The following is a 95,070-nucleotide window of genomic DNA, read 5'->3' as shown; positions in this document are numbered from 1 at the left end:
GAGGCCTTCACCTGTCTACGGACAACCCACCGGGACAACCTCCCCGGACATCACATTTAGCCCAAACTGAGCCGACATTTCGGACATGATCATGGCTCGGTTTGGACTAAAACTGGGAACTGCCTCGCCGAGCGCGAAGCCGCCCCCCGGGGAAAGATCGGGTTCGCCGGGTCCGGGGAAGTTCTCGTGAGAACCTCTCCCACCGTCCGGGCTGGTCAGCATGTGAGACAACCGACAGTGGCGGGCACGTGGTTACCGGTGGGTAATAAGCGCTAGAGTGCGGTTACCGGCCGGTAAGGCCCCGCGCCTCGCGGATCCCGGCCGAGCACCATCCACCAAGCCAGTGAGGAGCACGCCGTGGCCGCACCTGCGTCGGCACCCGCCGACAGCCGCAGCCGCCCAGCGGTTCGGGACGTGGTCTTCGTCGACGGCGTACGCACGCCGTTCGGCAAGGCCGGTTCGAAGGGCCAGTACGCCCAGACGCGCGCGGACGACATGGTCGTCAAGGTCATCCGAGAGCTGCTGCGCCGCCACCCGGAACTTCCCGCGGAGCGCATCGACGAGGTCGCCATCGCCGCGACCACCCAGATCGGTGACCAGGGCCTGACCATCGGCCGCACGGCCGCGCTGCTGGCCGGGCTGCCCAAGTCCGTGCCGGGCTTCGCCATCGACCGCATGTGCGCAGGCGCCATGACCGCCGTGACCACCGTGTCCAGCGGTATCGCCTTCGGCGCCTACGACGTCGTCATCGCCGGCGGTGTCGAGCACATGGGCAACCACCCGATGGGCGAGGGCGCCGACCCCAACCCGCGCTTCGTGTCGGACAAGATCGTCGACCCGTCGGCGCTGGTCATGGGCTCCACCGCGGAGAACCTGCACGACCGCTACCCGTCGCTGACCAAGGAGCGCACCGACGCGTACGCGGCGCTGAGCCAGAAGCGCTACGACGAGGCGCAGCAGGCAGGCAAGATCAGCCCGGACCTGGTCGCCGTCTCCACCCGCTCCGACGAGGGCTGGGGCCTGGCCACCACGGACGAGCCGCCGCGCCCGGGCACCACGGTCGAGAACCTCTCCGGTCTCAAGACGCCGTTCCGCCCGCACGGCCGGGTCACCCCGGGCAACGCCGCGGGCCTCAACGACGGCGCGACCGGTGCCCTGCTCGCCGACGCCGAGACCGCGAAGGAACTGGGCCTGCCGATCGGCATGCGCATGGTCGGCTACTCCTTCGCCGGTGTCGAGCCCGAGGTCATGGGCGTCGGCCCGGTTCCGGCCACCGAGAAGGCGCTCCAGCGCGCCGGGCTGACCATCGACGACATCGGCCTGTTCGAGATCAACGAGGCCTTCGCCGTGCAGGTGCTGGCCTTCCTGGAGCACTTCGGCATCGCCGACGACGACCCGCGGGTCAACCCGTGGGGCGGCGCGATCGCCTGCGGCCACCCGCTGGCCTCCTCCGGCGTGCGGCTCATGACGCAGCTGTCCCGCCACTTCGAAGAGCACCCCGAGGTCCGGTACGGCATCACCACCATGTGCATCGGCATCGGCATGGGCGGAACGGTCATCTGGGAGAACCCGAACTACAACGCAGGAGGCGAGCAGTGACTGACTTCGCGTCCCTGTTCCCCGACGAGGTCGTGACCAAGGCGTACACCCGCCTCGTCGACGTTCCCGGTCTGACCGGCAAGCTCGCGCTCGTCACCATCGACAACGGCCACGACCACACCAAGCCGTCGACCTTCGGCCCGGGTGGCCTGAGCAGCCTGAACGCCGCGCTGGACGAGGCGTTCGCCGCTGAGCCGGCCGCGATCGCGGTCACCGGCAAGCCGTTCGTGTTCGCCGTCGGCGCGGACCTCACGGGCGTCGGCCAGGTGTCGCAGCGCGAGCACGCGCAGGCCATCGCGCAGACCGGCCACGACGTGTTCCGCCGGCTCACCGAGTCGACGATCCCGACGTTCGCCTTCGTCAACGGCGCCGCCCTCGGCGGTGGCCTGGAGCTGGCGCTGTCCTGCCACTACCGGACCGTGGCCTCCAACGCGGGCGCGATCGCGTTCCCGGAGTGCTACCTGGGCCTGTTCCCGGGCTGGGGCGGCACGCAGCTGCTGCCGAACCTGATCGGCCCGGACGCGGCCGTGACGGTGATCATCGAGAACGCGCTGAGCCAGAACAAGATGCTCAACCCGAAGAAGGGCCTGCAGCTGGGCATCTTCGACGAGCTGCTGGAAGGCGCTGACTTCCTCGAGGAGTCGGTGCGCTGGCTGACCCGCGTGGTCAACGGCGAGAAGACCGTCGAGCGCCCGGAGATCGACCGAGGCAAGGGCTGGGACGACGCCGTGGCTCGCGCCAAGGAGATCGTCTCCTCCCGCACCAAGGGCGCCTCGCCCGCGGTGACCAAGACGGTGGAGCTCATCGAGCTGGCCCGCAACAACGACCTCGACGCCGGCTACGCAGCCGAGACCGAGGCGCTCACCGACGCGCTGATGTCGGACGAGCTGCGCGCCGGCCTGTACTCCTTCGACCTGGCCCAGAAGCGCGCCAAGAAGCCTGCCGGTGCGCCGGACAAGCAGCTGGCCCGCAAGGTCTCCAAGGTCGGCGTCGTCGGCGCCGGTCTGATGGCCGGTCAGCTGGCGCTGCTGTTCGTGCGCCGCCTGCAGGTGCCGGTGGTCATCACCGACATCGACCAGGAGCGCATCGACAAGGGCGTCGCCTACATCCACGGCGAGATCGACAAGCTCGCGGGCAAGGGCCGTCTGTCGCCGGATGCCACCAACCGGCTCAAGGGCCTGGTGACCGGCGAGCTGGACAAGAAGGCCTTCGCCGACGCCGACTTCGTCATCGAGGCCGTCTTCGAGGAGATGACGGTCAAGCAGAAGGTGTTCGCCGAGCTGGAGCAGCACGTCTCCCCCGAGGCGATCCTGGCGACCAACACCTCCTCGCTGTCGATCACGGAGATGGCCTCGAAGCTCAACAACCCGGAGCGGGTCGTCGGCTTCCACTTCTTCAACCCGGTCGCGGTGCTGCCGCTGCTGGAGATCGTGCGCGGGGAGAAGACCGACGACGCGTCGCTGGCCACCGCGTTCGGCGTCGGCAAGCAGCTGAAGAAGTCCAGCGTGCTGGTCAAGGACGCTCCGGCGTTCGTGGTCAACCGCCTGCTGACCCGTTTCATGGGCGAGATCATCGCGGCCGTCGACGAGGGCACGCCCTTCGAGGTCGCCGACAACGCCGTGGAAGAGCTGGGTCTGCCGATGAGCCCGATGGTGCTGCTGCAGCTCGTCGGCCCGGCCGTCGCTCAGCACGTCAACGGCACGATGCACGCCGCCTTCCCGGAGCGCTTCGGCATCAGCGACAACCTGCAGCGGTTCGTCGACGAGGGCAAGTCCGCGGTGTGGACCTTCGACGAGTCCGGCAACACGGTCGTCGACCCCGAGGTCGCCGCGCTGTGGAAGTCCGGTGACAAGGTCTCGACCAGCGAGGAGGTCCGCGACCGCGCGCTCAACGCGCTGGCCGAGGAGATCCGGATCATGCTGGACGAGGACGTCGTGGCCGAGGCGCAGGACATCGACCTGTGCATGATCCTCGGCGCCGGCTGGCCGTTCTGGCTGGGTGGCATCACGCCGTACCTGGACCGGGCCGGCGTGTCCGAGCGGGTCAACGGCAAGCGGTTCCTCGCCCCGGGTGTGGCCTCGCTGCCCGCCTGACGCGCGAAGACCGGAAACGGGGGTCGGAGCACCTGCTCCGGCCCCCGTTCTCGTTCCTCAGCCGATCACCCCGCACCAGGTCGTCGCACGGGGAGACCGGCAGCATGCGGCCCGAAGGTGGCGCGCGGTGACGAGAGGGATCAGCACGAGCGCAACATCGGCGCTGACGGCCTCGTCGAGGTCGTGCACCCGCCCCGGGCGCTTCAGGGGGCTACGGGGAGTTGGACCGTGACCGCCAGGCCGCCCGCGGGCAGCGCGGTGGCGTGGATCTCGCCGTGGTGCGCGGTGGTGGCGGCCTGGACGATGGACAGGCCGAGCCCGGTGCCGTTGCGGGCGGTGCGCGCGACCCCGGCCCGCCGGAACGGTTCGAAGAGGGCGTCCACCGATTCCGGGGGGATCGTCGGCCCCGAGGAGGCGACGCGCAGCGTCGTCCACCGCGGGTCGGCGCCGGTGCTGACCTCCAGCCATCCCCCGTCGACGTTGTGCCGGACCGCGTTCTCCAGCAGGTTGCCCGCCACCCGTTCCAGCAGCGCCGGATCTCCGACCGCGAAAGCGGGCTCGGTGCACCGCTTCACGCGCAGCGCGCGCCTGCGGGACTCGGGTTCGACGGCGCGCAGCGCGCGGCCGACGACGTCGGTGAGATCGACCGGCTCCCGCACCGCGAGTTCGACGCCCTCGGTGCGCGCCAGCAGCAGCAGGGCTTCCACCAGGCGTTCGGCGCGGCTGGTGGCCTCGCGCACGACGTCGGCCATCCGGCGCAGCTCGGCCTCGTCGGCGTTCGGGTCCGACAGCGTCACGTCGAGCTCGGTGCGCACCACCGACAGCGGGGTGCGCAGCTCGTGGCTGGCATTGGCGACGAACCGGCGCTGGGAGTCGAAGGCCGCCTGCAACCGGTCCAGCATCGCGTCGAAGGTGTCGGCGAGCCGGGCGACCTCGTCGCGCGGGCCGCTCAGCGCGATTCGCTCGTCCAGCGATTCGGCCGACAGCCGCTGCGCCGTGTCGGTGACGTCCTGCAGCGGCCGCAACATCCGTCCGGTGACCAGCCACGCGAGCAGCGCGGCCGCGGCCACCACGGCGACGAACGCCGGTCCGCCGATCAGCAGGACCTGCTGCCGGGCCGAATCCCGCAGCGCCGCACCGAGGAGTTCCGCCGGAACGTCCACACCCCTGACCCGCACGGGAGTGCCCGCGGGCAGCCGGGGAACCGCGGCGACGACGTTGCCGACCAGCACCCAGCCCAGCCACAGCAGCACCGCGCTGACCAGGGCGACCAGCGAGGTCGCCAGCAGCGTCAGCCGGACCCGCAGTCCCGGTCCGCGCCGGGTGAGCGCACCCACGATCAGCCCCTGGCGTGCTCGGTGCGTGCCGCGGAAGGCACCCGGTACCCGGAGCCGACGACGGTCTCGATGACGCCGGGCTCCCCGAGCTTCTTGCGCAGCGTCATCATCGTGACCCGGACGGTGGTGGTGAACGGGTCGGCGTTCTCGTCCCAGACCCGCTCCAGCAGTTCCTCCGAACTGACCACCGCGCCGCCCGCGGACAGCAGCACCTCCAGCACGCCGAGCTCCTTGCGGGTCAGCTCCACCTCGCCTTCGGAGCGGGTGACCGTCCGGCGCGCCGGGTCCAGTTCGAGGTCCTCGGCGGTCAGCAGCGGCGGTTGCGCGGGTGTTGCGCGGCGTCCCAGCGCGCGCACGCGCGCGATCAGCTCCGGGAACGCGAACGGCTTGGCCAGGTAGTCGTCGGCGCCCAGCGACAGCCCGGCGACGCGATCGGCGACCGTGCCCGAGGCGGTCAGCATGATGACCCTGGTGAGCCCGCCCGAACCGACCAGGTCGCGGCACAGGTCATCACCGGACATCCCGGGCAGGTCGCGATCGAGCACCACGACGTCGTACCGGGTGATCGCGGCCTTCTCCTGACCGCTCTCACCGTCGTAGGCGACGTCGACGGCCATGCCATCGCGCCGGAGCCCTCGGGCCACCGCGTCGGCCAGCGGCTTCTCGTCCTCCACGACCAGGATTCGCACGAATCCACCCTGCCACAACAGGCGCTCGCACCAGTCGAGGTCAGGGCCGGACGAAGCGGATTTCAGCCTGGTTCCGGTGGAGATCCGTGGTGGGGGTGGGGAAGTTTTCATGAAAACTTCCCCACCCCCACCACCTTGGAGCTCCGTCCGAACGGGGGTCGAGATCAGCCGTGGGCGGCTTCGGTGGCGACGCGGAGCTGCGCGCCGCGGCGGCTCGTCACCCAGTCGTTGATGCGGGTGGCGATGTCGGTCTCGGTGAGACCGAGGTCGGCCAGGACCTCCTCGCGCGAGGAGTGGTGGAGGAAGTTGTTCGGCACCGCCAGATCGCGCAGCGGCACGTCGACCTCCGCGTCGCGCAGGGCGGCGGCCAGCGACGAGCCGAAGCCGCCGTGCCGGCCGCAGTCCTCGAGGGAGACCACCAGCCGGTGCTCGGCGGCCATCTCGACGACCTTGGAGGGCACCGGGACGACCCAGCGCGGGTCGACCACGGTCACGCCCACGCCCATCGCGGCCAGGCGCTCGGCCGCGGCCACGGCGAGCTGGCCGAACGCCCCGACCGCCACCAGCAGGACGTCCTTGCGCTCGTCGGCGCGCAGCACGTCCACACCACCGGTCCGCTCCACGGACGGGACCTCTTCGATCACCGAGCCCTTGGAGAAGCGCAGCACGGTCGGCCCGTCGTCGACGGCCACGGCCTCGCGCAGTTCCTCGCGCAGCGTCACGGCGTCGCGCGGCGCCGCCACCCGGATGCCCGGGATCAGGCCGAGGATCGACAGGTCCCACATGCCGTTGTGGCTGGCCCCGTCATCGCCGGTGATGCCGGAGCGGTCCAGCGTCACGGTGACCGGCTGCTTGTGCAGGGCCACGTCCATCAGCAGCTGGTCGAACGCCCGGTTTAGGAACGTCGAGTAGACCGCGAAGACCGGGTGGAGACCGCCCATGGCCATGCCCGCGGCGGAGGTCATGCCGTGCTGCTCGGCGATGCCCACGTCGAAGCAGCGGTCCGGGTACGCCTCGGCGAACTTCTTCAGGCCGGTCGGCCCCAGCATCGCGGCGGTGATCGCCACGACGTCGGATCGATCGGCACCGACCTCGACCAGCTCGTCGGCGTAGACGTCGGTCCAGCTCTTCGGAGCGGGCTTCTTGGGCAGACCGGTCTCCGGGTCGATGACCTTGACCTGGTGCATCTGCTCGGCCTCGTCGTTCTCGGCCGGGGCGAAGCCGTTGCCCTTGCGGGTCACGGCGTGCACGATCACCGGTCCGCCGAAGGACTTGGCCATCTGCAGCGCGTACTCCATCGCGCGCATGTCGTGGCCGTCCACCGGGCCCAGGTACTTCAGGCCGAGGTCGGAGAACATGACCTGCGGGCTGATCGCGTCCTTTATGCCGCTCTTGGCAGCGTGCAGGCCGGTGTAGAGCGAGCGGCCCACGACGGGCATCTTGCGCAGCGTGCGCTTGCCCGACTCCAGGGCCTTCTCGTAGCTGGGGTTGAGCCGCAGCGCCGCCAGGTGCTCGGCGAGTCCGCCGATGGTGGGCGCGTAGGAGCGACCGTTGTCGTTGACGACGATGACCACCGGGCGCTCCGGGTCGGCCGCGATGTTGTTGAGGGCCTCCCAGCACATGCCGCCGGTGAGCGCGCCGTCGCCGACGACCGCGACCGCGTGCCGGTCGGCACCGGTGACCTGGAACGAGCGGGCCAGCCCGTCGGCGTAGGACAGCGCGGTCGAGGCGTGGCTGTTCTCGACGAAGTCGTGCTCGCTCTCGGCCCGCGACGGGTAGCCGGACAGGCCGTCCCGCTTGCGCAGCTGGTCGAAGCCCTCCTGCCTGCCCGTGACGATCTTGTGCACGTAGGCCTGGTGGCCGGTGTCGAACACCATCGCGTCGTTCGGCGAGTCGAAGACCCGGTGCAGCGAGAGGGTCAGTTCCAGCGCACCCAGGTTGGGCCCCAGATGTCCACCGGTCCGCGACACCTTCTGGATCAGGAACTCCCTGATCTCCTCCGCCAGCTCCGCCAATTCGGCGTGCGTCATGCGCTTGACGTCGGCCGGACTGCGCACGGACCCCAGCAGCGTCACCGTGTTCCACCTCGCTTGTCGTGCCGGTCGGTCACAATCACGATCCCGGGGCCTGGCCGGCAACCTGGCTCCGTCTGCATAGTGCGCCCCAGTCTACGGAGGGGCCACGCGGCTACCGGGCGCGGTCGCACACCGGCGACGATGCCCTCCTCCCCCTGCTCAACCGCTGGTGTGACCTTCCCGCGGCCGGTACCACCCAGTGCCCGGTGTTGCTACCTTTCACCTGATCCACGTGGAGGCGACATGACTGGTCCGGACGGACGCAAGGCGGAGCTCGAAGCGCGCAACGCCGCGATGCGCGAGCAGGTGAGCTCGATGCTCGAAGGGTTGCAGCGGCAAACTGCCCAGTTGCACGAAGCCCAGGCCAGCGCCCTCGCCGCGACCGGCGAGGCCACCTCCGCCGACGGTCTGGTCACCGTCCGGGTCAACGCCGCTGGCGTGGTCACCGACACAACGCTGTCGCCGTCCGCGCTGCGGACCAGCACGCCGGAAAAACTCGCCGCGAGCTTCACCGAAACAGCCCAAGCGGCGGCCCGGGCCGCCCGCGCGAAGGCCGACGAAGCCGTCGCGCCGCTCCAGGAGAACGTCCCCGATCTGCCGGACCTGTTCCCGGGTGCGCCGTCGCTGTCCCAGCTGATCCCGGCCGCTCCCGAAATGCCGGAACCGAACCGCCCCTCAGGGGCGTCCAAGCCGCCGGTGCAGGAGGACTGGGACGACTTCGAACCCCGGTCCCGTTTCCGGAAGGACGATTGGTGATGGGATTCGAGGTCGACCCCGAGGCGCTGCGCGGCGCCTCACCGAAGTTCGACGGCTCGGCGGACAAGCTGGAGTCGGCGCTGACCAAGCTCAACGGCGTCCTGCAGGCGGAGGGCCAGTGCTGGGGCGGTGACGAGGCCGGTCAGGAGTTCGCCAAGAACTACGAGCCCGGTTCTCAGCAGGGCACCGACGGCATGAAGGGCGTCGCCGAGGCGCTGCACCAGGTCAAGGGCGAGCTCGACGCCACCGCCCGCACCTGGGACGACGTCGATCAGGCGAATGCCGACGGCATCAAGAGCCAGGGCTGAGGGGGACGACGTGGGCATCGAGATTCCCGGCGAGGTCAGCTGGCTGTTCCCGATCGTCGTCGGCGCGAGCTGGCCCGAGGGCGACGAGACGGCGATGCGCAGGGTCGCCGAGGCGTGGACGCAGTGCGGCGCCGACATCGAGGGCGTCATCAGCGAGACCGAAGGTGCGGTCCAGGCGGCGCTCGGCACGATGAAGGGCGACACGCACGACGCCTTCGAGAAGTTCATGAAGGACTTCTGCAACGGCGACGCCGGTCACCTGCCGGAGCTGAAGAAGCTCTGCGAAGCGCTCGGCGAAGGAGCCGACAACGCGGCGCTGGAGGTCGAGTACACGAAGTACAGCATCATCGCCGCGCTGGTCATCCTGGCCGCGCAGATCGCGGCGATGATCGCCTCGGCGGTGGCGACCTTCGGTGCGAGCACGGCGGGCATCCCGATCGCCCAGGCCGCGACGCAGCTGACGGTCCGGACCTTCTTCCAGCAGCTGCTGCAGAAGATCGCCCAGCAGGTCCTGCTCAACGTCGCGATCAACGTCGGCGTCGACGGCGCGATCCAGGGCCTCCAGTTCGCCAAGGGCGACCGCACGAGCTGGGACTGGTCCAACACCGGCAACGCGGCGGTCTCGGGCGTCGCGGCCGGTCTTGCGGGTGGCCTCGTGGACGGGCTCGCGCCGGGCATCGGCCAGCAGGTCGGCAAGGACCTGGCGGGCAACGCCACGAAGAACTTCACCGAGGCCGCCGCCTACGGTGCCGCTCGCGGCTCGATGTCGGGCATGCTCGGCAACACCATCAACCAGGGCCTGCACGGTCAGGCGCCGGGGATCAACGACCTCACCTCGGGAGCCATCTCCGGGGGCGTCGCCGGAGCGACCGGCGGAATGCAGAGCAGGCACGAAGGCCTCAACGCGACTTGGGAGGGCAACGGACGCGGTCCGACCTCCGACGGCGGCGGTGAGTGGACCTCGGGGTCCAACACCCAGGGCTGGCGCTTCGAGACCGACGAGGGCGCGGTCTCCGGGGCCAATGTGGACAGTCCCTACAGCAACAACGTCAACTCCGGCACGGTCGGCCAGCACGCCAACATCGACGGCGGGCCGAACAACGTCAACAACAACTCCTACGGCGAGGTTGACGCGCAGGAGCAGCAGAGTCCGGAGAAGCTGGACCTGCCGGAGGGCCCGCGCTGAGCCGCGCGCGGGTGCGGGGACCGCTCCCCCACCCGCGTCAGCTCCAGGGCCGCCATCCGGGGATCGGCGCCACGTCCGGCCGCTGATCTCCCCACGGCGGGCTGTTCGGCGGGAGCGACTGGAGTTCGGCGTAGTCCAGTCGCCGCCGCAGCCGCAACCAGCTGACCACGAAGAACGCTCCGATCAGCAGCAGCGCGCAGGCGGCGAGCCACGTGCTCGGCGCCAGGTCGCCGCCCGCGATCAGCATGGTGATCAGCATCAGTCCCAGGACGCCGGAGAAGAAGCCGACCAGCGGTCGGAAGATGAGGTAGGACTGGGACTTCCGGCCGTTCCGGAAGGTCGTGGTCCGGGCCGCCGCCCACTTCCGCTTCGCGTGCCAGGAGCCGAGGTCCTGCGGGCCGGTCCGCTGCGACCAGGCCGCTGACTGGCGCCTGCGCAGGATCGCGGCCACCAGCCTCGGGTCCTCGACGTTGACGATCCACTGCTGCCTGCCCGCGACGATCCGCACGGCGGGCCCCTCCACGAGCCGGAGCGGCGTCTCGCCGGGCAGCGGCCACGAATCACCGGTGACGATCTCGCCGGGCTGGGCCATCGACACCTCGGCCAGCGGGATCGCCTGGTCGACGTGCCCGCCACCTGCCATGCGCTTGAGCGCGAGAACGGCCCGGTCGCGGCCGATCTGCAGTCGCGCGGACTGGTGGCGGTAGAGCGGGAAACCGACCTCGACGTCGCGCTCCGCGAGGTCGAAACCCGGTGCGGTGGAACGACGATGCGCTTCACGAGCGATCAGCGGGCACACGACCGCGGCGAGCAGTGCGAGCAGCCCGGCCGGGGCCAGGGCGAGGTTCACGTAGACCGCCGAGAACGCGGCCAGCAACGCCCACCCGGCCCACCGCCGTGGCGTGCGCACGTCGGCGAGCCACCCGGCGGTCGCGACGGCGATGCCGACCAGACCCGCGATCCCCGCGCCGGTGTCGAGCTCCCGCATGCCCCAGAGCACGAAACCCAGCGGGATCATCACCACCGCCGCAGCACCGAGTCCGAAGGCCTGGACCTGGCGTCCGGCAACGGTTTCCGGAGCCGCGCTCGACCGCCCGGGAACGGGGGTGACGTCGGTGCCCGTCTCGGGCGGCGCCGGGAGGACTTCCGGGATGTGTTCGGCGGTCATGCTCCGTCCTCGATGGGTGCTGGCGCCCGTCCGTGCAGGGCGGCCCGGGCGCGCAGGAGCCCGGCGAGCGCCGGATCCGCTGGGAGCAGCTGGGTTTCGGTACCGGTGCGGATCACGACGATGTCGCCCTCCGGCAGCGAGGCACCGCGGCCGTCGGAGAGCCGCGCCCACGGCCCGTCCTCGGTACGGCTCGGCCGCACCCCGATCTCGGTGATGTCGGTGATCTTGATGTCCTTCGTGGACGCCCCGGCGGCGGGTCGACCGGCGGCCGTGCGCGCGGACAGCCGCAGCACGTCACCGGTGATCTTGACGGAGTCCTCGTCCCCTCCCTGCGGCGACCGCAGCGCCTTGGTCAGGACGAACTCGCTGCCCCCGATCTCCCGCAACGGCTCGGCGAGGATCGTCCGCCGGGCCATGAGAGTGGCCACCAGCGGAACCGCGAACCCGATGACTCCCACCGGGATCCGGACCCACCAGGGGGCGACGTAGGTGATCGCCAGCACCAGACCGAGTGCTTGAGCGAGTCCCACGACGAACCCGTACATCAGCCAGCCGTCCGGCTTGAGCCTCCAGTCGATGCGGTCCACGTCGCGCCCGGAGATCCAGCGGGCGAGCGGCATCGGGAGCAGCAGGGCGATCGCGAGGACGGCGAGGCCGATCAGATCGCCCCGCTTCGGGCTCCCGACCATCGGCAGGTCCGGCCCTTCCGCCAGGACCCAGCCCAACGCGAGCAGGGATGCGACGACCTCCGCCGCGCACCAGAGCCACGTCACCGACAGCAACAGCTTCGCCCGCGCCCAACGCCGTCCGACGACGTCGGCCGACCGAGGGTCGACCCGTCCTGGCACCTCACCGAACACCCGGCCACCTCCTCCAACCGCGGCAACCCTAGCCGCAGCGGCCCGCCGAGCTCAGCCCCACTGGACGATGCGCTCAGCCCGGGTGGACCTGATCCAGGTCCAGCGCTGCGACCGGCGGAAGCGGAACGCCGTCGCCGGCGCGGAAGCACTGGAGCAGGTACCCGACGAGCAGCCCGGACGCGTTGCCCTCAGGCGCCCTCCGCGACGGGTTCGAACACCGCGACGCATTCCACGTGGTGCGTCATCGGGAAGGCGTCGAACGCCTCCAGCTCGACCATGCGGTAACCCCTGTCCGCGAACAGCGAGACATCGCGGGCCAGCGCGGCGGGATCGCAGGCGACGTGCACGATCCGGGCCGGTTCGCGTGCCGCGATGCCGTCCACGACCTGACGTCCCGCGCCCTTCCTGGGAGGGTCGAGGACGACCACGTCCGGGGACTCCAGCTCCTCGTCGTCGAGGACGCGCTCGACGGTGCCCGCCCGGAAGGCCACCTGAGGCTGGTCGCGCAGGTTGGCGACCGCGTCCTCCACCGCGCGGTTCGAGGACTCCACCAGCAGCACCGAACCGGTCGGCCCGACCTGCTCGGCGAGGTCCGCGGCGAACAGGCCCACGCCTCCGTAGAGGTCCCAGGCGACGCCGCCGGCGGGGGCCGCCGCGAAGCGGGCGACGACCTCGGCGAAGGTCTCCGGCGCTTCCCTGTGCACCTGCCAGAAGCCCTGCGCGGCGACGTCGAAACCGCGTCCCCGCACCTTCTCGTGCGCCACGCCGCTGCCGGAGACCTGCCGGGCCACGGCCTGCTGGCGCCCGCGCCGCTGCGGCTTGCGGTCCAGGGCTGTGACGTGCAGCTCGCCCTCGCCGTCGGCGGCGACGGTCAGCTCCGCGCCGGGCCGCCAGCGGCGGTCGGCGAGCGCCTCCACGGCACCTTCGACGGTGATCGGGCAGTCGGCGACCGGGATGACCCGGTGGCTGCGGTTCGGGCGGAAACCCGCGTTGCCCTTGCGGTCGACCGCCAGCCGGGCGCGAGTGCGCCAGCGCAGCAGGCCGCCGGGCAGCTCGCGCACCTGGACCGGCCAGTCCAGGCCAGCGAGGCGCTGCAGCTGTTCGGTGATCACCGCGGCCTTGAGCTCGCGCTGCGTCTCGCCGTCGGCGTGCTGGAAGTCGCAGCCGCCGCAGCGGTCCTTGCCCAGCGCGATGTCGGCCAGCGGGCACGGCGGCGCGACCCGGCCCGGCGCCGCCTCGCGCACCTCGACGGCATCAGCGCGGCAGAAACCGCCGCCGTTGTCCTCGGTGACCTCGGCGATCACGCTCTCCCCCGGCAGGGCGTGGCGGACGAACACCACTCGACCCTCGTAGCGGGCCACGCAGTGGCCTCCGTGGGCCACCGGGCCGACTTCGACCTCCAGGCGCCTACCGGTCCAGTCCGGCTTTTCGGTCACCGTTTCCCTTTCCATTGCCCCCGAGGCCTCGGCGCGTCGCACCGGGCATCGAGGTGATTCGCTGTGCTCGCACCCTCGTGGACGACGCCAGCTGCCACGGCACGCTGGTGACCATCACTCCCGGCTGGAACAGCAGCCTGCTCTTGAGGCGCAGCGCGCTCTGGTTGTGCAGCAGCTGCTCCCACCAGTGCCCGACGACGTACTCGGGGATGAACACCGTGACGACGTCGCGCGGGCTGTCCCGGCGGATGCGCTTGACGTACTCCAGCACCGGGCGGGTGATCTCCCGGTACGGCGATTCGAGGACCTTCAGCGGCAGCGGCAGGTTCTCCCGCTCCCACTCGGCGGTCAGAGCCCGGGTGTCCTCCTCGTCGACGTTGACGGTGACACCTTCCAGCTCGTCCGGCCGCGTGGCCCGGGCGTAGGCGATGGCCCGCATCGTCGGCAGATGCAGCTTGGAGACCAGCACCAGCGCGTGGTTCCGGGAGGGCAGGACCCTGTCGGTCTCGGCTTCCTCCAGCTCGTCGGCCACCCGGTCGTAGTGCTTGCGGATCGCGGTCATCAGCACGTAGATGGCGGCCATGACGGCGATCGCGATCCAGGCGCCGTGGGTGAACTTGGTGATCAGCACGATCACCAGCACGCTCGCGGTCATGAACAGGCCGAAGGCGTTGGTCGCCTGAGCCCTGCGCATCCTGCGCCGCGCCATCGGGTCGTCCTCGTTGCGCAGCAACCGGTTCCAGTGCCGGATCATGCCGCTCTGGCTGAGCACGAACGAGACGAACACGCCCACGATGTAGAGCTGGATCAGCCGCGTGACCTCGGCCTCGAAGGCGAACACCAGGATGATGGCGCCGAAGGCCAGGAACAGGATGCCGTTGGAGTAGGCGAGCCGGTCGCCGCGGGTGTGCAGCTGCCTCGGCAGGAACCGGTCCTGGGCGAGGATCGATCCCAGCACCGGGAAGCCGTTGAAGGCCGTGTTGGCGGCCAGGACCAGGATGAGCCCGGTGAAGAACACCAGGTACCACACGCCCGGCGAGAAACCGGCGAACACGGCACCGGCCAGCTGCGCGATCAACGTCTTCTGCTGGTAGCCGTCCGGGGCGCCGACCAGCTGGTGAGCCGGGTCCTCGGCGACGACCGCGCCGGTCGTCTTGGCCAGCATGATCAGGCCCAGGAACATCAGGACCGCGAGGCCGCCCATGAGCGCCAGCGTGGTCGCCGCATTGCGGGACTTGGGCTTGCGGAACGCGGGCACGCCGTTGCTGATGGCCTCCACACCGGTCAGCGCCGCGCTGCCCGAGGAGAACGCCCGCAGGATCAGGAAGGCGAAGGCCACTCCGGCCAGCTGCCCCTCCTCCTCGACGAGGTGGAATCCCGCGCTCTCGGCGCGCAGGTCGGTGCCCAGGAACGTGGACTGGAAGAAGCCCCACGCGATCATGCCCAGCACGCCGATGACGAACGCGTAGGTGGGGATCGCGAACAGCGTCCCGGACTCGCGGATCCCGCGCAGGTTCAGCGCGGTCAGCAGGGCGATCGCTCCGACCGCGAACAGCACCTTGTGCTGGGCGACGAACGGGATCACCGAGCCGATGTTGGCGGCGGCCGAGGAGATCGAGACGGCCACCGTGAGGATGTAGTCGACCAGCAGCGCGCTGGCCACCACCAGACCCCAGCGCCGGCCGTGGTTGGCGGTGGCGACCTCGTAGTCACCGCCACCGGAGGGGTAGGCGTGCACGTTCTGCCGGTACGAGGCAACCACGGCGATCATCACCAGCGCGACCAGGATCCCGATCCACGGGCTGACCGCGTACGCGGAAATCCCTGCCGCCGACAGGACGAGCAGGATCTCCTCGGGCGCGTAGGCCACGCTCGACATCGCGTCGGAGGAGAACACCGGGAGCGCGATCCGCTTGGGCAACAAGGTGTGCGAAAGGCGGTCACTGCGGAACGGCCGACCGACGATCAGCCGCTTCGCCGCGGTTGCGAGCTTGGACACGGTGCAGAGCGTAAGCGCTCGGGGAACGCGACCGGTGCACGCGGGCTCGGGAATTGCTCCGGCGGTCACATCCGGGGTGCCACGATCCCTTTCAGAGGCCTTCACCCGGTACGGTGCACCAGCCCGCATCCGACGGGCCGCTGGAGCAACCAGACGGCACCCGTCCGGGTACGGTCGAACGGCGACTGAACTGCGTCGTCGTCAGCGCACACGAGCTCAACCCGCAGCGAGGAGACAAGAGTCGTGCACGTGGTGATCATGGGCTGCGGACGGGTCGGGGCCTCCCTGGCCGCCGCCCTGCAACGGCTCGATCACACGGTGGCGGTCGTGGACAAGGATCCGCAGTCGTTCCACCGCCTCGGACGGGACTTCCGCGGCCAGCAGGTCACCGGCAACGGTTTCGACCGCGACATCCTCGAAGAGGCCGGGATCGAGCAGGCCAGCGCCTTCGCCGCTGTGTCCAACGGCGACAACTCCAACATCGTCTCGGCGAGGGTGGCCCGGGAGACCTTCGGAGTGGCGCACGTCGTCGCCCGCATCTACGACCCCAAGCGCGCCGAGGTCTACCAGCGCCTCGGGATCCCCACCGTGGCCACCGTGCCGTGGACGACCGACCGGTTCCTGCGGATGCTGCTGCCGGAAGGCGTGGCCACCGCGTGGCGGGAGCCGTCCGGAGCCGTCGCCGTCCTGCAGCTGCCGCTGCACGAGAGCTGGGTCGGCCGCAAGGTCTCCGAGGTGGAGTCGGCGACCGGCGCTCGGGTGGCGTTCATCATGCGGTTCGGCAGCGGCGTGCTGCCCGACCGCAAGACCGTGATCCAAGCCGACGACACCGTGTACGTCGCGGCGCTGTCCGGAACCGTCACCGACGTGACCGCGGCGGCTCGCCGCACACCCGAGGAGAGCGAGTAATGCGAATCGCGATCGCGGGAGCGGGGGCGGTCGGCCAGTCCATCGCTCGGGAGCTGCTCGAAGGCGAGCACGAAGTGCTGCTGGTCGAGCGCAGCACGGCCAGCTACCACCCGAGGCGCATCCCGGACGCCGAGTGGATGCTCGCCGACGCCTGCGAGCTGGCCTCGCTGGAAGAAGCCGGACTGCAGACCTGCGACGTGGTCATCGCGGCCACCGGCGACGACAAGGTCAACCTCGTGGTCTCGCTGCTGTCGAAGACGGAGTTCGCGGTGCGCCGGGTCGTGGCCAGGGTCAACGATCCGCGCAACGAGTGGCTGTTCACCGACGCCTGGGGCGTCGACGTCGCCGTCTCCACGCCGCGGATGCTGGCCGCGATGGTCGAGGAAGCCGTCAACGTCGGCGATCTGGTGCGCCTGATGACGCTGCGCCAGGGCCAGGCCAACCTCGTAGAGGTGACGCTGCCGGAGGCCACTCCGCTGGCCGGGCGGCGGGTCCGCGACCTCAAGCTGCCCGCAGACGCGGCGCTGGTGAGCATCCTGCGCGGTGGCCGGGTCATCGTGCCGCAGGCCGACGACCCGCTGGAAGCGGGCGACGAGATGCTGTTCGTGGCCACCAGCAACGTCGAGAGCGAGATCCGCGCGGTCATCCACGACCACGCGGAATGACGCGAAAGGGTGCGACTCCGTGCGGAGCCGCACCCCGGGACTCACCAGGTGTTGTTCGGGGGGTGGGGGAAGTTTTCATGAAAACTTCCCCCACCCCCTAAACGACCGCGGCGGCTTCTTCGGCGACCTTCTTCGCCCGGCGGATCGCCCACACCGTCACGATCAGCGCGATGCCGGTCAGCGGGTAGCCCATGGCGATGCGCGCGAAAGCCAGCCACCCGGTCTGGTCGTTGTCGTAGAGCCACTGCTGCACGACGTACTTGGCGGCGAACACCGCCGCCCAGGACAGCGTGGCGATGTCGTAGGCGCGCATCGCGCGGCGCTGCTTGCGCCACTCCATGCCCAGCCCGTTGAGCGCCGACCAGACGACTCCGACCAGCGGCCAGCGGGCCACCACCGACACCAGGAACACGCCGCCGTAGATCAGGCTGGTCCAGATGCCGAGCAGGAAGAAGCCCTTGGTCTCCCCGGAGCGGTAGGCGATGAACGAGCACACCGCCACGCCCAGCACGCCGGAGATCGCCGGTTGCAGGGGTTCCTTGCGCACCAGGCGGAAGATCGCGATGCCCACGGCGACCCCGATCGAGGCCCAGATCGCCGGCATCATCGAGGTGAACGAGCTGACCACCACGAACACGACGATCGGCACAGCGGAATAGGCGAGCCCGCTGACGCCTCCCATCTGCTCCAGCAGGGTCTGCTCGGAAACACCGGCCTTGCCCTCGGGCTGCCGGTCATCGTCGGTCTGGCGGGCGTTGAGCCCGGCAGCCGAGGCGTCATGTTCGCTCATGCGGTGTTCTGCAACTCGTAGTAGGGGTTGTACAGCACCTTGCGACCGTCCCGGACTGCGATCCGGCCACGGGCCTTGACGATACGGCCAGGCTCGATCCCCGCGATGCGCCTGCGCCCGAGCCACACCAGGGTCACCCCTTCGGTGCCGTCGTAGAGCTCGGCCTCCAGGGTGGGCGCCGAGGTCTTGGGGCAGAGCTCGACGCTGCGGACCCGGCCCAGCACCACGGCTTCCTGACCGCACTGGCAGTCACTGGCGCGCTGCGCGCCGCCCGCCTGCGACCGATCGGACAGGTCGTCGGCGTCCAGTTCGGCGACATCGCTGGTCAGGCTCCGCACGAGGCGTTTCCAGTAGCCGCCTCCGGTCTTGCTCATGAGCGCTCCTGTGCGCCTCGGGGCTCGACTCCGCAGCCCGTGCACCTCCCAGCGTAACCGGCCGCGCGGGGCGAAACCCATGCCCGGCGGGATTAAGAAATCCACCGCGCACCGGCCCGTTCCCGCCCGCCGTTCGGGCTGGTCGCGGGGGACGTTCCAGGCGGAACCTCCCCCGCTGCCAGGGCTCGGTCCTCAGACCTGCCCGTTGGGGGTTTCCGACTGCTGCGCCTGCTGGATGTGGCGCAGGATCGCCTCCGGGAGCTCGATGGGCAGCGGTGTGCGGACCGGCATCGGCTCCGAGCCGCGGACCACGACGGTGTCGTCCAGGACGCCGTAGAGCAGCCGCGCGCACTCCTTCGAGGACTCGGCCGGACCGGCCGCCACCCCGCGCAGCAACCAGCGCGGGCCGTCGACGCCGACGAACCTCAAAGCCGCCTTCGGCGAGTCCGCCACGAGCTCCATGCCCCAGTCGCCCTGCTCGGTGTGCACCCGTGCGCCGTCCTTGCGCAGCTGGTCGGCCAGCTCGTTGCTGACGTCCTGCCACAGCCCGCCGCTGCGCGGTGCCGCGAAGGCGCTCACCGTCAGCCTGCCGACGGGCGTCACCAGGTGCACCGCGCGGACCGGCCCGGACGGGTCGACCTCGACCTGCAGCTGGCCGCCCTCGGGCACCGGCACCCGGACCGAGCCGAGGTCGAGGCGCTCGACCTCGGACGAGGGCGCCTCGTCTTCGTCGTACGGTCCCTGCGAGGGAATCTGCTCGGGCGTCTCCCGCTGCTCCTCCGCGGCGGCCGCGTCGCGCTTGGACTTCCCCCGGCCCCTTCTGAACATCCCCTCAGACCTCCGTCCTGTGACCGGCCTCGGTGGTTCCCGACGCCGTCAGCACCTCATGACCACCTGTGGAGCCATATCCACCGGCACCGCGCAGCGACTCGGGCAGCTCGTCGACCTCGTCGAACACGGCGTGCTCGACCTTCTGCACGATCAGCTGAGCGATCCGGTCACCTCGTCGCAACGACACCGGCTGCACACGATCATGATTGATCAGGCAGACCTTGATCTCACCGCGGTACCCGGAATCGATCGTCCCGGGCGTGTTGACCACGCTGAGGCCGGTCTTGGCCGCCAGTCCGGAGCGCGGATGGACGAAACCCGCGTATCCCTCGGGCAGCGCCACGGCGACTCCGGTTCCCACGAGGGCGCGTTCGCCCGGTTCGAGAACCACATCACTGGTGGTTACCAGATCGGCACCGGCATCCCCGGGTTTGGCGTATTCGGGAAGCGGTACGCCGGGGTCGGTTCTGGTGAGCAGGACCTTCACGTTCGACACGGGCGGCGAGACTACCCTGAATGCGTGTCGGAAAGCGTAGAAGCAGCCAGCACGGACGGGGACACCCCCGGTCAGGCGAATTCGAAGGGCCGCGCGGTCTTCCGCGAACGGCTGTACGCCTCGTGGTGGACGTGGCCGTTGCCGCTGGTCGCAGCGGTGTTGATGGCCGCCCAGGTTCACATGGGCTACCCGGGCGTGCGCGCCTGGTTGCCCTACGTCGTGCTCGTCCCGCTGGCGATCGCCGTGCCGCTGTGGCTGGGCAGGCTCAAGATCGAGGTCGTCGACGACGAGCTGTGGGTCGGTGACGCGCACCTCCCCCTGCGGTTCATCGACGAGGTCGAGACCGTCGCCCCCGCCGAGAAGCGCCGCGCCCTGGGCCCGGACCTGGACCCGGCGGCGTTCCTCGTGCACCGGTCCTGGGTGCCCACCTCGGCCCGCATCTGGCTCGACGACCCGGACGACTCCACGCCGTACTGGGTGATCAGCACCCGCAAGCCGGAGAAGCTCAAGGCCGCCCTGCTCCGCCGCGGCTGACGGGGAGCTCGGGCGCCTGGCCGCTCGCTCCGCCGCACAACCGGGTCTCACCGGAGGACGTCGGCAGGAAAAACACTGGGCACACGCCGCCCGCGTGTGCCCAGCCACTTCCCTTTGTGCGCGTCGACGTGCGCCTCAGGCGGCGCAATCACGGCAGATGAACTGACCGTTCTTGGTCTCGGCCAGCCGGCTGCGGTGATGAACGAGGAAGCAGCTCGAGCAGGTGAACTCATCAGCCTGCTTCGGGAGCACCTTGACGGTCATCTCCTCGCCGGACAGATCCGCGCCCGGCAGTTCGAAGTTCTCCGCGATCGCCCCTTCGTCCTCGTCGACGACGCCGGATTGCGCATCGTTGCGTCGCGCCTTCAGCTCCTCCAACGAGTCCTCCGCCAAGTCCTCGGACTCGCGGCGAGGAGCGTCGTAGTCGGTCGCCATCGTGATTCACCCCTGCGTTAGTGGAGACTGCAATGGTGTGCCGCTGGTAAACGTTCCAGGACCCGGATTTGTGCCCGATGGGACAGTGATCGCGGTCTCGCCCTGCAACGCGTTAGTTCCCCCGTAAAGAGCGACTTGCCTCAACTCGGCACTCCGTGAGGCGCCGAGAGGGTAGCTCATAACTTCTGCGAACACGCAGCAGGTCACCCGTAGGTGTGGCATTGCGCGCATTCGGCGGGCATCGTAGATCAAAATTCGACAGGTCGACCGGTCCCGCCGGGCGGCTCCCCCGGTTGCCCGGACGATCGACGCGTGATGCGATGCGCTCGCGCTTTCCCGGTCGGCATCGGCATCGAGACGATCACGGGGAGATCAAGACACGACAGCGGCGACCAGCACCGCACATCAGAGGATCAACCCCTAGGCTGATCAGTGCGGGCGGGAGCGCGCTGATCCGATGCATCCAGGGAGGGGCGGACGTGGCAGCCGTAGGTGCAAGGCCGGGACGGCGAGTCGGATATCGCCGACGCCGACCGCTCCCCGCGCTGGTCGTGCTGGTGGCGCTGGTGGTGCTGTCCGGACTGGTGTGGACCCGCGTCTTCGGGTCCGTCGAGGACATCGACACGGCCACCCGGTGCAACCCGCCCGGAGCTCCGACCGCTCCTCCCGAGGTCAGCGGCCAGCCCGCGCAGGTGCCGGTGGGCACCATGCTCGAGCGCGACGCGCTGAACTCCACGAGCCCGGTGCCGCCGCAGGACGTGCAGGTGCGGGTGCTCAACGGCAACGGCGAGAGCAGGCAGGCGAGCATGGTCGGCGACGAGCTGGCCAGCCTGGGCTTCAACAAGGCCGGCGCCGACAACGACGCCGTCTACGTCAACTACGACCTGCAGTGCCACGGCCAGATCCGCTTCGGCGCGGCGGGCATGAACGCCGCCCGCACGTTGAGCCTGATCGCCCCCTGCGCCCAGCTGGTGCGCGACGAGCGCGAGGACGCCGGTCTCGACCTGGCGCTGGGCGCGGACTTCGACGACATCAAGACCACGCAAGAGGCCAAGCAGATCCTGCAGCAGCTGCAGAACTGGGTGCCGCAGCGCGATCAGCAGGACGGCGCGCACCAAGAGGTGACGCCCCCGCAGATCAGCGACGAGCTGCTCACCAAGGCCCGGGACGTGCACTGCTGATAACGATTCCCGGCAGAACCGGCAACAGCTCGCTATCGATGTCGTGGCGGGAACTCGTCTGAGAGATGGCGAGTTCCCGCCACGAACCGTCTAGACCTCGCCGGCGTCAGCCGCGCGGAGCGCTCCGGTGAGCCCTTCGGCGATCCCCGGGGTGGCGCAGACGAGCATCTCGTCGCCGAGCCCGTCGGCGGAGCCCTTCTCCGGCAGCCGCAGCGTCGCGCCCGCCTCCTCGGCGATCAGCGCGCCCGCGGCCCAGTCCCAGCGGTTGAGGCCGACCTCGTAGGTCGCGTCCAGCCAGCCGGCCGCGACCGCGCACAGGTCCAGCGAGGCCGCGCCCGCCCGGCGGATGTCGCGCACCTGGCCGAGCAGTTCGGTCACCACGCGCGACTGGGCCGTGCGCCGCTGCACCGCGTAGGCGAAGCCGGTGCCGACCAGCGCGAGGTCGAGCCGGTGGGAACCGGACACGCGCAGCGGCTCGCCGTCCAGCAGCGCGCCGTGACCGGCCGCAGCGCTCCAGACCCGCCCCGACACGGGCTCGACGACGGCACCGGCGACCGAGCGCCCGTCGACCTGCGCCGCCAGCGAAACCGCGTAGAAGGGGAATCCGTAGAGATAGTTCACAGTGCCGTCGATCGGGTCGACGACCCAGCGCAGACCGTCCAGCGCACCGTCGCCGCCTTCCTCCTCGCCCAGGACGGACTCGCCGGGGCGGAGTTCGGCCAGCCGCTCGCGCACCAAGCGCTCCACGGCTCGATCTCCCATCGTGACGACATCGGTCTCGGTGCTCTTCGTGTCGACACCTTCTGTCACCGCCTCGTCACGCACGGTTCTGGCCAGCTCGGCGGCTTCCCGCGCGATCCGCACCGCGACCTCGGACAAGGCGAATGCGTCCACATCTTTTGCCAATCCCACGCAGACATCGCAACACAGTCCCGTTAAGGTCTGCACACCTTGGTCTGAATCGAATAGGAAGGATCAGCCATGGCGACAGCCCGCGGGTTCGGCGTGGATATCGGCGGATCCGGCATCAAGGGATCGCCGGTCGACATCGAAGCCGGAGTGCTGGCCGAGGAGCGCTTGCGCATTCCGACGCCGCAACCCTCGACCCCGGACGCGGTGGCCGACGCCGTGGCCGAGATCGTCGAGAAGTTCGCGTGGACCGGCCCGGTCGGCGTCACGCTGCCCTGCGTCATCAAGGACGGCACGGCGCTCACGGCCGCCAACATCGACAAGGGCTGGATCGGTACCGACGCTCAGGCCCTGTTCGCGGAGCGGCTCGGGCGCGATCGGGACGAGATCGTCGTGCTCAACGACGCCGACGCCGCCGGAGTCGCCGAGATGAAGGCCGGCGCGGGTGTCGGGCACCAGGGCCAGGTCGTGGTGCTGACCTTCGGCACCGGGATCGGCAGCGCGATGTTCATCGACGGCAAGCTCGTGCCCAGCACCGAGTTCGGTCACATCGAGGTCGACGGCCACGACGCCGAGTCGCAGGCCGCCGCTTCGGTCAAGGACGATCTCGAGCTCTCCTACGAGGAGTGGGCGCCGCGGGTCACCCGTTACGTCCAATCGCTGGAGAAGTTCCTCTGGCCCGATCTGCTCATCGCGGGCGGCGGAGTCAGCCGGAAGGGTCACAAGTGGATCCCGCTGCTGGAGACCCGCACTCCCGTGGTGGCCGCGGCGCTGCGCAACGACGCGGGCATCGTCGGCGCCGCCATGGCCGCCGCGAGCAGCGAGAAGAGCTGATCCCACCGCTGCCGGGCACAGCGGCGACCGCCCGCTGCGCCCGTCTCGGCGGGGAGTCCCGAGTGACACCCGTCGGTGTGTTCGGCACGGCTCGCAACAGGCCTTCCGAGCCGTGCCTAGCACACATCGGGACGCGCGGACTCCGCCTCGCAGCGGAACCGCACCCCCGCATCGCGGTTACAATGGAACGCGACCCACTTGGTTCGAAGTCCTTTTGGCTGGTGAACGCTGGTGAATCCGCCCGTTGGTGCAATACCGAGGGCGGAAGCCGCTACGGCGGCGAACCGGTCACCCCGGCAAGTCTCGGGTGATCGTTCGTCAGCCAGGACGCCGAGTCCGGTGGGTTGTTCCCCGACCTTTGGCGGCCGAGGTTTCGCGCCCTCCGGCCAGCCCTGATCGACCGTCGCGAAAGGGCGTACGTGGCAGCCGCAGAAACCGCAACCCGACGCTCCAGCACCGCCGCAACCGACGGCGGCGCCCAAGCCGAGTCGGGCCAGTCCCAGGCCACCCCAGCTTCGGAGGCGGCTGCTTCGTCTGACGTCGAGCAGACGAAGCCTGCCGCGCGCAAGAGCACCGCCAAGAGCTCGACGGGTGCGAAGTCGACGACCCGCAAGCCCGCGGCCAAGAAGAGCACCGCCAAGACCCCGGCGAAGAAGACGGCCAAGTCGGATTCCGCCAAGGGCAGTGGCGAGGGCATGGAGATCGACGAACCGATCGAGACCGACCTGACCTCTCCGGAGGTCGGCGATCTGGCGGAAGTCGAGGTGGAGATCCCGGAGGAACCGGTTCCGGACGAGGACTCCAAGGAGTCCGGTGACTTCGTCTGGGACGAGGAGGAGTCCGAGGCGCTCCGCCAGGCGCGCAAGGACGCCGAGCTGACCGCTTCCGCGGACTCGGTTCGCGCCTACCTCAAGCAGATCGGCAAGGTCGCCCTGCTCAACGCCGAGGAGGAGGTCGAGCTCGCCAAGCGCATCGAGGCCGGCCTCTACGGTGCCGAGCGGTTGCGCCAGATCGAGGAGTCAGGCGAGCAGCTGACCACGCAGATGCGGCGCGACCTGCGCTGGATCGTGCGTGACGGCGAGCGCGCCAAGAACCACCTGCTGGAGGCCAACCTCCGCCTGGTGGTCAGCCTCGCCAAGCGCTACACCGGCCGCGGCATGGCGTTCCTGGACCTGATCCAGGAGGGCAACCTCGGTCTGATCCGCGCGGTCGAGAAGTTCGACTACACCAAGGGCTACAAGTTCTCCACGTACGCGACCTGGTGGATCCGTCAGGCCATCACGCGTGCGATGGCTGACCAGGCGCGCACCATCCGCATCCCGGTGCACATGGTCGAGGTCATCAACAAGCTCGGGCGCATCCAGCGCGAGCTGCTGCAGGACCTCGGTCGCGAGCCCACGCCCGAAGAGCTCGCCAAGGAAATGGACATCACCCCGGAGAAGGTGCTGGAGATCCAGCAGTACGCCCGGGAGCCCATTTCGCTCGACCAGACCATCGGCGACGAGGGCGACAGCCAGCTCGGTGACTTCATCGAGGACTCCGAAGCCGTCGTCGCGGTCGACGCCGTGTCGTTCACGCTGCTGCAGGACCAGCTGCAGTCGGTGCTGGCGACGCTGTCCGAGCGCGAGGCGGGCGTGGTCCGGCTGCGCTTCGGACTCACCGACGGACAGCCGCGCACGCTGGACGAGATCGGCCAGGTCTACGGGGTCACCCGGGAGCGGATCCGGCAGATCGAGTCCAAGACGATGTCGAAGCTGCGCCACCCGTCCCGGTCGCAGGTCCTCCGGGACTACCTGGACTGACCGCGTTCTCCGCGAATCGGCCGCCGATCCTCTCGGGTCGGCGGCCGATTTCGTGTGTCCACTTCGGCCTCGAACCACGCATTTCGGACTCCCGAGGGGCCGATTTCCGTCCGACTGCTGAGATTTGCTGTTCGCTTCCAGAGGAACACGACCGAACACAGATCGTCATATTTGTGATCCACCACACGCGGATCAGCCTTGACTGATCCGAGCGTTTCTCCAGCTAGATCCATCGATCTCGGCGTTCTGCCTGGTCAGCGAGACGGCACTGATGTTGATCACGCTCCGCAAGGATCGCTGCTGCAACCGGGTACTTCATGGTGACGACCGTCGCTAGCCCGCGCGGGAACACTGACTCCGGCCAAAACGTCTGGAAGAGTGGAGCCAACGAGCACCGACCCTGCAGCCAGTAGGACACCGGTGGTCGTAGCAGGATCGAGGGCGTCGGTGTGGAAACCGACGCCGGGACGGAGGGAGATATCGATGCCGGGAACGCTCACCCGCCCCGAGCTGACCGCCGCCGACCGCTGCGACCGCTGCGGGGCCGCTGCCAAGCTTCGCGCCGTACTACCGTCCGGTGGCGAGCTTCTGTTCTGCGGGCACCACGCCCGCGCCTACGAAGCCGGTCTGCGCGACGTGGAGGCCGACCTTCAGCAGGACGAGCAGTGACAACCTGATCAGCTAAGTCATCGGGCCCCCGCAGCCGCGCGCTGCGGGGGCCCGATGCGTTTCAGGCCGGTGCGCTTCAGGCGCTGATCTCGCCGAGCGCGGCGAGCAGGCGATCGACCTCGTCGGTGGTCGAGTAGTGCGACAGGCTCGCCCGGACACCGCCCTCGGGGCCGATGCCCAGGGCGTGGACGAGCTCCCAGGCGTAGGAGTGCCCGGCGGAGACGTTCAGGCCCCGCTCCGAGAGCGCAGCGGAGACCTCGGCCGGGGCCTTGCCCTCGACGGTGAAGAACGCGGTGGGCGTGGTCGGGCCCTGAGGGGCTCCGTGCCGCCGCACGCCGCTGAGGGCGGCCAAGCCCTCGAACAGGTGGCTCGCCAGCCGCTCCTCGTGCTCGACGACGGCCTTGCGCGATGTCGCGAGCCGTTCGGGCCGGCTGCCCGCCGCGTCGGCGTCCAGCCCGGCCAGGTGCTCCACAGCGGCGACCGCACCGGCCATCGGGGCGAACGGGTTGGTGCCCAGCTCGAAGCGCTCAGGAGAGCTCTCCGGCGAGGGCTTGAGCTTGTCCGGGTGCAGGTTCTCCAGGGCCCACGGATCGGAGGCGACCACCGCCGCCAGGTGCGGCCCGGCCCACTTGTAGGCGCTCGTGGCGTAGAGGTCCGCTCCCAGCTCCGCGATCCTCACGTGCGCGTGCGGGCAGTGCTGCACGCCGTCGACGTAGGACAGCGCACCGACCTCCCGCGCCCTGTCGGTGATCGGCTTGAGGTCGGGGATCACGCCGAGCAGGTTGGACGCGGCGGTGACGGCGACCAGCTTGGTGCGATCGCCGATCAGTCCCACGACGTCGTCGACCGGGAGCTCACCGGTGGCCGGATCGATCGCGGCGGTCCGCACGGTGGCACCCGCCCGCTGCGCGTGCTGCACCCACGGGCGCACGTTCGCGTCGTGGTCGAGATCGGTCACCACGATCTCGTCGCCGGGGTTCCAGCCAGACGCCAGCGTTGCGGCGAAGCGGTAGGTGAGCGACGTCATGCTGGGGCCGAAGGTCACGCACGCCGGGTCGGGCGCGCCCACCAGATCGGCCACCGCCGAACGGGCCTCGGCGACGATCCCGCCCGAGCGCCGGCTCGACTCGTAGGGTCCGCCCACGTTCGACAGCCCTCCGCGGTACGCGTCGCTGATCGCTTCGATCACCGCCTCCGGCACCTGCGTACCGGCGGCACCGTCCAACCAAGCCCGTCCGTCGGCCAGCGCCGGGTACTGCGCCCTGACCTTCTCCACGTCGAATCCCATGCGGCGACCCTAGAAGACCGAACGACCCCGCAAGATCATCGCCCCGGCTCCGGCAACGGGCAGTTTTGGTCCGAACTGACCCGGCGAAACGGACATTGATCATGGACGGTTCGGACCAAAACTGCCCACTGCCCCACTACGCGGAGGTGACCTCGTCCTCTGAGGTTCCCGAAGCTTCGGGCTCTTCGGCGGGGTGCTGGGTGAAGGCTTCGGTGGTGACGTCGCGGACGAGCTCGACGACGCTCGGCCCGTAGCTCTCGGACTCGACGACGCGCAGCAGCACGCAGAAGCGCCCCCGGAGCCCGTGAGCGCGCGTGAGCCGATGGAACTGCGCGTCGAGGTAGCGCGCGGCGGCGCGGTTGGCGATCGAGGTCTGACCGCAGATCACGAACGCGGGCTTGTCCCTCTTGTCCCGGACGACCTTGGCCAGCAACGCGTACTCGGCCCGGCCCGTGTTCGACGGATAGGTCTGCCCGCCACCGTGATCGCCGTCCGCTCCTCCGACTCCCCGATCCGCACGCCCGGCAGCACCGACCGCACGTGGGCCTCGGTCCGCCGGTTGGCCACCGGGCCGCCGATGCAGAACTCGGCCTTGTCGGCGAGCCCCTGGTAGACCTGGTCGTGGAAGATCACCTCGGGTTTCGCGCCGCACTCCCCCAGGATCGACGAGAGGTCGAGCATCGCGGCGGCGTCGTTGCGGTGGACGCTGCGCTCGTTGTCGGCCGAGACCATCCGCGGCACCACGAGCAGGCACTCCTCACCGCTGCGCAGCCCGAAGAACGCCTGCTTGCGCCGCAACCTGCGCAGCCGCAGCAGGCGACCGGAGAGCCAGACCACCGAGCCGGTGATCACGCTCGCGATGATGTTGAGCCCGATGTTCCACGCGTCGCCGGTCACGCCCGCTCCAAGATCGTCGCTCTGGCGGGTGACAGGTTAGCCGGACGGCGGCACCCGCATCAGGCGATCACCAAGAACGGAGCGTGGCGATCCGCTCTTCGAGCTGCTCGACGGTGGCCATGGCGGTCGGCGGACCGCCACACGCCTTCTGCAGCTCGTTGTAGATCTTGCCGTGCGGCTTGCGGGTCCGGTGGTTGTGCAGCGACACGAGGGTGTTGAGCTCCTTGCGCAGCTTCTGCAGCCGCTCCTGGACGCTCTGCGGACGGGACTGCTGCTCGGCCTGCTCGGCGGCCTTCGCGGCCTTCGCCTCGGCCTCGCGCTTGCCGACGTCCTCCAGCTGCTGGGACTGGCGCTGCCGCAGCAGCGCCTTCACCTGGTCCGGCTCCAGCAGACCCGGCAGCCCGAGGTAGTCCTGCTCCTCCTCGGTGGTGCTGAACGCGGCCGTGCCGAACGACGAACCGTCGTAGATCACCTGGTCCAGCTCGGCGTCGGCGCCCAGCGAGGTGAACGCCTTCTCCTCCTCGCCGGGCTCGTCGCGCTGGGCGTTGGCGGCGGCGACGAGCTCGTCGTCCCAGCCGTCCTTCTCCCGGTGCGGTTTGCCCAGCACGTGGTCGCGCTGCGCTTCGAGCTGACTGGCCAGCTCCAGCAGCACGGGCACGCTGGGCAGGAAGATGCTGGCGGTCTCCCCCGGTCGGCGGGACCGCACGAAGCGGCCGATGGCCTGGGCGAAGTACAGCGGCGTCGAGGCGCTGGTGGCGTAGACGCCGACGGCCAGGCGCGGCACGTCGACGCCCTCGGACACCATCCTGACCGCGACCATCCACTTGTCGTCGGACTCGGCGAACTCACCGATCCGCGACGACGCCTGCGGGTCGTCCGAGAGCACCACGACCGGATCCGAACCGGTGATCTGGTGCAGGGCCTTGGCGTAGGCCTTGGCCGTGGGGTGGTCGGAGGCGATCACCAGGCCGCCCGCGTCCGGGATGCCGCCCTGGCGGAGCTGTTCGAGTCGGGTGTCGGCGGCCTTGAGCACCGCGGGGATCCACTCGCCGGAGGGGTCCAGCGCGGTCCGCCACGCCCGGGCGGTCTGCTCGGCGGTCAGCGGTTCGCCGAGGCGCGCGCTGAACTCGTCGCCGGCGTTGGTGCGCCAGCGCGCCTCGCCGGAGTAGGCGAGGAACAGCACCGGCCGCACGACGCCGTCGGCGAGCGCGTCGGAGTAGCCGTAGGAGTGGTCGGCGCGGCTGCGCAACGACCCGTCGGCGTCGGGCTCGTAACCGATGAACGGGATCGGCGAGTCGTCGCTGCGGAACGGCGTACCGGTCAGCGACAGCCGCCGCACGGCGGGGGTGAACGCTTCCCGGATCGCGTCGCCCCAGGACTTGGCGTCACCGGCGTGGTGCACCTCGTCCAGGATCACCAGCGTCTTGCGGCGTTCGGTGCGCACCCGGTGCAGGTTCGGGTGGGCCGCGACCTGCGCGTAGGTGACGACCACGCCGCGGTAGTCGCTGGAGGTGATGCCGTCGGCGTTGCGGAAGTTCGAGTCCAGCGGGATCCCGGCGCCACCTGCGGCCAGCGCCCACTGGTGCTTGAGGTGCTCGGTCGGCGCGACCACGGTGACCTGCTCGACCGTGCGGTCGGCGAGCAGCTCGGCGGCCACCCGCAGACCGAAGGTCGTCTTGCCCGCGCCGGGCGTCGCGACGGCCAGGAAGTCCTGCGGCTGGTTGGCCAGGTACTTGGTCAGCGCTCGCCGCTGCCAGGCGCGCAGTGGCCGGGACGGGGCCTGCGAGGGATCGCTGAGAACAGATCGGACGGAATAGTCGAGTTGCGCTTCGGACACGCCGGCTCGCCGCTCCCTTCCTCGTTTTCCCCAAACCGGATGGTGCGGGCACATCCGTTGAGCCCCACTACCGCCGTGCTCCCTCGAACGAGGGATTGACCGGAGAACTGGATCAACCAGCACCGATCAACTTCTGGCGGACCGCCGTGCAGCTTACCTCCGCGCTCGGGTCGACACCGGTTCGGCCGATCGAGACGGTTCCGACACTCCGGTTTCAACACCTCGACGCCTACGCGCGGGAGCTATGAAGCATCCTTGTAGGCGACATGGGTTCGCCGAGTTCGCCAGACAGCCAGGGGCGCAGCGCGACCGCAGCGCGGGACGAGGTCCCGGTGCGCCGCGGTCCCCTGCGCCTTGTCGTGCGGACCCTGGACAAGGCGTGGTGGGACAACATCTTCTCGGAGTCCGCGGCCGCCGCGTTCTGGCAGACGATGTCGCTGCCGCCGCTGCTGCTGGGCCTGCTGGGCAGCCTGGGCTACCTCGGTGACTGGTTCGGTCCCGCGATCGTCGACGCGGTGCACGACAAGATCCTGGCCTTCTGCCGCACGGTGTTCACCGGTGGTGTCGTGGACCAGATCATCGGTCCGACCGTCGGCGACATCCTGACCAAGGGCCGCAGCGAGATCGCGTCGATGGGTTTCCTGCTGTCGCTGTGGGCCGGGTCGTCCGCGCTGGCCTCGCTGGTGGACTCGATCACCCAGGCCTACGACCAGTACCTGGTGCGCAACAGCGTCTGGCAGCGGATCGTGGCGCTGCTGCTGTACCTGGTCGGACTGGTGCTGGCGATCATCGGGATGCCGGTGGTGGCGCTGGGCCCGGAGTGGTTGCCGACGGTGTTCCCGCACGCGCTGCAGGACGACATCACCTGGCTGATCCACGCGATCTACTACCCGGCCACGGCTGCCGGGCTGGTGATCGCGCTGGCGACGCTCTACAGCGTGGCGCTGCCGCGGAAACTGCCCTGGTACCGGGGAATCCCGGGCGCGCTGCTGGCGATGGTGCTGTTCCTGGTGTCCAGCTACGGCCTGCGGGTCTACATCACGTGGATCACCAGCACCGGCTACACCTACGGCGCGCTGGCCACGCCGATCGCCTTCCTGCTGTTCGCGTTCTTCATCGGCTTCGCGATCATCATGGGCGCGGAGTTCAACAACGCGATCCAGGAGATGTGGCCGGCGAAGATGACCCGCCGGGAGCGGCGGCGCTGGCGGCGACTGGAGATGCGGCGGCTGGCGCAGCGGATGCACACCGAGGACGGCTACCGCGCGTGGCGCGAGGACAAGACCCGCGCGCAGGAGGACGATCCGGAGCCGCCGGCCTCCGCCCCCGAAGCACCGCACACCAACGGCAAACCGGTGGCCTTCAAGCGCGCCGGACACCCCGAACCGCACAGCGGCTGATCCGCGGCGGTTCGGGAAGCGCCCCGCTCACTCGTCGCCGCCGCCACCCGTGGGCAACGACTCGAAGATCTCCTTGCAGTCCGGGCAGACCGGAGAACCGGGCTTCGCGGACTTGGTGACCGGGAAGACCTCACCGCACAGCGCCACGACGTGAGTGCCCATGACCGCGCTCTCGGCGATCTTGTCCTTCTGCACGTAGTGGAATACCTCGGGACGGTCGTCGCTGGTCTCTTCAGCGGTCTCGTTCCGGGTGTCGGTCTCCGGCAGCGTCATCGTGCTCATGCCACCAATGATGCCGCACACCGCATGCGATTGTCCGCAGCGGTCCCGCTCCCGCCACGGCGGTGATCGTCCTGGGCAGGGCCGGTCAGGTGCCTTCGATGACCTGGTGCCCGGGCGACTCGATGCTGCGGTGCGAGCGGCGAAACCGGTTGACGTCCTCGGACTTGGGAGCGGGCCGGTCGTTGGCGATCAGGACCGCCATCCACGGCAACGGGATCGAAATCGCCAGGATGATCAAGGCCAACCACCACAGGTGCCACACCTGGAACACCACGACGGCACCGATCAAGCACGGGATGCGGCTGGCCATCATCAACGCGTACCTGCGGCGGCGAAGAGCCTGCTGATCGTCCATCGACGGCTGGGCCTCGGTGATCAGCACCGGGGTGTCGTCACGATGTGAAGTGTTCACGACGCTACCTCCGACCTCCATGCTCCCACTCGCCGGCGGACCCGCATACCCCCGGGATCCCGGCGATTACCCCCACCGGTTGGCCTGCGCGCCGCACCCGCGAAACCTCGGCGAGTTAGATTCGAGGGGGAGCGGAAAGACCTCGGAGCGGGAGAGACCACACAATGCTGTACGCGGTGAGCAAACGGGTCGTGGGTGCAGTGGCCAGGTCGGTCTACCGCCCGAAGATCATCGGCGCGGAGAAGGTGCCCACGACGGGACCGGTGATCCTCGCTCCGAACCACCTGGCGGTGCTGGACAGCTTCATCGTCCCGCTCGTGCTGCCGCGCCCGGTGGCCTTCCTCGCGAAGGCCGAGTACTTCCAGGGCACCGGTTTCAAGGGCGGGCTGAGCAAGTGGCTGTTCACCTCGCTGGGCGCCATCCCGGTCGAGCGGGGCCGCGGCCGGGCCGCGCTGGAAGCGATCGGCGCGGCCGAGGAGGTGCTGCGCAACGGCGGTGCCTTCGGCATCCACCCGGAAGGCACCCGCTCCCCCGACGGCCGTCTGTACCGGGGCCGCACCGGCGTCGCCCGGCTGGCGCTGAACACCGGCGCCCCGGTCGTCCCCGTGGCGCTGACCGGCACCGACAAGCTCCAGCCCCGCGGAACCAGGATCCCGCGCCGGGCCGCGGTCACGGTCCGCTTCGGCGACCCGCTGGACTTCGCCCGCTACTCGGGCATGGAGGCGTCCCTGCCGGTCCTGCGGTCGATCACCGACGAGATCATGTACTCCATCTCCGAGCTCTCCGACCAGGAGTACGTCGACAAGTACCAGAAGCCCGGAGCAGCAGCCGCAGCCTGAGCAGCGCTCGGCTGGGATCCGATCAGATCGCGTCCCAGCCGTAGCGGAGCTCGTACCCGGCGCCCGACATCACCATGTCGTTCACCTCGACGACGCGCTCCCCGCTCCAGGTGCGCCGACGAACGGTGAGCACCGGGCCGCTGCCCAGACCGAGCAGTTGACGCTCGTTCGCGTCAGGCATGCGGGCACCGACCACCTCTTCATGCCTGGCGATTCCGAGCCCGAGCTCTTCCAGGCGGGCGAGAGCACCACCAGGTCCGGTCTCGACCTCTTCAAGAGCGCTTCCCCGGGTGATCTCCCGAGGCAGCCGCGACACCGCGAGCATGACCGGCTGTCCGTCGGCGCGCATCACCCGATCGCGCACGCAGATCTCGGCATCTTCCGCCACGCCGAGGAGTTCGGCGAAGTCCTGTGCGGGTTCGAACCACACGCGCACCGAGGCGGCCGGGGCGAACCCTTGGGCATCCGCTTCCGCCAGGAAGGCGGCCTTGTTCTGGTCCCGGCGGGCCTTCGACAAGCGATCCCGGGAGTCGAGCCGCTGAACCACGGTCGGCGGTGACACGAACACCCCGATGCCGTGGCGCATCTGAACCAGACCGGCATCGCGAAGCTCCCTGAGCGCCTGCCGGACCGTCGTGCGCGAGGCGTCGAACTGCTCTTGCAGCGCCTGCTCGGTGGGCAGCTTGTCACCCACGCTCAGCGATCCGCTGTCGATCTGGCCTCGCAGCGTGGCGGCGATCTCCTGGTACTTCGCTGCGGCGGACATCGGAAACACCTCGCACTAGACGACTCAGTCCTCCCAAACGAGTGTCTCACCTTGCCTCACCAGAGACGGCGCCGCTACCTTCGTCGTGAAGTTGTATGAGACGACTGTGACGACTGATGCAAGCGGGCGATGCCATGTCAGCGACGACCGAGCCAACGCCACCCACGCGTCTCGGCGGCGTGATCAGGGTCGGCCGATTCGAGATCGACCTGGAGGTGGCGGTGGTCGACGGGCGGGAGTGGTTCTGCTGCCCGGTCGGTGGGATGCGCTGCGGCCGCGTTCTCGTCGACTTCGGCGTGATGGGCCTGGACTGCATGGCCTGGCACGTCCAGCACGTGCACTTCGCCTACCTGACGGGGGTATGACCGTGGCCAAGATCCCCTGCCAGTGGCTCTACCTGGGCGGGTTCACGTTCCGGTGGGGCCGCGGGGACCCCGCGATCGACGTGTTGCGCGGAGATCCGGGACCGGTGCACGAAGACGACCTGCGGATCGCGTCCATACCGGTCGAGCACAGCTGGGCCGACGTCCGCGACCTGGACAAGCAGGCTCGCGCCTGGCTGCGCGCCACGGCAGCCCGGCGGGCCGCCGCAGCGCGCGGTGGGCCTACTTCGACGCCTTCGCGGCGGCCTTCTGGGCCTTCTTGAAGGAGCGGACCTCCTGGAGGGTGTGCTCGTCGACGACGTCGGCGATGGAACGACGCGCGTCCTCGTCGCCATAGGCTCCGGCCGCTTCCCGCCAGCCCGCCGGCTCGACACCGCGCTGCTTCCCCAGCAGCGCGAGGAAGATCCGGGCCTTCTGGTCGCCGTAGCCCGGCAGGGCCTTGAGCCGCTTGAGGACTTCCTTGCCATCCGGGTCGCCGTCGGTCCACAGCGCCTCGGTGCGACCGTCGTAGTGCTCGACGACGTGCTGCGCGAGGGCCTGGACGCGCTTGGCCATCGAACCGCCGTAGCGGTGGATCGCCGGTTTCTGCACGCACAGCTCGACGAACTCCTCCGGATCGCAGTCGGCGATCGTGGCGACGTCGAACCCGCCCATCCGGTCAGCGATCTTCTTCGGACCGGCGAACGCCAGCTCCATGGCCACCTGCTGATCGAGGAGCATCCCGGTGAGCAGCGCGAACGGGTCGTCCGAGAGGAGCTTGTCGGCGTCGGCGTCGCCGGTCAGGTGCAGCGCTTGGGGCATGAACCCATCCTGGCACGCGCCCGAACCGGCAACCACGCCACCGCGCTCAGGCAGCGATGACCGGCCCAGTGCTGGGTGATGGGAGGCAAGCTGTCCCCGTGCGGTCCTGGATGTCGAGCCTGGACCTGGCCACCCGTCTCTTCTGGCGGCTGCGCGGTCGCCGCGTCGATCTCGCTCACGCTTAGCAGTGGTTGGACGCACCGATGAGCGATGGGGAGACGGTCGGCGATACGTGGGTGCGAGCCGCCACGACCGACGGTGACGGCGAGGAGGCCACCGGGTTGCTCGCGGACATGTCGCAGCTGGACGGACCGACCTTCCGAGCGGCCGACCTGCGTCCGGAGATCCGGGACTTCTACGAACGCACCTCGAAGTGGCGCATGGAGGTCTGGACCCAGTGGAACCCGGTCTTCCAACCAGGCGGCGAGCTCGTCTCCCGGCTGTTCGGGCGCCGCGTGCAGCAGCTCGCCCTGCCCACCCGTCCGCTCGACGTCGCCCACGGCATGGACAGCAGAGTCGTTCCCATCACCGGGGCCGGTGGAGACCAGGTAGCCGCCGCGTGGATCCGGACGCTGAGGTCGACCGGCGAGTACGTCTACAGCGGCTGCTACACCACGCGGACGCTCCCGGGTTCGCGAAACCCGAGCGTGCACGTCGCGTTCCCGCTCGAATCGGGAAACGTCCAGGTGTTCCTCGACCCCGTCGCGCTGCCCGGCGGCGAGCTGGAGCTGCGGTCACCGGCGGGGGCGTTCGGCCAGAACGGCGCCTACGTCGTCGTCGAGTCCGGCGGACGTTCGTTCGCCGCGCGCATCCCGATCCACGAGACGTTCCACCTCCACGTCGACGACGAAGGCTCGGTGCGAACCGATCACACCCTCGCGCTGCGGTCCGCTCAAGTGGTCCGCCTGCACTACAAGCTCAGCCCCGGAACATGATCCTGCCCAGTTCACTCGGCTCGGCGGGTTCAGGGAGGCAATCGATCACCAGCACGGCGAAGTGCGCGAACCTGATCCCAAGATCCATGTCGGCTCGACCAGGATCGAGAGCAAGGAGGCATGACCATGACCGACTCCGGCGAGTCCGCCCGGCGTGCGCGCCACGACGCGATTCGTGCTCAGGTCGCTGACGAGGAGGGTGAAGCGACTGACGACGAGGCGGCCGAGAACTCAGCCGCTCTCGACGTTGCGCTCCACCTGCGCATCGAGGAGGGGCAGCGATGACCGGATATACCAACTGGCGCGATGTCCGAAGTGACTTCGTGGAACGTGCCGGTGGCGAGGAGGCCGTGGCCGCAGGCAAGGAAGCGATGCTCGCAGAAGTACTCGGATATCGACTTGCCGAAATTCGGCGCAACCGTGGCCTCACCCAACTGGAGGTCGCGGACCGGATGGGGGTGACGAAGGGACGGATCTCCCAGATCGAACAGGGCAAGCTCGCAGGGCAAGATGTGCTGGCTCGGTATGCGGCAGCCCTCGGGGGCCGACTGCACCAGTCGATCTACTTCGACGACGGCGGCATCGCCGCCATCGCGTAGTCCGTCCGTTGGGGCTGAGACGCGCAACGGGGAGTTGGGGCGGCGGGGCACCCAACTGCCTCTGACGTGCTGCTCCCGAGGTAGGAGCTCAGTCGGCTCGGCGGGTGATGAAGACGTGCTCCTCGTCGGGCCGGTCCGGGGCTTCTCGCACCTCGACGATCTCGAACCCCGCTTCGACGAGGGAGGTTTCGATCTCCTCGCGGGTGCGGAAGCGGAGGGTGGACTCGCTGGTGAGCTCGTCGCCGTCGGCGAAGCGGTAGGTGCTGCGGAAGGAGATCAGCGGCGGGCTCACGTCGGTGAGCTCGTCGGTTCGCTCGACGCGGCCCTCCCCCGGGATCTCGACGCTGGTGGTGCCGGGCCACCGCTCCCACGCGCGGCGCTCGGGCTTGCGGGTCTCGAACGCGAAGTGCGTTCCCGGGCGGAGCGCGGCGCGGACGCTGAGCAGCACTCGGGTCCACTCCTCGTCGGTGCTGAAGACCTGCGCGACGTTGCCGGTCATCACCGCGAGATCGGCCGCGATGGTCGGCAGGATCGTGGCGTCGCAACGCACCCAGACGATCCGCGCGGAACTGTCCTTGGACCTGGCGACCGCCAGCGACGCCTCGGCGGGGTCGGTCCCGACGACCGTGCGCCCGGTCTCCTCCAGCAGGATCGCCAACGATCCGGTCCCGCACCCCACGTCGAGAACCCTGGCCGCACCGAGCTCGTCGGCGATCCCGACATAAGCGGTGAGGTCGGCGCGGTCCGATTCGAACGCGTCGTAGAGCGGCGCGAGCCGGGGATGAGCGAACATCGCGTCAGGCACCGGCCGAATCTAGCCCCGCGCCCACGGGCTGGCTACCGCCTTTTCGCCGATGCGGACGCGAAGTCCACGTCCGCCGTGCTGACCGTGCCCGCGGTGCGGCCGGGCGCGACCTGGTAGCGCCAGTACAGGTTGGTGTGCGCGATGACCTCTTCCGGCGTCGGCGCGCCGTACTGGCTGAGATCGCTGGTGGTGTGGGCATCGGCGACCAGGGTCGTGTCGTAGCCGCGGGTGAACGCGCCGTGCAGAGTCGACCGCACGCACTGGTCGGTGGCCGCCCCGGCGACCACCAGCCTGCCGATGCCGCCGGTGGCGAGCAGGTCTTCCAGATCGGTGCCCTCGAAGGCGTCCCCGTAGGACTTGTGCACCAGCGACTCGGCGTCACCGCGGTCGAGCTCGGGCACCAGCTCCCAGCTCTCGCTGTCGCGGACCAGTCCGTCGTCGTGGTGCTGGACCCACACGACGTCGACACCGGCCGCGCGGGCCCCGCGGACCAGGTCCCCGATGTTGGCGACGATCCGATCGCGGTCGTGGGCGTCGGCCACGACCCCCTTCTGCACGTCGATGACCAGCAGCGCGGTGTTCGGTCGATTCTCCAGAGTGGTCATGACAGCTCCCCCGTCGTGGACACCTCGATGCTAGGCCGCACCACCGACGGCGTCCGGGCCCGCGACCGCCCGGTCGAGTGAGCGGGTGGGCCGATCGGTGGGCGTGTGAGGATTCAGGACGTGATTCCAGATCTGTCCGCTGACCGCATCGACCGACTCCGCGACGCCTTCCGCGACGCCTCCTACGACGCCGACGGCGTCCTCGACCTGCTCGGCCACTCCGCCCACGCCGCGCTCGGTCGCGGTGAACCCGTGCCCGCGCTGCGCGCGGCCGAGGGCGCGGGCCCGCTGGGCACCCTGGTCCGGCTGTTCCTGCTCGGCCAGGCCGAGGAGCGCGCCGAGGTGCAGGCCGCGCTCGGCTCCCTGGACGTCGACGAAGCGCTGGCGGCAGGCATCCTGACCGCCGACGGCGAGCTGCTGCGCGCCGGGCTCGACATCCGCCCCCACGGCGAGGGCGAGCACTCCTGGTGGGTGGTCTCGGACCTGGACTCCGACCTGCGCGGCGGCCGTCCCCTCGACGCCGACCACGTGCTCGGTGTCGGGCACGCCTCGTTGAGCCTCGTGCGCGCCACCACCCGGCGGGAGGTCGGTTCCGTGCTCGACCTCGGCACCGGCTGCGGCGTCCAGGCGCTGCACGCGAGCACGCACGCGAAGAACATCACCGTCACCGACCTCTCCGAGCGGGCGCTGGCTCTGGCCGGGGCGACGTTCCGGTTCAACGGCGTCGACGCCGAGCTCGCCGCGGGCGAGTGGTTCGACCCGGTCCGGGGCCGCCGGTTCGACCTCGTGGTGTGCAACCCGCCCTTCGTGGTCGGGCCACCGCGCACCGACTTCACCTACCGCGACTCCGGGTTGGCCGGTGACGACGCGAGCGCGCTGGTGGTGCGCCAGCTGCCGTCCTTCCTCAACGAAGGCGGCACCGGGCAGCTGCTGGCGTCCTGGGTGCACCGGGACGGCGAGGACTGGGAGGACCGCGTCGCGTCCTGGCTGCCACCGGGCGCGGGCGTGGACGCCTGGTTCGTGCAGCGCGACGTCGCCGACCCGGAGCTCTACGTCGGCACCTGGCTGCGCGACGCGGGCTACGACCCGCGCTCCGAGCAGGGGATCCGCAAGGCCGCCGAGTGGCTGGACTGGTTCGAGGCCAACGACGTGATCGGCATCGGGTTCGGCTTCGTCACGCTGCATCGGACCGACGGTCCCGGCGAGGTCGTCTGCGAAGACCTGCGGCACGCCTTCGACGACCCGCTGGGTCCGGAGTCCGACGCCTGGCTGCGCAGGGTCGAGTGGCTGCGCGCCCACGACTCGGACGACGACCTGCTGGCAGCGCGCCTGGTCACCGCCGACAGCACCCTGCTGGAGCAGGTGTCGAGTCCCGGGGACGAAGGCTGGGAGCCGATCGTGCACCGCTTGCACCGCAGCGACGGACCGGGCTGGCAGCACGAGATCGACGAACTCGGCGTCCGGTTGCTGGCCGGTTTCCGGGGCGCGCTGCCGCTGGAGGAACTGCTGGAGCTCCTGGCGCTGGGATACGGCGAAGACGCGGAGGAGTTGGCGGGCGCCGCGATTCCGATGGTGCGCGAACTCATCCGGCACGGAATGGTCGTTCCGGCCGAATGGGAAGGTGATGATCGGTGAGGGCAATCGTCACGCGGGTCACTCGCGCCTCGGTAACGGTCGACGGTGAAGTCGCCGGCAAGATCGAAGAACCCGGCCTGTTGGTGCTATTGGGTGTGACGCATTCCGACGGCCGTGAGGAAGTCACGAAAATGGCCCGGAAACTGCACGAGATTCGAGCCCTGCGGGACGAGGAGTCGTGCGCCACGACCGGTGCCCCGCTGCTCGTCGTCAGCCAGTTCACCCTCTACGGATCGACCAAGAAGGGACGCCGCCCGTCGTGGACCGAGGCGGCCCGCCCGGAACAGGCCGAACCGCAGGTGGAGGCCGTCGTGGCGGAGCTGCGCGAGCGGGGTGCGCGGGTGTCGACCGGGGTGTTCGGCGCGACGATGGCGGTCGAAAGCGTGAACGACGGGCCATTCACACTTTTGGTTGAGGTCTAAATGTAACGAGAGCTCTCAGGAAATCCTCAGGCTCGGGGGCGCAACGGATGTGACGGCCGCGACGTCTTCGAATCGAGAACTTCGGGAACGAATTCGCCGCGCCCGTCGTTTTCCAGGTAACGAAGCTTCGACGGCCGTGCCGACAGCGGTGACCGAACAGCTGCGAGTTCCGACGGAACGGACAACCGCGGCACCGACCCGACACCCGTGGAAGAACGTCGACGCGGAAGGCCCGGTAATACCGAGCGTACGCGTCTCCCGCACCGCGCACCGATGCGTCGGTGTGAATTGCGCCCCGCCAGCCAGCCCGTCAGGGAGGGAGCTCATGACCGTCCCGCAGACCACCAAGCCAGACGTCGCCGTCGCCGAAGAACTGGACACCCAGGGACCATCGGCCGACCTGGTGCGCGTCTACCTCAACGGCATCGGGCGCACCGCGCTGCTCACCGCACAGGAAGAGGTCGACCTCGCCAAGCGCATCGAGGCCGGAGTGTTCGCCAAGCACCTGCTGGAGGACAGCAAGAACCTCTCGCCCGAGCGGCGCTCCGACCTCAATGCCGTGGTGCGGGATGGCCGGCGCGCGAAGAACCACCTGATGGAGGCCAACCTCCGCCTGGTCGTCAGCCTCGCCAAGCGCTACACCGGCCGCGGCATGCCGCTGCTCGACCTCATCCAGGAGGGCAACCTCGGGCTGATCCGGGCGGTGGAGAAGTTCGACTACACCAAGGGCTTCAAGTTCTCGACCTACGCGACCTGGTGGATCCGCCAGGCCATCACCAGGGGCATGGCGGACCAGAGCCGCACCATCCGGCTGCCCGTCCACCTGGTCGAGCAGGTCAACAAGCTGGCCCGCATCAAGCGCGACCTGCACCAGAAGCTGGGCCGCGAGGCCACCGACGACGAGCTCTCGGAAGAGGCCGGCATCCCGGTCGAGAAGATCCTCGACCTGATGGACCACTCCCGGGACCCGGTGAGCCTGGACATGCCGGTCGGCGCCGAGGAGGACGCCCCGCTGGGCGACTTCATCGAGGACTCCGAGTCGGCTGACGCGGAGAACGCGGTGATCTCCGGGTTCCTCCAGGACGACCTGCGCAGGGTGCTGTCGACGCTGGAGGAGCGCGAGCAGGCGGTCATCCGGATGCGCTACGGCCTGGAGGACGGCCAGCCGCGGACCCTGGACCAGATCGGCAAGGCGTTCGGCCTGTCCCGCGAGCGGGTCCGCCAGATCGAGCGCGAGGTCATGTCGAAGCTCCGCCAGGGCGACCGGGCCGACAAGCTCCGCGCGTACGCCAGCTGATCCCGACCGGAGAACGCCCCTCCCCTCCTGGCCTGGAGCGGGAGGGGCGTTTCTCGTGTGACGGAAGTGACGCGTGGGGACGTCCGAGGCCGATCCGCATCACTTTGCACCCGATCGGCTCGTTGACCCGGGCGTGGGGAGGAGGCGAAGATCTTCTTCCCGTTGCTTGAGCGGTGGGGTCCTCCACCGCTTGCTGGAGGAGGCCGGACTCGTCGAAAAGGCGGGTCCGACCTCCTCACCTAAGAAGAGGTTTTCAGAACCGCTGGGCCCACGCCTGAGACGGCTCAGCTGCCCAGGAACTTCGCCTGCCAGCGGTTGAGCTCGTCGTCGGTGACGCCGTGCTCGCTCAGCCAGCCCGCGGCCCCCTGATGGGCGTCGAAGATCTCCAGCACCCGCTCGATGGCTTGGGTCGGCGTGGCCAGCAGCTCGGCGACCATCTCCTCGTCCACGCCCGGCGGGAGTTCCGGCGCCTCGTTGAGCCGCTGCAGGACGCGGAACATGTTCTTGTCGGTGCGCACGTAGTCGGCGATGATCGCGTCCGGGCGCACGCCGACGGCGCTGAGCAGCATCGCCGAGACGACCCCGGTCCGGTCCTTGCCCGCAGCGCAGTGCACGAGCGCCGGACTCTCGGCCTCCAGGACGTGCCGGAAGACCTCGACGAGCTTCTTCGGAGCGCCTTCGAGCATCCCCTGGTACAGCAGGGTCAGCTCGTGCGCGGAGCCGTCGTCCTCGGGCTTGTCCAGCCCTTCCAGAACCCGGACCCGGTGCACCTGGGCGACCGGTGCCATCGAGTGGGCGTCCTGGGTCTCGGCGGCCTCGCGCAGATCCACCACCACGCGCGGCGGCCAGCTGGTCAGCCCCTCGGGATCGCCGTCACCGGGGTGCGGGGCATCGCTGCGGTACACCACCCCGGAGCCGGTCAGCCGGCCGTCACCGGCGGGCTGACCACCCAGGTCGCGGAGGTTGACCAGTTGATCGAGCGCGTCCGACGTGGGCATGCGGCCTCCGATGCGATGGGAGCGGTACCGGGCGTCCGGCCCCGAGAATCTCAAGCCGACGAGGTTTCGACCAGGGCACCCCGGACGCGTCGCCGGGCCGGTCTCCGTCACACATAGCCCACCCATGTGGACGGCGTGATCCGCAAGGCGGTTACATGAGTGCACGCGTAACCCGAACGCGCGCAAAGGAGCCGCGACGTGACCACCACGAATTTCGACTTCACCGAGGTGCTCCCCCTCGGCCCCGACGACACCGAGTACCGCCTGGTGACCGATGAAGGCATCAAGGTCGTCGAAGCCGCAGGACGCCGCTTCCTGGAGATCGAACCCGCCACGCTGACCTCGCTGGCCGCCGAGGCGATCAAGGACATCCAGCACCTGCTGCGTCCCTCGCACCTCGCCCAGCTGAAGTCGATCGTGGAAGATCCCGAGGCCAGCGCGAACGACCGCTTCGTGGCCACGGACCTCTTGCGCAACGCCTGCGTCTCGGCCGGCGGCGTGCTGCCCATGTGCCAGGACACCGGCACCGCGATCGTCATCGGCAAGCGCACCGAATCGGTGCTCACCGGCGGTCAGGACGAGGAATCGCTGGCTCGCGGCATCTTCAACGCCTACCAGGACCTCAACCTGCGCTACTCGCAGATGGCGCCGCTGAACTTCTGGGAAGAGCGCAACACCGGCAGCAACCTGCCCGCCCAGATCGAGCTGTTCAACAAACCGGGCACCGACCCGTTCTACGAGCTGCTGTTCATGGCCAAGGGCGGCGGCAGCGCCAACAAGACGTTCCTCTACCAGGAGACCAAGGCGCTGCTGAACCCGACGCGCCTGGGCCGCTTCCTGGAGGAGAAGCTGCGCTCGCTGGGCACGGCCGCCTGCCCGCCGTACCACCTGGCGATCGTCGTCGGCGGCATGTCCGCCGAGTACAACCTCAAGGTCGCCAAGCTCGCGTCCGCCCGCTACCTCGACGAGCTGCCGCGGGAGGGCTCGGGATCCGGGCACGCGCTGCGCGATGTCGAGATGGAGCAGCAGGTCCTGGAGATGACCCGGCAGTTCGGCATCGGGGCGCAGTTCGGCGGCAAGTACTTCTGCCACGACGTCCGCGTCATCCGGTTGCCCCGGCACGGCGCCTCGCTGCCGGTGGGCGTCGCCGTGTCCTGCTCGGCGGACCGACAGGCGAAGGCCAAGATCACCCCGGAGGGCGTGTTCCTGGAGCAGCTGGAGCGCGATCCGGCGAAGTACCTGCCGGAGGTCTCCGACGAGCAGCTCTCCGACGAGGTCGTGAAGATCGACCTCAACCGGCCGATGGGCGAGATCCGCTCCGAGCTGTCGAAACTGCCGGTCAAGACGCGCGTTTCGCTGACCGGCCCGCTCGTCGTCGCGCGCGACATCGCGCACTCCAAGATCGCTGAGCGACTGGACGCGGGCGAGCCGATGCCCGGCTACATGCGCGACCACCCGGTCTACTACGCCGGTCCGGCCAAGACCCCCGACGGCTACGCCTCGGGTTCGTTCGGACCGACCACGGCGGGCCGGATGGACTCCTACGTCGAGCAGTTCCAGGCCGCCGGTGGCTCGATGGTCATGCTGGCCAAGGGGAACCGGTCGAAGAAGGTCGCCGATTCCTGCCAGAACCACGGTGGGTTCTACCTCGGTTCGATCGGTGGACCCGCGGCGCGTCTGGCTCAGGACTGCATCCGCAAGGTCGAGGTGCTGGAGTACCCGGAGCTGGGCATGGAGGCGGTCTGGCGCATCGAGGTCGAGGACTTCCCCGCTTTCGTTGTCGTCGACGACAAGGGCAACGACTTCTTCGCCAACTCCACTCAGCCCACGCTGCAGATCTCCTTCGGCAGCTGAGCTGCGGGCGGATCCGCCCGAGAAACACGACTGGCGACCGGTCTTGGGCTCACCCGCGATGTGCGGGTGAGCCCAAGCGGCCGCGGTCATCCCGCTGCGAAAGCCCGCGTCAGAACAGGTCTGCCGGACCCGGCGCACCGTGGAGCCCCACCTCCGGCGGCGAACCGGATTCCGCGTGCGCGGCGGAGGCAGGTTTCCGCCGCGCTACAGCCGGATCAGCGCGGAACCTTCACGTCCTTCTGCTCCAGAACGACCTTTCGCCCTTCCAGGGGTGCGTCGAGGCTGACCGCCACCGGCGGGTACCTCAGGTCCATCGTGCAAACACCCGGCGGGTCAGGCGTTTCCTCCACCAGGATGATCTTCACGTGGTCCGCGGTCTGCTCCCCCAGTTCGGCGCGCACCTTGCTGCAACCGCCCTCCTGACCGGAGGCGACCACTGCGGTACCGTTGTCCTGGGTCCAGACCTTCTTCGGATATCCTCTTGGCAGCTGCGAGAGGTCAACGGCCTCCGCGGCCACGGGTGTCCGTTCCGGTTCAGGCTTGGCCTGAACGGGTCCGGCCGGGACCGGCGGCTGACCACCGAACCCCACGTCGTCGGTCGGCTGTTGAGCGCAGGCTGCCAAGGCCACTAGCAGACTCCCCGCGCCCACTGCGGTTTGTAGGCGTCTCATACCTACAAGACGGAGGCGCGGGAGTCTGCGGTTGCGTCCTGGACCGTTCGGATGGGTCCACACCTTTCACACTATTCGCCCGGTGGTGCGCGAACCCGCCGTCACCGCCCGAGGACGCCGTTCATCCACTCCTCGATCCAGGCGGCCATCTCCGCGGAGTTCCGCGTCCACTTGAAGTGGTCGACCGGCCCGCCGGCGTCGTCGGCGGTGTAGTGGCGCGCGGTGCGATCGGCGCGGGTGGAGTGCTTGACCAGGTCCGCCATCGCCGAGGACGGCGCGAGCTCGTCGTTCTCCACGGTCACGGTGAGCAGCGGGGTGGTCACCTCGCCCATGGCCGCGTCGTAATCGAGGTCGGAGCCGGTCAGCCGCCAGCGCCCGGTGCGCGCCTGCCGCGCCCAGTCCCGCATCAGACCCGTGGCCTGCTTACCGCCGAAGGCGAAGCCGGGCCAGTAGCCGAGCAGCGTCGAGCCGATCGCGATCGCCTGGGTGCCCATCAGCGAGTAGTAGTACTTGGCCAGCCCGGGATAGGCCCGGTACCAGACGGAGCCGGTCGCGATCAGCGCTGCGCCCTGAACCCTGCCGGGGTTGGCGGCGGTGTGCAGCAGCGCGATCTGACCGCCGAGGCTGTGCCCCAGGACGAACCGGGGGGCCTTCGGGAAGACCGATTCGACGAGGTCGAGCACGGCGTCGAGGTCGTTGACGAAGTCCTGATAGCCGAAGCGGACGCCGCGCTGGGCCCGGGGCCGGTTCTCGCCCTGGCCGCGCACGTCGAACGACACGACGGTCATGCCCAAGCGGTGCAGCTCAGCCGCGAACCGCCGGTAGTAACCGGCCGGGACGCCCATGGCCGGTGCCAGGACGGCGACCGGCGCGGTCGGGTCGTCCTGCTGCAACGCGCGCACCTTGATCCGGTACTGGCCTGCGGGGACCACGCCGACCACTGGTGCGGGTGCGTCGACTTTCCGGGTCGTGACCTCATCCACGCGCACAGATTAACGGAACTAGTACGTTTCGGTCTGTGTCCCCTATCGCAGTCTGCGCGGTCCGGTGTCCGGAACGGCCGACGAGGCGCCCAACGACACCCGGGCACCGGTGACGGCGGCACCGGACGCGGAGGCCAGCACCGGTTGCAGCACCAGCTGCCGCACCTCGGGGAGGTCCTCGGCCAAGGTCGCCACCCGCAGCACCAGGTCCTCCAGCGCGGACAGGTCAGCGGGTTCCACACCCCGGTACCCGGCCAGCAGCGGAGCCGCCCTCGGGGCTCGCACCAGGCTCGCCACGTCCACGTCGGTCAACGGCAACGCCCGGTAGGCCTTGTCCCCCAGCAACTCGCTGGCGACGCCGGAGAGCCCGAAGGAGACCAGCGTGCCGAACGACGGGTCGTCCAGGAGGTCGATCACGCACGACGTCCCCCGCCCGGCCATCCGCTGCACGTAGACCTCGTCGATCCCCGACACGCGCTGCACGTCGGCGTAGGCCGTGCGCACCGCGTCCTCGTTGCCCAGGTCCAGCCGGACCCCGACCAGGTCGTTGCGGTGCCGGAGCTTGGCGCTGGTCGACTTCAGCACCACCGGGTAGCCCAGCTCCTCAGCCGCGGCCAGCGCAGCGTCCACGTCGGCGACCTTGCGGAAGGGCACCACCTCGATGCCGTAGCAACCCAGCAGGCGCACGGTGCGCTCGTCGCCCAGCTCAGCGACACCCTCCGAGAGCCACTGCTCGACCAGCGAACGCGCCTGCTCGGCCTCCACCTCCGGCCGCACGAAGTGCCCCTTGGGCGCGGCGCGCCACTTCGCGTAGCGGGTCACGCGGGCCAGCGCGAGCACCGAGCGCTCGGGCGACGGGTAGGAGGGGACGGATCCCTTGCCGGTGATGCCGTCCGGGCCGGGCACCACCAGCTCGTCCGGCACGCCTTCGGCCGCCAGGAACGTGGTGACCACCGGCTTCGAGCGCGCGGCGTCGGCCTCCTGCAGCGCGTCCCGCAGGGCTCTCGCGTACGCGGTGCCGGGCACGGCCACCGGCGGGGCGAACACGGTGATGAGCGCGTCCACGTCGCTGCGCGCGGCCGCGTCCCGCACGGCCGCGGCGAACTCGTCCGGTTCGGCCGCGGCCCCGACGTCGACGGGTTCGTGCGCCAGCTGCAAACCCTGCGCCTGAGCCACGTCCGCGGCGATCATGCCCAGCGCCGAGGAGTTGCCGACGATCGACACCCGGTCGCCCTGCGGCAGCGGCTGGTGCGCGAGCAGCAGCGCCGTGTCGAACATCTGCGCCACCGACTCGACGCGGATCACGCCCGACTGCTCGAACAGCGCCTGGACGCTCGTCTCGTCGATCTCGACCGTGGTGGCCGCCAGGCCGGCGCGCACCGCGTTGCGCCCGGACTTGACCACCACGACCGGCTTGCTCAGGGCGAGCCGCCTCGCCAGCCGCCCGAACTTGCGCGGGTTGCCGAAGGACTCCAGGTACAGCAGCACGACGTCGGTGGCCGGGTCGGTCTGCCAGTACTGCAGCAGGTCGTTGCCCGAGAGGTCGGCGCGGTTGCCCGCCGAGACGAACGTCGAGAGCCCCAGGCCCCGCTCGGTCGCGGTCTCCAGGATCGCCACGCCCAGCGCGCCCGACTGGCAGAAGAAACCGGTGCGGCCGCGCCCGGGCAGCTGCGGGGCGAGGCTGGCGTTGAGCCGGAACTCCGGGTCCGGGTTGACCACGCCGAGCGCGTTCGGGCCGACGACCCGCATGCCGTGCACGCGCGCTGCCCGCACCATCTCGCGCTCGACCTCACGTCCGGCGGCGCCCGATTCGCTGAACCCGGAGGAGACGATGACCAGCGCCTTGACGCCCTTGGCCAAGCAGTCGTCGAGGACTTCGGTGACGCTGGCCGCCGGGATCGCCACCACCGCGAGATCGACCTCGTCGGGGATGTCGAGCACCGAGGCGTAGGCGCGCACCCCGCGCACCGAGCGGTGCTCCGGGTTGACCGGGTAGACGGGGCCGGTGAAGTCCGCGGTGAGCAGGTTCGTCAGCACCGCGTGGCCGATCTTGCGGTGGTCGGTGGAGGCACCGATGACCGCGACCGATCGAGGACGCAGCAGGTTGTGCACGCTGCGGGCCTCGGCGGCCTGCTCTCGGGCCCTGGCGACCGCCACCGACTCCTCGGTCGGGTCGATGTCGAACTCCAGGTGCACGACGCCTTCCTCCATCGCCCGGCTGACCTGGTAGCCGGCGTCGCGGAAGACCCGCACCATCTTGGAGTTCTCGGCCAGCACCTCGGCCACGAAGCGCCGCAGGCCGCGTTCCTGCGCCGCTGCCGCGAGGTGCTCCAGCAGGATCGAGCCCAGGCCGCGACCCTGGTGGCCGTCCTCGACCACGAAGGCGACCTCGGCGGACTTCTGCTCGCCGAGCCGGTCGAAGCGGCCCACGGCGACGATGTCATCGCCCAGCAGCGCCACCACGGCGATCCGGTTGACGTAGTCGACCTGCGTGAACCGCCGCACGTCGCGCTCGGGCATCCGGGGATACGGACCGAAGTACCGGTAGTACCTGGTCCGATCGCTGAGCCGCCCGTGGAAGGCGATCAGCTTGTCCTTGTCGGCCGGGACGATCGGCCGAAGGTGCACGGTGCCGCCGTCGGAGAGGACCACGTCGGCTTCCCACTGCCGCGGGTAGTCCTGCTGCGGGCCCGTTTCCTCTCCCAGCTCTTCGTCCACTTCGGACACTCCTCAGTCGCGCGTGTCGGCCGGGTCCAGCCCGAGCAACGGGAAGACCGCGTGCCGGGCGTCGCGGATCGCGGTGTCGACCGTCGACGAGGTCACCCCGGTCCAGCGTTCGAAGGACGGGTCCGCCCCGTCCGACATGGACGTCGGCATCGGCACGTTCTGCGCCCGCCGGACGGCGTGCGCGATCCAATCCTCAGGGATGGTGGTCTCCGGCGCGATGTCCCGGTTCAGCAGCGTGGCCAGCAGGTGGGTCCACGCCCTGGGCACCACCCGGAACAACGAGTACCCGCCACCTCCCAGCGCCAGCCACTTGCCGCCGGCGTAGGTCTCCGCGAGCTCGCGCAGGCTCTGGTAGGTCGCGCGCTGGCCGTCGACGCTCAGCGACAGGTCCGCCAGCGGGTCGTCGCGGTGGGCGTCGGCGCCGCACTGGGTGACCAGCACCTGAGGGCGGAACTGCTCCAGCACCGAGGGCACCACGGCGTGGAAGGCGCGCTGCCAGTCCCCGTCGCCGGTGCCCGGCGGCAGCGGGACGTTGACCGCCGTCCCGTCCGCGTCTCCCCTGCCGACCTCGGTGGCGAAGCCGGTGCCCGGCCACAGCGTGACCGGGTGCTGGTGCAGCGAGATCGTCATCACGCGCGGGTCGTCGTAGAAGGCCGCCTGCACGCCGTCGCCGTGGTGCACGTCGACGTCGAGGTAAGCGATGCGCTCGACGCCCTGCTCCAGCATCCAGGCGATGGCCACCGAGCAGTCGTTGTAGACGCAGAACCCGGCCGCGTGATCGGCCATCGCGTGGTGCAGCCCGCCTGCGATGTTGACCGCCCGGTCCGCGCGGCCGGACACGATCTGCTCGGCGGCCTTGATCGACGCTCCCGCGATCAAGGCCGACGCCTCGTGCATCCGGTCGAAGATCGGGTTGTCATCGGTGCCCAGCCCGTGCCCGACCTCCCAGCCGCTCAGCGGCGCGGCGCGAACAGCGGCCATGTACTCGGCTGTGTGCACCCGCAGCAGGTCCTGCTCGGAGGCGGGCTCGGGCTTGATCGTCTCCACCTCGCTGAGGAGCCCCAGCGAGTCGGCGAGCCGCATGGTCAGGTCCAGGCGGATCGGGTGCAGCGGATGCTGCCCTCCGAGGTCGTACTCGAGCAGCTTTTCGTCCCAGACCACGGCCAACTGAGAACCCATGGGCGGGACGCTACCCGCCGGAGGCCCGCCGACACAGGGTCTCGACGACGCGACCCGCCGAAGTGGATCGATCTCGCCGAGCGCTCAGCCCGCCTCCGCCCCGGTGGCCGCAGGACGCTCCGGATCCGCCGACCAGTTCGACCACGAGCCCGCGTAGAGCGCTGCGGGGTTCCCGGCGTCGGTGATGCCGGCATGCTCCAGGGCCAGCAGCACCGAGCAGGCCGTGACGCCCGAACCGCAGTAGGCCCCGACGGGATCGCTGCCGGTGACCCCCATCGCCGCGAAGCGCTCGGCCAGCTCTGCGGGCGAACGCCAGCGCCCCGTCTCACCGATGTGCTCGCTGAACGGCGCGTTGAGCGCGCCCGGGACGTGCCCGGCGCGCGGGTCCATCGGTTCCACGTCTCCCCGGTAGCGCTCCGGAGCCCGTGCGTCGAGCAGCGCTCCCTCGCGGGCCAGCGCAGCGGCCTGGTCGGCGTCGATCACCGGCATGGAACCGGCGCGCACCCGGAACCCACCGGGCCCGGGATCGGGAACCTCGGTGGTCGTCGGCTTGCGCTCCGCGGTCCACGCCGCGTAACCACCGTCGAGGACCGCGACCGAGCGGTGCCCGGCCCAGCGCAGCAGCCACCACGCCCGCGCCGCCGCCGAGCCGTTGTCCGCGTCGTAGACCATCACCGGGCGGTCCGCGTCCACCCCGGCTTCGCGCAGCACCTCCTGGAACGACGCCGGGTCCGGCAGCGGATGACGACCCGCCGGGCCCGGTTCGGCCGCGAGCTCGGCGTCCAGGTCCACGAAAACCGCGCCAGGCAGGTGCCCTTGGGCGTAGTCCTCCCGTCCGGGTGGGCCGAGCAGGGACCACCGCACGTCGAGCAGTGTCGGGTGCGGGTCCGCGCTCAGGGCGGACATGAGATCATCAGTACTGATCAACGTATGCATGACGGCCTTTCGAAGCCCGCCGACGAGGTCGGTCATAATCTTTGGCTGTCAACTCCCCGGCCACTGACCGTTGTCGCTGGCAGCGGCTAGCATCGTGGTTGGGACTTGAATGGGGAGCCGACGTGAACGATCTCATCGATACCACTGAGATGTACCTTCGCACCATCTACGACCTCGAGGAAGAGGGCGTGGTGCCGCTCCGGGCCCGAATCGCCGAGCGCCTGGAGCAGAGCGGACCGACCGTCAGCCAGACGGTGGCCCGCATGGAACGCGACGGACTGCTGAGCGTCGCCGAGGACCGCCACCTCGAGCTGACCAAGGCCGGCCGCGCCCGCGCGATCAGCGTCATGCGCAAGCACCGCCTCGCCGAACGGCTCCTCGTCGACGTGATCGGCCTCGAGTGGGAGCACGTGCACAACGAGGCCTGCCGCTGGGAGCACGTGATGAGCGAGGCCGTCGAGCGCAAGCTGGTCAAGCTCCTCGGCGGCCCCACCACCTCCCCCTACGGCAACCCCATCCCCGGCCTCGACGACCTCGGCATCGACCACGTCGAGACCGCGGCCGACGGCGAGCTCCAGCGGGTCGACGAGATCGCCCGCAACGGCGGTGGCCGCGCGGTCATCCGCCGCATCTCCGAGCACGTGCAGCTCGACCCCGACCTCATGACCGACCTCAAGGAGGTCGGCATCGTGCCCGGCAACGAGGTCGAGATCATGTCCGTGGTGGGCGCGAACAAGCCGATCGAGGTGCGCGGCCGGACCGGCAACGCCGAGCTGACCTCGAGCATCGCGCACGCGGTGATGGTGACCGCCAAGTGACGGTCGCCGATCGCGCGGCGGAGCTGTTCGCCGCGGAGCACGGCCGCGCTGCCAGCGCGGTGTGGTCGGCCCCCGGAAGGGTCAACCTGATCGGTGAGCACACCGACTACAACGACGGTTTCGTGCTCCCGATGGCGATTCCGCACCGCGTGGCGGTGGCCGTGGGCCCGCGCGAGGACCGCAAGCTCGTGAGCACGACGCTGGGCGACGACGGCGAGCTGCACCAGGCGGACGAGGTCGTCGTCGACGAGCTTCGCCCGGGGTTCCCCACCGGCTGGTCGGCCTTCCCCGCCGGTGTCGCGTGGGCGCTGCGGGAAGCAGGTCACGCGATCCCCGGCCTGAACCTGATGATCGTCGGTGACGTCCCCACCGGCGCCGGACTCTCCTCCTCCCACGCGCTGCAGTGCGCGCTCGCGCTGGCACTGCTCGATCACGTGGGCCTGGCACCGGGAGAGCCGGGCGCGCCGAGCCTGGCGGAGATCGCGCGGCTGGTGCAGCGCTCGGAGAACGACTACGTCGGCGCGCCGACCGGTCTGCTCGACCAGACGGCATCGCTTCGCTGCGTCGAGTCCCGCGTCCTGTTCTTCGACGTCCGCACCGGCGATTCCGAGCAGGTCCCGTTCGACCCGCGCAGCGCCGGTCTCGAACTGCTCGTCATCGACACCCGCGCGAAGCACTCGCACAGCGAATCCGGTTACGGAGAACGCCGGAAGGGCTGCGAGCGGGCTGCGGACCTGCTGGATGTGAAAGCACTTCGCGACATCTCGGTGGCGGAGCTGCCGACGGCGACGCAGAAGCTTCCTGATGAGCTCCAGCCGCTGGTCCGGCACGTGGTGACCGAGAACGAACGGGTGCTCTCGACCGTGGAGCTGCTGCGCTCCGGCGGGTACGCCGAGATCGGCCCCTTGCTCAACGCCTCCCACGCCAGCCTCCGCGACGACTACCGCGTCTCCTGCCTCGAACTCGACGTCGCAGTGGACGCAGCGGTGCAGTCCGGTGCACTGGGCGCCCGGATGATCGGCGGCGGCTTCGGCGGTTCGGCGATCGCCCTGATCTCCAGCGCCGACCGGGACCGCGTCGAGTCCGCCGTCCGCGCCGCGTTCGCCGAGCGGAGCCTGACCGAGCCGCGCGTCTTCATCGCGATACCCTCCGCCGGTGCGGGGCGGGATCTGTGACGAGCCGGTCGCCGGCCGCTTCCCGCTGAATCGGCCAGTTTTCCCACGGAAGGCAGTGCGCAGTTGAAGCTCCTGGTCACAGGTGGTGCCGGTTACGTCGGAAGCGTGTGCGCGGCACGCTTGGTGGAAGCAGGCCACGAGGTCGTCGTGGTCGATGACCTCTCCACCGGGCACGCCGACGCCATCCCCGACGGCTGCAAGTTCGTCGAAGCCGACATCGCAGCAGCAGCGGGCGATCTGCTCGCGGAGCAGTTCGACGGAGTGCTGCACTTCGCGGCGAAGTCGCTGGTCGGCGAGTCGATGGAGGATCCGCAGAAGTACTGGCAGGGCAACGTCGTGACGTCGCTGCGCCTGCTGGACGCGATGCGCGAGCACGGCACGCCACGACTGGTGTTCTCCTCGACCGCGGCGACCTACGGCGAGCCGGAGGAATCCCCGATCACCGAGGACCTCGCGACGCGCCCGACGAACACCTACGGTGCGACGAAGCTCGCGATCGACCACGCGATCACCTCCTACGCGACCGCGCACGGCATCGGAGCGGTCAGCCTGCGGTACTTCAACGTCGCCGGGGCGCACGGCGCCTTCGGTGAGCGGCACACCGTGGAGACGCACCTGATCCCGATCGTCCTGCAGGTGGCGCTGGGCCAGCGCGAGCAGGTGCAGATCTTCGGCGAGGATTGGCCCACCGCCGACGGGACCTGCGTCCGCGACTACATCCACGTCACCGACCTCGCCGACGCCCACCTCCTGGCGCTGCAGAACGCGACTGGTGGCCAGCACCGCATCTACAACCTCGGCAACGGCACGGGCTTCTCCGTCAAGCAGGTGATCGACACCTGCCGCGAGGTCACCGGACACCCGATCCCCGCCAAGGTGGCACCCCGCAGGGCAGGCGACCCCGCGACGCTGGTGGCCTCCAGCCAACGCGCCCGGGAGGACCTGGGGTGGCAGCCCCAGCGCGCCGACCTCGGCGTGATCGTCGGTGACGCCTGGGAGTTCACCCGCGCGCGCCACTCGGCCTGATCGCTTCTTCCGCTTCTTCGCGCACATCAGCAGGATCCGTCCTCGCCGAGCATGAGCTGGACGTCGTCGACCGAGTGCCGGGCGATGACGGCCAGCTCTGCGGGCGAGATCCCGGCGTCCATGGCTCGGCGGAGCAGGCGTCCCAGGGTGTGCCCGGGCCTAGCCTGCTCGATGCGTTCCAGCGCGATGCCCGCCAGAGCCCCCTCGCCGCGCACGTAGGCCGAGAACGCGAGCAGCGCCGCGACCTCGGCCACCTCCGGCTCGGGTGATTTGCGCACGAGCGTCAGCCAGAGCTCTTCGGCAGGACGCGCCAGCTCGGTCAGCGCGATGGCCATCACGATGTCCCGGACCTTCGTGTCCGACACCGCCCGGAGCGCGCCGACCAGATCGTCCTCGGTGAGCGCCGAACCCGCCGCGATGCGCTGGACGGCGCCGAAGACCGTGCGCAGGTCCTCGGTGGCCCGTGACGGGTCGTAGGAGTCGATGGCCTCGTCCGTCAGCGCGTCGAGCTTCGCCGACCAGCGGCTGACCACCTCAGGTGACTCGGGCGCCACGAGTGCGCGCAGCTCTTCCCGGCTGCTGAAGGTCACCGATCCCGCGACGGCCATCACCGCCCCCATCTGGGATTCCTTCGGGTCGGCGACCACGCCGCGGCAGTCCTCGTCGTAGTAGCAGCGCCACGGCTCGCCGACCTCGACCTTCGGCACGTGCAGCGCGTGCGCGATCGCGATCCCGGACCGCAGCAGTGCCATTCGGGCGCTCTCGATCACGTCGGCCATCGGCGGGCCGCCGTCGCAGTCGGGCTCGTCGATCTCGTGGCACAGGCCGGCGCAGCTCTCCGGGCAGGCCGCGTAGTTGGGCTTGTCCCCGACCACGACCATGATCACGGCTTCCGCGTTCTGCCTGCCCGCAGGCCCTGCGAGCAGGGAATCGCCGAACGTTCGGGCACGCGCGGGGCACGGCAGGTCGATCCGCATGGTCATCCCGAACCTCGGTGTCGCCGTCAGGTCGTGCAGCGTGACCAGGACGAAGGAGTGGGCCGGGTGGAAGCCGAGCATGTGCGGGAGCGCGGCGAGCACGTCGCCGGGATCGCTCATCGAGACCTCGTCGTTCAATCGCGTTGTCATGACTCCACGATGAGACGAAAACCCCGACCGCGAAACACGATTCGCAAATCTGTGGACAGATTTGTCCGATGTGGATGGTCAGCGGCGGAGACCGCGGAATTCACCCCTGTCAGCGACGACCGATCGGGGCAATTCCGTCACTCCACCGGAGATCACCGTCCGCAACAGCACCGGGTCTCGTGAAACTCCGTCACGAAATCCTTCCGACGACCGGAACGGAGAGCGTGGTCCGAGCGAGATCCAGCTGCATTCCGGCCCCCGGGTCGGGTCGCAGGGTGAAGTCGTGGTCGCTGGAGAGCACCACGAGGCCCAGCCGGTGCCCCGGCGCGAACACGTAATCGTCGGGCTGCATGACAACGGTGATCGGGTAGGTCTGCCCCGGCTCGATCGGCGTCGTCCGGTCCAGCGCCTCCCGGTTCTGCGGGTCCGCCCAGCCGCGGGTGACCACCGAGACCGAACCATCCGGCGCCTGATCGACCAGCAGCGCCGTCACGTTGGCCGCCGGCCTGTCGAAGGCCAGCGCCAGCTCGGCCCGCACCTCCCCGCTCACCCGGGCTTCCTCCACGAGCGGCTCGGTGAAGTAGGCCAGCCTGTTCGGCGAGCTCGGCGCCGCCGCGAGATCTTCGGCCAGCTGACCGGAGTCGTCTGTGAGGCCTTCCACCGCCTGCTGCGCAGGACTCCCGACGCTGAGCCCGCCTCGTTGCGGTCCACCGGCCGTCGGGCGCAGCACCGCATCAGCCGCGCCCGGAGCAGGCCACTCCGCTTCCTCGACCCAGCTGCCGTCCTCGCGCTGCACCGTCGCGCGCGGCTCCTCCTCGACACCGTTGGCCACCTGGTGGAGGTAGCGGGTGAACCACCGGTTCAGCGTCCGCAGCCACTCCTGCTCGCGCAGCTCGATGGGGTCGGTGTGGCCGGACTGGTGCCACCAGATCTTGTGCGGGACCTCGTGCTCCCGCAGCGCCCGGTACCACTGCGCGGCCTGGCGCGTCTTGACGTTCCAGTCGTTGAGCCCGTGCACCGACAACACCGCCGCGTGCACCTGGCCGACGTCGTCGAGGTAGTCCCGCTCGTCCCAGAAACCGTTGCGATCGCCGGTGATCCGGTCCTGATCTGCGGTGATCCCGTCGATCACCGGACGGCACGGCTCCCGATCCGCGCGGGTGTGGACGTACTCGGCGAGCACGTCGGCATCCTCGCCCTGGTAGCCACCCGGCGCCACCACGGCCCCGTCGGAGCGGTAGTAGTCGTACCAGTTCGAGATCGCGCCGATCGGCACGATCGCTTCCAGGCCCTCGACCCCCGTGGAAGCGACCGCGTTGGGCAGCGTCCCGTTGTAGGAAACGCCCATCATGCCGACCTTCCCGGTCGACCAGTGCGCCTCGACGGGAGCGCCACCGGCGTCCTGGCCCGGGGCGCGCCGGTTGAGCCAGTCCACCACCGACTTGGCGCCGATCGTCTCGTTCTCGGCCCCGGTCGTCGGGCATCCGGTGGACTCGCCGGTCCCCAGCGACTCCGCGTAGACCACCGCGTATCCCCTGGCCAGCAAGTACTGCTCGTAGGCCCAGTCGATCTCGGCGGCGACCGCGATCCGCTCGTCCCCCGCCGTCCCGCGCATCGTCCGCGGACCCGCCTGCTCCGGCACGAACAGCTCGGTGTCCACGTTGTGGTTGGGCACGTCGTTGCCGCCGGAGAAGTACGGGCTGGCCTGGTAGACGACCGGAACCCGCAGGCCCTGATCCGACTCCTTCGGCCGCACGACCTGGACGTGCACGCGGTCCTGCTGACCGTCGTGGTCGCTGTCGACCGGCGCGGTCACGAACAGGTCCTCGCGCACCGCGGCAGCCGGGTCGAACACCGGCTGCGCCTCACCGTCGGAGAACACCGGACCTTGCGGCGGTTGCGCCGAGGCCGTGGACCCGACCAGGGGCAGCACGATGATCGCTGCGAGCAAAGCTGTCCGAACGCGCCGCATGCAGGGCTCCCGAAGCTGGAAGGAGGACGACACCAGCACTTTTCTTAGCGCGAAATGGGAAGTCAATCACCACTGCGGCGGGTTCCCGCCAGAACCACCCGTGCGGCAGTAAGGTCGAGGCATCGCCCCCGGAACCCACGAGGAGTTCGCATGTCGATGCCGTCCAGCCTGCTGACCTCCGCCGGGTTGATCGGCGGCTTCGCGGTCGCTCGCGCCTCCCAGCACCGGCACTGGGGCGGAGTCGTCGCGGCGGGCGCCGGTCTCGGCGCGATGGAGGTCTGCCGACGCCGTGCGGGCGTGGTCCCGGCACTGGCCTTGGGCGCGACTTACGGCACGGCGCTGGCCGGCTCGCACCCGCTGGCGAAGAAGATCGGCGCCTGGCCCTCGGTGTTCGCCGTGACCGCGGCTACCGCCACGGCGGCCCACCTGCTCAGTCGGCGCTGAGGAACTCCTCGAAAGTTCCCCGTCCCACCGCCTGCTCCGGGGCGAGGTTGGCTCCCGCGCGCAACGCTCGGAAGACCGCACCCGGTGGGCGGAGCCCCACCACGCGACGCCGCAGACCGCGCGCGTCCAAGTAGGTCCTGGTCAGGTCCTCGTGATCGCGGATCTCCGGCCCGCCCAGGTCGGCAACGCGACCGGCAGGCTCCCCGCAGGCCAGCGCCGCCAATCGCGCTGCCACGTCGTCGACCGCGATCGGCTGGAAGCGCACGCCCGCGAGTGCCGCCACCACCGGTGAGCGGCTCTGCAGCGAGCTGATCTTGGCGATGAGGTCGTGGAACTGCGTGGTGCGCAGGATCGTCCAGGGCGAGCCGGATCCGATCAGGATGCGTTCCGCTTCCAGCTTCGCCCGGTAGTAGGACAGCGGAACCCGGTCGATACCGACGATCGAGATGTAGACCAGGTGAGGCCGAGGGGGCCGCCGGGCGCACTCCAGGAGGTTCCGGGTGATCTGCACGTCCTTCCCGCTGTTGGTGGTCGCGCAGTGCACGATCACGTCCGCGCCGGACACCGCGGCCTCGACACCCCGCCGGGTGCGCAGGTCTCCGACCGCGCGGCCCGGTCCCGGTCGGCGGCTCAGCGCGGTCACCTCATGCTCCGCCTCCCGCAGACGCCGCACGAGCGCACTGCCGAGCGTGCCGGTACCACCGGTCACCACGATCTTCCTGGCCACGTTTCGCCCTCCTCACCGGTTGTTGTCGTGCAGCCGAGACCGGTGTGCCCGAACGTGACGCCATGACCTGCGAATTTACGTGACCTAGGTCATATTCGACACGCGCGGCGTTGCCTTGGTCGCAGGTCGTGGGCGCAGAGCCCGGTGCAAGGACTAGGCTGTTTGCAGCTCGTTAACCGACACGGCGAAGGAACAACCGGTGCCTGATCCAGCTTCATCCATTGAAGAGCTGACCGCCCAACGCGACCGCGCCCGCCAGGAGTTCGCAGATCTCGCGGCCCGCGGTCTGAAACTGGACATCACCCGGGGGAAGCCATCGCCGAAGCAGCTCGACCTCTCAGAGGGGCTGCACGAGCTCTCCAGCAGCACTGACGCGAACGGCGCCGACCTGCGCAACTACGGCGGCCTCAACGGCCTGGTCGAGCTGCGCGAGATCTTCAGCGAAGGTCTGCAGGTGCCCGTCGACCAGCTGCTGGCCGCGGGCAACTCCAGCCTGGAGCTCATGCATGACGCGCTCGTCTTCGCCCTGCTCAACGGGGTTCCCGGCGGTACCCAGCGCTGGGTCTCCGAGCCGGAGATCGCCTTCCTCTGCCCGGTGCCGGGCTACGACCGCCACTTCGCGCTGTCGGAGCGGCTCGGGATCAAGATGATCACGGTTCCGATGGCGCCGGACGGCCCCGACATGGACGTCGTCGAGCGGCTGGTCGCCGAGGACTCGCGGATCAAGGGAATCTGGTGCGTCCCGAAGTACAGCAACCCCGACGGGACGGTGTACTCCGACGAGACCGTGCGACGCCTCTCCGCGATGAGCACGGCCGCTCCGGACTTCCGGATCTTCTGGGACAACGCCTACGCGGTGCACCACCTCACCGACGACGAGGCCGAGATCGCCGACCTGCTCGCGCTGTGCGCCGAGAACGGCAATCCTGATCGCGCCCTGGTCTTCGGCTCCACCTCGAAGATCACCTTCGCGGGTGCGGGCGTGGCGTTCTTCGGGGCGTCGCCGGCGAACATCGAGTGGTGGCTGGCCTCGACGTCCAAGCGCAGCATCGGCCCGAACAAGGTCAACCAGCGGGCCCACGCCCGGCTGCTCCGCGACGCCGAAGGCCTCCGGGAGCACATGCGCAAGCACGCCGCGCTGATCCGGCCCAAGTTCGAAGCCGTCGACAAGATCCTCAGCGCCGAGCTCGGCGGTACGGGTCTGGCGAAGTGGAGCAACCCGGCCGGCGGCTACTTCATCAGCCTGGAGGTTCCCGAAGGCTGTGCCAAGGCGGTCGTCGCCAAGGCCAAGGAAGCGGGCGTCGCCCTCACCCCGGCCGGCTCGACCCACCCCTACGGGGACGACCCGGCCGACTCGGTGATCCGCATCGCCCCGACCTTCCCGGAACTCGCAGACGTCGAGGCCGCCACCGCGGGACTCGCCGTCTGCGTGCGGCTCGTGGCCACCGAGAAGCTCCTGGCGGAGAAGCAGTCCTGACCTGAGCACGACGAGAGGCCGGTGCGGTTCGCGAAGAACCGCACCGGCCTCTTTTTCATCGGCGCGGCCGATGCGACGAAGTCCGGGGCGGGTGCGCATCGCACCCGCCCCGGACTTCGATCATTCAGCGCTCAGGCTCAGCTGCAACCCGAGGTGGAGCCGCAGCCCTCGCAGAGGTAGCAGGAGCCGGACGGACGCATCTTCGTGCCGCAGGTCATGCACAGCGGCGCGTCAGCGGCCTTGCCCAGCTGCAGCTCGAGCAGCTCGGTGGAGCTACCGGCGCGGACCTCGTCCTTGGACTCCGACTTCTCGGCCTTCGCGTAGTCCACCGTGGACCGCATCGTGTCCAGGTCGACGTTGTCGCCGCCCTGAGCCGGTTCCGTGTTGTTGACCTGGGCTTCCCGCTCGTCGACCGTGAAGATGCCCAGCTGGGCGCGCTTCTCGTACGACAGGTAGTCCAGCGCCAGGCGGCGGAACAGGTAGTCCAGGACGCTGCTGGCCATCCGGATGTCCGGGTCGTCGGTCATGCCGGCGGGCTCGAAGCGCAGGTTCTGGAACTTCGCGACGTAGAACTCCAGCGGGATGCCGTACTGCAGGCCCACGGAGATCGACATCGAGAAGGCGTCCATCACACCGGCCAGGGTCGAACCCTGCTTGCCGAGCTTGACGAAGATCTCGCCCAGCCCGTCGTCCGGGTAGGAACCGGCGTGCAGGTAGCCCTCGGCACCGCCGACGGTGAACGAGACCGTCTGGCTCGGGCGCTTCTTCGGCAGGCGCTTGCGGACCGGGCGGTACTCGATCTGCTTCTCGACGACCTTCTCCGACTCGGCCTTGTCGCCCTTGCCCGCGGACAGCGGCTGGCCGACCTTGCAGTTGTCGCGGTAGATCGCCAGCGCCTTCAGGCCGAGCTTCCAGCCCTCGAAGTAGAGCTCCTCGACCTCTTCGACGGTCGCCGCCTCCGGCATGTTCACCGTCTTGGAGATCGCGCCCGAGATGAACGGCTGCACCGCGGCCATCATCCGCACGTGGCCCATCGGGGCGATCGAGCGCTCGCCCATCGCGCAGTCGAAGACCTCGTAGTGCTCCTGGCGCAGGCCCGGCGCGTCCACGACGTGACCGTGCTCGGCGATGTACTCGACGATCGCCTCGATCTGCTCTTCCTGGTAGCCCAGCGACTGCAGCGCGCGCGGGACCGTCTGGTTGACGATCTGCATCGAGCCGCCGCCGACCAGCTTCTTGAACTTCACCAGCGCCAGGTCGGGCTCGACACCGGTGGTGTCGCAGTCCATCATCAGGCCGATCGTGCCGGTCGGAGCCAGCACCGACGCCTGGGCGTTGCGCCAGCCGTTGCGGTTGCCGATCTCCAGGCCCTGCTGCCACACGCTGGTGGCCAGCTTGTGCACGGCCTTGTCGTTGTGGTGGTAGGTGCGCACCAGATCGTTGGCCGCGGCGTGCTTGCGCATGACGCGCTGGTGGCCCTCGGCGTTGCGGGCGTAGCCCTCGTAGGGGCCGACGACGCCGGCGAGCTCCGCCGAGCGCTTGTAGGCGGTACCCGTCATCAGCGAGGTGATCGACGCCGCGAGCGCGCGACCGCCGTCGGAGTCGTAGGCGTGCCCGGTGGCCATCAGCAGCGCGCCCAGGTTGGCGTAGCCGATGCCCAACTGGCGGAACTTGCGCGTCGTGACACCGATCGACTCGGTCGGGAAGTCCGCGAAGCAGATGGAGATGTCCATCGCGGTGATGACGAACTCGACGGCCTTCTCGAACAGCTCGGCGTCGAAGGTCAGGTCATCGCGCAGGAACTTCATCAGGTTCAGCGAAGCCAGGTTGCAGCTGGAGTTGTCCAGGTGCATGTACTCCGAGCACGGGTTGGACGCGGTGATCCGGCCCGTCTCCGGCGAGGTGTGCCAGTCGTTGATCGTGTCGTCGTACTGGATGCCCGGGTCCGCGCACTCCCACGCCGCCTTGGCGAGCTTGCGGAACAGGTCCCGGCCCTTGACGGTCTCGATCACGTCGCCGTCGGTGCGGGAGCGCAGCCCGAAGTCGTTGTCGCTCTCGACCGAGCGCATGAACTCGTCGGAGACGCGCACCGAGTTGTTGGCGTTCTGGTACTGCACGGAGTTGGCGTCGGCTCCGCCGAGGTCCATGTCGAACCCGGAGTCCCGCAGCGCGCGGATCTTGTGCTCCTCGCGCGCCTTGGTGCTGATGAACTCCTCGACGTCGGGGTGGTCCACGTCGAGCACGACCATCTTGGCCGCGCGGCGAGTGGCACCGCCCGACTTGATGGTGCCCGCCGACGCGTCCGCGCCGCGCATGAAGGAGACGGGACCCGAGGCGGTGCCGCCGGAGGACAGCAACTCCTTGGAGGAGCGGATGCGGGACAGGTTCAGCCCGGCGCCGGAGCCGCCCTTGAAGATCAGGCCCTCTTCCTTGTACCAGTCGAGGATCGACTCCATCGTGTCGTCGACCGACAGGATGAAGCAGGCCGAGACCTGCTGGCGGGAGCTGGTTCCCACGTTGAACCAGACCGGCGAGTTGAAGCTGAAGACCTGGTGCAGGAGCATGTACGTCAGCTCGTGCTCGAAGATCTCGGCATCGGCGTCGGTCGCGAAGTAGCCGTTCTCGACGCCGGAGGCGACGTAGGTCTTCACAACCCGGTCGATGAGCTGCCGCAGGCTGCTCTCGCGCTCCTCGGTGCCGACGGCACCGCGGAAGTACTTGCTGGTGACGATGTTGACCGCGTTCAACGACCAGAAGTCGGGGAACTCGACCCCGCGCTGCTCGAAGTTGACCGAACCGTCCCGCCAGTTGGTCATCACCACGTCGCGGCGCTCCCACTTGACGTCGTCGTAGGGGTGCACCCCCTCGGTGGTGTAGACGCGCTCCACCCGCATGCCCTCACGGGCACCTGCTTCCGGCTCCCCCGCTGCGCCGGCCGGGCTACCGACGGTCTCTGTCATGACCTGCCCCTTTTCCTTCTTCATCGCTCGCTCAGTCACTCGTAGCGTTTCGTCGGCCCCGTCCGGGCTCCCCGTCCGGTTCGGTCGTGACCCTGTCTTCTTCGTCGTCCCCGCCCGGGACGACGGACCTTTCGCGCTTCCGCCCCCGCTGCGGGACGCGCGCCGTCGCGGCTTGCTCAACCGCCGCACTCCACGTCTAGTCGTTCGCCGTCCTGCGGGATCTCCCTCGCTGCCCGCAGATCGGCAATTTCCTTCTCGAAGTCCTCCACCGAGGAGTACGCGCGGTAGACGCTCGCGAATCGCAGGTAGGCGACTTCGTCCAGCTCCCGCAGCGGCCCGAGGATGGCCAGCCCGACTTCGTGGCTGGGCAGCTCGGCGACTCCGGAGGACCGGATCGCCTCCTCGACCTGGTGGGCCAACTGCTGCAGCGCGTCCTCTTCTACCGGGCGCCCCTGACAAGCGCGGCGCACCCCGGTCACCACCTTCTCCCGGCTGAAGGGCTCGGTGACGCCCGACCGCTTCACGACCGACAACACCAGTTCTTCAATGGTCGTGAATCGACGACCGCACGACGAGCACGACCGTCGGCGACGGATCGCCTGGCCGTCCTCCACTTCGCGCGAGTCCACGACCCTGGAGTCATCGCCGCGGCAGAACGGGCACCGCACCGGCCATGCACCCCCCTTCCCCCTTGAGCGGCCGCTGCCCGGCTCACACCGGGCGCGACCAGTACGCCCATGAGGTACCCAGAGGAGCGGAGGCCCAATCTGTGGACTAACCACACGGACGTAACTACTAGATGTTGTGGTCGACTCTAAACCCGCGTCAGACCGCGTTGCAAACCGACACACCCGTTTCGCCCGCCCGGATGACGCACCCCCTGCGCCAACTGCGAAAACCCGGCGAACCACAACATCTTGGGGTTCGGTCAGTTATCGACCGGCACCACCAGGAACCGGCCGGCCTCAGCAGAAGCCGTCCCGAGGCCGTTCAGCTCGACGATGCGGTCGACCGCCGAGCGCGGGTCCGCGTCGGGCGCCATCCGCGTCGCGATGCCCCAAAGAGTGTCCCCCGTTCGCACCTGCACAACGGCGGTACCTCCCGTCACCGGCGCGTCGCTCGACCCGAACAGCCCCAGCAGCACCACGACCAGGAAGGTCGCCGCGCCGACACCGGCGAGCACCAGCCACTCGCCGACTCTGCCGGTCTCGCGAGCGGGCCCCGCGCACGATCTGGGCTCCCCGCTCCGTCCCCGGTCAGCGGCCTGGAGCACCCGGCCGTGCGGGCGGCCCTCATCGGCCCGGCGTCGCGGCGACACGATCGGCTCGACTTCCGGCCGAACGGCGAGCGACTCCCGCTCAACCGGTCGAACCCGCCGTACTGTGTCGATGAACGTGGTCATGTCGCCTCCCGCGCGGAACGATGATCGAAAGGTTGTTCGATCGAACCTCCGTGCGATTGTGTACCAAGAGTGGCCTTCAACGCGAGACCCGGGCCGAAAATTAACTCGAACAGGTGTTTGATCTCCGTGTTTCTCGCGTCTACTGTGGAAAGCGCGCGGCGGGCAGCGGTTCACGGCGACCACGACCGGGGGCGGCATCCCGCTCGACGCGGACCAGCACCGCAGTTCACACGGATCAGGAGGCAGCGGTGGCGAGCAATGCGACCGGCTCTATCGGGGGCCGCGTAAACGACATCAAGAACTCCCCTGCCGAGGTGGACGGCGTGCCAGAACAGGCGACCGCGGCGGAAGAGCTCAGCGACCGCCAGCTGAAGGTGCTCGAGGCCATCCGGGAGTGGATGAGCGAGCACGGGTACCCACCCAGCGTCCGCGAGATCGGTGATGCCGTGGGTCTCACGTCGACCTCGTCGGTCGCCTATCAGCTGCGCGTGCTGGAGCGGAAGGGCTTCCTGCGCCGCGACCCGCACCGCCCGCGCACCGTGGGCGTGCTGGTCGGCGGCGAGCCGGACAACGAGCCCCAGACGAAGCCGGCCTACGTGCCGGTCGTCGGCCGCATCGCGGCGGGCGGCCCCATCCTGGCCGAGGAGTCCATCGAGGACGTCTTCCCGCTGCCGAAGGAGATCGTCGGAGACGGGACGCTCTTCCTGCTGAAGGTCGTCGGCGACTCGATGGTCGACCTGGCCATCACCGATGGCGACTGGGTCGCCGTCCGCCAGCAGCCCGACGCCGACAACGGCGAGGTGGTCGCGGCGATGATCGACGGTGAGGCGACGGTGAAGACGTTCAAGCGCACCGACGAGCACGTCTGGCTGATGCCGCACAACTCGGCCTTCGAGCCCATCCTCGGCGACGACGCCCAGATCCTGGGCAAGGTCGTCGCGGTCCTGCGTCGCCTCTGAACGCACGACCCCGCAGTCGTTGCGCGTGCGCGCCGGCGCACGCGCAACCGTCCGCCGGTGGGCGTGACGCCCGTTTCGCGCGAGCAGCACCGCGTTGCGGGCTCGCGGCGGCTCAGGCGCGCCTGCGCCGCCAGCCGATGAGGTAGAGCAGCAGGGCTGCGACGATCCCGGCGGACAGCAGCGCTTGGCCGGTCGACATGCCCTCGTTCTCGGTGGAGGGCTGGGCCTGGTCGGTGCCGCCGGGAGCGGCCGGTTGCTCGGCCGGACTCGACGCGGCCGGGTCGCCGTTCGCACCGGAGATCCGGCGGACCGCTTCGTTGCCTTCGGAACCCGACAGCAGACTTCCGCCGGGTTCCCAGGCGATGGCCTCCCCCTGCTCCTCGTCGGGGAGCGGGATCCGCACCGGTTCGCTCTTGAGCGCTTCCAGCACGTCGCCGTTCGGGGAGCGGTAGACGTAGGCCTCGGTGTAGGTGCGCAGTGCCACCAGAGTGCCGTCCGAGCTCACCGAACCGCCCGTGACCAGGACCGAGCCCATCGATCCGTCGAGGGGCCCGCCCGGCGTCTTGGTCGTGCGCAGGGACACCGAGCCGACCCTCTCCATCGGGACGGTGCGCTGCGGGTCGAGCGGCTGCGCGGGCCGGTAGACCCCGGCCCAGCCGAGGGGTTCCTTGGTCACGACGTAGGGCACGCCTGCCCGGTCCAGCAGCAGCGCTTCGGCGTCGTGCGGGCTGTCCGGGTAGGACATCCGGTAGATCGCCGAGCCACCGCCCGCGGGGAGCACGTGCAGCGCGACGTCCTTGCGCTTGTGCCGGTTGTCGCCGGTATCGGCGAGCCACAGCGCACCGTCGGGCGCGAGCGCCAAGTCCTCCACGTCGTACGGGTCGTTGTCCCCGACGCGCTGAGAACGGATCTCGCAGGTCCGCGGGTCGAGCTCGAACGCTCGCACCGCGGATCCGCTGTCACCGACGGCCCACCAGCTGGAGCCGTCCGAAACGAGGCCCGAGAGCTCGGAGAGCTCCGAGTCCTCGACCGTGCACAGCTCGACGGGCGCCGACTGCGCGTGCGCGGGCGCACCGGCGAGGATCGTGCAGGCGGCGAGCAGTGCGGCCCCGGTCAGGCCGCCGGCTCGATCAGGCCGCACCGTGCGCCGCGAACGGCTCGATCAGTGCCGCGAGGTCCGGGCGGACCTTGGCCTGGATCCGAGTGCCCTCCGGGGTGTGCTCCTCCTCGACGACCTCACCGTCGTTGTGCAGCCGCGCCACCAGGTCACCCCGGGTGTAGGGGATCAAGGCGTCGACGAACACCTCCGGGCGCGGGAGCCGGTCGGCGATGATCTCGCGCAGGCCCTCGATGCCCTTGCCGCTGTGCGCCGAGACGAACACGGCTTCCGGCAGCAGGCGGCGCAGCTCGGCCATGCGAGTCGCGTCCACCGAGTCGATCTTGTTGACGACGAGCAGCTCGGGCGGCATCTCCGAGGAGTGCTCCTCGGAGATCTCGCTGAGCACCTCGCGCACCGCGGCGACCTGCTCGTGCGGCGACCCCTCGGAACCGTCGACGACGTGGACCAGCAGGTCTGCGCTGGCGACCTCTTCGAGGGTCGAGCGGAACGCCTCGACCAGCTGGTGCGGGAGGTGCCGGACGAAACCGACGGTGTCGGTGAGCGTGTGCGGACGGCCTTCCGGGGTGACCGCCTTGCGGGTGGTCGGGTCCAGGGTCGCGAACAGCGCGTCCTCGACCAGAACGCCCGCGCCGGTCAGCGCGTTGAGCAGGCTGGACTTGCCCGCGTTGGTGTAGCCGGCGATGGCCACGCCGGGAACCTCGTTGGACTCGCGCCGGCTGCGCTTGGTGCCGCGGACGGTCTTCATCGCGGCGAGCTCCTTGCGGAGCTTGCTGATGCGCTTGTGGACGCTCCGGCGGTCGGTCTCCAGCTTGGTCTCACCGGGACCACGGGTGCCCACGCCGCCGTTGGCGCCCGCCCGGCCACCGGCCTGACGGGACATCGTTTCACCCCAACCGCGGAGCCGCGGCAGGAAGTACTGCAGCTGAGCGAGCTCGACCTGCGCCTTGCCCTCCTTGGAGCGAGCGTGCTGGGCGAAGATGTCGAGGATCAGCGCGGTGCGGTCAACGACCTTGACCTTGAGCTTCTCCTCCAGCTGCCGGAGCTGGCCGGGCGAGAGCTCACCATCGCAGATCACGGTGTCGGCGCCGTTGGAGGCGACGAGATCGCGCAGCTCGCGGACCTTGCCGGAGCCGACGTAGGTGCCCGGGTCGGGCCGGTCGCGCCGCTGAATGATGCCTTCGAGCACCTCCGAGCCGGCGGTCTCGGCGAGGCGGGCGAGCTCGGCCAGCGAGGCGTCCGCGTGTTCGGCGTCGCCTTCGGTCCAGACGCCCACGAGCACGACGCGCTCCAGGCGGAGACGCCGGTACTCGACCTCGGTGATGTCCTCGAGCTCGGTGGACAGACCGGAGATGCGCCGCAGCGACGCGCGCTCCTCCAGTTCCATCTCGCCCGTGGATGGTTCGCTTCCGGCCAGGATCGGTTCGAATTCGGCGTCGGCTGCCACGCCCTGGTCCAGCGCGGCGTCGTTGTCGAGCTCTGGGGATGCGGTCAAGGAATCTCTCATATCACCTTCATTATCCCACGCGGCGCGACTCATTATCGGGCGCTGCGCTTTCCCGGACCCGGCCGCGCAGCGCTGAGCTGCGGGGTCAGGATCGCCGACGAGGTCGTCACGGGTTCTGCCACCACTCGGAGGTCAAGCGTCCGCCGCCGACCAGCACCGCCGGGCCGGTCAGGGTGGACCCGCTCGCGGTGATCTCGACCTCGACGGTGCCGCCCGGGATGTGCACCACGCGGCGACCGGTGGTCTGACCTGCGGCGTGCAGTGCGGCGGCGGTCGCGGCGACCGTGCCGGTGCCGCAGGAGCGGGTCTCGCCCACGCCGCGCTCGTGCACCCGCATCCGCACCTCGTCGTCGTTCATCGGCTGGACGAACTCGACGTTCACGCCGTCCGGGAACAGGTTCGCGTCGTGCGGCGGGGCGGTGGTCAGGTCGAGCAGGTCGAGGTCGTGGTCTCCGACGCAGGCCAGGTGGGGGTTGCCGACGTCGACCGCGACGCCCGGGAACGACGTCCCGGCCACGGTGGTGGTGGACTCCCCGAAGATCTTGGCCTGGCCCATCTCGACGGTCACCCGACCGTCGGCGTGGGTGCGCACCGGCCGGACACCCGCACGAGTGCCGATCGGCAGCTCGCCCTGCTCGGCCAGTCCGGCTTCGACGAGGTAACGGGCGAAGACCCGCACCCCGTTGCCGCACATCTCGGCGATCGACCCGTCGGCGTTGCGGTAGTCCATGAACCACACGTCGGACGGGACGTCGGCGGGAGCGTCGGGCAGGGCTCCCGCGCGGATCACGCGCAGCACCCCGTCGGCGCCCAGGCCCCGCTGCCGGTCGCACAGCGCGCGCACCCGGTCGTCGGTGAGCTCCAGCTCACCGCTCGGGTCGGGCAGGATGACGAAATCGTTCTGGGTCCCGTGGCCCTTGGTGTACTCGGGTCCTCCGAAGGCGTGCACGTCACCCAGTCTACGTAGACAGCAGGGCGAGGACATCGTCGGCGAGCGAGGGGGTGGCGGCGTCGAACCAGGTGATGCGCTCATCGCGGCGGAACCACGAGCGCTGGCGCCGCACGAAGCGACGGGTCAGCCGCGCGGTCTCAGCGGCTGCGGCGGTCATGTCCTCGGCGCCGTCGAACTCGGCGAGCACCTGCTGGTAGCCCAACGCGCGACTGGCGGTGCGGCCGTGGCGCAGGCCCTTCTCATCCAGGTGGCGCACCTCGTCGACGAGCCCCGCGTCGAACATGCTGGTCACGCGGTCGTCGACGCGGTCGTCGAGGTCTTCGGCCGGCCGGTCCAGGCCGATCAGGACCGTGCCGTAGCGAGGCGGTCCCGGGGTGGGCAGGTTCGCGGAGAACGGCGCACCGGTGATCTCGATGACCTCCAACGCCCGCACGATGCGGCGCCCGTTGCTGGTCAGGATGGACTCCGCAGCGGCGGGGTCGAGTTCGGCGAGCTTGCGGTGCAGCGCGACCGGACCGAGCGCGGCCAGCTCGTCCTCGTACCTCTGCCGCACCTGCGGATCCGTTCCGGGGAACGACAGGTCGTCGACGACGGCCTGCACGTAGAGCCCCGAGCCGCCGACCAGGATCGGGGTGCGCCCCCGGGCGAGCACGTCTTCCGCGACCGCGCGGGCCTCCCTCTGGTAGGCGGCGACCGAGGCCGTCTCGGTGACTTCGAGGACGTCGAGCTGGTGGTGCGGGATGCCTCGCCGCTCCCCGACCTGCAGCTTGGCGGTGCCGATGTCCATCCCGCGGTAGAGCTGCATCGCATCGGCGTTGATCACTTCGCCGTCGAGCCGCTCGGCCAGCTGCAGGGCGAGGTCGGACTTGCCGGTCGCGGTGGGTCCGACGACGGCGACGGGACGCGGGGAAGAAGACACGTGCAGAACTCTAAGAGGGCGGGGCCGTGGTCATCGTCGCCCGGTACCGGTCCGGGCGTCGCGGATCGCCTGCGATCAGGCCCTAGACCAGCGAGTTCACCCTTCCAGGTCCCCTGGGCGACCACGCCGTGTTAGCGGCAGGCCCCGGGGCCGGATCTGGGCGGTCGGAACTCCCCCAGACCGGCGGAGGTGCCCGAGCTGAATCGGATCGGCCCGGAGGGATCTGCGCGAACGGCCACCCATTCGGCGCTCGGATCCGCCAGACTGGACACGGCGCGCGAACAGGCGCCCCGCTGCCGCTCGGCTCCCGGCGTCGGACCGCACGGTCCGCGCAGCAGCCGGTGGCGGCGGGTACGGCACGAGGGCGCGCGGGTGGTCATGCCCGTGCGCGGTATGAGGTCACGGTCGAGTTGGCTGGAGCGGGTGGCCGCGCACTGCGGCGGAGCGGGTCGATGCGAGGCATCGGCACCCTGCTCGCTGCCACCGCACGGGTGACCGATGACAATGAAGCCGTGCAGGTCACGACGCTCCCAGGTTCCAACCGGGCACCGATTCGGTCATGGAGTACCGAATCGGCTGTTGACCTGTTTGAATGCGCCAACGGAGGCCGGACCGTCCGACGGTCCGGGCCGACGCTTGCTGGGCCCCGCCGATGCGGGGCGCCCGTGCTGGTCACGGGCATCGGAGCGGGCACGCAAGGAGGAACCCGGCCATGACGCACCAGGACACGACCCCCGAGTCGGTCGCCAACAAGGCGGTCGCGGACTCGACCACGAGCAACACCGGGTCACCCGCGGTCGCGCCCGCAGTACCGAAGGCCTCCGCTGATCCGTCCCGGTGGGGACGGGTGGATGCCGACGGCACGGTGTACGTGAGCACCGCCGACGGTGAGCGGGCGATCGGTTCCTGGCAAGCCGGCGATGCGGCCGAAGGCCTGGCCCTCTACGCGCGCAAGTTCGACGACATCGTCACCGAGGTCGAGCTGCTGGAGACCCGGCTGGGCACCCACGCAGGCGAGCCGAAGCACACGCTCAGCAACGCCAAGCACCTGCACGAGTCGTTGGCCGACGCCGCGGTGATCGGTGATCTCGCCGCGCTCGACGCCCGCATCCAACACCTGCTGGTGCGCGCCGAGGAAGCCGTCGAGGGCGCCAAGCACGAGAAGGAGCGCGCCCGCGCCGAGGCCATCGCCCGCAAGGAAGCGCTGGTCGCGGAGGCCGAGGAGATCGCCCACGAGGCGACGCACTGGAAATCGGCCGGTGACCGGCTGCGCCAGATCCTCGACGAGTGGAAGAAGGTCCGCGGCGTCGACCGCAAGACCGATGAACAGCTGTGGCGACGCTTTTCCAAGGCCCGCGACGCGTTCAGCCGCCGTCGCGGTTCGCACTTCGCCGAGCTGGACCGGCAGCGCGCGGCGTCCAAGTCCCGCAAGCAGGAGCTGGTCGACGAGGCCGAGGCGCTCACCGAGTCCAGCGAGTGGGGCGACGCGGCCAACCGCTACAAGCAGCTGATGGCCGAGTGGAAGGCCGCCGGTCGCGCGCCGAAGGACAGCGACGACGCGCTCTGGCAGCGCTTCCGCGCCGCGCAGGACCGGTTCTTCAGCCGTCGCTCGGAGGCGTTCTCCGAGCGCGACGCCGAGTTCGTGGCCAACGCCAAGCTCAAGGAGGAGCTGCTGGTCGAGGCCGAGCAGATCGACCCGTCAGCGGATCTGAAGACCGCGCAGTCGCAGCTGCAGCGGGTGCAGGAGCGCTGGGACGAGATCGGCAAGGTGCCGCGCGAGCGGATGCGCGAGCTGGAGGGCAGGTTGCGAGGCGTCGCCGACAAGGTGCGCGACGCCGCCGACGCCCAGTGGCGTCGCACGGACCCGGAGGCCCAGGCGCGGGTCGATCAGTTCCGCGAGCGCGTCGAGCAGTTCGAGGCCCAGGCGGAGAAGGCCCGCGCAGCGGGCGACGAGCGACGGGCGAAGAAGGCCGACGAGCAGGCGGCGCAGTGGCGCGAGTGGCTGCACGCGGCAGAGCAGGCGATCGCCAGCCGCTGATCTGCGAAGACGACGACGCCCGCGCCGGGGTTCGGTGCGGGCGTCGTGTTCGTTCGGGGCAGTTTTGGTCCGAACTGTCCGGGCGGAACGGACATGATCATGGGACGGTTCGGACCAAAACTGCCCGCGGTCTCAGTCGCGGGACCAGACGATGCGCATCCACTGGATCGCCAGCACCGCCATGCACACGACCGCGAGCACGAGGCCGAGCCCCGGACCGGTGTGGCCGCTGGTCTGGCGGGACCAGATCGCGATCATGCCTTCGAAGGTGACCACCAGGCCGGCGACACCTGCCAGGAAGGCCGCGCCCCAGCGCCGGGTGATCAGGGCCAGCGCGCCGAAACCGAGGCCGACGATCGCGGAGTTGATCGCGAACAACCGGGGCAGCAGCCCCACCTTCAGCGCGGGATCGGCTTGGCCGGTCAGCACCTGCCAACCGGCGCTGCCAGCGACCCACGGGAGCAACGCGCTCACCACGAGCACCAGCATCACCGTGGCGATGATCAGCGCCTTCCTGCCCGGATCGAACTGCCGCAGCACCTCGCCGCGCTGCTCGACGTCCTGCTCCTCGCTCAACACGCACATCCCTGCTGCGCCGCCGGCTCCGCGGCCGGGGCACCGATGGAGGGCAACCCGAGGCTGACCCCGGAGGTCTTGGGCCGCACGCCCTCCTCCCAGTGATCGCCCGCGCGGGTCCGCCGGTGACCGGCGATGTCGGCGTCGGCGACCAGGTGGTGCGGAGCGGCGCGGGTGATCGTGGTGCGCACGAGATCGCCGGGCCGGATCTCGCCGTCGAGCGCACCGGTGGGGGTGAAGTGCACCAGGCGGCCGTCGCGGGCGCGGCCGGACAGCCGGTGGGTTTCGGCGTCCTTGCGCCCCTCCCCCTCGGCGACCAGCAGCTCGACCTCACGGCCGACGATCTTCTGGTTCTCCTCCCAGGAGATCTCGTTCTGCAGCGCGACCAGCCGGTCGTAGCGCTGCTGCACGACCTCCTTGGGCAGCTGCTCGGGCATGTCCGCAGCGGGCGTGCCCGGGCGCTTGGAGTACTGGAAGGTGAAGGCGCTGGAGAAGCGAGCGCGGCGCACGACCTCCAGCGTGTCCTCGAAGTCCTGCTCGGTCTCCCCCGGGAATCCGACGATGATGTCGGTGGTGATGGCCGCTTCCGGCATCGCCGCGCGCACCTTGCCGACGATGTCGAGGAAGCGCTCGCTGCGGTAGGAACGGCGCATCGCCTTGAGGATCCGGTCCGAACCGGACTGCAGCGGCATGTGCAGCTGCGGGCAGACGTTGGGCGTCTCGGCCATCGCCTCGATGACGTCGTCGGTGAAGTCGCGCGGGTGCGGCGAGGTGAACCGCACGCGCTCAAGCCCGTCGATCTCACCGCAGGAGCGCAGCAGCTTGCCGAACGCGAAGCGGTCGCCGAACTCCACGCCGTAGGCGTTGACGTTCTGGCCGAGCAGGGTCACCTCGAGGACGCCCTCGGACACCAGCGCCTCGACCTCGGAGAGGATCTCGCCGGGACGGCGGTCCTTCTCCTTGCCGCGCAGCGCGGGCACGATGCAGAAGGTGCAGGTGTTGTTGCAGCCCACCGACACCGAGACCCAGCCGGAGTAGGCGGAGTCGCGCCGGGCCGGGAGCGTGGACGGGAAGACGTCCAGCGACTCCAGGATCTCGACCTCGGCCTCCTGGTTGTGCCGCGCGCGCTCCAGCAGCGTCGGCAGCGAACCGAGGTTGTGGGTGCCGAAGACGACGTCGACCCAGGGCGCCTTCTTGACGATCGTGTCGCGGTCCTTCTGCGCGAGGCAGCCGCCGACGGCGATCTGCATGCCCGGGTTGATGTCCTTCTGCGGGCGCATGTGACCGAGCGTTCCGTAGAGCCGGTTGTCGGCGTTCTCGCGCACGGCGCAGGTGTTGAACACGACCACATCGGCCGGCATCTCACGGCCGGTCTCGGCCCGCGCGTACCCCGCGTCCTCCAGCATGCCCGCGAGCCGCTCGGAATCGTGCACGTTCATCTGGCAGCCGAAAGTGCGGATCTCGTACGTCTTCGTGCTCACCGTTCCACGGTAGCGCCTGGTCAGATCCCCGATGCACCCGCCCGGAACGACGAGCGAGCAGGAGTCCCCCGCTCTGGCCGGTTACGGAACGCAACCGGCGTTACGGGAGTGACGACGCGACGAGCGGGCAAGTGGACGAACCCCACTCCGGTGCGTAACGGATTTGAAACAACCGATCCATCCCAAGCACTGGACGCCGGAGCAGCAGCAGGCTTAAGTTTCGGCAAACGAAATCCGCAAAACCGACTCATTCGGGAGCACTGAATGACCGCAGCCCCCACGGACGTCCCGATGATCCGGATGTCCGCGGTCGACAAGTTCTTCGGCTCACTGCACGTGCTGCGGTCGATCGACCTCGAAGTGCCCAAGGGACAGGTCGTCGTGGTCCTGGGTCCCTCCGGTTCCGGCAAGTCCACGCTGTGCCGGGCCATCAACCGGCTGGAACCGATCAACGACGGCACCATCGAGATCGACGGTGTTCCGCTCCCGGCCGAGGGACGCGCCCTGGCCGAACTGCGCGCCGACGTCGGCATGGTCTTCCAGCAGTTCAACCTCTTCGCGCACAAGACCATCCTGGAGAACGTCACGCTCGGGCCGATCAAGGTCCGCGGGCAGAACAAGGACGAGGCGCAGCGCGACGCGATGAAGCTGCTGGAGCGCGTCGGCATCGCCGACCAGGCCGAGAAGTACCCCGCGCAGCTCTCCGGCGGTCAGCAGCAGCGGGCGGCGATCGCCCGCGCGCTCGCGATGAAGCCGAAGGTCATGCTCTTCGACGAGCCGACCTCAGCGCTGGACCCGGAGATGGTCAACGAGGTGCTCGACGTGATGACCGGCCTCGCCGACGAGGGCATGACGATGGTCGTCGTCACGCACGAGATGGGTTTCGCACGCCGCGCCGCGCACCGAGTGCTGTTCATGGCCGATGGCGAGGTCGTCGAGGACGGCGAGCCCGAGAAGTTCTTCGGAGAGCCGAAGAGCGAACGGGCCAAGGACTTCCTCGGCAAGATCCTCACCCACTGAGTGTCACCACCATTGCACAGAGAGGCGTAAGCAGATGCGAGGCAAGAGAGTCCGCCTGGTCACGGTGCTGACGGCATCGCTGGCCCTGGCGTTGTCCGCCTGCGGCGGGGGCGGCGAGAACCAGCTGGCCGGTGGCGCCCCGGAGATCCCGGTCGATCAGAACGCCCAGTTCGAACCCGGCACGACGATGGCCAACCTCAAGCAGGCGGGCACGATCCGGATCGGCACCAAGATCGACCAGCCGCTGTTCGGCCTCAACGGCCTGGACGGCAAGCCGCAGGGCTTCGACGTCGAGATGGCCAAGCTGGTCGCGGCGAAGCTGGGCATCCCCGCGGACAAGATCCAGTGGGTCGAGGCGCCGAGCAAGACCCGCGAGGAGATCATCGAGCAGGACCGCGTCGACATGGTCGTCGCGACCTACACGATCAACGACTCCCGCAAGCAGCGGATCAGCTTCGCCGGGCCGTACTACACGGCCGGCCAGGACATCATGGTCAAGTCCGACAACGCCCAGATCACCGGTCCGGAGGCGCTGCGGCCCACCGGGGCGAAGGTCTGCTCGGTGACCGGCTCGACCCCGGCCGAGAAGATCAAGGAGTACGTCGACGAGCAGAACCTGGTGCTCTTCGACGTGTACTCCAAGTGCGCCGACGCGCTGCGCACCGGCCAGGTCCAGGCGGTCACCACGGACAACGTGATCCTGATGGGTCTGGTCGAGCAGAGCGGCGGCCAGTTCAAGCTGGTGGAGAAGCCCTTCACCGAGGAGCCCTACGGCATGGGCATCAAGAAGGGCGACACGAAGTTCTGCGAGTTCATCGACAAGACGCTCGCGCAGGCAAGCCAGGACGGCACCTACGCGAAGGCCTGGCAGGCGACCGCGGGCAAGGTCTCCAAGCAGACGCCGAACCTCCCGCAACCCGACCCCTGCAGCTGACCTGATCGCGGAATGAGGGTGTCGTCCGTTTCCGGTCGGCACCCTCATCTCCTGGCCGGAGTGGAACCTGTGCAAGTCATCATCGACAACCTGCCGCTGTACCTGAGCGGCCTCGTTCGCACGCTGGAGATCTGCCTGCTGGCGGGCCTGATCGCGCTGGTCCTCGGCACCATCGCGGCGGGCTTCCGGGTCTCCCCGCTGCCTCCGCTGCGCGGCGCCGGGACCACCTGGGTCAACGTGCTGCGCAACTGCCCGCTGACCGTCGTGCTGTTCTTCATGGCGTTCGGCCTGCCGGAGCTGGGCGTCAACGGCTCCTACTTCTGGTTCGGCACCATCGGCCTGGCGCTCTACACCTCGGCCTTCGTGTGCGAGGCGATCCGAAGCGGCGTCAACGCCGTTCCGGCCGGTCAGGCCGAGGCCGCTCGCGCGGTGGGCCTGACCTTCGGCCAGTCGCTGTCGCTGGTCGTGCTCCCGCAAGCGGTGCGCACGGTGGTCCCGCCGCTGGGCAACGTGATCATCGCGATGATCAAGAACTCGGCGCTGGTCGGCGCGTTCGGCGTCGGTGGGGACCTGTTCTCCGTCGGCGACACGCTGACCTCGGCGCGCGGCCTGTCCGCGCTCCCGGTGCTGATCGGCGTGGTCCTGGGCTACCTGGTGATCACCATCCCGGCCGGTCTGCTGCTGAGTTACCTGGAGCGGAAGGTGGCGATCGCGCGATGACCAACGCGGTTCTCTACGAAACCCCCGGCCCGCAGGCGAAGCGGCGTTCGCTGGTCGCCAGCGCCACCGTCGGCCTGCTGCTGCTCGCGCTCGTCGGCTGGATCGTCTACACGCTGGGCACGCAGGGGCAGCTCACCGCCGAGAAGTGGGGTCCGCTGCTGGACCCGACCAACGGCACGTTCACCGCGCTCTGGGGCCTGATGGGCACCGGCCTGCTGGGAACGCTTACCGCAGCCGTGCTGGCGATGGTGTTCTCGATGGTCATCGGCACCCTGCTGGCGATCACCCGGGTGGTGAGCGCGCCGTGGTACCGGTGGCTCGTGGTCGGCGTGGTCGAGCTGCTGCGCGGCGTTCCGGTCGTGATCATGGTGTTCTTCGCCTTCCGGGTGCTGCCCTCGCTCGGCCTGGACCTCTCGCCGATGTGGTTCCTGGTGATCGGCCTGACCGCGTACAATTCGGTGATCATCGCCGAGATCGTGCGGGCCGGGATCCTGGCGCTGCCGAAGGGGCAGAGCGAAGCCGCCTACGCCATCGGCCTGCGCCGCGGCCAGGTGCTGAGCCAGGTGCTGCTGCCGCAGGCGTTCCGGGCGATGCTGCCGGCGCTGATCAGCCAGCTCGTGGTCATCGTCAAGGACACCTCGCTGGGCTTCATCGTCGCCTACGTCGACGTGGTCCGCGAAGCGCAGGTGATCATCCAGAACCTCAACAACCCGATCCAGACCTACATCGTGGTCGGTGCGATCTTCATCCTCATCAACTACGCGCTGAGCAAGCTGGCGACCTTCACCGAACGTCGTCTCAGCCAGGGCCGCAAGGGCAAGCTCGGCACGGTCGCCCTCCAGGACGCCGGCCAAGCCACCGCCGCGGTCTGACCGGATCCGTGAAGAACGGGGTGCCTCCGCGCGGAGGCACCCCGTTCTTCACGGGTGAGCCGAAATGCCTTGGGGTGTCAGGTTCTGGTCGGCGAGGCGTTGCCAGGTCCCGTCGGCGACACCGGCTTCGAGCATCGCCCGCAGCTCGTCGACGAGTTTCGGATCGTCGGCCTTGACGACCACGTTCCGCTCGGCGTCGGTGACCGCGTACGGGATCGCGATGAGCTGCGGGTCGTTCGCGGTGCCGCCGAGCATGATGTCGACGTTGCCCGCGCCGATCGCGTTGCGCTGCATGTTCGGCGGCAGGCGGCGGAACTGGACCTGGGTGTTGGGGTCGAGACCCATGCGGTCGGCGAGGTCGCGGGCGACGTCGGCGTCGAATCCGCGGTACTCCCCCGCCGGATCCCTGGTCACGAACTCCGGCTGGTCGGCGCGCACGCCGACCAGCAGGCGCTTGCGCTGCTTGATCGCGGTCAGCGTCGGCGAGCTGCCTAGTTCCACGTCGCTTCCCGCCGAGGAGTTCGGCGGTGGGACCGGCATCTCGGCAGCGGGCGGAGGCGGTGGCGGCGTTGCGGGTTCGGCTTGCCCGCATCCGGTCAGGACGACGGCCAGTGCCGCGACGGCGAGCAGGCGAATCCTCACAACCACTCCTTCAACATCGGGGCGAGGAATCCATGATCGCGCACGCCCGGACCCCAGCGGGAACGGGTTTCGTGGGGTGGGGAAGTTTTCATGAAAACTTCCCCACCCCACGATCACCCGACTGGATCGATTGTGAAATCCAGGCCACACCCGCTAGTGTGACCCGCGCCATGTGGCGCCAGCGTTGTCGCCCGTTTGTCCAGCTGAACAATCGGAGGCGATCATGGCGCCAGTGCACGCCGTCGTCGACCAGGTCACCCGCCGCATCGCGGAGCGCAGCGCGCAGACCCGCTCCGCCTATCTGGAGCGCATCACCGCCGCGGCCGCTCAGGGCCCGGTCCGGGCCGAGCTGCCCTGCAGCAACCTCGCGCACGGCTTCGCCGCGTGCAGCGGCTCCGACCGGCTCGCGGTGCGTGGTGTCCGCAAGCCCGGCGTGGCGATCGTGTCGGCCTACAACGACATGCTCTCCGCGCACCAGCCCTACGCCGAGTTCCCCGCGTGGCTGAAGGATTCGGTGCGCGAGGCGGGTGGTGTCGCGCAGTTCGCCGGTGGTGTGCCCGCGATGTGCGACGGGATCACGCAGGGCCGCACCGGCATGGAGTTGTCGCTGTTCTCCCGCGAGGTGATCGCGATGGCCACCGGTGTGGCGCTGTCCCACGAGATGTTCGACGGGGCGCTACTTCTCGGCGTGTGCGACAAGATCGTGCCCGGTCTGCTGATCGGCGCGCTGTCGTTCGGTCACCTGCCGACCCTGCTGGTTCCGGCGGGCCCTATGCCCTCCGGCCTCCCCAACCGCGAGAAGAGCCGGATCCGGCAGCTGTTCGCCGAGGGCAAGGCGACCCGGGAAGACCTGCTGGAGGCCGAATCCGCCTCCTACCACTCCCCCGGCACCTGCACGTTCTACGGCACCGCCAACTCCAACCAGCTGGTCGTCGAGGCCATGGGCCTGCACCTGCCCGGGTCCAGCTTCGTCCCACCGGGAACCCCGCTGCGCCAGGCGCTGACCGAAGAGGCGGGCCGGCAGGTGGTGCGCCTCGGGCAGGGCGATGACCGCGCGCCGATCGGCGAGCTGCTCGACGAGAAGGCGATCGTCAACGGCGTGGTCGCGCTGCTGGCCACCGGCGGCTCGACCAACCACACGCTGCACCTGCCGGCCATCGCTGCCGCCGCGGGCATCGAGCTGACCTGGGACGACTTCTCCGAGCTGTCCGCGGTCGTGCCATCACTGGCGCAGGTCTACCCGAACGGCTCGGCCGACATCAACCACTTCGCGGCCGCCGGTGGCGTGCAGACGCTGGTCGGCGAGCTGCTGGACGCGGGACTGCTGCACGCCGACGTCCAGACCGTCGCCGGGCCCGGCCTCGACCGCTACCGGCAGCAGCCGTTCCTCGACGACGGCGAGCTGGTGTGGCGGGACGCCCCGGCGAAGAGCCTGGACGAGGACGTGCTGCGCGGGGTCGACGACCCCTTCGCGCCGGACGGCGGGCTGCGGGTGCTGGAGGGAAACCTCGGGCGCGCGGTGATCAAGGTGTCGGCGGTGGCGGCCGAGCACCGCACCGTCACCGCAGCGGCGCGGGTCTTCGACGACCAGCACGCCTTCACGGCCGCCTTCGCCGCGGGCGAGATCGACCACGACGTCGTGGTGGTGATCCGCAACCAGGGTCCGCGGGCCAACGGCATGCCCGAGCTGCACGGGCTCACCCCGGCGCTGGGCGTGCTGATGGACCGCGGCCACCAGGTCGCGCTCGTCACCGACGGCCGGATGTCCGGTGCGTCCGGCAAGATCCCGGCGGCGATCCAGCTCACCCCGGAAGCCACTGCGGGCGGACCGCTCTCGCGGATCCAGGACGGTGACCTCGTCCGCCTCGACGCCGACCGAGGAACCCTGGAAGTTCTCGTGCCCGACGACGAGCTCGCCTCGCGCGCGCCCGCCGACGGGGCCGACCCGGCTCCGTTCGGCACCGGGCGCGAGCTGTTCGCCGCGTTCCGCCAGGCAGTCGGCCGCGCCGACCAGGGCGCGAGCGTGTTCGGGCAAGCGCAGCCGCGAACCAGCCAGGTGCGAGCATGACCAGCGGCGGGACGACCGCCCCGAAGCGAGGGGAAGAGCAGATGAACACCGCAGCCGACGTCTTCGACCTGGCGCCCGTGGTCCCGGTGGTGGCCTTGGACGACGTCGAGCACGCAGTCCCGCTGGCCGAAGCGCTGCTGCGCGGCGGGATCCGGACCATCGAGGTCACCCTGCGCACGCCGGCAGGTCTCCCCTCGATCGAGCGGATCGCGGCCGAGGTTCCCGACATGGTCGCCGGGGCCGGCACGATCACCGAGGTCGGCCAGGCCAAGCAGGCCGCCGACGCCGGTGCCCGCTACCTGGTCACGCCCGGTACGACGGACCGGTTGCTGGACGACCTGGACGCCTCGGGCGTTCCGTACCTGGCGGGCGCGGGCACCGTTTCCGAGGCGATGCGGCTGGCCGAGCGCGGTGCGACCGCGATGAAGTTCTTCCCCGCCGAGCCCAGCGGTGGAGTGCCGTTCCTCAAGGGCATCGCCGGACCGCTTCCGCACCTGCGCTTCTGCCCGACGGGCGGGATCAGCCCGGCGAGCGCACCGGACTACCTGGCGCTGCCCAACGTGGGATGCGTCGGCGGTTCCTGGCTCGCGCCGAAGAACCTGCTGGCCGCGGGCGAGTGGGCGAAGATCGAGCAGCTGGCCGCCGAGGCCGCCGCGCTGCGCTGAGATCGCGGGGCGCCCGCTCGCAGGCGGGCGTCCCGGGCCTCAGGCCGCGAGGAGCGTGAGGGCCTCCGGAAGCGAGTCCGCGACCGGGCAACCGGACTTCTCCAGCTTCGGGCGGTCCATCACTCCGGTGGTGACCAGGACGCACTGCGCGCCCGCCTGTTCGGCGGCGTGGGCGTCGTCGAGGACGTCACCGATGAGCACCACCTCGGCCGGGTCGAGCTCCTGCGCCTCGAGGTGCGCTCGCAGGTGCACGTCCTTGGAACCGCCGCCCACCGAGCTGCGCAGCCCGTCCATCCGGTCGAAGAGATCGTGCAGGCCGCGAGCCGTGACCAGGTCGACGAGCTCGTCGTGGAACCACATCGACAGCAGCGACTGGGTTCCGCCCGTCGCCGCCCAGTCCTGCAGCACGTGCGGGACCCCCTCGGTCATGCCGCAGGAATCCAGCAGCTCGCGGTAGGCGACGTGGTAGAGCCGGTCGACGCGCGACCAGTCGTCCTCGGTGATCTCACGTCGGAGGAGACGTTCGTAGCAGGCGCGCAGCGGGCGGCTGAAGATCGCGCGCCACTCGTCGATGTCGATGTGCTCCCGGTCGAAGTGGGTGCACACGCTGTTCACCGCCGAGACCACCGCGTGGTTGTCATCGAGGAGCGTTCCGTTCCAGTCCCACACGATGTGCCGCGGGCTCGCCTTCGTCATGACCACGAACCCTACGACGGGCCACCGACGTTCTGGTACCCACGTCCGAGAATCAGACCGGGCCTGCGAATCGGGCGGTCTCCTCGGTGTTGAACGACGGCTGCACGCTGACCTGGAGCTCGCCCGGTTCAGCGCCGATCTCGAAGACCGTGGTGTAGCGCACTTCTCCGCCCGGGGGCAGCTGCGCGACGGGGATCGGATCGCCCGCCCCGAAGTGCTGCTTGGCCATGCGGCCGTTGTGCTCGACGGTGATCGTCGCGGTCACGGCGTTGTACGGGTCCTGGCCGCCGTTGCGGATGGCGACCTGGAACTGCACGTGCCGCTTGCCGGCCGAAGGACGCGAGAACTCGCTGAGCTCCTGGTAAGGAGCAGGCGGGAGGACCGAGATCGCGCGGCCGTCCGGCCACGTGTGCCGATCGCCGAATCCCAGCCGGAGAACCGGCGCGGGTGCCGCGTTCTCCGCCGGCGCCGGATGAGCGCCGGTGAAGACCCGGTTCAGCTCGGCGACCATCGTGCCCTGGAGCAGGACCGTGGCCACGACCGCCAGAACGCAGAGCACCGAACCGATTCCGGCCAGCGCCTTCCTGCTTCCGAACAACGCGATGATCCCCAGCACGAGGCCGATGAGCGCGGCGATCGCGGTCGGGTGGCTCAAGATGGGCACGACCGAACCGCAGAGACCGACGATCCCGAGGATCAACGCCGTCCACGCCAACTTGCCGAATCTGGGTTTCGGCTGCGGCAGGTACGGATTCCGCGTTTGCGTGCGCGTGGGCTGGCTCACAGCGTTCCCCCAGGTCCGTGGAGCGCGACCGGCGTCGGGTTGCCGGTCCATGCGACGCGCAGGAGCTTAGGGATGCAGGCCGGTTTCAGCGCGGAGTTCGCCCGGGTTCACCCCAACGGCCCAGAAACCGTTGAGAGCTCAAGAGAAATCGAAGTCCGAGCCCGCGGAGTCGTCCCCGGCGTTCTCGATCTCCTCCTTGACGACGCGGAAGGCGAGGCCCTCGGAGTAGCCCTTGCGGGCGAGCATCCCGACCAGGCGGCGCATCTTCGCAGTGCGGTCGAGGGAGTTCATGCTGCGCAGCTTGCGCTGCACCAGTTCACGAGCGCGCTCGGCCTCCGCATCGCCGTCCACGTTGGACAGAGCGGACTCGACCAGGTGCTCGTCGATGCCCTTGCGGCGCAGCTCGAAGCCCAGCGCCTTGCGACCGAGGCCCTGCGAGCGCTGGCGCTGGTTGACCCACTCCTCGGCGAACGAGGCGTCGTCGATCAGACCCGCGTCGGCGAACTTCTGCAGCACGCCGTCGGCGACGTCTTCGTCGATTTCCTTGCGCAGCAATGCCTGCCGCAGTTCGAGCCGGCTGCGGGCGCGACTCGCCAGCAACCGGTACACCACGTCACGGGCATGCGCCGCCGGGTCTTCGGGCTTGCGAGGCGGCTTGTTCTCCGCCGCCTCGCCGTCCCGGGACTCGCCGCCGGGAGCGCGACGACCTCGCCCCCGGCGCGTGGCACCTTCGTCGTTCATTTCTGCCCAGGCTCAGATCAGAACTCGACCGGCGCGGGCTCGGCGGCCTTCTCGCCCTCGGTGTCGAGGGTGGCACCGATGCCGAGCTTCTCCTTGATCCGCTTCTCGATCTCGTTGGCCACGTCCGGGTTCTCCCGCATGAACTTGCGGGCGTTCTCCTTGCCCTGGCCCAGCTGGTCGCCTTCGTAGGTGTACCAGGCACCGGACTTGCGGATGATGCCCTGCTCGACACCCATGTCGATCAGCGAGCCCTCGCGGCTGATGCCGACGCCGTAGATGATGTCGAACTCGGCCTGCTTGAACGGCGGCGCGACCTTGTTCTTCACGACCTTCACGCGGGTTCGGTTGCCGACCGCGTCGGAGCCGTCCTTGAGCGTCTCGATCCGGCGCACGTCCAGACGCACCGAGGAGTAGAACTTCAGGGCCTTACCACCGGTGGTGGTCTCCGGAGAGCCGAACATGACGCCGACCTTCTCGCGGAGCTGGTTGATGAAGATCGCGGTGGTCTTGGCGTTGTAGAGCGCGGAGGTCAGCTTCCGCAGCGCCTGGCTCATCAGGCGGGCCTGCAGACCGACGTGGCTGTCGCCCATCTCGCCCTCGATCTCGGCGCGCGGCACCAGCGCGGCCACCGAGTCGATGACGATGACGTCCAGAGCGCCGGAGCGGATCAGCATGTCCGCGATCTCCAGCGCCTGCTCACCGGTGTCCGGCTGGGAGACCAGCAGCGAGTCGGTGTCCACGCCGATCGCCTTGGCGTACTCCGGGTCCAGTGCGTGCTCGGCGTCGACGAAGGCCGCCGTTCCGCCGAGCTGCTGGGCGCCGGCCACGGCGTGCAGGGCGACCGAGGTCTTACCGCTGCTCTCCGGGCCGTAGATCTCGACGATGCGACCGCGCGGCAGACCGCCGATGCCCAGCGCGACGTCCAGCGAGATGGAGCCGGTGGGGATGACCTCGACCGGCGGCCGCGACTCCTCGCCGAGCCGCATGACCGATCCCTTGCCGAACTGCTTGTCGATCTGGCTGAGCGCCAGTTCCAGCGCCTTGCCCTTGTCCGGTGTCGCTGCTGCCATCGGGGTCCACCTCGGTGAAGTCTTCGAGTCGGGTCTTCGGGCGACTCTGTGAGACGAGTCGTTCGCGTCGTTTCAGACGCTACGGGCTGGGACCGACAATCCGGCTCGCGGGGTTTGCGGGCGATCCCCTTCCCGTTGCGCCCATACTAAGCGAACGAATGTTCGAGCGTCAGCCCGACACGCCGGTCACATCACCTGGACGTGTGACGGTGCGAACCGCTCGCCACAAGCGGACACTGGGAAGCACCTCGCGTTGTCCAGGAGGTGCACGACATGCGGATGGATCGCTACCTTCCACCGGAACACCCGCTGGCCCGCTTCCACCGGATCGCAGCGGCCGTCTTCGGAACGTGCCTGATGATCTTCGGCGCGCTCGGGATCGCCAACCGGGTCCCGCTGTTCACCACCGACGGCATCGACGTGCTGGGCCTGTCCAGCAACGGCCTGCTCGCCGTGGTCTCGATCGCGGTCGGCGCGATCCTGGTCGGCGCCGCCGCCTGGGGCGGATCGCTCTCCTCCACCACGACCGCGGCCATCGGCGGGCTGTTCGTCCTGTCCGGCCTGGCCAACCTGGCGGTGCTCAACACCGCGTGGAACGTCTTCGCCTTCGAGCTGCGGAACGTCGTGTTCAGCCTCGTCGCAGGCCTGGCGCTGCTGTTCTTCGGCCTCTACGGCCGGGTCAGCGGCGGTCTGACCGAGGACAACCCCTACGTCCGCTACCGCCACCACCAGCCGCCGGCGCACGAGGACCGCAGCGACGTGATCGCCGACGAGCAGCGGATCGCCGAGATCGAGCCGATGTGCGAGGACGAGATGGCGGTCGCCGAAGGGCACCCGACCGCGGCGCAGCAGCGGCGGGTCACCGCCGAGCGGTTGCGCAACGTGCAGCAGGAGCGCCGCAGGGCCTACGAGCACTACCGCGAATCAGGGCGCACCGAGCAGCAGCAGGTCAGCGCCCAGAACCTCTGGGCCGATTTCCCGCAGGACCAGCGCAGCCGCGGCTGATCGCTCACCGGCGTTCCGGCGGAACCTCGAAGGCTTCGCAGACCGCCGTCCAGACCTCCTTGGTCGTGCACCCGGCTTCGAGCGCCTGGTCGACGGTCCTACCGCCCAGCGACGAGAACACGTGGTCCTGGGAGAGCATCTCGGACCGCACGCGGCCGAACTCCTCGGCCATGCGTCGGCGGAAAGCGGTGTGGCGCATCGTCGACCACCTTACGTGGGACCCGTACGCTGGTGGTGTGCTGCTCCTGCAGGCCGATCCGACCGGCATGTCCACGCCGCTCGGCCAAGTGGTGATCGCCGCGACCCTCTTGGCCGTCATCGTGCTGGCCATCCGCTTCTTCTGGCAGAACCGCCGCTGAGGAACCACTTCGCGCAGCCGTGCGGGTGGCGGGCCAGGCGACCCGCGCTCCGGGCGCGACCGATCGACGAGCACCGTCACCAGCGCCGTTCGTCGGTGGCGTGGTCCAGCATGGAGGCATGAGCGACGTGCTGGACGGCTTCTCCGAGGCGACCCGCGACTGGTTCCGCGGTGCCTTCGCCGCGCCCACCGAGGCGCAGCGGGGTGCGTGGGAGGCCATCGCGGCGGGTGAGCACGCCCTGGTGGTGGCGCCGACCGGTTCCGGCAAGACGCTCGCGGCCTTCCTGTCCGCGCTCGACCGACTGGCGGCCGAACCCGTCCCGCCGGACCCGAAGCTGCGCTGCCGGGTGCTCTACGTGTCGCCGCTGAAGGCCCTGGCCGTCGACGTGGAGCGCAACCTGCGCGCCCCGCTGGCCGGGATCAGGCAGGCCACCCAGCGGCTGGGCAGCGAACCACCGGACGTCCAGGTCGGCATCCGAACCGGCGACACCCCCGCCGACCAGCGGCGATCGTTCGCCCGCAAGCCCCCGGACGTCCTCGTCACCACGCCGGAATCGCTGTTCCTGCTGCTCACCTCGGCTGCCCGCGAGTCCCTCGCGGGCGTGGAGACCGTGATCGTCGACGAGGTGCACGCCGTGGCGGGCACCAAGCGCGGAGCGCACCTCGCGCTGTCGCTGGAGCGCCTCGACGAGCTGCTGGCCCGCCCCGCGCAGCGCGTCGGGCTGTCGGCGACTGTGCGACCGGTCGAGGAGGTGCGGACCTACCTGGCCGGCGGGCGGCCCGTGCGCACCGTGCAGCCCGCCCACCCGAAGGAGGTCGAGGTCCGGGTGGAGGTGCCAGTGCCGGACATGACCGAACTGGGCGCTTCCACCGACGATCCCGGTGATCAGGCCGCGCAGCACCCCTCGATCTGGCCGTCGGTCCAGGAACGCGTCCTGGAGCTGATCCGGCAGCACCGCTCGACGATCGTGTTCTGCAACTCGCGACGGCTGGCGGAACGGCTCACCGCGGGCATCAACGAGCTCGCAGCCGAGGAACCGGAACCGATGACCCGGTTCCCCGCCGAGGCCGTCGGTGGGTCCGGCATCGGATCGGGAGCGCCGCCCGCGGTGGCCAAGGCCCACCACGGCTCGATGTCCAAGGAGCAGCGGGCCGTGGTCGAGGAGGAGCTCAAGTCCGGCGGCCTGCCGTGCGTGGTGGCCACCTCCTCGCTGGAGCTGGGCATCGACATGGGCGCGGTCGACCTGGTGGTGCAGATCGAGACGCCACCCACGGTGGCCTCCGGGCTGCAGCGGATCGGGCGCGGCGGGCACCAGGTCGGGGCTGTCTCACGCGGCGTCGTCTTCCCGAAGTTCCGGGGCGACCTCGTCGGCTGCGCGGTGGTGTCGGAACGGATGGCCGACGGGCTGATCGAATCCCTCGCCTACCCGCGCAACCCGCTGGACGTGCTGGCCCAGCAGGTCGTGTCGATGGCGGCGATGGACGACTGGTCGGTGGCCGGGCTCGCGGCGCTGGTGCGCCGCTCCGCTCCCTACGCCGGGCTGCCGGACTCGGCGCTGCACGCGGTGCTGGACATGCTCGCCGGGCGCTACCCCAGCGAGGAGTTCGGCGAGCTGCGCGCGCGGATCGTGTGGGACCGGGTCAACGACGAGCTCCGCGCCCGGCCGGGTGCGCAACGCCTCGCGGTCACCTCCGGTGGCACCATCCCCGACCGCGGTCTGTTCACCGTGACCACGCCCGGCGACGAGGAGGCCGGTCGCGGCGGTGTGCGGGTGGGCGAGCTCGACGAGGAGATGGTCTACGAATCCCGCGTCGGGGACACGTTCCTGCTGGGAACCAGCGCGTGGCGGGTGGAGGACATCACCCACGACCGGGTCATCGTCACCCCGGCACCGGGCCAGCCGGGCCGGATGCCGTTCTGGAAGGGCGACCAACCCGGCCGCCCGCTGGAGCTCGGCAGGGCGCTCGGGGCCTTCGTCCGCGAGCTGACCAGTGCCGATACCTCCGCCGCGCAGGAACGCGTCACCGCCGCCGGACTGGACGAGTGGGCGAGCGCGAACCTGCTGTCCTACTTGGACGAACAGCGCCGGGCCACCCGGCACGTGCCGGACGACCGGACCATCGTGGTCGAGCGGTTCCGCGACGAGCTCGGCGACTGGCGGATGGTGGTGCACTCCCCCTTCGGCGCGCAGGTCAACGGCCCGTGGGCGCTGGCGGTCGGCGCGCGGATCCGGGAGCGACGCGGCATCGAACCGCAGATCGCCTCCTCCGACGACGGCATCGTGCTGCGGCTCGCCGACGCGCTCGACGAGTCCGGGGCCGAGGTGCTGCCCACCGCCGAGGACGTGCTGCTCCCGCCCGCCGAGGTGCAGCAGCTGGTCACCGACGAGGTCGGCGGTTCGGCGCTGTTCGCCGCGCGGTTCCGGGAGTGCGCGGCGCGGGCGCTCCTGCTGCCGCGCCGAGACCCGCGCCGCCGCACGCCTTTGTGGCAGCAGCGGCAGCGATCCGCTCAACTGCTCGCCGTCGCGGCCCAGTACGAGCAGTTCCCGATCGTGCTGGAAGCCATGCGCGAATGCCTGCAGGACGTCTACGACGTCCCGGGCCTGTCCGAGCTGATGCAGCAGGTCGCGGCCCGCAAGGTGCGGGTGGTCGAGGTCGAGACCCCGAGCCCGTCGCCGTTCGCGCGCAACCTGCTGTTCGGCTACGTCGGGATGTTCCTCTACGAGACCGACGCTCCGCTGGCGGAACGGCGTTCCGCGGCCCTGAGCCTGGACTCCACGCTGCTCGCCGAGCTGCTCGGCTCGGAGGCCCTGCGCGAGCTGCTGGACACCGAAGCGCTCACCGAGATCGAGCAGCAGTTGCAGCGGCTCGACCCCGACCGCCACGTGCGCGACGCCGAAGGCACCGCCGACCTGCTGCGCTTCCTCGGCGACCTGTCCACGACGGAGGCCGAGAAGCGCGGCGCACGACCGGAGTGGCTGACCGAGCTCGCCGAGCAGCGCCGCGTCCTGCAGGTCCGGATCGCCGGGGAGCAGCGGTGGATCCCGATCGAGGACGCCGGGAAGATGCGCGACGCGCTCGGCGTCGCGCTCCCGGTCGGGGTGCCGGAAGCCTTCACCGAGCCCGTCGCCGACCCGCTGGGCGAGCTGCTGATCCGCTACGCGCGCTGCCGCGGCCCGTTCACCGCCGACGCCGCAGCGCAGCGGTTCGGGCTGGGGGTGGCCGTGGTGCACGGCGTGCTGGACCGGCTGACCGGGTCGGGACGGCTGGTGCGCGGCGAGCTGCGCCCGCTGGAAGCCGGCGGCGGAGGCCAGCTCGACTACTGCGACGCGGAGGTCCTGCGCCGCCTGCGGCGTGCCTCGCTGGCCCGGCTGCGCGCCGAGGTCGAACCGGTGGAACCCGCTGCGCTGGGCAGGTTCCTGCCGATGTGGCACGGCATCGGCGCCAGGCTGCGCACCGCTCCGACAGTCGACGACGTGTACTCGGTCGTCGAGCAGCTGGCCGGGGCGCCGGTCCCGGCCAGTGCGCTGGAATCGCTCGTCCTGCCCTCCCGGCTGCCCGGCTACTCCCCCGCGCTGCTCGACGAGCTGACCGCGACCGGCGAGGTGAGCTGGGTCGGGTCTGGCTCGCTGGCGGGCGGTGACGGGTGGATCGCGTTGGCGCCCACCGATGTCGCCGACCTGCTGCTGCCCGACCTCGTCGAGGAGCCACCGGATTCACCGCTGCACCGGGCCGTCCTGTCCTCCTTGGAGGGTGGCGCGCAGTTCTTCCGGCAGCTGGCCGACCGGGCAGGCGGGCTGCTGCTCGAACAGGACGAGGAGGCGCCCGCCGACGACGCGGTCACCGCGACCCTGTGGGACCTGGTCTGGGCCGGGACCGTCACCAACGACACGCTAGCGCCGTTGCGCGCCTTGGTCTCCGGGCGGGGCGCCGCGCACAAACCGCGCCGCAGCGCGCCGCGCGGGCGGTACGCGCGGTTGCGGGCGGGACGGCCGTCGATGCCTCCGCGCAGCGGGCCGCCGACGGTCTCCGGGCGCTGGTCGCTGGCGCCGCAGCCTGCCGCCGAGCCCACCCGCCGCGCGCACGCGAGGGCCGAGGCGTTCCTGGAGCGGCACGGCGTGCTGACCCGGGGCGCGCTGGACGTCGAGCGGGTGACCGGCGGCTTCTCCGCGGTGTACAAGGTGCTTCGCGCGATGGAGGAGTCCGGGCGCTGCCGCCGCGGGTACGTCGTCGAAGGGCTCGGCGCCGCGCAGTTCGCCATCCCGGGCGCGATCGACAGGCTGCGCGCACTCTCCGGCGACGATGAGGCGGACACCGATGCCCTGGTGCTGGCCGCCGCCGATCCCGCGCAGCCCTACGGCGGCGCGCTGGCCTGGCCGTCGCCGATGGGCGACACCCGGCACCGGCCGGGCAGGAAGGCCGGCGCGCTGGTGGTGCTGGTGGCCGGCGAAGTGGTCTTCTACGTCGAGCGCGGCGGCAAGTCGCTGCTGTCGTTCACCGAGGACGACACCGCTCTGCGGTCCGCTGCCGCCGGTCTGGCCCGCGTGGTGCGCGAGGGCCGGCTGGATCAGCTCGCGGTCGAACGCGCCGACGGCGAGGGCGCGTGGGGGTCGAAGCTGGCCGAGGTCCTCACCGAAGCGGGGTTCCGGGCGACGCCGAAGGGGCTCCGGCTGCGAGCGTGATCGAGCGCTACAGATCCATGAACGGTGCCGCGTAGGCGAATTCGCCTCGCACGGCCGGGTCGTACCCAGCCAGCGGGCGGACTTGGAAGTGCTCGGCCCACTCCGGGACCGGAGGGGTGATGCCGAACTTCCCGGCGGGTTCGAAGCCGAACCGCGGGTAGTACTCGCGGTGCCCGAGCAGCGCCACCAGCGGCTCGCCGAGCGCGTCGGCGGCGCCGAGCACCGCGTGCATCAGCGCCGAACCGACGCCCGCGCGCTGCGAATCCGGTGGCACGCCGATCGGCCCGAGCGCCAGCACCGGAACCGCACCGACGTGCGCCCGGCTGCACACCACGTGCCCGCCGACCTCACCATCGCGTTCAACGACCAGCGACAAGGCGGGCAGCCACGACTCGTCCTCGCGCAGCGCGTCGACCAGCCCGACCTCCACCGGAACCCGGTGCGGGGCATCGGGATCGGCGAAGGCCGCCGCGTGCACCCGGCGGATGGCGGCGTGATCGGCAGGGGTTTCGCGGCGGATCAGCATCCGCCCACGGTGTGCCATCCGCGGGCTTCGAGCAACCGAATTCCGGCGCACCGGCCACGTCGGCCTCGCGGTCACCGGACCGCCAGCTGCAGCAAGCCCCAGAGCTGGGCGATGGCGTCCGGATCACCGCTGGTCTCCACCGCCCGGTTGGGCAACCTCCCCCACATCCACAGGTAGACGGAGCTGGGATCACCGCCGACCACCGCGTCCGGCGTGGTGGTGGCCACGTCCTGCGAGCTGGTCACCGCCGCACCGGACGGGTCGGCGGTGACCAACCAGTTGCGGCCGGGCACGTGCACGCCCACCGAGCAGGGCCTGGTCGCGGTGATCTGCAGCGAGTGCAGGCGATAGCCGAACCAGACCCGCAGCACCTCGTCGATGCCGTCGGTGGCCACCTCCGGATCGATCGGCGTGTGCTGGATACCGGCCGCCGTCTGCACGTCGGCGCGGTGCACCGTGGCGGCGTGCAGCATGCGCCGCGCCCAGAAGGCCACGGTGTGCTGCTCCGGCCACCACGTCGGAGCGGGATCGTCCGGCGGGCGGGAGACGAACTCGGCGAGCAGGTCCGCCATCCGCACGGCGAACCGGTTGGTCAGCTCTCGCAGGTCCGCCTCGGGAGGCAGGTCCCAGCGTCGTTGCGCCTCAGGCGATCCGAGCCAGGACAGCACGTCCTCGCACAGATCACCGAGGTGCCGGATCGTCTGGCCGACGGTGCGGCCGGACGCGCTGTACACCGGCGCGTCCACGTGCACGTCGTGCGTCGCGGCAGTCATCAGCTGGGCTTCGATCCCCAGCTGATCGAGCATGCGCCCGTAGTCGATGCCCACGTCAGTTCCGTTCACGCGTCGCCCCCAGCAGGCTCCGCCCCACGATGCCGAGGAATTCCCGGCTGTTGTCCAGCAGTTCGTCGGCGTGCGCGTCGGTCGTGGTCGGGACTCCGGCCTCGGCCGCGGCACGGCGGTTGGAGCGCGCGGCGAAGTAGGCCGCCCACTCGCGCAGTTCTGGCGCGGCAGCGGTCAGCAGCTGCCACACGCTCGCCGGGCGCTTGTCCTCGCGGTGCGCGGACCGCGCCACGACGACGGCCGCGGCAGCCCGCAGCGCCGCCAGGTGCGCCGCGATGAACCGCTCACCGGGACGGTCCGCGGTCTCGGCCTCGTGCAAGCAGGTGCGCGCGTGCAGCAGGAGCGAAAGCGCACCGGCGGGTGTGTCCGCCTCAGGCGTGGGTCCCGCGTTCTCGACGGAGTATCGCGGCGACGGGATCGACAGGTCGGTGGGATAAGACATCGGCTCTCCCTTCAGCGGTGGGGTCCGGCGGCGGGGTGCTTCCCCCACCCCACCGCCGGACCGAGGTTCGAACGAGAGTTCGTCGAACTCGCGTTCGAACCAGTCCAGATTAGCGCCGACCGGAGATCGACTCAAGTGATGCGCTGTAGCTCACCTGTTCGAGTCACGACCAGCGAAGATGATCATGAACGGCGGCCGTCCGAACCCGCGCGGATCAACGTGGCCCGGGCGCAGGAAAGACCCCGAGCACGAGAGGCGTTAGTGTTCGGCCCGTGACCGCTGCGCCATCCCCCAGCTGCGACCGGGTGTTCGAACTGACCGCAGAGCAGTTGCGGGCGAGACTCCCCGAAGCTCTCCGGATCTACGTGACCGCCATGGGCTACCCGCCCGTGACCGCCCAGCAGCGCGCACCGATGTGGTCGGCGCACATGCTGCGGGCGGGCTGGCGCTGCATCGGCGCGTTCAACGAGGACGACGAGCTCACCGGCATCGGCTACGGCTACCTCGGCGCGCCCGGCCAGTGGTGGCACGAGCAGGTCCGCCGGGGCCTGGAGGACACCGGCGGCGACGCCGACGCCTGGCTGGAGGACTACTTCGAGCTCACCGAGCTGCACGTGCACCCGAGCGCCCAGGGCGCGGGTCTCGGCGAGGAGATCCTGCGCAAGCTGCTCTCCGGCGCGCCCGGCACCCGGGTGCTGCTGTCGACCCCGGAGGGCCCGACCCGCGCGTGGAAGCTGTACCAGCGCGTCGGTTTCGAGGACGTGCTGCGCAACTACAGCTTCACCGGCGACCCGCGCCCCTTCGCGGTCCTCGGCCGCCCGCTGCCCCTGAAGCCCTGAGACGGCGAGAGCCGCGGCCTTCGCGAAGGCCGCGGCTCTCGTAGCGGGGTCCGGCGGCTCAGAGCTCGGCGAGCTGTTCGCGGAGGGTGTCCAGGCCCATCGAGCCCAGCTTGAGGGCGTCGGTGTGGAATGCCTTGACGTCGAAGCCCGCGCCGTGGCGCCGGCGGGCGTCGTCGCGCGCCGCGCGCCACAGGCGTTCGCCGAGCTTGTAGGACGGGGCCTGACCCGGCCAGCCCAGGTAGCGGTCGATCTCGTCGCGAACCTGCGCCGGGTCGGTGATCGTGCGGCTGAGCATGAACTCCAGCCCCAGGTCGGGCGTCCACACCTCGCCCTCGTGGAACCCGGTCCCGCCCGGGATCTCCAGCTCCAGGTGCATGCCGATGTCGACGACCACGCGCGCGGCGCGGAAGAGCTGGTCGTTGAGCATGCCGAGCAGGTTCCCGTCGTCGGAGAGGTACCCGAGCTCGCGCATCAACCGCTCCGCGTAGAGCGCCCAGCCCTCGCCGTGCCCGGAGACGAAGCAGGCCAGCCGCTGGAACTTGTTGAGCCGCTCGGCCTCGTGCACCGAGGTCGCGACCTGCAGGTGATGCCCCGGCACACCCTCGTGGTACACAGTGGACACTTCGCGCCAGGTCGGGAAGTCCTGCCGGTCGGCGGGCACCGACCACCACATCCGGCCCGGCCGCGAGAAGTCGTCGGTCGGACCGGTGTAGTAGGCGCCGACGCCACCACCGGGCGGAGCGATCTTGCACTCCAGCCGCATCAAGGCGTCCGGGATCTCGAAGTGCGTTCCGCGCAGGTCCGCGAGGGCCTGGTCGGAGAGCCCCTGCATCCACCGCTCGAACTCGCGCTGGCCGCGCACCTGGTAGCGCTCGTCGGCGTCGAGGACCGCTGCGGCCTCCGCGAGCGTCGCGCCCGGCTTGATCCGTTTCGCGACCTCCTTCATCTCCGCTTCGATGCCGGAGAACTCCTGCCAGCCCCACTCGTAGGCCTCGCGCAGGTCGAGCTTCGCGCCGGTGAAGTACCGGGACCAGAGCCGGTACCGCTCCTCGCCCACCGCGTCCTTCTCCGGAGCCCGGGGCAGCAGGTCACCTCGCAGGAAGTCGGCCAGACCGGCGTAGGCCTCCGCGGCCGATTCCGCGGCGGTCTCCAGCTCGCGGCGCAGCGAGTCCTCGATGCCCTCCGCCCGGCCGACCATCGCGGCGAAGAACGATTCGCCGCCGTCGCGCCCGGACCAGGTGTCGCACTGCTGCGCGACCTTGCGGACCTGCCGCGCCGCCGAGACGTTGCCCGCCGCAGCGGCTTCGGTCAGCCCGGCGCGCAACCCCAGCACGGCTTCCGGCATCGCCGAGAGCCTGCGGCCGATGGTCCGCCAGTCGGCGTCGCCGTCACCGGGCATCAGGTCGAAGACCTGGCGCAGGTCCTGCGCCGGGCTGGCGATCACGTTCAGCGAGGACATGTCCGCGCCGATCTCGTGCAGTTCGAGGTCGAGCCCGACGCGCTCGGTGAACACCGCCTTCGCGATCCGCTCGGAATCGTCGGCAGGCTCGGCCTCCCGCACGGCGGCGAGGCTCCGGGCCGCCAGCTCGGCGCGCGCCCGGTGGCCGTCGGGCGAGTAGTCGGTCAGTTCCTCTTCCCCACCGGGGATGCCCAGGTAGGTGCTCGCGATCGGATCGAGCGCCGCCAGTTCGTCGACGAACCGGTCGCTGATCGCGTGTACGCCGTTGTGGTCAACTCCCATGCCGCCACGCTAGCGCGCGCACCTGGAAGCGACGCGATACGACGAAAAGCGGACACCGGCGATGATCACACGATCGGCGAACTTCTCGTTTCGGTGGCAACATCCCCCGCGTGGAGGGGAACAGACCGCGCCGAACGCTGCTGGCCCTGCTGATCATCCTGCTCGGCACGATGCTCAGCGGGTGCTTGCACGTCAGAGCAGCGATGACCATTTCCGGCGAGGACAAGGTCTCCGGCGAGGTGCTGGTGGCCACCGAAACCCCGGACGGCAAGGTGCCGTTCGACCTGCGGCCTCCTCCCGATCTCGCCGACCGGGTGCACGTCACGCCCTACAAGGAGGGCACCAGGGTCGGGGCGAACCTGTCGTTCAACGACCTCTCCTACGAGGAGGTCGAACAACTCGCGACCGCGATGAGCCCGTCCGATTCGCGGTTCTCGCTGAAGATGCACCGCTCCGGCTCGCTGGTGATCTTCGAGGGCGAGGCCGACCTGACCCCGCTGGCCGACACCGACTCCGGCATCGAGGTCAAGCTCAGCGCTCCCGGGCAGATCACCACCACCAACGGCGAGGAGAGCGCGGGCACGGTCACCTGGCTGCTGGAACCGGGCGAGGTCACCCAGCCCTCGGCGACCTTCCAGTTCACCACCGGCACCGGGATGGACTGGGTCGGCTGGGCGCTGCTGGTGTGCGGCGTCGCCGTAGTCACCGCGGGCATCATCGGCGCGCTCGCGCTGCGCAACCACCTGCGGACGAGGCCCGGCGCCAAGCTCTGATCGAGGCCGGTCACCCTCCGGAGCGCTCCGCGCACGCGGAGCGATGCCGTGGCCCCGCAGCAAGCGACGCGGAGGCATCGCGCAGGATGGAGGTGTGCCTCCCACGTACTCGGCCACCAAGCGGGCCGTCGGCGGCAACGCCGATATCGAAGCTGATCTGCCCGGTCACGTCCAGCGGGTGCTGAGGAGCTGCCTGCAGTCCCGGCGTGACGAGGCGGCCGATCTCGACCCCGCGGTCGGCGCTGCGGTGGCCGAGCTCAACGACTTCGTGCTCGGTGGCGGCAAGCGCATCCGCCCGACCTTCGCCTGGTGGGGCTGGCGGGCCTGCGGAGGCACGGCGAGCGGACCGGAAGCCGACGCGATGCTGCAAGCGGCCAGCGCTCTCGAACTGATCCAGACCTGCGCGCTGGTGCACGACGACCTCATCGACGAGTCCGACACGCGGCGCGGCAAGCCCACCATCCACCGCCGGTTCGAGCAGCAGCAC

General features: G+C 70.1%; 93 protein-coding genes (1 of these 93 only partly in view). 42 read left to right on the top strand and 51 right to left on the bottom strand.

Features of this window, described 5'->3' with window-relative positions; all coding sequences use genetic code 11:
• Nucleotides 1-357: 357 nt before the first annotated feature.
• Both ACYVF3_RS03425 and ACYVF3_RS03420 read left to right on the top strand, forming a co-directional pair.
• Nucleotides 358-1,599 (top strand): thiolase family protein, encoded by a 1,242-nt coding sequence (locus tag ACYVF3_RS03425; RefSeq protein WP_461152779.1) that lies wholly within the window; start codon nucleotides 358-360, stop codon nucleotides 1,597-1,599.
• Entirely contained in the window at nucleotides 1,596-3,692 is a 2,097-nt protein-coding gene (locus ACYVF3_RS03420) for a 3-hydroxyacyl-CoA dehydrogenase NAD-binding domain-containing protein (protein WP_461152778.1), read from the top strand. The genes ACYVF3_RS03425 and ACYVF3_RS03420 overlap by 4 nt, the downstream gene beginning before the upstream one ends.
• A 203-nt stretch (nucleotides 3,693-3,895) precedes the next feature.
• On the opposite strand, the gene ACYVF3_RS03415 is transcribed toward ACYVF3_RS03420, so the two are convergent.
• The 3 genes from ACYVF3_RS03415 to dxs form a co-directional block, all read right to left on the bottom strand.
• Nucleotides 3,896-5,029 carry a sensor histidine kinase gene (locus ACYVF3_RS03415; protein ID WP_461152777.1) on the bottom strand — a complete coding sequence of 378 codons (1,134 nt, stop codon included), beginning with the start codon at nucleotides 5,027-5,029 and terminating at the stop codon, nucleotides 3,896-3,898.
• A gap of 2 nt (nucleotides 5,030-5,031) precedes the next feature.
• Entirely contained in the window at nucleotides 5,032-5,718 is a 687-nt protein-coding gene (locus ACYVF3_RS03410) for a response regulator transcription factor (RefSeq protein WP_461152776.1), read from the bottom strand.
• Nucleotides 5,719-5,882: 164 nt separating this feature from the next.
• Complete coding sequence (gene dxs / locus ACYVF3_RS03405; RefSeq protein ID WP_461152775.1) at nucleotides 5,883-7,793, bottom strand: 1-deoxy-D-xylulose-5-phosphate synthase; 1,911 nt, start codon at nucleotides 7,791-7,793, stop codon at nucleotides 5,883-5,885.
• Between the two features lie 243 nt (nucleotides 7,794-8,036).
• On the opposite strand from dxs, the gene ACYVF3_RS03400 reads away from it, so the two are divergent.
• From ACYVF3_RS03400 to ACYVF3_RS03390, 3 genes are read left to right on the top strand one after another with little or no spacing between them, the layout of a single operon-like run.
• Nucleotides 8,037-8,549: a YbaB/EbfC family nucleoid-associated protein gene (locus tag ACYVF3_RS03400; protein ID WP_461152774.1), complete on the top strand. Its 513-nt coding sequence runs from the start codon at nucleotides 8,037-8,039 to the stop codon at nucleotides 8,547-8,549.
• Nucleotides 8,549-8,857 (top strand): WXG100 family type VII secretion target, encoded by a 309-nt coding sequence (locus ACYVF3_RS03395; protein ID WP_461152773.1) that lies wholly within the window; start codon nucleotides 8,549-8,551, stop codon nucleotides 8,855-8,857. Before ACYVF3_RS03400 ends, ACYVF3_RS03395 begins: the two co-directional genes overlap by 1 nt.
• Before the next feature lie 10 nt (nucleotides 8,858-8,867).
• Nucleotides 8,868-10,043, top strand: a complete 1,176-nt coding sequence (locus ACYVF3_RS03390; RefSeq protein ID WP_461152772.1) for a WXG100-like domain-containing protein — start codon at nucleotides 8,868-8,870, stop codon at nucleotides 10,041-10,043.
• Between the two features lie 37 nt (nucleotides 10,044-10,080).
• Here the strand turns inward: ACYVF3_RS03390 and ACYVF3_RS03385 are convergent, their stop codons facing one another.
• The 4 genes from ACYVF3_RS03385 to ACYVF3_RS03370 form a co-directional block, all read right to left on the bottom strand.
• Nucleotides 10,081-11,211 (bottom strand): hypothetical protein, encoded by a 1,131-nt coding sequence (locus ACYVF3_RS03385; RefSeq protein WP_461152771.1) that lies wholly within the window; start codon nucleotides 11,209-11,211, stop codon nucleotides 10,081-10,083.
• The gene (locus ACYVF3_RS03380; RefSeq protein ID WP_461152770.1) at nucleotides 11,208-12,071 is read right to left on the bottom strand and encodes a hypothetical protein; all 864 of its coding nucleotides are present in this window, start codon (nucleotides 12,069-12,071) and stop codon (nucleotides 11,208-11,210) included. The genes ACYVF3_RS03385 and ACYVF3_RS03380 overlap by 4 nt, the downstream gene beginning before the upstream one ends.
• 188 nt (nucleotides 12,072-12,259) lie before the next feature.
• Nucleotides 12,260-13,507 carry a class I SAM-dependent RNA methyltransferase gene (locus ACYVF3_RS03375; RefSeq protein WP_461152769.1) on the bottom strand — a complete coding sequence of 416 codons (1,248 nt, stop codon included), beginning with the start codon at nucleotides 13,505-13,507 and terminating at the stop codon, nucleotides 12,260-12,262.
• On the bottom strand, nucleotides 13,479-15,506 hold the full coding sequence (locus tag ACYVF3_RS03370) for an APC family permease (protein WP_461152768.1): 2,028 nt from the start codon (nucleotides 15,504-15,506) through the stop codon (nucleotides 13,479-13,481). Before ACYVF3_RS03370 ends, ACYVF3_RS03375 begins: the two co-directional genes overlap by 29 nt.
• A gap of 243 nt (nucleotides 15,507-15,749) precedes the next feature.
• Here ACYVF3_RS03370 and ACYVF3_RS03365 point away from each other — a divergent pair, with 243 nt between their 5' ends.
• Nucleotides 15,750-16,415: a potassium channel family protein gene (locus tag ACYVF3_RS03365; protein WP_145742144.1), complete on the top strand. Its 666-nt coding sequence runs from the start codon at nucleotides 15,750-15,752 to the stop codon at nucleotides 16,413-16,415.
• Nucleotides 16,415-17,080 (top strand): potassium channel family protein, encoded by a 666-nt coding sequence (locus ACYVF3_RS03360; RefSeq protein WP_461152767.1) that lies wholly within the window; start codon nucleotides 16,415-16,417, stop codon nucleotides 17,078-17,080. The genes ACYVF3_RS03365 and ACYVF3_RS03360 overlap by 1 nt, the downstream gene beginning before the upstream one ends.
• Nucleotides 17,081-17,177: 97 nt before the next feature.
• Here ACYVF3_RS03360 and ACYVF3_RS03355 read toward each other — a convergent pair whose 3' ends face one another.
• The 4 genes from ACYVF3_RS03355 to dut all read right to left on the bottom strand — a co-directional run bounded on the left by ACYVF3_RS03355 (nucleotide 17,178) and on the right by dut (nucleotide 19,571).
• Nucleotides 17,178-17,870, bottom strand: coding sequence for a DUF3159 domain-containing protein (locus tag ACYVF3_RS03355; RefSeq protein WP_461152766.1), 693 nt, complete (start codon nucleotides 17,868-17,870; stop codon nucleotides 17,178-17,180).
• On the bottom strand, nucleotides 17,867-18,244 hold the full coding sequence (locus tag ACYVF3_RS03350) for an OB-fold nucleic acid binding domain-containing protein (RefSeq protein ID WP_461152765.1): 378 nt from the start codon (nucleotides 18,242-18,244) through the stop codon (nucleotides 17,867-17,869). Before ACYVF3_RS03350 ends, ACYVF3_RS03355 begins: the two co-directional genes overlap by 4 nt.
• A gap of 192 nt (nucleotides 18,245-18,436) precedes the next feature.
• Entirely contained in the window at nucleotides 18,437-19,072 is a 636-nt protein-coding gene (locus ACYVF3_RS03345; protein WP_461152764.1) for a DUF3710 domain-containing protein, read from the bottom strand.
• A 4-nt stretch (nucleotides 19,073-19,076) separates the two neighbouring features.
• The gene (gene dut / locus ACYVF3_RS03340; RefSeq protein WP_461152763.1) at nucleotides 19,077-19,571 is read right to left on the bottom strand and encodes a dUTP diphosphatase; all 495 of its coding nucleotides are present in this window, start codon (nucleotides 19,569-19,571) and stop codon (nucleotides 19,077-19,079) included.
• Between the two features lie 24 nt (nucleotides 19,572-19,595).
• Between dut and ACYVF3_RS03335 the strand changes: the two genes are divergently transcribed.
• A complete protein-coding gene (locus tag ACYVF3_RS03335; RefSeq protein ID WP_461152762.1) occupies nucleotides 19,596-20,105 on the top strand; it encodes a DUF3093 domain-containing protein in 510 nt (169 codons plus the stop codon).
• Nucleotides 20,106-20,240: 135 nt separating this feature from the next.
• Here ACYVF3_RS03335 and ACYVF3_RS03330 read toward each other — a convergent pair whose 3' ends face one another.
• The gene (locus ACYVF3_RS03330) at nucleotides 20,241-20,540 is read right to left on the bottom strand and encodes a DUF4193 domain-containing protein (RefSeq protein ID WP_093416518.1); all 300 of its coding nucleotides are present in this window, start codon (nucleotides 20,538-20,540) and stop codon (nucleotides 20,241-20,243) included.
• Nucleotides 20,541-21,019: 479 nt separating this feature from the next.
• On the opposite strand from ACYVF3_RS03330, the gene cei reads away from it, so the two are divergent.
• Nucleotides 21,020-21,721: an envelope integrity protein Cei gene (cei, locus tag ACYVF3_RS03325; protein ID WP_461152761.1), complete on the top strand. Its 702-nt coding sequence runs from the start codon at nucleotides 21,020-21,022 to the stop codon at nucleotides 21,719-21,721.
• 90 nt (nucleotides 21,722-21,811) lie between these two features.
• Here cei and ACYVF3_RS03320 read toward each other — a convergent pair whose 3' ends face one another.
• Nucleotides 21,812-22,633, bottom strand: coding sequence for an inositol monophosphatase family protein (locus tag ACYVF3_RS03320; protein WP_461152760.1), 822 nt, complete (start codon nucleotides 22,631-22,633; stop codon nucleotides 21,812-21,814).
• 69 nt (nucleotides 22,634-22,702) lie between these two features.
• On the opposite strand from ACYVF3_RS03320, the gene ppgK reads away from it, so the two are divergent.
• The 3 genes from ppgK (at nucleotide 22,703) to ACYVF3_RS03305 (ending at nucleotide 25,935) form a co-directional block, all read left to right on the top strand.
• Nucleotides 22,703-23,464, top strand: coding sequence for a polyphosphate--glucose phosphotransferase (gene ppgK / locus ACYVF3_RS03315; protein ID WP_461152759.1), 762 nt, complete (start codon nucleotides 22,703-22,705; stop codon nucleotides 23,462-23,464).
• 419 nt (nucleotides 23,465-23,883) lie between these two features.
• Nucleotides 23,884-25,266, top strand: coding sequence for an RNA polymerase sigma factor (locus ACYVF3_RS03310; protein WP_461152758.1), 1,383 nt, complete (start codon nucleotides 23,884-23,886; stop codon nucleotides 25,264-25,266).
• 483 nt (nucleotides 25,267-25,749) lie between these two features.
• Nucleotides 25,750-25,935, top strand: coding sequence for a DUF7455 domain-containing protein (locus ACYVF3_RS03305; RefSeq protein ID WP_145742163.1), 186 nt, complete (start codon nucleotides 25,750-25,752; stop codon nucleotides 25,933-25,935).
• Nucleotides 25,936-26,011: 76 nt separating this feature from the next.
• Here ACYVF3_RS03305 and ACYVF3_RS03300 read toward each other — a convergent pair whose 3' ends face one another.
• The 4 genes from ACYVF3_RS03300 to ACYVF3_RS03285 all read right to left on the bottom strand — a co-directional run bounded on the left by ACYVF3_RS03300 (nucleotide 26,012) and on the right by ACYVF3_RS03285 (nucleotide 29,957).
• Nucleotides 26,012-27,223: a cysteine desulfurase-like protein gene (locus ACYVF3_RS03300; protein ID WP_461152757.1), complete on the bottom strand. Its 1,212-nt coding sequence runs from the start codon at nucleotides 27,221-27,223 to the stop codon at nucleotides 26,012-26,014.
• Between the two features lie 136 nt (nucleotides 27,224-27,359).
• Nucleotides 27,360-27,656, bottom strand: coding sequence for a hypothetical protein (locus ACYVF3_RS03295; RefSeq protein ID WP_461152756.1), 297 nt, complete (start codon nucleotides 27,654-27,656; stop codon nucleotides 27,360-27,362).
• Entirely contained in the window at nucleotides 27,608-28,120 is a 513-nt protein-coding gene (locus ACYVF3_RS03290) for a hypothetical protein (protein ID WP_461152755.1), read from the bottom strand. The genes ACYVF3_RS03295 and ACYVF3_RS03290 overlap by 49 nt, the downstream gene beginning before the upstream one ends.
• A 67-nt stretch (nucleotides 28,121-28,187) precedes the next feature.
• Nucleotides 28,188-29,957 carry a DEAD/DEAH box helicase gene (locus ACYVF3_RS03285; RefSeq protein ID WP_461152754.1) on the bottom strand — a complete coding sequence of 590 codons (1,770 nt, stop codon included), beginning with the start codon at nucleotides 29,955-29,957 and terminating at the stop codon, nucleotides 28,188-28,190.
• A 266-nt stretch (nucleotides 29,958-30,223) separates the two neighbouring features.
• Here ACYVF3_RS03285 and ACYVF3_RS03280 point away from each other — a divergent pair, with 266 nt between their 5' ends.
• Nucleotides 30,224-31,357, top strand: coding sequence for a YihY/virulence factor BrkB family protein (locus tag ACYVF3_RS03280; RefSeq protein ID WP_461152753.1), 1,134 nt, complete (start codon nucleotides 30,224-30,226; stop codon nucleotides 31,355-31,357).
• Nucleotides 31,358-31,384: 27 nt separating this feature from the next.
• On the opposite strand, the gene ACYVF3_RS03275 is transcribed toward ACYVF3_RS03280, so the two are convergent.
• Complete coding sequence (locus tag ACYVF3_RS03275) at nucleotides 31,385-31,639, bottom strand: DUF3039 domain-containing protein (RefSeq protein ID WP_461152752.1); 255 nt, start codon at nucleotides 31,637-31,639, stop codon at nucleotides 31,385-31,387.
• Nucleotides 31,640-31,724: 85 nt separating this feature from the next.
• On the bottom strand, nucleotides 31,725-32,072 hold the full coding sequence (locus ACYVF3_RS03270; RefSeq protein WP_461152751.1) for a DUF3099 domain-containing protein: 348 nt from the start codon (nucleotides 32,070-32,072) through the stop codon (nucleotides 31,725-31,727).
• A 143-nt stretch (nucleotides 32,073-32,215) separates the two neighbouring features.
• On the opposite strand from ACYVF3_RS03270, the gene ACYVF3_RS03265 reads away from it, so the two are divergent.
• The gene (locus ACYVF3_RS03265) at nucleotides 32,216-32,890 is read left to right on the top strand and encodes a lysophospholipid acyltransferase family protein (RefSeq protein WP_461152750.1); all 675 of its coding nucleotides are present in this window, start codon (nucleotides 32,216-32,218) and stop codon (nucleotides 32,888-32,890) included.
• 22 nt (nucleotides 32,891-32,912) lie between these two features.
• On the opposite strand, the gene ACYVF3_RS03260 is transcribed toward ACYVF3_RS03265, so the two are convergent.
• Entirely contained in the window at nucleotides 32,913-33,656 is a 744-nt protein-coding gene (locus ACYVF3_RS03260; RefSeq protein ID WP_461152749.1) for a GntR family transcriptional regulator, read from the bottom strand.
• 134 nt (nucleotides 33,657-33,790) lie between these two features.
• On the opposite strand from ACYVF3_RS03260, the gene ACYVF3_RS03255 reads away from it, so the two are divergent.
• On the top strand, nucleotides 33,791-34,021 hold the full coding sequence (locus ACYVF3_RS03255) for a hypothetical protein (protein ID WP_461152748.1): 231 nt from the start codon (nucleotides 33,791-33,793) through the stop codon (nucleotides 34,019-34,021).
• Between the two features lie 2 nt (nucleotides 34,022-34,023).
• Complete coding sequence (locus ACYVF3_RS03250; protein WP_461152747.1) at nucleotides 34,024-34,302, top strand: hypothetical protein; 279 nt, start codon at nucleotides 34,024-34,026, stop codon at nucleotides 34,300-34,302.
• Here the strand turns inward: ACYVF3_RS03250 and ACYVF3_RS03245 are convergent.
• Complete coding sequence (locus ACYVF3_RS03245; protein WP_461152746.1) at nucleotides 34,262-34,840, bottom strand: HhH-GPD-type base excision DNA repair protein; 579 nt, start codon at nucleotides 34,838-34,840, stop codon at nucleotides 34,262-34,264. The genes ACYVF3_RS03250 and ACYVF3_RS03245 overlap by 41 nt on opposite strands.
• A 203-nt stretch (nucleotides 34,841-35,043) precedes the next feature.
• Here ACYVF3_RS03245 and ACYVF3_RS03240 point away from each other — a divergent pair, with 203 nt between their 5' ends.
• The 3 genes from ACYVF3_RS03240 to ACYVF3_RS03230 all read left to right on the top strand — a co-directional run bounded on the left by ACYVF3_RS03240 (nucleotide 35,044) and on the right by ACYVF3_RS03230 (nucleotide 36,374).
• Nucleotides 35,044-35,775, top strand: coding sequence for a hypothetical protein (locus ACYVF3_RS03240; RefSeq protein ID WP_461152745.1), 732 nt, complete (start codon nucleotides 35,044-35,046; stop codon nucleotides 35,773-35,775).
• A gap of 120 nt (nucleotides 35,776-35,895) precedes the next feature.
• On the top strand, nucleotides 35,896-36,060 hold the full coding sequence (locus tag ACYVF3_RS03235) for a hypothetical protein (RefSeq protein WP_461152744.1): 165 nt from the start codon (nucleotides 35,896-35,898) through the stop codon (nucleotides 36,058-36,060).
• On the top strand, nucleotides 36,057-36,374 hold the full coding sequence (locus ACYVF3_RS03230) for a helix-turn-helix domain-containing protein (protein ID WP_461152743.1): 318 nt from the start codon (nucleotides 36,057-36,059) through the stop codon (nucleotides 36,372-36,374). The genes ACYVF3_RS03235 and ACYVF3_RS03230 overlap by 4 nt, the downstream gene beginning before the upstream one ends.
• Before the next feature lie 88 nt (nucleotides 36,375-36,462).
• Here the strand turns inward: ACYVF3_RS03230 and ACYVF3_RS03225 are convergent, their stop codons facing one another.
• A complete protein-coding gene (locus ACYVF3_RS03225) occupies nucleotides 36,463-37,179 on the bottom strand; it encodes a class I SAM-dependent methyltransferase (RefSeq protein WP_461152742.1) in 717 nt (238 codons plus the stop codon).
• 32 nt (nucleotides 37,180-37,211) lie between these two features.
• The gene (locus ACYVF3_RS03220) at nucleotides 37,212-37,784 is read right to left on the bottom strand and encodes an isochorismatase family protein (RefSeq protein ID WP_461152741.1); all 573 of its coding nucleotides are present in this window, start codon (nucleotides 37,782-37,784) and stop codon (nucleotides 37,212-37,214) included.
• Between the two features lie 120 nt (nucleotides 37,785-37,904).
• Between ACYVF3_RS03220 and ACYVF3_RS03215 the strand changes: the two genes are divergently transcribed.
• The 3 genes from ACYVF3_RS03215 to ACYVF3_RS03205 all read left to right on the top strand — a co-directional run bounded on the left by ACYVF3_RS03215 (nucleotide 37,905) and on the right by ACYVF3_RS03205 (nucleotide 41,138).
• Nucleotides 37,905-39,419 (top strand): DUF7782 domain-containing protein, encoded by a 1,515-nt coding sequence (locus ACYVF3_RS03215; protein WP_461152740.1) that lies wholly within the window; start codon nucleotides 37,905-37,907, stop codon nucleotides 39,417-39,419.
• Nucleotides 39,416-39,841: a D-aminoacyl-tRNA deacylase gene (gene dtd / locus ACYVF3_RS03210; protein ID WP_461152739.1), complete on the top strand. Its 426-nt coding sequence runs from the start codon at nucleotides 39,416-39,418 to the stop codon at nucleotides 39,839-39,841. The genes ACYVF3_RS03215 and dtd overlap by 4 nt, the downstream gene beginning before the upstream one ends.
• Nucleotides 39,842-40,166: 325 nt before the next feature.
• On the top strand, nucleotides 40,167-41,138 hold the full coding sequence (locus ACYVF3_RS03205) for a sigma-70 family RNA polymerase sigma factor (RefSeq protein ID WP_461152738.1): 972 nt from the start codon (nucleotides 40,167-40,169) through the stop codon (nucleotides 41,136-41,138).
• A 284-nt stretch (nucleotides 41,139-41,422) separates the two neighbouring features.
• Here the strand turns inward: ACYVF3_RS03205 and ACYVF3_RS03200 are convergent, their stop codons facing one another.
• Nucleotides 41,423-42,136 carry a tyrosine-protein phosphatase gene (locus ACYVF3_RS03200; RefSeq protein WP_461152737.1) on the bottom strand — a complete coding sequence of 238 codons (714 nt, stop codon included), beginning with the start codon at nucleotides 42,134-42,136 and terminating at the stop codon, nucleotides 41,423-41,425.
• A gap of 198 nt (nucleotides 42,137-42,334) precedes the next feature.
• On the opposite strand from ACYVF3_RS03200, the gene ACYVF3_RS03195 reads away from it, so the two are divergent.
• Nucleotides 42,335-43,990 carry a fumarate hydratase gene (locus ACYVF3_RS03195; protein WP_461152736.1) on the top strand — a complete coding sequence of 552 codons (1,656 nt, stop codon included), beginning with the start codon at nucleotides 42,335-42,337 and terminating at the stop codon, nucleotides 43,988-43,990.
• Nucleotides 43,991-44,205: 215 nt separating this feature from the next.
• On the opposite strand, the gene ACYVF3_RS03190 is transcribed toward ACYVF3_RS03195, so the two are convergent.
• The 5 genes from ACYVF3_RS03190 to ACYVF3_RS03170 all read right to left on the bottom strand — a co-directional run bounded on the left by ACYVF3_RS03190 (nucleotide 44,206) and on the right by ACYVF3_RS03170 (nucleotide 50,486).
• Nucleotides 44,206-44,619, bottom strand: a complete 414-nt coding sequence (locus ACYVF3_RS03190; protein WP_461152735.1) for a hypothetical protein — start codon at nucleotides 44,617-44,619, stop codon at nucleotides 44,206-44,208.
• Nucleotides 44,620-44,762: 143 nt separating this feature from the next.
• A complete protein-coding gene (locus ACYVF3_RS03185; RefSeq protein WP_461152734.1) occupies nucleotides 44,763-45,644 on the bottom strand; it encodes an alpha/beta hydrolase family protein in 882 nt (293 codons plus the stop codon).
• Nucleotides 45,645-45,686: 42 nt separating this feature from the next.
• Nucleotides 45,687-48,362: a bifunctional acetate--CoA ligase family protein/GNAT family N-acetyltransferase gene (locus tag ACYVF3_RS03180; protein ID WP_461152733.1), complete on the bottom strand. Its 2,676-nt coding sequence runs from the start codon at nucleotides 48,360-48,362 to the stop codon at nucleotides 45,687-45,689.
• Nucleotides 48,363-48,374: 12 nt separating this feature from the next.
• Nucleotides 48,375-49,550: an acetoin utilization protein AcuC gene (locus ACYVF3_RS03175; RefSeq protein WP_461152732.1), complete on the bottom strand. Its 1,176-nt coding sequence runs from the start codon at nucleotides 49,548-49,550 to the stop codon at nucleotides 48,375-48,377.
• Nucleotides 49,551-49,634: 84 nt separating this feature from the next.
• The gene (locus ACYVF3_RS03170; protein ID WP_461152786.1) at nucleotides 49,635-50,486 is read right to left on the bottom strand and encodes a sulfurtransferase; all 852 of its coding nucleotides are present in this window, start codon (nucleotides 50,484-50,486) and stop codon (nucleotides 49,635-49,637) included.
• 122 nt (nucleotides 50,487-50,608) lie between these two features.
• Here ACYVF3_RS03170 and ACYVF3_RS03165 point away from each other — a divergent pair, with 122 nt between their 5' ends.
• From ACYVF3_RS03165 to galE, 3 genes are all read left to right on the top strand, one after another.
• Nucleotides 50,609-51,304, top strand: coding sequence for a metal-dependent transcriptional regulator (locus ACYVF3_RS03165; protein ID WP_461152731.1), 696 nt, complete (start codon nucleotides 50,609-50,611; stop codon nucleotides 51,302-51,304).
• The gene (gene galK, locus ACYVF3_RS03160) at nucleotides 51,301-52,479 is read left to right on the top strand and encodes a galactokinase (RefSeq protein WP_461152730.1); all 1,179 of its coding nucleotides are present in this window, start codon (nucleotides 51,301-51,303) and stop codon (nucleotides 52,477-52,479) included. The genes ACYVF3_RS03165 and galK overlap by 4 nt, the downstream gene beginning before the upstream one ends.
• Before the next feature lie 63 nt (nucleotides 52,480-52,542).
• Complete coding sequence (galE, locus tag ACYVF3_RS03155; RefSeq protein ID WP_461152729.1) at nucleotides 52,543-53,505, top strand: UDP-glucose 4-epimerase GalE; 963 nt, start codon at nucleotides 52,543-52,545, stop codon at nucleotides 53,503-53,505.
• 26 nt (nucleotides 53,506-53,531) lie between these two features.
• Here galE and ACYVF3_RS03150 read toward each other — a convergent pair whose 3' ends face one another.
• Together ACYVF3_RS03150 and ACYVF3_RS03145 are read right to left on the bottom strand one after the other, a co-directional pair.
• Nucleotides 53,532-54,632 (bottom strand): DUF4192 domain-containing protein, encoded by a 1,101-nt coding sequence (locus ACYVF3_RS03150; RefSeq protein ID WP_461152728.1) that lies wholly within the window; start codon nucleotides 54,630-54,632, stop codon nucleotides 53,532-53,534.
• Nucleotides 54,633-54,822: 190 nt separating this feature from the next.
• Nucleotides 54,823-56,604, bottom strand: coding sequence for a Xaa-Pro dipeptidyl-peptidase (locus ACYVF3_RS03145; protein WP_461152727.1), 1,782 nt, complete (start codon nucleotides 56,602-56,604; stop codon nucleotides 54,823-54,825).
• A 150-nt stretch (nucleotides 56,605-56,754) separates the two neighbouring features.
• Here ACYVF3_RS03145 and ACYVF3_RS03140 point away from each other — a divergent pair, with 150 nt between their 5' ends.
• Nucleotides 56,755-57,048 carry a hypothetical protein gene (locus ACYVF3_RS03140; protein ID WP_461152726.1) on the top strand — a complete coding sequence of 98 codons (294 nt, stop codon included), beginning with the start codon at nucleotides 56,755-56,757 and terminating at the stop codon, nucleotides 57,046-57,048.
• Here ACYVF3_RS03140 and ACYVF3_RS03135 read toward each other — a convergent pair.
• Complete coding sequence (locus tag ACYVF3_RS03135) at nucleotides 57,035-57,775, bottom strand: SDR family oxidoreductase (protein ID WP_461152725.1); 741 nt, start codon at nucleotides 57,773-57,775, stop codon at nucleotides 57,035-57,037. The genes ACYVF3_RS03140 and ACYVF3_RS03135 overlap by 14 nt on opposite strands.
• 199 nt (nucleotides 57,776-57,974) lie before the next feature.
• Between ACYVF3_RS03135 and ACYVF3_RS03130 the strand changes: the two genes are divergently transcribed.
• On the top strand, nucleotides 57,975-59,252 hold the full coding sequence (locus tag ACYVF3_RS03130) for an aminotransferase class I/II-fold pyridoxal phosphate-dependent enzyme (protein ID WP_461152724.1): 1,278 nt from the start codon (nucleotides 57,975-57,977) through the stop codon (nucleotides 59,250-59,252).
• A 137-nt stretch (nucleotides 59,253-59,389) separates the two neighbouring features.
• On the opposite strand, the gene ACYVF3_RS03125 is transcribed toward ACYVF3_RS03130, so the two are convergent.
• From ACYVF3_RS03125 to ACYVF3_RS03115, 3 genes are all read right to left on the bottom strand, one after another.
• On the bottom strand, nucleotides 59,390-62,212 hold the full coding sequence (locus ACYVF3_RS03125) for a vitamin B12-dependent ribonucleotide reductase (protein ID WP_461152723.1): 2,823 nt from the start codon (nucleotides 62,210-62,212) through the stop codon (nucleotides 59,390-59,392).
• Nucleotides 62,213-62,388: 176 nt separating this feature from the next.
• Nucleotides 62,389-62,880 carry a transcriptional regulator NrdR gene (gene nrdR, locus ACYVF3_RS03120; RefSeq protein WP_461152722.1) on the bottom strand — a complete coding sequence of 164 codons (492 nt, stop codon included), beginning with the start codon at nucleotides 62,878-62,880 and terminating at the stop codon, nucleotides 62,389-62,391.
• A 260-nt stretch (nucleotides 62,881-63,140) separates the two neighbouring features.
• Complete coding sequence (locus ACYVF3_RS03115; protein ID WP_461152721.1) at nucleotides 63,141-63,614, bottom strand: LysM peptidoglycan-binding domain-containing protein; 474 nt, start codon at nucleotides 63,612-63,614, stop codon at nucleotides 63,141-63,143.
• A gap of 248 nt (nucleotides 63,615-63,862) precedes the next feature.
• Here ACYVF3_RS03115 and lexA point away from each other — a divergent pair, with 248 nt between their 5' ends.
• A complete protein-coding gene (gene lexA / locus ACYVF3_RS03110) occupies nucleotides 63,863-64,573 on the top strand; it encodes a transcriptional repressor LexA (RefSeq protein ID WP_461152720.1) in 711 nt (236 codons plus the stop codon).
• Nucleotides 64,574-64,685: 112 nt separating this feature from the next.
• Here the strand turns inward: lexA and ACYVF3_RS03105 are convergent, their stop codons facing one another.
• The 4 genes from ACYVF3_RS03105 to miaA form a co-directional block, all read right to left on the bottom strand.
• Nucleotides 64,686-65,714 (bottom strand): hypothetical protein, encoded by a 1,029-nt coding sequence (locus tag ACYVF3_RS03105; protein WP_461152719.1) that lies wholly within the window; start codon nucleotides 65,712-65,714, stop codon nucleotides 64,686-64,688.
• The gene (gene hflX, locus ACYVF3_RS03100; RefSeq protein WP_461152785.1) at nucleotides 65,704-67,077 is read right to left on the bottom strand and encodes a GTPase HflX; all 1,374 of its coding nucleotides are present in this window, start codon (nucleotides 67,075-67,077) and stop codon (nucleotides 65,704-65,706) included. The genes ACYVF3_RS03105 and hflX overlap by 11 nt, the downstream gene beginning before the upstream one ends.
• 226 nt (nucleotides 67,078-67,303) lie before the next feature.
• Nucleotides 67,304-68,182, bottom strand: coding sequence for a diaminopimelate epimerase (gene dapF / locus ACYVF3_RS03095; RefSeq protein WP_461152718.1), 879 nt, complete (start codon nucleotides 68,180-68,182; stop codon nucleotides 67,304-67,306).
• Nucleotides 68,157-69,068, bottom strand: coding sequence for a tRNA (adenosine(37)-N6)-dimethylallyltransferase MiaA (gene miaA / locus ACYVF3_RS03090; protein ID WP_461152717.1), 912 nt, complete (start codon nucleotides 69,066-69,068; stop codon nucleotides 68,157-68,159). Before miaA ends, dapF begins: the two co-directional genes overlap by 26 nt.
• Before the next feature lie 712 nt (nucleotides 69,069-69,780).
• Between miaA and ACYVF3_RS03085 the strand changes: the two genes are divergently transcribed.
• Nucleotides 69,781-71,106 carry a DUF349 domain-containing protein gene (locus ACYVF3_RS03085; protein WP_461152716.1) on the top strand — a complete coding sequence of 442 codons (1,326 nt, stop codon included), beginning with the start codon at nucleotides 69,781-69,783 and terminating at the stop codon, nucleotides 71,104-71,106.
• Between the two features lie 132 nt (nucleotides 71,107-71,238).
• Here the strand turns inward: ACYVF3_RS03085 and ACYVF3_RS03080 are convergent, their stop codons facing one another.
• Nucleotides 71,239-71,682: an Rv2732c family membrane protein gene (locus tag ACYVF3_RS03080; RefSeq protein ID WP_461152715.1), complete on the bottom strand. Its 444-nt coding sequence runs from the start codon at nucleotides 71,680-71,682 to the stop codon at nucleotides 71,239-71,241.
• The gene (gene miaB, locus ACYVF3_RS03075) at nucleotides 71,679-73,163 is read right to left on the bottom strand and encodes a tRNA (N6-isopentenyl adenosine(37)-C2)-methylthiotransferase MiaB (RefSeq protein ID WP_461152714.1); all 1,485 of its coding nucleotides are present in this window, start codon (nucleotides 73,161-73,163) and stop codon (nucleotides 71,679-71,681) included. Before miaB ends, ACYVF3_RS03080 begins: the two co-directional genes overlap by 4 nt.
• Nucleotides 73,164-73,454: 291 nt before the next feature.
• Between miaB and ACYVF3_RS03070 the strand changes: the two genes are divergently transcribed.
• Genes ACYVF3_RS03070 through ACYVF3_RS03055 form a run of 4 tightly spaced genes read left to right on the top strand, consistent with a single transcriptional unit; the run spans nucleotide 73,455 to nucleotide 76,709 of the window.
• Nucleotides 73,455-74,183, top strand: a complete 729-nt coding sequence (locus tag ACYVF3_RS03070) for an amino acid ABC transporter ATP-binding protein (RefSeq protein ID WP_461152784.1) — start codon at nucleotides 73,455-73,457, stop codon at nucleotides 74,181-74,183.
• A gap of 34 nt (nucleotides 74,184-74,217) precedes the next feature.
• On the top strand, nucleotides 74,218-75,117 hold the full coding sequence (locus ACYVF3_RS03065; RefSeq protein ID WP_461152713.1) for a glutamate ABC transporter substrate-binding protein: 900 nt from the start codon (nucleotides 74,218-74,220) through the stop codon (nucleotides 75,115-75,117).
• Between the two features lie 60 nt (nucleotides 75,118-75,177).
• Nucleotides 75,178-75,837, top strand: coding sequence for an amino acid ABC transporter permease (locus ACYVF3_RS03060; RefSeq protein ID WP_461152712.1), 660 nt, complete (start codon nucleotides 75,178-75,180; stop codon nucleotides 75,835-75,837).
• Nucleotides 75,834-76,709: an amino acid ABC transporter permease gene (locus tag ACYVF3_RS03055; protein ID WP_461152711.1), complete on the top strand. Its 876-nt coding sequence runs from the start codon at nucleotides 75,834-75,836 to the stop codon at nucleotides 76,707-76,709. Before ACYVF3_RS03060 ends, ACYVF3_RS03055 begins: the two co-directional genes overlap by 4 nt.
• A gap of 48 nt (nucleotides 76,710-76,757) precedes the next feature.
• Here the strand turns inward: ACYVF3_RS03055 and ACYVF3_RS03050 are convergent, their stop codons facing one another.
• The gene (locus ACYVF3_RS03050) at nucleotides 76,758-77,351 is read right to left on the bottom strand and encodes a substrate-binding periplasmic protein (protein WP_461152710.1); all 594 of its coding nucleotides are present in this window, start codon (nucleotides 77,349-77,351) and stop codon (nucleotides 76,758-76,760) included.
• A 223-nt stretch (nucleotides 77,352-77,574) separates the two neighbouring features.
• On the opposite strand from ACYVF3_RS03050, the gene edd reads away from it, so the two are divergent.
• Both edd and eda read left to right on the top strand, forming a co-directional pair.
• Entirely contained in the window at nucleotides 77,575-79,419 is a 1,845-nt protein-coding gene (edd, locus tag ACYVF3_RS03045) for a phosphogluconate dehydratase (protein WP_461152709.1), read from the top strand.
• Between the two features lie 41 nt (nucleotides 79,420-79,460).
• Entirely contained in the window at nucleotides 79,461-80,084 is a 624-nt protein-coding gene (eda, locus tag ACYVF3_RS03040) for a bifunctional 4-hydroxy-2-oxoglutarate aldolase/2-dehydro-3-deoxy-phosphogluconate aldolase (RefSeq protein ID WP_461152783.1), read from the top strand.
• 39 nt (nucleotides 80,085-80,123) lie between these two features.
• Here the strand turns inward: eda and ACYVF3_RS03035 are convergent, their stop codons facing one another.
• The 4 genes from ACYVF3_RS03035 to recA form a co-directional block, all read right to left on the bottom strand.
• Nucleotides 80,124-80,780, bottom strand: a complete 657-nt coding sequence (locus ACYVF3_RS03035) for an HAD family hydrolase (protein WP_461152708.1) — start codon at nucleotides 80,778-80,780, stop codon at nucleotides 80,124-80,126.
• Nucleotides 80,781-80,832: 52 nt separating this feature from the next.
• A complete protein-coding gene (locus tag ACYVF3_RS03030) occupies nucleotides 80,833-81,444 on the bottom strand; it encodes a hypothetical protein (RefSeq protein WP_461152707.1) in 612 nt (203 codons plus the stop codon).
• 258 nt (nucleotides 81,445-81,702) lie between these two features.
• Entirely contained in the window at nucleotides 81,703-82,305 is a 603-nt protein-coding gene (locus ACYVF3_RS03025; protein WP_461152706.1) for a regulatory protein RecX, read from the bottom strand.
• A 17-nt stretch (nucleotides 82,306-82,322) separates the two neighbouring features.
• Entirely contained in the window at nucleotides 82,323-83,375 is a 1,053-nt protein-coding gene (gene recA / locus ACYVF3_RS03020; RefSeq protein ID WP_145742262.1) for a recombinase RecA, read from the bottom strand.
• A gap of 273 nt (nucleotides 83,376-83,648) precedes the next feature.
• Here recA and ACYVF3_RS03015 point away from each other — a divergent pair, with 273 nt between their 5' ends.
• Nucleotides 83,649-84,380: a DUF4383 domain-containing protein gene (locus ACYVF3_RS03015; RefSeq protein WP_461152705.1), complete on the top strand. Its 732-nt coding sequence runs from the start codon at nucleotides 83,649-83,651 to the stop codon at nucleotides 84,378-84,380.
• A 4-nt stretch (nucleotides 84,381-84,384) separates the two neighbouring features.
• On the opposite strand, the gene ACYVF3_RS03010 is transcribed toward ACYVF3_RS03015, so the two are convergent.
• A complete protein-coding gene (locus ACYVF3_RS03010) occupies nucleotides 84,385-84,579 on the bottom strand; it encodes a DUF3046 domain-containing protein (protein WP_461152704.1) in 195 nt (64 codons plus the stop codon).
• 37 nt (nucleotides 84,580-84,616) lie between these two features.
• On the opposite strand from ACYVF3_RS03010, the gene ACYVF3_RS03005 reads away from it, so the two are divergent.
• Both ACYVF3_RS03005 and ACYVF3_RS03000 read left to right on the top strand, forming a co-directional pair.
• Nucleotides 84,617-84,739 (top strand): hypothetical protein, encoded by a 123-nt coding sequence (locus ACYVF3_RS03005; protein ID WP_461152703.1) that lies wholly within the window; start codon nucleotides 84,617-84,619, stop codon nucleotides 84,737-84,739.
• A 118-nt stretch (nucleotides 84,740-84,857) separates the two neighbouring features.
• Nucleotides 84,858-89,420 (top strand): ATP-dependent helicase, encoded by a 4,563-nt coding sequence (locus tag ACYVF3_RS03000; protein WP_461152702.1) that lies wholly within the window; start codon nucleotides 84,858-84,860, stop codon nucleotides 89,418-89,420.
• Between the two features lie 7 nt (nucleotides 89,421-89,427).
• On the opposite strand, the gene ACYVF3_RS02995 is transcribed toward ACYVF3_RS03000, so the two are convergent.
• The 3 genes from ACYVF3_RS02995 to ACYVF3_RS02985 form a co-directional block, all read right to left on the bottom strand.
• Nucleotides 89,428-89,946, bottom strand: coding sequence for a GNAT family N-acetyltransferase (locus ACYVF3_RS02995; RefSeq protein ID WP_461152701.1), 519 nt, complete (start codon nucleotides 89,944-89,946; stop codon nucleotides 89,428-89,430).
• Between the two features lie 71 nt (nucleotides 89,947-90,017).
• On the bottom strand, nucleotides 90,018-90,788 hold the full coding sequence (locus ACYVF3_RS02990) for a maleylpyruvate isomerase N-terminal domain-containing protein (RefSeq protein ID WP_461152700.1): 771 nt from the start codon (nucleotides 90,786-90,788) through the stop codon (nucleotides 90,018-90,020).
• A complete protein-coding gene (locus ACYVF3_RS02985; RefSeq protein ID WP_461152699.1) occupies nucleotides 90,775-91,230 on the bottom strand; it encodes an SAV_6107 family HEPN domain-containing protein in 456 nt (151 codons plus the stop codon). Before ACYVF3_RS02985 ends, ACYVF3_RS02990 begins: the two co-directional genes overlap by 14 nt.
• A 272-nt stretch (nucleotides 91,231-91,502) precedes the next feature.
• Between ACYVF3_RS02985 and ACYVF3_RS02980 the strand changes: the two genes are divergently transcribed.
• Nucleotides 91,503-92,069: a GNAT family N-acetyltransferase gene (locus ACYVF3_RS02980; protein ID WP_461152698.1), complete on the top strand. Its 567-nt coding sequence runs from the start codon at nucleotides 91,503-91,505 to the stop codon at nucleotides 92,067-92,069.
• 58 nt (nucleotides 92,070-92,127) lie between these two features.
• Here the strand turns inward: ACYVF3_RS02980 and ACYVF3_RS02975 are convergent, their stop codons facing one another.
• Complete coding sequence (locus tag ACYVF3_RS02975) at nucleotides 92,128-93,810, bottom strand: DUF885 domain-containing protein (protein ID WP_461152697.1); 1,683 nt, start codon at nucleotides 93,808-93,810, stop codon at nucleotides 92,128-92,130.
• Nucleotides 93,811-93,920: 110 nt separating this feature from the next.
• Between ACYVF3_RS02975 and ACYVF3_RS02970 the strand changes: the two genes are divergently transcribed.
• Entirely contained in the window at nucleotides 93,921-94,583 is a 663-nt protein-coding gene (locus tag ACYVF3_RS02970) for a DUF3153 domain-containing protein (RefSeq protein WP_461152696.1), read from the top strand.
• Between the two features lie 94 nt (nucleotides 94,584-94,677).
• Nucleotides 94,678-95,070, top strand: the 5' portion of a protein-coding gene (locus ACYVF3_RS02965; RefSeq protein WP_461152695.1) for a polyprenyl synthetase family protein. The gene runs 735 nt beyond the window's last position; the window shows 393 of its 1,128 coding nt (coding positions 1-393); its start codon is at nucleotides 94,678-94,680; its stop codon lies beyond the right edge, outside the window.

It is taken from the genome of Saccharopolyspora tripterygii (genome assembly GCF_054778355.1).
This window is presented reverse-complemented; position numbering and strand designations above follow the sequence as displayed.

Excerpts from the sequence above, each read along its gene's own strand:
- ACYVF3_RS03400 (WP_461152774.1), top strand. The coding sequence starts at position 8,037 with ATGACTGGTCCGGACGGACGCAAGGCGGAGCTCGAAGCGCGCAACGCC.
- ACYVF3_RS03395 (WP_461152773.1), top strand. The coding sequence starts at position 8,549 with ATGGGATTCGAGGTCGACCCCGAGGCGCTGCGCGGCGCCTCACCGAAG.
- ACYVF3_RS03385 (WP_461152771.1), bottom strand. The coding sequence starts at position 11,211 with ATGACCGCCGAACACATCCCGGAAGTCCTCCCGGCGCCGCCCGAGACG.
- ACYVF3_RS03360 (WP_461152767.1), top strand. The coding sequence starts at position 16,415 with ATGCGAATCGCGATCGCGGGAGCGGGGGCGGTCGGCCAGTCCATCGCT.
- ACYVF3_RS03355 (WP_461152766.1), bottom strand. The coding sequence starts at position 17,870 with ATGAGCGAACATGACGCCTCGGCTGCCGGGCTCAACGCCCGCCAGACC.
- ACYVF3_RS03350 (WP_461152765.1), bottom strand. The coding sequence starts at position 18,244 with ATGAGCAAGACCGGAGGCGGCTACTGGAAACGCCTCGTGCGGAGCCTG.
- ACYVF3_RS03345 (WP_461152764.1), bottom strand. The coding sequence starts at position 19,072 with ATGTTCAGAAGGGGCCGGGGGAAGTCCAAGCGCGACGCGGCCGCCGCG.
- ACYVF3_RS03330 (WP_093416518.1), bottom strand. The coding sequence starts at position 20,540 with ATGGCGACCGACTACGACGCTCCTCGCCGCGAGTCCGAGGACTTGGCG.
- ppgK (WP_461152759.1), top strand. The coding sequence starts at position 22,703 with ATGGCGACAGCCCGCGGGTTCGGCGTGGATATCGGCGGATCCGGCATC.
- ACYVF3_RS03305 (WP_145742163.1), top strand. The coding sequence starts at position 25,750 with ATGCCGGGAACGCTCACCCGCCCCGAGCTGACCGCCGCCGACCGCTGC.
- ACYVF3_RS03300 (WP_461152757.1), bottom strand. The coding sequence starts at position 27,223 with ATGGGATTCGACGTGGAGAAGGTCAGGGCGCAGTACCCGGCGCTGGCC.
- ACYVF3_RS03280 (WP_461152753.1), top strand. The coding sequence starts at position 30,224 with ATGGGTTCGCCGAGTTCGCCAGACAGCCAGGGGCGCAGCGCGACCGCA.
- ACYVF3_RS03275 (WP_461152752.1), bottom strand. The coding sequence starts at position 31,639 with ATGAGCACGATGACGCTGCCGGAGACCGACACCCGGAACGAGACCGCT.
- ACYVF3_RS03270 (WP_461152751.1), bottom strand. The coding sequence starts at position 32,072 with ATGGAGGTCGGAGGTAGCGTCGTGAACACTTCACATCGTGACGACACC.
- ACYVF3_RS03265 (WP_461152750.1), top strand. The coding sequence starts at position 32,216 with ATGCTGTACGCGGTGAGCAAACGGGTCGTGGGTGCAGTGGCCAGGTCG.
- ACYVF3_RS03260 (WP_461152749.1), bottom strand. The coding sequence starts at position 33,656 with ATGTCCGCCGCAGCGAAGTACCAGGAGATCGCCGCCACGCTGCGAGGC.
- ACYVF3_RS03255 (WP_461152748.1), top strand. The coding sequence starts at position 33,791 with ATGTCAGCGACGACCGAGCCAACGCCACCCACGCGTCTCGGCGGCGTG.
- ACYVF3_RS03245 (WP_461152746.1), bottom strand. The coding sequence starts at position 34,840 with ATGCCCCAAGCGCTGCACCTGACCGGCGACGCCGACGCCGACAAGCTC.
- ACYVF3_RS03240 (WP_461152745.1), top strand. The coding sequence starts at position 35,044 with ATGAGCGATGGGGAGACGGTCGGCGATACGTGGGTGCGAGCCGCCACG.
- ACYVF3_RS03235 (WP_461152744.1), top strand. The coding sequence starts at position 35,896 with ATGACCATGACCGACTCCGGCGAGTCCGCCCGGCGTGCGCGCCACGAC.
- ACYVF3_RS03230 (WP_461152743.1), top strand. The coding sequence starts at position 36,057 with ATGACCGGATATACCAACTGGCGCGATGTCCGAAGTGACTTCGTGGAA.
- ACYVF3_RS03220 (WP_461152741.1), bottom strand. The coding sequence starts at position 37,784 with ATGACCACTCTGGAGAATCGACCGAACACCGCGCTGCTGGTCATCGAC.
- ACYVF3_RS03205 (WP_461152738.1), top strand. The coding sequence starts at position 40,167 with ATGACCGTCCCGCAGACCACCAAGCCAGACGTCGCCGTCGCCGAAGAA.
- ACYVF3_RS03200 (WP_461152737.1), bottom strand. The coding sequence starts at position 42,136 with ATGCCCACGTCGGACGCGCTCGATCAACTGGTCAACCTCCGCGACCTG.
- ACYVF3_RS03175 (WP_461152732.1), bottom strand. The coding sequence starts at position 49,550 with ATGGGTTCTCAGTTGGCCGTGGTCTGGGACGAAAAGCTGCTCGAGTAC.
- ACYVF3_RS03170 (WP_461152786.1), bottom strand. The coding sequence starts at position 50,486 with ATGCATACGTTGATCAGTACTGATGATCTCATGTCCGCCCTGAGCGCG.
- ACYVF3_RS03150 (WP_461152728.1), bottom strand. The coding sequence starts at position 54,632 with ATGACAACGCGATTGAACGACGAGGTCTCGATGAGCGATCCCGGCGAC.
- ACYVF3_RS03145 (WP_461152727.1), bottom strand. The coding sequence starts at position 56,604 with ATGCGGCGCGTTCGGACAGCTTTGCTCGCAGCGATCATCGTGCTGCCC.
- ACYVF3_RS03140 (WP_461152726.1), top strand. The coding sequence starts at position 56,755 with ATGTCGATGCCGTCCAGCCTGCTGACCTCCGCCGGGTTGATCGGCGGC.
- ACYVF3_RS03125 (WP_461152723.1), bottom strand. The coding sequence starts at position 62,212 with ATGACAGAGACCGTCGGTAGCCCGGCCGGCGCAGCGGGGGAGCCGGAA.
- ACYVF3_RS03115 (WP_461152721.1), bottom strand. The coding sequence starts at position 63,614 with ATGACCACGTTCATCGACACAGTACGGCGGGTTCGACCGGTTGAGCGG.
- hflX (WP_461152785.1), bottom strand. The coding sequence starts at position 67,077 with ATGGAACTGGAGGAGCGCGCGTCGCTGCGGCGCATCTCCGGTCTGTCC.
- dapF (WP_461152718.1), bottom strand. The coding sequence starts at position 68,182 with ATGTCCTCGCCCTGCTGTCTACGTAGACTGGGTGACGTGCACGCCTTC.
- ACYVF3_RS03085 (WP_461152716.1), top strand. The coding sequence starts at position 69,781 with ATGACGCACCAGGACACGACCCCCGAGTCGGTCGCCAACAAGGCGGTC.
- ACYVF3_RS03070 (WP_461152784.1), top strand. The coding sequence starts at position 73,455 with ATGATCCGGATGTCCGCGGTCGACAAGTTCTTCGGCTCACTGCACGTG.
- ACYVF3_RS03065 (WP_461152713.1), top strand. The coding sequence starts at position 74,218 with ATGCGAGGCAAGAGAGTCCGCCTGGTCACGGTGCTGACGGCATCGCTG.
- ACYVF3_RS03055 (WP_461152711.1), top strand. The coding sequence starts at position 75,834 with ATGACCAACGCGGTTCTCTACGAAACCCCCGGCCCGCAGGCGAAGCGG.
- edd (WP_461152709.1), top strand. The coding sequence starts at position 77,575 with ATGGCGCCAGTGCACGCCGTCGTCGACCAGGTCACCCGCCGCATCGCG.
- eda (WP_461152783.1), top strand. The coding sequence starts at position 79,461 with ATGAACACCGCAGCCGACGTCTTCGACCTGGCGCCCGTGGTCCCGGTG.
- ACYVF3_RS03035 (WP_461152708.1), bottom strand. The coding sequence starts at position 80,780 with ATGACGAAGGCGAGCCCGCGGCACATCGTGTGGGACTGGAACGGAACG.
- ACYVF3_RS03025 (WP_461152706.1), bottom strand. The coding sequence starts at position 82,305 with ATGAACGACGAAGGTGCCACGCGCCGGGGGCGAGGTCGTCGCGCTCCC.
- recA (WP_145742262.1), bottom strand. The coding sequence starts at position 83,375 with ATGGCAGCAGCGACACCGGACAAGGGCAAGGCGCTGGAACTGGCGCTC.
- ACYVF3_RS03015 (WP_461152705.1), top strand. The coding sequence starts at position 83,649 with ATGCGGATGGATCGCTACCTTCCACCGGAACACCCGCTGGCCCGCTTC.
- ACYVF3_RS03010 (WP_461152704.1), bottom strand. The coding sequence starts at position 84,579 with ATGCGCCACACCGCTTTCCGCCGACGCATGGCCGAGGAGTTCGGCCGC.
- ACYVF3_RS03000 (WP_461152702.1), top strand. The coding sequence starts at position 84,858 with ATGAGCGACGTGCTGGACGGCTTCTCCGAGGCGACCCGCGACTGGTTC.
- ACYVF3_RS02995 (WP_461152701.1), bottom strand. The coding sequence starts at position 89,946 with ATGCTGATCCGCCGCGAAACCCCTGCCGATCACGCCGCCATCCGCCGG.
- ACYVF3_RS02985 (WP_461152699.1), bottom strand. The coding sequence starts at position 91,230 with ATGTCTTATCCCACCGACCTGTCGATCCCGTCGCCGCGATACTCCGTC.
- ACYVF3_RS02975 (WP_461152697.1), bottom strand. The coding sequence starts at position 93,810 with ATGGGAGTTGACCACAACGGCGTACACGCGATCAGCGACCGGTTCGTC.